The 115,343-nt window shown below is 41.4% G+C and carries 81 protein-coding genes (2 of these 81 cut by a window edge); 56 read left to right on the forward strand and 25 right to left on the reverse strand.

Features of this window, described 5'->3' with window-relative positions:
- Both secA and lgt read left to right on the forward strand, forming a co-directional pair.
- Positions 1–868 carry the 3' portion of a preprotein translocase subunit SecA gene (secA, locus tag Q1A18_RS04540; RefSeq protein WP_299577739.1) on the forward strand. The gene continues 2,450 nt to the left of window position 1, outside the view, so the window shows 868 of its 3,318 coding nt (coding positions 2,451–3,318); the start codon falls outside the window, past its left edge; its stop codon occupies positions 866–868.
- Positions 869–881: 13 nt separating this feature from the next.
- Positions 882–1,691, forward strand: a complete 810-nt coding sequence (lgt, locus tag Q1A18_RS04545) for a prolipoprotein diacylglyceryl transferase (RefSeq protein ID WP_299577740.1) — start codon at positions 882–884, stop codon at positions 1,689–1,691.
- Here the strand turns inward: lgt and Q1A18_RS04550 are convergent.
- Both Q1A18_RS04550 and Q1A18_RS04555 read right to left on the reverse strand, forming a co-directional pair.
- Positions 1,688–2,737 (reverse strand): DUF6340 family protein, encoded by a 1,050-nt coding sequence (locus Q1A18_RS04550; protein WP_299577741.1) that lies wholly within the window; start codon positions 2,735–2,737, stop codon positions 1,688–1,690. The genes lgt and Q1A18_RS04550 overlap by 4 nt on opposite strands.
- Before the next feature lie 16 nt (positions 2,738–2,753).
- Positions 2,754–4,517 (reverse strand): hypothetical protein, encoded by a 1,764-nt coding sequence (locus Q1A18_RS04555; RefSeq protein ID WP_299577742.1) that lies wholly within the window; start codon positions 4,515–4,517, stop codon positions 2,754–2,756.
- A gap of 1,005 nt (positions 4,518–5,522) precedes the next feature.
- Here Q1A18_RS04555 and Q1A18_RS04560 point away from each other — a divergent pair.
- The gene (locus Q1A18_RS04560; RefSeq protein WP_299577743.1) at positions 5,523–8,441 is read left to right on the forward strand and encodes a hypothetical protein; all 2,919 of its coding nucleotides are present in this window, start codon (positions 5,523–5,525) and stop codon (positions 8,439–8,441) included.
- Here Q1A18_RS04560 and Q1A18_RS04565 read toward each other — a convergent pair.
- A complete protein-coding gene (locus Q1A18_RS04565) occupies positions 8,433–9,635 on the reverse strand; it encodes a metallophosphoesterase (protein ID WP_299577744.1) in 1,203 nt (400 codons plus the stop codon). The genes Q1A18_RS04560 and Q1A18_RS04565 overlap by 9 nt on opposite strands.
- Positions 9,636–10,578: 943 nt before the next feature.
- On the opposite strand from Q1A18_RS04565, the gene Q1A18_RS04570 reads away from it, so the two are divergent.
- The 9 genes from Q1A18_RS04570 to Q1A18_RS04610 all read left to right on the forward strand — a co-directional run bounded on the left by Q1A18_RS04570 (position 10,579) and on the right by Q1A18_RS04610 (position 19,407).
- Positions 10,579–11,022 carry a helix-turn-helix transcriptional regulator gene (locus tag Q1A18_RS04570; protein WP_299577745.1) on the forward strand — a complete coding sequence of 148 codons (444 nt, stop codon included), beginning with the start codon at positions 10,579–10,581 and terminating at the stop codon, positions 11,020–11,022.
- Positions 11,023–11,154: 132 nt separating this feature from the next.
- Entirely contained in the window at positions 11,155–11,928 is a 774-nt protein-coding gene (locus Q1A18_RS04575) for a dihydroorotate dehydrogenase electron transfer subunit (RefSeq protein WP_299577746.1), read from the forward strand.
- Positions 11,922–12,833 carry a dihydroorotate dehydrogenase gene (locus Q1A18_RS04580; protein ID WP_299577747.1) on the forward strand — a complete coding sequence of 304 codons (912 nt, stop codon included), beginning with the start codon at positions 11,922–11,924 and terminating at the stop codon, positions 12,831–12,833. The genes Q1A18_RS04575 and Q1A18_RS04580 overlap by 7 nt, the downstream gene beginning before the upstream one ends.
- Before the next feature lie 26 nt (positions 12,834–12,859).
- Positions 12,860–14,161: a serine hydrolase domain-containing protein gene (locus Q1A18_RS04585; protein ID WP_299577748.1), complete on the forward strand. Its 1,302-nt coding sequence runs from the start codon at positions 12,860–12,862 to the stop codon at positions 14,159–14,161.
- Positions 14,162–14,256: 95 nt separating this feature from the next.
- Positions 14,257–14,709: a hypothetical protein gene (locus Q1A18_RS04590; protein WP_299577749.1), complete on the forward strand. Its 453-nt coding sequence runs from the start codon at positions 14,257–14,259 to the stop codon at positions 14,707–14,709.
- A gap of 185 nt (positions 14,710–14,894) precedes the next feature.
- Positions 14,895–16,229 (forward strand): dihydrolipoamide acetyltransferase family protein, encoded by a 1,335-nt coding sequence (locus Q1A18_RS04595; RefSeq protein ID WP_299577750.1) that lies wholly within the window; start codon positions 14,895–14,897, stop codon positions 16,227–16,229.
- A 45-nt stretch (positions 16,230–16,274) separates the two neighbouring features.
- Positions 16,275–18,317 carry an alpha-ketoacid dehydrogenase subunit alpha/beta gene (locus Q1A18_RS04600; RefSeq protein ID WP_299577751.1) on the forward strand — a complete coding sequence of 681 codons (2,043 nt, stop codon included), beginning with the start codon at positions 16,275–16,277 and terminating at the stop codon, positions 18,315–18,317.
- Between the two features lie 11 nt (positions 18,318–18,328).
- Positions 18,329–18,835 (forward strand): flavodoxin, encoded by a 507-nt coding sequence (locus Q1A18_RS04605; RefSeq protein ID WP_299577752.1) that lies wholly within the window; start codon positions 18,329–18,331, stop codon positions 18,833–18,835.
- Positions 18,836–18,927: 92 nt separating this feature from the next.
- Entirely contained in the window at positions 18,928–19,407 is a 480-nt protein-coding gene (locus tag Q1A18_RS04610; RefSeq protein WP_299577753.1) for a methylglyoxal synthase, read from the forward strand.
- A 690-nt stretch (positions 19,408–20,097) separates the two neighbouring features.
- Here the strand turns inward: Q1A18_RS04610 and Q1A18_RS04615 are convergent.
- On the reverse strand, positions 20,098–21,306 hold the full coding sequence (locus Q1A18_RS04615; protein WP_299577754.1) for a tetratricopeptide repeat protein: 1,209 nt from the start codon (positions 21,304–21,306) through the stop codon (positions 20,098–20,100).
- Positions 21,307–21,376: 70 nt separating this feature from the next.
- Positions 21,377–23,914, reverse strand: coding sequence for a DNA gyrase subunit A (gene gyrA, locus Q1A18_RS04620; protein WP_299577755.1), 2,538 nt, complete (start codon positions 23,912–23,914; stop codon positions 21,377–21,379).
- A gap of 288 nt (positions 23,915–24,202) precedes the next feature.
- Between gyrA and Q1A18_RS04625 the strand changes: the two genes are divergently transcribed.
- The gene (locus Q1A18_RS04625) at positions 24,203–26,722 is read left to right on the forward strand and encodes an ATP-dependent Clp protease ATP-binding subunit (protein WP_299577756.1); all 2,520 of its coding nucleotides are present in this window, start codon (positions 24,203–24,205) and stop codon (positions 26,720–26,722) included.
- 35 nt (positions 26,723–26,757) lie between these two features.
- Here the strand turns inward: Q1A18_RS04625 and Q1A18_RS04630 are convergent, their stop codons facing one another.
- The 4 genes from Q1A18_RS04630 to fabG all read right to left on the reverse strand — a co-directional run bounded on the left by Q1A18_RS04630 (position 26,758) and on the right by fabG (position 31,484).
- A complete protein-coding gene (locus Q1A18_RS04630) occupies positions 26,758–27,792 on the reverse strand; it encodes a mechanosensitive ion channel domain-containing protein (RefSeq protein WP_299577757.1) in 1,035 nt (344 codons plus the stop codon).
- Between the two features lie 56 nt (positions 27,793–27,848).
- The gene (locus tag Q1A18_RS04635) at positions 27,849–29,747 is read right to left on the reverse strand and encodes a SpoIIE family protein phosphatase (RefSeq protein ID WP_299577758.1); all 1,899 of its coding nucleotides are present in this window, start codon (positions 29,745–29,747) and stop codon (positions 27,849–27,851) included.
- A gap of 61 nt (positions 29,748–29,808) precedes the next feature.
- Entirely contained in the window at positions 29,809–30,669 is an 861-nt protein-coding gene (locus Q1A18_RS04640; RefSeq protein ID WP_299577759.1) for a PfkB family carbohydrate kinase, read from the reverse strand.
- Positions 30,670–30,737: 68 nt separating this feature from the next.
- Positions 30,738–31,484, reverse strand: coding sequence for a 3-oxoacyl-[acyl-carrier-protein] reductase (gene fabG / locus Q1A18_RS04645; protein WP_299577760.1), 747 nt, complete (start codon positions 31,482–31,484; stop codon positions 30,738–30,740).
- A gap of 331 nt (positions 31,485–31,815) precedes the next feature.
- On the opposite strand from fabG, the gene Q1A18_RS04650 reads away from it, so the two are divergent.
- From Q1A18_RS04650 to Q1A18_RS04790, 29 genes are all read left to right on the forward strand, one after another.
- Complete coding sequence (locus Q1A18_RS04650) at positions 31,816–32,487, forward strand: hypothetical protein (protein WP_299577761.1); 672 nt, start codon at positions 31,816–31,818, stop codon at positions 32,485–32,487.
- Positions 32,488–32,517: 30 nt separating this feature from the next.
- On the forward strand, positions 32,518–33,333 hold the full coding sequence (locus Q1A18_RS04655) for a DUF4422 domain-containing protein (RefSeq protein WP_299577762.1): 816 nt from the start codon (positions 32,518–32,520) through the stop codon (positions 33,331–33,333).
- 88 nt (positions 33,334–33,421) lie between these two features.
- Positions 33,422–34,819 carry a tRNA uridine-5-carboxymethylaminomethyl(34) synthesis GTPase MnmE gene (mnmE, locus tag Q1A18_RS04660; protein ID WP_299577763.1) on the forward strand — a complete coding sequence of 466 codons (1,398 nt, stop codon included), beginning with the start codon at positions 33,422–33,424 and terminating at the stop codon, positions 34,817–34,819.
- A 232-nt stretch (positions 34,820–35,051) separates the two neighbouring features.
- On the forward strand, positions 35,052–35,405 hold the full coding sequence (locus Q1A18_RS04665) for a helix-turn-helix domain-containing protein (RefSeq protein WP_299577764.1): 354 nt from the start codon (positions 35,052–35,054) through the stop codon (positions 35,403–35,405).
- Positions 35,402–36,490 carry a site-specific integrase gene (locus Q1A18_RS04670; protein ID WP_299577765.1) on the forward strand — a complete coding sequence of 363 codons (1,089 nt, stop codon included), beginning with the start codon at positions 35,402–35,404 and terminating at the stop codon, positions 36,488–36,490. The genes Q1A18_RS04665 and Q1A18_RS04670 overlap by 4 nt, the downstream gene beginning before the upstream one ends.
- Before the next feature lie 4 nt (positions 36,491–36,494).
- Positions 36,495–37,586, forward strand: coding sequence for a hypothetical protein (locus Q1A18_RS04675; RefSeq protein ID WP_299577766.1), 1,092 nt, complete (start codon positions 36,495–36,497; stop codon positions 37,584–37,586).
- 226 nt (positions 37,587–37,812) lie between these two features.
- Positions 37,813–38,118 (forward strand): helix-turn-helix domain-containing protein, encoded by a 306-nt coding sequence (locus tag Q1A18_RS04680; protein ID WP_299577767.1) that lies wholly within the window; start codon positions 37,813–37,815, stop codon positions 38,116–38,118.
- Positions 38,115–38,408, forward strand: coding sequence for a helix-turn-helix domain-containing protein (locus Q1A18_RS04685; RefSeq protein WP_299577768.1), 294 nt, complete (start codon positions 38,115–38,117; stop codon positions 38,406–38,408). Before Q1A18_RS04680 ends, Q1A18_RS04685 begins: the two co-directional genes overlap by 4 nt.
- Positions 38,401–39,333 carry a BT4734/BF3469 family protein gene (locus Q1A18_RS04690; RefSeq protein WP_299577769.1) on the forward strand — a complete coding sequence of 311 codons (933 nt, stop codon included), beginning with the start codon at positions 38,401–38,403 and terminating at the stop codon, positions 39,331–39,333. Before Q1A18_RS04685 ends, Q1A18_RS04690 begins: the two co-directional genes overlap by 8 nt.
- A 159-nt stretch (positions 39,334–39,492) precedes the next feature.
- Entirely contained in the window at positions 39,493–41,337 is a 1,845-nt protein-coding gene (locus Q1A18_RS04695) for a DUF3987 domain-containing protein (RefSeq protein ID WP_299577770.1), read from the forward strand.
- A gap of 589 nt (positions 41,338–41,926) precedes the next feature.
- On the forward strand, positions 41,927–42,211 hold the full coding sequence (locus Q1A18_RS04700) for a helix-turn-helix transcriptional regulator (protein ID WP_299577771.1): 285 nt from the start codon (positions 41,927–41,929) through the stop codon (positions 42,209–42,211).
- A 2-nt stretch (positions 42,212–42,213) separates the two neighbouring features.
- A complete protein-coding gene (locus Q1A18_RS04705) occupies positions 42,214–44,037 on the forward strand; it encodes a site-specific DNA-methyltransferase (protein WP_299577772.1) in 1,824 nt (607 codons plus the stop codon).
- Complete coding sequence (locus Q1A18_RS04710) at positions 44,034–46,322, forward strand: DEAD/DEAH box helicase family protein (protein ID WP_299577773.1); 2,289 nt, start codon at positions 44,034–44,036, stop codon at positions 46,320–46,322. The genes Q1A18_RS04705 and Q1A18_RS04710 overlap by 4 nt, the downstream gene beginning before the upstream one ends.
- An 11-nt stretch (positions 46,323–46,333) precedes the next feature.
- Positions 46,334–46,552, forward strand: coding sequence for a DNA modification system-associated small protein (locus tag Q1A18_RS04715; protein WP_299577774.1), 219 nt, complete (start codon positions 46,334–46,336; stop codon positions 46,550–46,552).
- Between the two features lie 2 nt (positions 46,553–46,554).
- Positions 46,555–48,552 carry an AAA family ATPase gene (locus Q1A18_RS04720; protein ID WP_299577775.1) on the forward strand — a complete coding sequence of 666 codons (1,998 nt, stop codon included), beginning with the start codon at positions 46,555–46,557 and terminating at the stop codon, positions 48,550–48,552.
- 4 nt (positions 48,553–48,556) lie between these two features.
- Entirely contained in the window at positions 48,557–50,149 is a 1,593-nt protein-coding gene (locus Q1A18_RS04725) for a DUF87 domain-containing protein (RefSeq protein ID WP_299577776.1), read from the forward strand.
- A gap of 111 nt (positions 50,150–50,260) precedes the next feature.
- Positions 50,261–51,973, forward strand: coding sequence for an RNA-binding domain-containing protein (locus Q1A18_RS04730; RefSeq protein WP_299577777.1), 1,713 nt, complete (start codon positions 50,261–50,263; stop codon positions 51,971–51,973).
- A gap of 172 nt (positions 51,974–52,145) precedes the next feature.
- Positions 52,146–53,048, forward strand: a complete 903-nt coding sequence (locus Q1A18_RS04735) for a DUF5655 domain-containing protein (protein WP_299577778.1) — start codon at positions 52,146–52,148, stop codon at positions 53,046–53,048.
- A gap of 11 nt (positions 53,049–53,059) precedes the next feature.
- Positions 53,060–55,144 carry a Piwi domain-containing protein gene (locus tag Q1A18_RS04740; protein WP_299577779.1) on the forward strand — a complete coding sequence of 695 codons (2,085 nt, stop codon included), beginning with the start codon at positions 53,060–53,062 and terminating at the stop codon, positions 55,142–55,144.
- Between the two features lie 14 nt (positions 55,145–55,158).
- The gene (locus tag Q1A18_RS04745; RefSeq protein ID WP_299577780.1) at positions 55,159–55,572 is read left to right on the forward strand and encodes a Fur family transcriptional regulator; all 414 of its coding nucleotides are present in this window, start codon (positions 55,159–55,161) and stop codon (positions 55,570–55,572) included.
- A gap of 69 nt (positions 55,573–55,641) precedes the next feature.
- Positions 55,642–56,040 carry a hypothetical protein gene (locus tag Q1A18_RS04750; protein ID WP_299577781.1) on the forward strand — a complete coding sequence of 133 codons (399 nt, stop codon included), beginning with the start codon at positions 55,642–55,644 and terminating at the stop codon, positions 56,038–56,040.
- Positions 56,041–56,109: 69 nt separating this feature from the next.
- Positions 56,110–56,568: a hypothetical protein gene (locus Q1A18_RS04755; protein ID WP_299577782.1), complete on the forward strand. Its 459-nt coding sequence runs from the start codon at positions 56,110–56,112 to the stop codon at positions 56,566–56,568.
- A 36-nt stretch (positions 56,569–56,604) separates the two neighbouring features.
- On the forward strand, positions 56,605–60,948 hold the full coding sequence (locus Q1A18_RS04760; protein WP_299577783.1) for a CusA/CzcA family heavy metal efflux RND transporter: 4,344 nt from the start codon (positions 56,605–56,607) through the stop codon (positions 60,946–60,948).
- A gap of 18 nt (positions 60,949–60,966) precedes the next feature.
- Positions 60,967–62,274, forward strand: a complete 1,308-nt coding sequence (locus tag Q1A18_RS04765) for an efflux RND transporter periplasmic adaptor subunit (RefSeq protein WP_299577784.1) — start codon at positions 60,967–60,969, stop codon at positions 62,272–62,274.
- An 11-nt stretch (positions 62,275–62,285) separates the two neighbouring features.
- Positions 62,286–62,615 carry a P-II family nitrogen regulator gene (locus Q1A18_RS04770; protein ID WP_299577785.1) on the forward strand — a complete coding sequence of 110 codons (330 nt, stop codon included), beginning with the start codon at positions 62,286–62,288 and terminating at the stop codon, positions 62,613–62,615.
- Positions 62,616–62,673: 58 nt separating this feature from the next.
- Entirely contained in the window at positions 62,674–63,471 is a 798-nt protein-coding gene (locus Q1A18_RS04775) for a cation diffusion facilitator family transporter (RefSeq protein WP_299577786.1), read from the forward strand.
- A 6-nt stretch (positions 63,472–63,477) separates the two neighbouring features.
- Positions 63,478–63,807, forward strand: coding sequence for a YnfA family protein (locus tag Q1A18_RS04780; RefSeq protein ID WP_107823857.1), 330 nt, complete (start codon positions 63,478–63,480; stop codon positions 63,805–63,807).
- 13 nt (positions 63,808–63,820) lie between these two features.
- A complete protein-coding gene (locus Q1A18_RS04785; RefSeq protein WP_299577787.1) occupies positions 63,821–64,717 on the forward strand; it encodes a cation diffusion facilitator family transporter in 897 nt (298 codons plus the stop codon).
- 9 nt (positions 64,718–64,726) lie between these two features.
- Positions 64,727–64,942, forward strand: a complete 216-nt coding sequence (locus Q1A18_RS04790) for a GDCCVxC domain-containing (seleno)protein (RefSeq protein WP_299577788.1) — start codon at positions 64,727–64,729, stop codon at positions 64,940–64,942.
- 854 nt (positions 64,943–65,796) lie between these two features.
- Here Q1A18_RS04790 and Q1A18_RS04795 read toward each other — a convergent pair.
- Positions 65,797–66,009, reverse strand: coding sequence for a hypothetical protein (locus Q1A18_RS04795; protein ID WP_299577789.1), 213 nt, complete (start codon positions 66,007–66,009; stop codon positions 65,797–65,799).
- 228 nt (positions 66,010–66,237) lie between these two features.
- Between Q1A18_RS04795 and Q1A18_RS04800 the strand changes: the two genes are divergently transcribed.
- A complete protein-coding gene (locus tag Q1A18_RS04800) occupies positions 66,238–66,879 on the forward strand; it encodes a DUF6266 family protein (protein WP_299577790.1) in 642 nt (213 codons plus the stop codon).
- A gap of 1,433 nt (positions 66,880–68,312) precedes the next feature.
- Here Q1A18_RS04800 and Q1A18_RS04805 read toward each other — a convergent pair.
- Positions 68,313–72,410 (reverse strand): two-component regulator propeller domain-containing protein, encoded by a 4,098-nt coding sequence (locus Q1A18_RS04805; RefSeq protein WP_299577791.1) that lies wholly within the window; start codon positions 72,408–72,410, stop codon positions 68,313–68,315.
- Between the two features lie 123 nt (positions 72,411–72,533).
- On the opposite strand from Q1A18_RS04805, the gene Q1A18_RS04810 reads away from it, so the two are divergent.
- The gene (locus tag Q1A18_RS04810; protein ID WP_299577792.1) at positions 72,534–72,758 is read left to right on the forward strand and encodes a hypothetical protein; all 225 of its coding nucleotides are present in this window, start codon (positions 72,534–72,536) and stop codon (positions 72,756–72,758) included.
- Positions 72,759–73,215: 457 nt separating this feature from the next.
- The gene (locus tag Q1A18_RS04815) at positions 73,216–77,040 is read left to right on the forward strand and encodes a polysaccharide lyase family 8 super-sandwich domain-containing protein (RefSeq protein WP_299577793.1); all 3,825 of its coding nucleotides are present in this window, start codon (positions 73,216–73,218) and stop codon (positions 77,038–77,040) included.
- Positions 77,041–77,286: 246 nt separating this feature from the next.
- Here Q1A18_RS04815 and Q1A18_RS19090 read toward each other — a convergent pair whose 3' ends face one another.
- A complete protein-coding gene (locus Q1A18_RS19090) occupies positions 77,287–77,403 on the reverse strand; it encodes a hypothetical protein (protein ID WP_363322876.1) in 117 nt (38 codons plus the stop codon).
- Positions 77,404–78,335: 932 nt separating this feature from the next.
- Between Q1A18_RS19090 and Q1A18_RS04825 the strand changes: the two genes are divergently transcribed.
- From Q1A18_RS04825 to Q1A18_RS04865, 9 genes are all read left to right on the forward strand, one after another.
- Positions 78,336–79,526 carry a 6-bladed beta-propeller gene (locus Q1A18_RS04825; RefSeq protein ID WP_299577795.1) on the forward strand — a complete coding sequence of 397 codons (1,191 nt, stop codon included), beginning with the start codon at positions 78,336–78,338 and terminating at the stop codon, positions 79,524–79,526.
- 125 nt (positions 79,527–79,651) lie between these two features.
- The gene (locus Q1A18_RS04830) at positions 79,652–80,818 is read left to right on the forward strand and encodes a 6-bladed beta-propeller (protein WP_299577796.1); all 1,167 of its coding nucleotides are present in this window, start codon (positions 79,652–79,654) and stop codon (positions 80,816–80,818) included.
- A gap of 76 nt (positions 80,819–80,894) precedes the next feature.
- On the forward strand, positions 80,895–82,073 hold the full coding sequence (locus tag Q1A18_RS04835) for a 6-bladed beta-propeller (protein WP_299577797.1): 1,179 nt from the start codon (positions 80,895–80,897) through the stop codon (positions 82,071–82,073).
- A 97-nt stretch (positions 82,074–82,170) separates the two neighbouring features.
- Positions 82,171–83,280 (forward strand): efflux RND transporter periplasmic adaptor subunit, encoded by a 1,110-nt coding sequence (locus tag Q1A18_RS04840; RefSeq protein WP_299577798.1) that lies wholly within the window; start codon positions 82,171–82,173, stop codon positions 83,278–83,280.
- A 68-nt stretch (positions 83,281–83,348) separates the two neighbouring features.
- Positions 83,349–86,381: an efflux RND transporter permease subunit gene (locus tag Q1A18_RS04845; RefSeq protein ID WP_299577799.1), complete on the forward strand. Its 3,033-nt coding sequence runs from the start codon at positions 83,349–83,351 to the stop codon at positions 86,379–86,381.
- Positions 86,381–89,509 (forward strand): efflux RND transporter permease subunit, encoded by a 3,129-nt coding sequence (locus Q1A18_RS04850; protein WP_299577800.1) that lies wholly within the window; start codon positions 86,381–86,383, stop codon positions 89,507–89,509. Before Q1A18_RS04845 ends, Q1A18_RS04850 begins: the two co-directional genes overlap by 1 nt.
- A 170-nt stretch (positions 89,510–89,679) precedes the next feature.
- The gene (locus Q1A18_RS04855; protein WP_299577801.1) at positions 89,680–92,076 is read left to right on the forward strand and encodes a TonB-dependent receptor; all 2,397 of its coding nucleotides are present in this window, start codon (positions 89,680–89,682) and stop codon (positions 92,074–92,076) included.
- Between the two features lie 281 nt (positions 92,077–92,357).
- A complete protein-coding gene (locus tag Q1A18_RS04860; protein ID WP_299577802.1) occupies positions 92,358–92,975 on the forward strand; it encodes a DEAD/DEAH box helicase in 618 nt (205 codons plus the stop codon).
- Between the two features lie 565 nt (positions 92,976–93,540).
- Positions 93,541–94,461: an NAD(P)-dependent oxidoreductase gene (locus Q1A18_RS04865; protein ID WP_299577803.1), complete on the forward strand. Its 921-nt coding sequence runs from the start codon at positions 93,541–93,543 to the stop codon at positions 94,459–94,461.
- On the opposite strand, the gene Q1A18_RS04870 is transcribed toward Q1A18_RS04865, so the two are convergent.
- The 5 genes from Q1A18_RS04870 to Q1A18_RS04890 form a co-directional block, all read right to left on the reverse strand.
- Positions 94,429–95,229 carry an aspartate dehydrogenase domain-containing protein gene (locus Q1A18_RS04870; protein WP_299577804.1) on the reverse strand — a complete coding sequence of 267 codons (801 nt, stop codon included), beginning with the start codon at positions 95,227–95,229 and terminating at the stop codon, positions 94,429–94,431. The two genes, Q1A18_RS04865 and Q1A18_RS04870, sit on opposite strands and share 33 nt — an antisense overlap.
- Positions 95,230–95,451: 222 nt before the next feature.
- Entirely contained in the window at positions 95,452–96,438 is a 987-nt protein-coding gene (locus Q1A18_RS04875; RefSeq protein ID WP_133465452.1) for a lipoate--protein ligase, read from the reverse strand.
- 259 nt (positions 96,439–96,697) lie between these two features.
- Positions 96,698–97,150: an IS200/IS605 family transposase gene (tnpA, locus tag Q1A18_RS04880; protein ID WP_299577805.1), complete on the reverse strand. Its 453-nt coding sequence runs from the start codon at positions 97,148–97,150 to the stop codon at positions 96,698–96,700.
- Positions 97,151–97,873: 723 nt separating this feature from the next.
- Positions 97,874–98,095 (reverse strand): DUF5808 domain-containing protein, encoded by a 222-nt coding sequence (locus Q1A18_RS04885; protein WP_212733469.1) that lies wholly within the window; start codon positions 98,093–98,095, stop codon positions 97,874–97,876.
- 1,109 nt (positions 98,096–99,204) lie between these two features.
- Positions 99,205–99,900 (reverse strand): Crp/Fnr family transcriptional regulator, encoded by a 696-nt coding sequence (locus Q1A18_RS04890; RefSeq protein ID WP_299577806.1) that lies wholly within the window; start codon positions 99,898–99,900, stop codon positions 99,205–99,207.
- Between the two features lie 233 nt (positions 99,901–100,133).
- On the opposite strand from Q1A18_RS04890, the gene trxA reads away from it, so the two are divergent.
- Both trxA and Q1A18_RS04900 read left to right on the forward strand, forming a co-directional pair.
- Positions 100,134–100,478 (forward strand): thioredoxin, encoded by a 345-nt coding sequence (gene trxA / locus Q1A18_RS04895; protein ID WP_299577807.1) that lies wholly within the window; start codon positions 100,134–100,136, stop codon positions 100,476–100,478.
- A gap of 48 nt (positions 100,479–100,526) precedes the next feature.
- Complete coding sequence (locus Q1A18_RS04900; protein WP_299577808.1) at positions 100,527–102,803, forward strand: FAD-dependent oxidoreductase; 2,277 nt, start codon at positions 100,527–100,529, stop codon at positions 102,801–102,803.
- A gap of 59 nt (positions 102,804–102,862) precedes the next feature.
- Here Q1A18_RS04900 and Q1A18_RS04905 read toward each other — a convergent pair whose 3' ends face one another.
- From Q1A18_RS04905 to Q1A18_RS04940, 8 genes are all read right to left on the reverse strand, one after another.
- Positions 102,863–106,093, reverse strand: coding sequence for an ABC transporter permease (locus tag Q1A18_RS04905; RefSeq protein ID WP_299577809.1), 3,231 nt, complete (start codon positions 106,091–106,093; stop codon positions 102,863–102,865).
- A complete protein-coding gene (locus Q1A18_RS04910) occupies positions 106,090–106,770 on the reverse strand; it encodes an ABC transporter ATP-binding protein (RefSeq protein ID WP_299577810.1) in 681 nt (226 codons plus the stop codon). The genes Q1A18_RS04905 and Q1A18_RS04910 overlap by 4 nt, the downstream gene beginning before the upstream one ends.
- A gap of 51 nt (positions 106,771–106,821) precedes the next feature.
- The gene (locus Q1A18_RS04915; protein ID WP_299577811.1) at positions 106,822–108,126 is read right to left on the reverse strand and encodes a glycosyltransferase family 4 protein; all 1,305 of its coding nucleotides are present in this window, start codon (positions 108,124–108,126) and stop codon (positions 106,822–106,824) included.
- A 110-nt stretch (positions 108,127–108,236) separates the two neighbouring features.
- Positions 108,237–109,340, reverse strand: coding sequence for a PQQ-binding-like beta-propeller repeat protein (locus Q1A18_RS04920; protein WP_299577812.1), 1,104 nt, complete (start codon positions 109,338–109,340; stop codon positions 108,237–108,239).
- Positions 109,341–109,430: 90 nt separating this feature from the next.
- Positions 109,431–110,999, reverse strand: a complete 1,569-nt coding sequence (locus Q1A18_RS04925) for an FAD-dependent oxidoreductase (RefSeq protein WP_299577813.1) — start codon at positions 110,997–110,999, stop codon at positions 109,431–109,433.
- 36 nt (positions 111,000–111,035) lie between these two features.
- Entirely contained in the window at positions 111,036–112,118 is a 1,083-nt protein-coding gene (locus tag Q1A18_RS04930) for an SGNH/GDSL hydrolase family protein (RefSeq protein ID WP_299577814.1), read from the reverse strand.
- 28 nt (positions 112,119–112,146) lie between these two features.
- Positions 112,147–114,501 (reverse strand): NAD(P)H-dependent oxidoreductase subunit E, encoded by a 2,355-nt coding sequence (locus Q1A18_RS04935; RefSeq protein WP_299577815.1) that lies wholly within the window; start codon positions 114,499–114,501, stop codon positions 112,147–112,149.
- A gap of 6 nt (positions 114,502–114,507) precedes the next feature.
- On the reverse strand, positions 114,508–115,343 hold the end of the coding sequence (locus tag Q1A18_RS04940; protein ID WP_299577816.1) for a PQQ-binding-like beta-propeller repeat protein. The gene runs 1,039 nt beyond the window's last position; only the last 836 of its 1,875 coding nucleotides appear in the window; its start codon lies beyond the right edge, outside the window; it ends in the stop codon at positions 114,508–114,510.

A 115,343-nucleotide genomic window follows, 5' to 3' on the forward strand; every position in this document is an offset into this window, starting at 1 on the left:
TAAAAAACGTCACCATGCCTTGTTTGGTGAGCGACTTGAAGTTGACTTGTTGAACATGATGTATGATTCACTGGAAAATCTGGTGAACGAATACTATGGCAGTGATCAGTTTGAAGACTTCAACTTGGAATTGGTTCGTTTAGTTTCTATTGAATCTCCGGTTTCTGAAGAGGATTTTGGGAAATTGAAGCCGGAAGAAATTATTGACAAAATCTACCAGGTCATGATCAACACCTTTACCCGGAAAGTTGAAACCATTTCAAAGCAAGCTTACCCGGTTATTAAGGATGTTTACGAGCGTAAATCTCATATTTACCAAAATATTGTTGTTCCAATTTCTGATGGGAAACGAATTTTCCAAATTATTACCAACCTGGAGAAAGCGTATAATAACCACGGAAAAGAATTGGTGAAGTCATACCAAAAGCAAGTGGTTCTTTCTACCATTGATGAAGCATGGAAAGAGCAATTACGCGAGATGGATGACTTGAAACAATCGGTTCAGAATGCGACCTACGAGCAGAAAGATCCTTTGCTGATTTATAAGTTTGAATCGTTCAACCTCTTTAAGGTGATGGTACAAAAGGTGAATAAAGATGTTGTATCAACTTTAATGAAGGGGCATATCCCAATTTCTGATCCGAATGAAGTACGCGAAGCAGAAGACCGGAAACGGACGGATATGAGTAAATACTCAACTCAAAAGTCTGACATGCCGGAAGGTGGTTCGCGAAGTGCAGGACAGGACACCAGAGAGAAGCCCCGGGTTCAACCGGTAAGGGTGGAGAAAAGAGTAGGACGTAATGAGCCTTGCCCTTGCGGTAGCGGAAAAAAATACAAAAGCTGTCACGGCAAAAACGCCGAATAAAAAATAAAACTACATGGAATTTTTAGCCTTTATTCACTGGAATATAGATCCTGAAATTTTTAGTCTTGGTCCAATATCTGTTCGATGGTACGGCCTGTTATTTGCCTTTGGCTTTTTATTTGGCTATTACCAGGCAGAGCGCATGTTTAAGTTTGAAAAGATTAACCCGGAGTGGTTGGAGAGTCTTTTTATCTATATGATTGTGGCCACGATTGTTGGCGCCAGACTCGGACATGTATTTTTCTATGGTTGGGACTATTATTCTCAGCATCCGGCTGAAATTCTGAAAGTATGGCATGGTGGACTCGCCAGTCATGGCGGTGCCGCCGGCATTTTTATTGCCTTAATGATTTGGAGCAAGAAAGTGTCCAAACGCTCGGTTTTCTGGGTTTTGGATCGGGTAGTGGTTCCTACTGCTTTAGTGGCTGCTCTGATTCGTACGGGTAACCTGATGAATTCTGAAATCTATGGAATTCAAACCAGCTTGCCTTGGGGAATGATCTTTGAGCGCAATGGTGAAACTGTTGCTAAACACCCAACCCAATTGTATGAAGCCTTTGCTTACCTGATAACTTTTGGAGTTATGCTTTATACGTATTGGAAAACCGATTTACGCAATCGTCAGGGATTCATTGTCGGCTTGTTCTTTGTAATGATCTTCCTGGCTCGCTTCTTCATCGAATTTATCAAAGAAGACCAGGAGGCTTTTGAAGCGGGAATGGCTTTGAATATGGGACAACTGCTAAGCATCCCATTTGTTCTGGGCGGTTTATACCTGATGTTCCGGGCTCTGAAAAGAGCTCCGGTTATCTATAAAAACTAATCGGAAAGAATCTTTTTAAATTCATCAACCGTTTTTTTGCGGCTTTTTAGTTGGTATAAATACAACTCCGTTTGTCTGCGGTATTGTGTTTTGTAGGATTGAGTAGCCCATTCAGCGGCTTCATTCAAATTGCCAATCATTTCACTGGCTACAGCCAAATTATATTCCAGCTTGCTTTTATCAGAAGCTTTGCTTGTGCGGTTTAAAATTGACTTCCAGTGATCGTAGGCTTTGCCCCAGTTATTTTCTCGAATAGCTGCTTCCAATAAGGCTGAATCGGCTTCTTTCAGAACAAAATAGCTTCGTGCCTGGGTTTGCCATTGAGGCGCCAGTTTGGCGTCCAGTTCAAGTGCTACCTGAATTCCAGTTTCAATCAAAGCCTGTTTTACAGGAACCAGTTGGTTGGTGAACAGATTCTTTTGTGAATAATCCTGTTCTTCCCAAAATATAGTGTCACCCACCAACAGCTGCATTAGAATCTCTTCGCGCGAAGGATCGTAAATTTTTACCACGGCATCATATTTTGAATCAATGGAGGCCAGGTGAAAATCCGAATAAGGGACTTTCATGTAGTCGGTCATGATTTTGTTTGTGTAACGCTCCAGGACCAGCAATGCATCGGTTTGGTAGGTTTCACATACTTCGGTGACGTAATCCCATTCCAGTGGTGGTAAAACTTTGTAATAAGTCTCGCTACGCGGTATATTTCGCTCTTCAGGAATGACCACATCATATCGTCCGGATTCAAACAGTAAATCAGCTAAAACCTTTAGAGTCGTATCTGAAGCTGAACTGTCCAAAACAGCGGCATCTACATTAAAAGCACGGCGGTAAAAATAGTTTTGCAGACTGTCTGCCGGGTAATTACCAAACTCATCAGTCAGACTCCGGTTCATCAAAGTCAGGCTAACAACATCATTGGGAAGCAGAAACTCCGAAGGTTTTGCCACCTCAATATAAACTGTCTTTAAACTTGTTGCACAAGAAGCCAAAAATAAAATACAAACAGCTAATGCTGAATACTTATAGAGTTTGTTGATATTCATAGTGTTATTCCATGCGTTAGTATATGCCCCAGAATTTTCTCAAAAACCATTCCAAAGCTAATAAAAATAGAAGGACAAAGAAGATCCATCTGACTGATAACAATTCGCGATAAATCTGCTGTTCAAGTTGATTGCTTTTTAAATTCGACTGTTCGTTCAGTTGTTCAATGAATTGATCGACTTGTTCTGCTAAATAAAAATTGCCCCCGGATTTTCGTGCTATTTGAGCTAATGTCTGAAAGTTGGCCTCGGTATCAACCAATTCAATTTGAATACGGCTGACCGTAAAAGTCCCGGACTCTTCATACGTCTTTTCTCCAAGAACGGTGCGAGCGGAGAATTCGTATTCACCAACAGGAAACCGCCCCATATTTAATTGATATTTTTCGCCTGCCTTATCAAAGACCGCTTCGTATTGCTGTCCATTTTTAGCAGTAAGCTGAATGCTAATATCAGGAGAATTATCCAGCTCGAAGCTCTCGTTAAATAATTCAGCCTGAAGAATTACAGGCACATCTTCTGCGTACTCGGTTTCATAAAAAAGATTGAAATTGTCTTCATTGTTTTTGAGAACCAAATAATGAATCGTTTTTTGAATCCAGCTGTCAAAGTTTTGATGCGATCCATTCTTCAGGTAATTGTGAATGCGCCAGCGCCACAAGCCTTCACCTGCAATAAAACCTCTTTTTTTACCATTAACCCTTCCAAATGCCATTAATGGTCGGTTTGTTTCAATTGTCTGGATGGTCTGATTGGCCAAAACTTCCATGCCTGTATGGAGGTTTGCATCACCAAATGGAACCTGCAAAGGCGGAAAGCTCTCCAGTATTTGCATTTCTGAAACATCGAAATGGAACAAGCTAAAGTCTTCCCGAAGTAGCGGAGTAGCTTGTTCAAAGCTGTTGCCCTGCAAAAACTCCAAGCCCGTTTGGAGCTCGTTAAAGCTAGCGATTGCTGTTTCTTGCCCAAGAATAAACAAAACGGGACGTCCACTTGCCAAAAGTTTTTGAAGCAAGGAAACAGATTCTAACGTTTGATCTGGCAACTGGTGAACAACAACTAAATCCGAATGGCTAAAATCAAGCTCCGATTTTGGATTATGAATTAATTCGATTTCATACTTGGCTTCATTTTCCAAACTTTTCAAAAGAGCGCCAACATCCGGATGCGGTCCATGCGTTAAGATTAGAATATGTTGTTTTTCTGAAACGACATTCACGGAAAAATCAAAGCTATTGTTAGCTAAGTTCTGCTCGCCAGTCACTGTTTCTAGCTTTACTGAGTAGTTTACAATTCCTGCTTTGGTAGGTTTCAGACTGATGTTTTCGGTAATGAAATAATGGTCGGATTCTAAGCGAATAGCCCGTGAATAATAGGTTTTGCCAGATTCTTCTACGGTTAAATTAACTAGTTGCCCTGCTGCTTTTGTAAAGCTGAGATCAATTTCAGCAGCAAAAGGGCTATCTAAAAAGACCCTGGAATTATGAGTCACTTTTCGAATGGCAGCATCGGTATGAATGGTCGTGTCGCCAAAACCAATAGCATAAATAGGGTAGTTTACTGTTTCAGAAATGAAAGCAGGATCAGCTCCGGCATTGAAAATTCCATCACCCAGAAGAATCAACGCACCAACATCGGATGAAAGATGGGATTGATCAATTTCATCAAACAGTTTGCTGTAATCTGACCGCTTACCTGTAAAAGTTGGTTCTACTTCCCGAATAACCTCATTGTCAAATAAAATAACTTCGGGTGAATAGGCGTTTAGTTCTTGTTTCAAATAATTTTTCAGCGAAAGCACATCCTGCTGAAACGGAGATAAGGATTCGGAGTTGTCAATACCAATAATCAATGAGGGTTGGTATGACCGGTGTTTCAGGTACTTGACGGCTAATTGTAAAAATAGAACAGACAGCAAAAAAACGGAAATAAAACGCAAAGCACTTAAACTATACACTTGTCGCTCAGAAAGTGGAGAATTCTGGCCCGACTTCCAATACAGCATAAAGCTAAAAGCTCCTGCAAGAAGTAACGAAAACACAAGGATTCCAAAAGTATATGGTGAGTTGGCGTAGATTTCCAAAATTAAAATTTTATAAGTCTCCAAATTTAACACTCTTACGATAAACTTGCGAACGAAAACAAGGGAATCGTAGTCATATTCTTTGTTTGTGTAATCAAGTAAAATATATCACGCATTTATGAGGCAGTACAGAGGTCATTTTTCCCAGGTCCTTGAAGGGATTTCATGAAGTTCTTAAAGCTTGCATTTTCTGAATTTGGATGATCCAAATTTCAACAAACTATAAAATCTTCGAAGCCGGAAAATAGGGTGATGCCAACCAATTAAAATAAGCTTCAATCCATGCGAAGCGCCCATGAAATGGGGACTTCGTGATAATAATGGCAGCTAATAATTTAAGAAAATTTTGTTGTTTTCAGACTAATTGTAAAACTGAATTTCGGGAATAAGCAGAAGAAAATTCCTTGGTGAATCGACATGAAAAAAGCGAAAGGCTGGCCTTTGGGCAGGGAGCGGGATTGGCCTGATGGCAGCAAGAATTTGCTGTATAATTAAATCCTACTGAAAGGATTGAACACCAGAGCAAAAAATATCCAAATACAAGTCGGGTGGAATTCATGGCTTTTTTTATCTTTAGTGCTTTATGGGCAAAGCGGCTTGGTTCGCAGAGTGACTATGCCTCATTTTTCAGAATTTAATTTTGAAGGATGGCTTCGCTTTTCTCAAATAAAATTCTGCTTCAAAAATCAAATATCCCTATACATGAAACGAAACTGTCGGATAAAATGGTGCTTAAAGTTAGTTTTTGTGATTGTCTCAATGGCACCATTGGCGGGCTATTCGCAATATTTTTCAACAGGGCAGGAGCCTGCAAATATTCGTTGGCGACAAATTAACACGGTCCATTTTCAATTAATTTATCCGGAAGATTACGAAGCGAAAGCCCAGCAGGTGGCTTCCATTTTTGAGAAAGTTTATGAGTTTGGCTACCGTACACTGGAGCATCCTCCAAGAAAAATATCTGTTATTCTACATACGCATACTGTTAAATCAAATGGCTTAGTGGCTTGGTCGCCAAAACGGGTAGAACTTTTTACGACACCTCACCAAGCCATTTATGCGCAGGATTGGCTGGAGCAATTAGCCATTCATGAATTTCGCCATGTTGTTCAGATGGATAAAATTCAACAGGAGCTCCCGGATATTCTTCCAATTTTGTTCGGCGAGCAAGCTGCAGCACTGGCTGTAGGGGCATATCTGCCTTTTTGGTTTATTGAAGGTGATGCCGTGGTAACAGAAACAGCTTTATCGCATGCGGGCCGCGGAAGAAAGGCTTCCTTTCTTATGGAGAATAAAGCTCAGAGCATTGAAAACGGGCTCTATTCGTTTGACAAGGCCTACCTGGGATCGTATAAGGATTTTGTGCCTAACCGGTATAAGTTCGGATATTGGATGGTTGGCGGAGTGCGGCAGGCTTATGGTCCACAGGTTTGGTCCAGCATTTTAACAGAAATTGCCCGAAAGCCACTCTCCATTAGTCCTGTGAACCGAGTGTTAAGGCGTGAAACAGGCTTGACTCAAAAGGACTTGTATCAAAAACTCTTTGAAAACTACAAATCAAAATGGACAGATGAGCTCAGTCAATTGGAGCAAACCACGGTTCGTCCTCTAACTCCAGCACCGAAATTTCCGACGCAGTATACACAAGCTTATGCTTTGAATGATTCAACAATAATTGCCTACAAGCAAAGTCGATCGGATCTGGATCGGATTGTCAAAATAGTTTCGGGTAAAGAGCAAGTAGTAACAACTCCGGGACAAATTTTTCAAGAGTCATTTTCAGGAGAGGGAAATATGTTGATTTGGTCAGAGCGGCGGCCTGATGTGCGATGGACGCATGCCGATCGATCTGTGATTGTGGTGTATAATATGGCCAATGGAAGGAAACAGGAATTCCGCTACGAGAACAAATTGTTTAGCCCTCGGATTTCATTGAAGCAGCTTCGTTTTGCAGCTGTTGAAGTAGACAAAAACAATCGGTACTTTCTATCGGTTTTTGATTTAACCACTGGCAAACGAGTTCAGCAATTTGGCTTGGCTGGAAATCCGTTTCTCTTTACGCCGTGCTGGGATCTTCGAGGAGAGAAGCTCTTTTTTGTGATGCTAACTTCTGCTGGAAAATCTCTTGCCTCACTCGATGTTAATACCGGCGAGGTGACGAAATTGGTTGAAGGTGGGTTTCATGAAATCAGGAACCCTTATTTCGAAAATGACACCATCTACTTTACAGGTTCCTTCACGGGCATTGACAATATTTATGCGTATCGTTTTGATTCAGGAAAAACGGAACAGTTAAGCTCAGTACCTTTTGGTGCCGACTATCCAATTCGACTTCAAAATGAAATCCTATTTAGTAACTATACATCTATGGGGTACCAGCTGGCAAATTTGAGCACAAGCCATTTTTTGAATAAGTCACTGACTGATATTCAACCTAAAAAATACGAGCTGGCCGAAGCTCTGGCTCAGCAAGAAGGGAAGGTGCTTGATTTTGAGCAGGAAGAAGAGGTTACTTACCCCAGTAAGAAATACAATAAGTTGGCTCATATTTTCAATTTTCATAGTTGGGCTCCGGTTTATGTCGATGTTGACAATACAGAAGTCAGGCCGGGGGTTTCGCTGTTTTCGCAAAATAAACTGGGCACGGCCGAAACACGTTTAGGCTATGAATACAATTGGGAAGAAGAAGCCGGCAAGTATATCCTGGGTTTTCAGTATTCCGGTTTTTTCCCAGTCTTCGATTTTGAATTGACTTCGGGAAAAAGAAATGCCGACTTTAATGTAATCAGACAAGTTTCTGTCCCAACAACAACCGGCTACACAACGGTCAATGATACGGTTAGGGAGAATATTGAATGGAAGGAGTTGGGCTTTAATGGGCAGGTTTTTATTCCATTACGGTTTAGTCAAGGTAAATACAGCCAATACATCCGTCCTGCTGTTGAGTATACCTATCAGAAAGTGGCGCACACCAGCACCACGCCGGAAGGCTTTTACAAGGGGTATTATCATTCGCTAAGCTATCAGCTGTTTTTGCAAAATACCATAGCCCGTTCCGAGTTGGATTTGCAGCCGCCTTGGGCGCAAATTGTAGACCTGAGCTACCGCGATGGACTGAGCGGAGGCAATGATGTTGGAAGTTTATCGGCCATTGAAAGCTACCTGTTCTTTCCGGGTTTGTTCGATAACCACGGGATTAAGATTTACAATGGCTATCAGCAAAAAGAATCTGGCACATCAGTAACCTTTGGTAACACGGTACGTTTCCCGAGAGGCTATAACAGTTTTCAAAATAATGAAATGTACACTGGAGGAATCGATTATGTGATGCCCTTGTTTTATCCGGACTGGAACCTGGGACGCTTGCTCTACTTGAAGCGACTACGAACTTCTTTCTTTTTTGACTACAGCCAGGCCAATGGAAACATCTACTCCGACGAAGGAGAAATTGTTGCCCGTTATTCATCCCAAATGAAGTCGCTTGGAGTTGAATTGATGGGCGATGGCCATTTTTTACGCTTAATTTCGCCCGTATCGGCTGGTGTTCGTTGTGCCTTTATTCCTGATTCGAAGAACTTTTACCTGCAGATGTTATTTTCTGTTAGCCTCGATTCACTTTGATCGTAAGGTGAGTACGGTAATTTCGGGCGCCATTTCCACACGCCCCAAAAGACCAACGCAGCCAAGGCCCCGGTTGACATATAAAAATTGGTTGCCTTTTTGGTACAGCCCTCCCCAGTATTCCTGAACAAAATACATGGGACTAAACTCAATACCAGCAAGCTGAACGCCGGATTGAGCAGCATGTGTATGTCCGGAAAGCGTTAGGGAAATAGGGATATTGGGAACAACTTTCTGTCCCCAATGGGCCGGGTCGTGTGTGAGCAGTATTTTAAACGATTCAGCGTTTGTTTCTTGCAGCGCTTGATCTAAATCGGCATATTGCGGGAAAGGCGGATGCCCCCAATTTTCAACCCCTACAATTTCGACCAACGACTTGTTCTTCACAACCTCTGCCGATTCATTTAGCAGCAAACGGAAACCGGCAGCTTCTATTTTTTTTATCAAAGCCTGGTGGTCCAGTTTCTTTTCCTGTTGGTTTGGCCAGTTTGTATAATCGCCATAATCGTGATTACCCAAAATGGCAAACTTGCCGTAAGTTGCTTTCATTGAGGCAAACTCATCTTCAAATCCATCCATTTCCTGGGCATAATTATTAACCATATCGCCAGTGAACAGGATGAAGTCAGGATTGTATTGATTTATGGTCTTTGCTGTCTTTTTCAGAAACTCGTCATTTTCAAAACTTCCTAAATGAATGTCAGATAGCTGAACCACCACGGTTTTGTCGAGTGAATTGGGGAGGTCATGAAGATAAACTTCCTGCTCAATAACTCGCAGTGATTTTCGGCCAAATAGAATGCCATAACCAAGTGAAAGCATCAAACCAAAGCACAAAATTAAAGTACTCATGAGCATAACTCGTGCATAGTGCTGGGCTTTGAATAAACGAAACACCAAGGACACGACAAAAGCAACAGCTAAGAGGAACTTCGGAAGTAAATTGAAAAACGAAACAGAAATAACAAAGTAAAAGAATTGGTAATTCGGAGTCTCCCTGATTTTATCCGGATTTAAAAAGCCTGAAGCAAGGATGCCAACTAACAGGGCACTCATCAACCAGTAACCGTAACTGAACGTTTTTTTGACTTTGGGTTGCGGCAGTAGTTGCCTGATCGAAAAATAAGCCAATAATTCGATGATCAACACCAAGGCAAAAAAGATAAATACACCAGAGCTGGGAATTCCGCGCATGAGATAATTCTTTTGTTTCAGTTTAACAATTCAACCTGAAAATTTCGTGAGAGCGAATTTAAACAAGCTATTGAAAAAAAGACAATGGTTGAGACTGATTTTTCAAAATTTATAGACAAAGTCCAAATAATTGGCGAGCAAAGACCTAAAAAATGAAAAATCATAGAAAATAGCTGTTAATGCGCTGGATTGAATGAACCGACAGAAATGCCGACTGATGTGTAATCTGTTTATTTTCAACATGAAATGCTGAAATGTTGGTGTTTTTAAGTTCCTGAGGTTTGAATATTTATTTTCACCTCGGGGATTTATCGTGAAAAACGCCAGCTGCCACTAGCTAAGGCTACAATATAGCTGGATCAAAAAACAGGAAACATAAAACACGAAAATAAGAAGTATGAAGCAAGAATATAATTCAGAAAAAACCGGCCAGCTAAAATTAGTAGGGTAGTTGTACTCGGTTTTCCGGGATGTTAATAGTATACAAAACTGAATTCACATTTCCATTCAATACAAAAGAGGAGGGAAACACATATGTAATCCAAAAGAAGCTACTGGATTAACAAATAGCTCTTCGAGTGAGATTCTCCTAATTCAGTTTTGAAACTTCTCCACATCGTTAACCGATCGGTTAGTCTAGGCGAACAGAATGGACATTAATCAGCAGTACATCAGTGACTTATTGCTATCCACTTGAAGTTATTTATAGTTTTTTTTGGGTATGTCTCCGAAAAGCGCCCTTGTTGGTCATTTTTATCAAATACACTGCATTGATGTTCAGTTACTTATGAGTTTTATCTTAAATATAGCTTTAAGGATATTGGCGTAATCTAAACACGCTCGATTTCTTGCTGTTTACAAAAAAGAACTACTTGAGAGGTTAGAAGTGTTTTGAAATATGAATTTTATAGGTTAGTTTTGTAAAGAACTAGAATTCTCATTTATGAATAGCAGGATACAGCGTTTTATGGATCATAAAAGCATTACCGCTTCGGTACTGGCCGACACCATCGGTGTTCAGCGATCCAATGTTACACACGTACTTCATGGACGTAACAAACCAAGTTTTCAGTTTATCGCTAAACTATTGGAAACTTACCCTGAGATTAATGCCAAATGGCTGATTATGGGAACCGGAAGCATGCTGGAGCAGGAAGAGTCGCTCCTTCAGGAACAGTCCGGGCAGCAGCAGCTATTTAAGGAAGAACCTAAGCAAGAGGAGCCTAGACCACCTGTAGAGGAAAAAAGTGAAGAACCCTTAACTGGTTTTGCTCAACCAATTGCTTTTGAGAACCGTATGCCTGAAACCGATAAAACAAAGGAAATAGAGCGCATTGTTGTGTTCTACACCGACCAAACTTTTAAAGAATACGGTCCTTCAAAATAAATTTTTCTGGCTATCTTTGCCCGCGTATTATGTATCTGTGAAACGAGCCAGGCCAAGGCTGACAGGAATTGGCCGGTTTTATATAATGGCGAGTGACATGTGTTACTTTTAAAAATTAAATATTACAAACACATGAAAAAGACGGTTCAGGAACTACTTCTGGTTGATAATATTCAATTAAACCATGATAATTTCAAGCTAGTACTTCAGGCACCAACCAAATTACCTCAGATTTTTCCGGGGCAATTTGTTAATGTTGAAATTAAAAAGGCCACTGAAATCTTTCTAAGAAGACCCTTTTCGGTATTGGATGTCAATTACGAGAACAATACCTTTTCATTGCTGGTAAAAATATTAGGACGAGGCTCAAAAGTCTTGACAACCTACCAATCCGGCGATAAAATCAGTGTTATATTCCCATTGGGAAGCAGCTTTACGTTGCCGGATAAAAACGACCGGGTACTCCTGGTTGGTGGTGGCAGCGGTGTTGCCCCTATGCTTTTCTTAGCAAAAATATGTGGTTTAAAGCCCGAAAATGTTCATGTTATACTTGGAGCAAGGAGTCAGCAAGATCACATTGATATTAGTGCTTACAAAGCCTTTGGAAACTATTACTTCACGACTGAAGACGGAAGTCTGGGCGAAAAGGGATTTGTTACGCATCATCCTGTTTTTAGCCAGGAATTAAGTTCATTTGATAAAGTTTACACTTGTGGACCGGACTTAATGATGAAAGCAGTTGCCAAAGAAGCGGCTGACAAAAATATCTTTTGTGAAGTGTCGTTGGAGAATATGATGGCCTGCGGGTTTGGCGTTTGCCTATGCTGTGTCGAAAAAACAAAAGAAGGTAATAAATGTGTATGCACCGAAGGACCGGTATTTAATATTAATAAGCTAACATGGTAGATTTAAGTGTTCGTATAAAAGATTTAACGTTTAAAAATCCGGTTTTAACAGCCTCTGGAACATGCGGATTTGGGGAAGAGATCGCTGATTTTATGGACTTGTCGAAGCTTGGCGGCATTGTAATGAAAGGAACCACGCTAAAGCCTCGTGAAGGGAATGATTACCCCAGGATGGCTGAAACCCCTTCTGGAATGCTTAATGCCGTTGGCTTACAGAACAAAGGGGTAGACAATTTTATTCAGAATATTTATCCCAATATAAAAGATATTGACAGTCAGTTCATCGTTAATGTTAATGGATCTACCATTGAAGAATATGTTGAACTGACGGAAAAAATCAATGAGCTGGATAAAATTCCGGCCATTGAATTGAATATTAGCTGTCCGAATGTAAAAGAGGGCGGAATGGCTTTTGGTGTTAGCTGTCCTTCTGCAGAAGCAGTTGTACGCGCAGTTCGTAAGGTTTATAGCAAACCCATGATTGTTAAATTATCACCCAATGTGACCAACATTGCTGAAATTGCAAAAGCAGTTGAAGGCCAGGGAGCTGATGCCGTATCGCTGGTTAATACCTTCTTAGGAATGGCCGTTGATGCAAACACCCGGAAGCCAGTATTATCTACCATCACAGGAGGACTTTCGGGGCCTGCGATTAAGCCAATTGCGCTGCGTATGGTGTGGCAGGTATATCAGGCCGTAAAGGTTCCTGTTGTTGGTATGGGAGGAATTATGAATGCCACTGACGCAATTGAGTTCATGCTTGCCGGTGCTTCAGCCGTTCAGGTGGGAACTGCGATTTTTATTGACCCAACCATTCCGGTTCAAATTGTATCAGGTATTCAGAGCTACATGGAAACGCATGGAATTCAGTCAGCCAGCGAGCTTACTGGCAGTTTACAAATATAAAATATAGAAGTTTACGTTTGTAAAATATGAAATACTTGAAATATACGGTACTTGTCATTCTTTTTGTTCTGTCTTATGGATCAAAGAGAATTAATAGGCAGAAACAAATTCCGGCTTATTATGAGCTCGAGATTAAAGGCCTGAACTACCGTATAAAAAATGATCTTTCAGATTTCGAATACTCCAAATACATCGACAAGCAAGTCAAACGTTTTATTCAGCGCTGGGAACTCAAAGGTGTTTCCATCGCTGTTATAAAAGACGAAAAACTAGTTTATGCCCAAGGGTTTGGCGAGGCCGATAGACAGGGCAATGAGGTGTATCCAGGCAGCCTTTTTCGCGTGGCCAGTGTGTCCAAGCTACTGACAGCCATTGCGATCATGCAATTGGTGGAAGAAAACCGCTTATCCTTATCTGATAAGGTTTTTGGCCCTGGAGCCATTCTTGATAACAGCCACTTTGAGCGTGTCCGCGATCAAAAACTATACAACATTACGGTTCGTAATTTGCTTGCGCACTCTGGCGGGTGGTCACAGCGGTATGGTGATCCGGCATTTCACTCCTTAAGTATTGCCGATATTGTTGGGGATACACCTCCCGCTACGATGGATACGTATTCAAAATATGTGGCCAGCCGACGACTTTCGTTTGCGCCAGGTACTCAAGTTTCATATTCCAACCTGGGCTACATGTTTTTGGGAGAGGTTATCTCCGCCATCAGTGGGAAAAGCTATGAAGACTATGTTCGGGACGAAGTTTTGATTCCAAACGGAATTGTCGATATGCACATCGGACGTAGCCACGTTGAATACCGTTATCCCAATGAAGTCGATTATTTTGAACAACGCGGAAGCCAGCAGATTTTTGCTTATGAAGGAACCGGAATCAAGGTTCCCAAGTCAGACGGAGGAAATCCAATTGAGCTTTTAGGAGCTGCCGGTGGGTGGATTTGTTCTTCGGTTGAATTGGCTCGCTTGTTGGTTTTAATTGACGGACACGAAGCGGTACGCGATATTTTACAAGACAGTTCAATTCTGGAAATGACAGACAATACTTACGCCCAAGGGCCTCTGGGATGGCGGGCAACTACTGATCACGGCACATGGGCGCGCACAGGCAGTATGGCCGGCTCTGTAGCCATGCTCAAACGCCAAAACGATGGCCTTAGCTGGATCTTTCTTTCTAACACCAGCAGCTGGAAAGGCTCGCGCTTTTCCTCCGAAATTAACCGTTTTATGGGCAACCTAACCCGGCGCGTAAAAGAATGGCCACAACAGGATTTGTTTAATTATTACCCGATTGAAACGCTTCCGCTGGCACTTAACTGAGAACCTGTTCTTCAGCATTATTCTGCGTTTACCCATTTCTTCTGATTTATTTTTTCCTATTTTTAACCGAAATCTGATAAGAGGAGGAATGATTTATGAAGTTATGTTTTTGTATCTGCTGTTTTCTAATTGCAGTATCTTCAAAGGGGCAGGAAACTTTTCAGTTTAAACAAATTGCTTGCGATTTTCCGGAAATTAAGGAATGTACGTACGATAAATTATTGGGAGAAAAGCTATCCATTAAGCTTGAACAGTTTAATCGGGTTTACACCAAAGAGGTTAATTGCGGTCCTCCCAACTATATTTCTTCCATTGAAATTCAAAAGCCCGACCTTTATTACTCCATCCAAAAGCTTACCAAGCACTACCGCAAGTGCAAAAAAAAGGATATCCTGTCTCAGGAAAAAATAGAGAAAGAGATGGTTGAAATTATCGACAAGTCGATTCTTATTTTTAATCAGCAAACAGATTCGGTTGAGCAGGAATTGAGGCAGGCTAACAATTCGGAAGATATTATTGGTGTTTTCGAGCGAATCATTATTGAATAACTGCAATTTGCTTCTAAATTATCTCATTGCTTTAGTCAGCTGTTAAAAGAACATTGGTTTTCTCCAATTTTATTTAGCACATCCCATTTGGGAACGCTTTGTTGACTTGAACTTTTCAATATCTAGCTTGTTGAATAAGTTGAATTTTCAAGAATAATCAAATGTTAAATAAATAATTTTGGAGTATGTCAGAGTTCAAGATCCTAATGCCTAAATTAGGCGAAAGTGTTCAGGAAGCTACAATTACCAAATGGTTTGTCAAAGAGGGAGATACAATTGAGGAGGATGATCCTGTGTTTGAAGTGGCAACCGATAAGGTAGATTCTGAAATCCCATCGCCAGTAGATGGCGTTATCTCAAAAATCCTATTCCAGGAAGATGCATTGGTTCCTGTTGGTGAAGTGGTTGCTATTGTTAAAATTGACGGCGATGGTGACGATACAACAGAAGATGCAGCACAAGCAACGGATAAAGAAACAGAAGCACCAGCACCGACTTCTGAGGTAGAAACAGAAGCGAAGGCCGAAGAAAGTCAGCCAGCAGAATCAGCTAAATCTGCAAGTGTTAAAACAACAGCTACACGCTTTTATTCTCCTTTGGTTAAAAGCATAGCCGAAAAGGAAAATATTAGCCTGGAGGAGCTCGAAACCATTCAAGGCTCGGGGCAAAATGGCCGTGTGCAGAAAAATGACCTGTTGAAATACCTGGAAGACAAAAAATCAGGTAAAGCGCAACCCGAAATTGCAACAACTGCCAGCACAAGCGAAGAAGTGAAACCTTCGGCTCCTAAAATCAGCCCATCAATTGGGGCCAATGAGCAGATCATTGAAATGGACCGCGTTCGTAAGCTGATTGCTGACCACATGGTACGGTCGAAGCAAACTTCACCTCACGTAACTTCTGTTGTTGAAGTTGATGTTACCAACCTGGTCCTTTGGAGAAAAAAGGTGAAAGATCAATTTCAGGAAAAATACGGCGAGAAAATTACATTTATGCCTGTGTTTACAGAAGCAGTAGCCAAAGCATTGATGGAGTTTCCAATTGTAAACTCCTCAGTTGATGGCGATAAAATCATCTTGCACAAGTCGGCCAATGTTGCAATTGCAGTAGCCAAACCCGATGGGAATCTGGTTGTTCCGGTGATTAAGGAAGCTGAGCAAAAGAATTTGCTGGGTATTACTAAAAACCTGAATGAACTGGCAGAAGGAGCCCGTAATAATAAGCTCAAACCCGATGCTTATCAGGGCGGAACCTTTACCATCACCAATTTTGGCTCTTTCCGAAATGTTATTGGAACCCCAATTATCAACCAGCCTCAGGTAGCTATTTTGGCTACAGGAACGATTGAAAAGAAACCGGCTGTCATGGAAACTCCAACTGGCGATGTAATTGTTGTCAGACACAAAATGTTCCTTTCGTTGTCCTACGACCATCGAGTTATTGATGGAGCCATGGGTGGAGCTTTTGTCAGACGTATTGGTGATATTCTCGAGGCTTTCGATATCAATCGGGAAATTTGATCGGGATATTTTACTATTTACTAATCATTTAGAGATAATTTAGAAATGACAACCATACCTAAAGTATATTCAATAAAAGATACACCAAAGGAAACGCTCGAGTCATGGTTCAAACTAATGACTTTGGGACGGGCTATTGATGACAAGGCCCCCAATTACCTGAAGCAGGCTATTGGGTGGTCGTATCATGCGCCATATGCCGGACATGATGGTATTCAACTGGCTATTGGACAAATCTTTGAAAAGCAGAAAGATCATTTATTCCCTTACTACCGGGATATGCTAACAGCCTTTTCTGCTGGTTTAACCGCCGAAGAATTAATTCTGAATGGAATTTCAAAGGCAACCGACCCCTCCAGTGGTGGGCGTCATATGTCGAACCATTTTGCCAAGCCCGAATGGAATATTCACAATGTTTCATCGCTTACCGGAAATCATACCTTGCATGCAGTGGGCGTGGCCCGAGCCATCAAATATTATGGCGAAAAAGCGGTGTCCATTAGCTCGCAGGGAGAGTCGTCTTTGTCTGAGGGCTACGTGTATGAAGCCATTAACGGCGCTTCGAAGGAAAAGCTTCCGGTTATTTTTACGGTGCAGGATAACGGCTATGGAATTTCAGTTCCTAAGAAAGACCAAACAGCTGCACGCAAAGTGGCCAATAACTTCAAAGGTTTTAAAAACCTGCGGATTATTCATTGCAACGGAAAAGATGTTTTCGATTCGATGAATGCCATGACTGAGGCTAAACGCCATGTATTGGAGGCTGGGGAGCCGGTTATTGTGCAGGCCAACTGTGTGCGCATGCGTTCGCATTCCAACTCAGACCGGCATGACTTGTACCGCTCAGAGGCAGAACGTCAATACGTGCTGGAATATGATCCATTGGCTAAGTTCAGAAGGATGCTAATTCGCTATAAGCGTTTTACTGAAGAAGAAATTGTGGCGATTGAGGCCGAAGCTAAGGCAACCTTAAAAGCTGCTCACAAAGCGGCCTTGGCTGCTCCGGATCCGGACCCGGATTCAATCTTTGACTTTATATTGCCGGAAGCTTACACTTCTGAGAAATATCCGGAGGGCACCCACCAGGAAGAAGGCGAAAAGAAAAAGCTGATTACCGGCTTAAATGAAACACTAAAAGCTGAGTTTCACCATAACCCCGATACATTTATGTGGGGGCAGGATATGGCCAATAAGGACAAAGGAGGAATCTTTAATGTGTCGAAAGGGCTTCAGCAGGAGTTTGGTCCAAAACGAATTTTCAATGCACCTATTGCCGAGGATTTTATCATGGGAACGGCCAACGGGATGTCTCGATTTAGTGAGAAAATACGTGTTGTTGTCGAGGGAGCCGAATTTGCCGACTACTTTTGGCCTGCCATGGAGCAATACGTTGATTCAAGTCACGACTATTGGCGCTCCAACGGTAAATTTACACCCAATGTAACAATCCGTCTGGCATCAGGGGGCTATATTGGTGGCGGACTTTACCATTCACAAAATATTGAAGGCGCATTAACGTCCATTCCGGGAGTGCGAATTGTATATCCGTCTTTTGCAGATGATGCTGCCGGCCTGTTGCGCACATCAATTCGCTCGCGCGGAATGACTATGTTTATGGAGCCCAAAGCGCTGTATAACGATCCGAAGGCCGCAACGGTCATTCCTGATGACTTTGAAGTTCCGTTTGGAAAAGCACGAACACGTCGGGAAGGAAGCGATCTTTTCATTGTAACCTATGGAAATACAACGCATCACTGCCTGGAAGCAGCCGAAAAATTAGCTGAAGAAGGTATTAATGCAGAAGTTCTTGATTTAAGATCGCTGGTTCCGATGGATAAAGAGGCTATTATTAACGGCGTGAAGAAGATCGGTAAAGTACTTGTTGTTCATGAGGATAAAGTACATTCCGGCTTTGGTGCTGAAATTACGGCAACCATTATGGAAGAAGCTTTTGAATACCTGGATGGGCCGGTACACCGCATTGGATCACCATTTATGCCGGTTGGCTTCCATCCTATACTGGAACGTGCTATTTTGCCTAATGCAACTAAAATTTACGATGCTGCCAAAAGTATCGTTGCTTACTAAAATCAGAAAATATGAGTACTGCAATTATCTATAGTTTTACCTCAAATAAAACCGCGAAGGCCGGCGAGAAGATTGTCGCTGCTATCGGTAAATCATTTGAAACAACCACGGTAGATGCCGATCAATTGACAGAGGAAGAATTTCTTGCTTACAATCAACTGATTCTTGGTGTGCCTACCTGGTTTGACGGAGAGTTGCCCCATTACTGGGATGAGTTTGTTCCAGCGATTGAAGAAATGGACTTGAAAGGCAAGAAGGTTGCTATTTACGGGTTGGCCGATCAAGTTGGCTACCCGGAGAATTTTGCTGATGGCATTGGCATCCTGGGACGCTTAATGCGTGAGCGTGGTGCCGAACTTGTAGGTGAAACAGCCATCGAAAGTTACAAATTTGAATCATCTCATGCTATTGAGAATGATAAGTTTATGGGCTTGGTGCTTGATCAGGAAAATCAAGCCAGACTGTCTAAAAAGCGAATCGAAAATTGGGTAGAAGACCTGAAAAATATTTTCAAGTAGACTCTGACAGCTATTCGAAAGTGATGAAGCATGGGCTGTTTAGTCCATGCTTTTTTGTTTGAACAGGATATTAAAACACTAATTGAAATACAATGAAAACAATTAAGCAGAAAAAAGTTATTGCCTTGGTTGCTCACGACAACCGGAAAAAAGACATGATGGAATGGGTGTCATACAACTGGAAGGAATTGGTATTTCATAACCTCATTTGCACCGGAACAACGGGTAAGTTAATTCAGGAAACACTTTCAATGAAGTGCCATGAAAATGAGCTTATTCCGCCTGAAGTTATTCGGCTTAAGTCTGGCCCGCTTGGGGGAGACCAGCAATTGGGGGCCTATATTGCTGAAGAAAAGGTAGATATGCTGATTTTTTTCTGGGATCCAATGCAGCCACAGCCTCACGACGTTGATGTTAAAGCCTTGCTACGCATATCCACCCTATACAATATTCCCGTAGCAACTAATCGTTCAACAGCGGATTTTATAATCTCATCGAAATTGTTCCATGAGAAGTACAATCCATTAATAAAGGACTATTCTACTTACATTTCGCGCAGTGTAGATATGTAAATTAGTGATAATAATTTGCTAAATGCGCATTGTGTTGAAATGTGAATTACTCAATCCTAGTACCTTTAATTACTTGACCTGTAGTGTATTTGGCAGTTCACATTTGTGGCATTAGTTTTGTGGCGTCAGTTTTGATTTAACTGTAATCATCTAAGGGCAAGATTGCTCTTCAACAAACTGGCCAGTGCCAATAGTTGAAGTATGGCCTGGAAGATTTAATTTTATAAAGGGATGATGATGCAGTTTGATGAATGGAAAGATCAAGTGCGATAGAAAAGCGGATATAACTGCAGAAGTATGCTGTTTATTAGAAAACATAATTAACTGCCTGAGCTTTTAATATTCTAAGTGATCCTTACCATTGATAAGAAATACCGGAATGCCATGGGTAGTCAGATTTGGAACTAATTTCTAGGATAATTAATCGCAACCAAGGTACTTGATACTAGTTTGTGCAATGTGGGCATCGTCCGATGAATTAAGGATCCTTTTATTTGGAGACTATAGTTTTGAGTTGGATTAGCTAATTGGAAGGAAGATATCATTGTTGTAGCAAAATGAAATATAAATGCTTAATCCATAAATTGAGGTTTTCAAATTTAACAAAAATACCTGTCCTATAGTTGATATTATGTTATTTCTGTGTATTCAAAAAAAGGAGAGCGAAAACTCTCCTTTTAATTTAGTCTATTATTGTTGTAATTCTTCCAACTTAGCGTTAACCGTATCAAACTGATCCATCATTTTCAATCGGTAATAAACCGTTTTTAAGGTTTCCAACGCACTCATTTGAGTATCTTTTTCATTGGCAGCAGCTGCATATTTTGCGGCATTTTCCATTGGCTCAAGAGCTTTTTTGAACTCTATGTCAGCTTTTTCTTTTTCCTCTTCAAATTTCTCAGGCTGATTGGTTGGCACATCATTGGCCACTTCAATCTGCTTAACTCCTTTGTTGTAATAAATAGCACCTAAGTTATAATAAGCATCTGCGTAATCTTCTTTTATTTCAATGGCTTTCTTATAAGCTTCTACTGCCTTATCCAACTCATTGATTTTATCATACAAAGATCCGCGTGCGAAGTGAAATGAAGCATTGTTTGGATCGTTTTCAATCGCCAGCTCCAGGTATTTCATCGCCTCATCTACCTTGTTTGAATTCAGGTAGATATTGATTAACTGAACCATAATCGAGCTATTATCCGGGTACTTTTCAAAACCTTCTTGCAATGCTTCAACAGCATTCACAGTGTCTTGTTTTAAGATATAGCTTGAAGAAATTAGCTCATAAGTACGTGCTCCATTGTAATCATGCTTAGCTGCTTCCTCGTAGTATTTGATGGCTTCATCGTATTTCTCTGCATTGTAAGCTGCAAGACCGGCATTGAAAATAATAACCGTATCAACAGCTTGTGGATTTTCAGCATCAACCATTAATGGCAAATCCTGAATTTCAAGAATTTGCTTAAATGACTGTAAAGCAAGCTCATAATTATTGTCATGGAAAGCTTGAACGGCCTGATCTGTAAAATCAGAAATCAACAAGGTCAGCTTAATTTTGATGCTGTTGTCGTTTCTGTCTTTTTCATCCAGGTCCAGTGCCTTTTTGTACGATTTTAAGGCTTCTGCCAGAGGATTGTCTGACAACTTCTTAATATTGGCATCTTTACTCTGGTAAACGGCTTGAAAAATCTCACCTCTAACTTCCCAAGTTTTGGGCCAGTCTAAGGTTTTTTCAGATTTCTCATTACTCGGATCAATCGTCATTTCGATTGTTTCAACCGCCTTATCGAGCTTTCCGCCATCCTTATAGCTTTGAGCGCTGGACACCTTCCCTTTCTGGGCAAATCCAGCTGTTACTGAAAGTATAAGTACAAATAGAAAAATTGTTTTCTTCATCATTCTTATTTTTAGATTTTTTTTACAAATTTAATTTTTTTACTATCATTTCAAATCAAGATAGTAAAATGCCTTATAATTCATTTTCAGTGTTTTCTTCTGTATCTGGAGCATCCAGAATTTCTGGATTTTCAATTATTTCGCCGTCTTCTTCTTCAATTTCGCCATTACTCTCAAAGGTAACGCGGGCAACTGACGCAATTCGGTCTTCATCTTTCAGGTTAATTAAACGAACTCCTTGAGCTGCACGGCCCATAACGCGCAATGAAGAAATAGGTAGGCGAATTGTCAAACCGTTTTGAGTGATAATCATCAAATCATTTGCGTCAATGACACTCTTAATGGCAATTAATCCACCTGTTTTTTCGGTTATGTTAATTGTTTTAACTCCTTTTCCTCCTCGGTTTGTGATTCGATAACCGTCAATACTTGAGCGTTTACCGTATCCTTTTTCAGAAACAACCAGAACGTCTTCGGACTCATTCTCTACACAGATCATGCCAACGACTTCATCTTGCTCATTTCCAAGGGTAATACCGCGTACTCCGGATGCCGTTCTTCCAATCGAGCGAACGATGTCCTCGTGGAAACGGATAGCTTTACCTGATTTTACAGCAATCATAATATCTTGTTTGCCGTTTGTCAATCGCGCTTCCAGCAGTTGGTCTCCTTCGCGAATCGTGATGGCATTTACACCATTCTGACGGGGACGAGAATAAGCTTCAAGCGAAGTTTTCTTGATAATACCTTTTTTGGTACAAAGAATAATAAAGTTATTGTTGATGTACTCTTCATCATCCAGACGCTTCACTTTATTGAAAGCCAACACTTTGTCGTCTGGCTCAATGTTTAGCAAGTTCTGAATTGCACGTCCTTTGGATGTTTTTGTTCCTTCCGGAATTTGATAAACTTTCAACCAGAAGCATTTACCTTTCTCGGTGAAAAGTAACAAGGTATTGTGCATGGTGGCAATAAACATGTGTTCCAGGAAGTCTTCATCTCTGGTAGCACCTCCTTTTGAACCTTTACCTCCCCTGCCCTGTGTTTTGAATTCAGTCAGCGGCGTACGTTTAATATAGCCCATGTGTGAAATGGTAATAACCATTTCCTCGTCTGCATAAAAATCTTCCGGGTTAAATTCTTCGGCATTCGGAACAATTTCTGTCTTCCGCTCATCACCGTATTTGGCCTTCACTTCGGACAGTTCGTCTTTGATGATTTGCATACGCAGTGATTCGTTGCCCAGAATTTCGCGGCAGCGCTCAATGAAAGCCATAACTTCTTGATATTCTGAACGCAACTTATCTTGCTCCAGACCAGTTAGCTGACGAAGACGCATTTCAACAATGGCGCGTGCCTGAATTTCAGAAAGTTCAAACTTCTCCATCAAGCGTTCTCTGGCTTCATCCGGAGTTTTTGAGCTTCGAATCATGGCAATAACTTCATCAATATTATCGCTCGCAATAATCAAACCTTCCAGAATGTGTGCACGCTTTTCGGCCTGTTCCAGTTCAAACTGAGTCCGTCGTACAACAACATCGTGCCGGTGCTCCACAAAGTGATGAATCAAATCTTTCAGATTCAACATTCTGGGACGACCTTTTACCAAAGCAATGTTGTTTACACTAAAGCTGGTTTGAAGCTGAGTGTATTTGTAAAGTTTATTTAGTACAACATTCGATATTTCGTCTTTCTTCACATCAACAACGATGCGCATTCCATCGCGGTCTGACTCATCATTGATATTCGAAATTCCTTCGATCTTCTTATCATTAACCAACTCGGCAGTCTTCATAATCAATTCTGCCTTGTTGACCAGGTAAGGAATTTCAGTAATAATAATTTTTTCGCGTCCGTTAGGTTGTACTTCAACGTGAGCTTTTCCACGTAAAACAATACGTCCACGGCCTGTTTCGTAGGCATCTTCCACGCCTTTATAACCATAAATAACACCTCCGGTTGGGAAATCGGGGGCCTTTATAACAGATGTAAGTTCTGAAATTTCAATCTCCCGGTTGTCAATGTATGCCACGATGGCATCAATTGTGTCAGATAAGTTATGAGGAGGCATGTTGGTAGCCATTCCGACAGCAATCCCTGAAGCACCATTCACCAAAAGGTTAGGAATTCGGGTTGGTAGTACGGTTGGTTCATTCAACGACTCATCGAAGTTTGGTTGAAAATCAACCGTGTTTTTATCCAAATCCTGTAGAATTTCTTCTGCAATTTTTGCCAAACGTGCTTCGGTATAACGCATTGCAGCCGGACTGTCCCCGTCAATGGATCCGTAGTTTCCTTGTCCATCAACCAAAGGATACCTCAAAGACCACTCTTGTGCCATCCGCACCATTGTGAAATAAACAGAAGAGTCACCATGTGGGTGATACTTACCAAGTACCTCCCCTACGATTCTTGCAGACTTTTTGTAGGAACGGTTCGAGAATATACCTAACTCGCTCATTCCAAACAGCACACGCCTGTGAACAGGTTTCAATCCATCACGTACATCGGGCAATGCCCGTGACACAATGACTGACATCGAATAGTCGATGTAAGCAGATTTCATCTGCTCTTCAATATTTATTTTTATAATTTTTTCGCCTTCAGCCATTTAATCCTCCTTTTAAAGAAATTTTATGTTGAAAAATTTTGACTTACAAAAATATAAAAATACTAATAAAATCAGCCATTATAAGTGGTATTAATTAGACTTCTTCAAACAAGATTTTAACAAGTCAATGTTTAAAAATCCTATTGATTCAAGTTCCGTGTCTTTAAATATTGCTTACTTTTACTTTGAATTTCTGTTTCCAGTTCAAAAAGCCGAAATCCAACATTTCGGAATAGTATTTGTTAAAACAGAAATAACTTACAAATTTATATTAAGGACATTTCAATTATGGATTCTCAATTCTCACCAAGAATAAAAGATGTTCTGACCTATAGCCGTGAAGAGGCCATCAGGTTAGGAAATGAGCAGATTGGACTTGAGCATATTTTTCTGGGAATTTTGAGAGAGGGAGAAGGGATAGCAATTGATATACTCACCAATTTGGGAGTAAATTTATCTGAAATCAAAGAAGCCATTGAATCTGCGCTTCGTACCGATAATATTATTGATCCACAAGCTTCCGTTCAACTCTTAAAATCAGCAGAAAAAGCGCTCAAGCTTGTTTATCTTGAAGCACGTGCATTCAACAGCTCAACAATTAATACGGGCCATTTATTATTGGCGCTGTTAAAAGACAAAGACAGTCAGATTTCAACCTTGCTGAGCGAATTTCATGTTAACTATTACATTCTAAAGTCAAGGCTTGAGGATTACAAACAGCCGGAAGCTAAATCAGACTTTGGAGATGAAGAAGATATGGATGATCCGTTCTCAAAGCAGCAACCCCCGTCAGGTTCATCTTCAAAAAAATCAAGTAGCTCAAAATCAGAAACTCCGGTACTGGACAACTTTGGGATTGACATAACCAAAGCTGCGGAGGATAATAACCTGGATCCCATTGTAGGACGGAGCAAAGAAATTGAACGACTGGCACAAATTTTATCGCGTCGCAAAAAGAATAATCCGATTTTGATTGGAGAACCGGGAGTTGGTAAGTCTGCAATTGCTGAAGGCTTAGCTATCCGGATTATTCAAAAGAAAGTATCTCGTGTACTGTTCGACAAGCGCGTTGTGAGTCTGGATATTGCGTCAATTGTGGCCGGGACCAAGTATCGCGGACAGTTTGAAGAGCGCATGAAAGCCATTCTGAATGAGCTTTCGAAAGTGAATAATGTTATCCTGTTCATCGACGAAATTCACACCATTGTAGGTGCCGGAGGAGCAACCGGATCGCTTGATGCGGCCAATATGCTGAAACCAGCGTTGGCTCGGGGCGACATTCAATGTATAGGTGCCACAACCCTTGACGAATACCGCCAGCACATTGAGAAAGATGGTGCACTGGAGCGTCGTTTCCAGAAAGTTATGGTTGAACCAACTTCGGTTGATGAAACCATTGAAATTCTGAATAACATTAAGGAACGCTATGAAGATCACCACAATGTCATTTATTCAGATGATGCCATTAAAGCTTGTGTCAAATTAACGGCGCGGTACATTACCGATCGTTACTTACCGGACAAGGCCATTGATGCGCTGGATGAAGCTGGTTCCAGGGTTCATATTGCCAACATCAATGTTCCGGAACGCATTGTCAAGCTGGAAGAAAAGATTGAAAGCACGCGCGAAGAGAAAATAAAAGCCGTAAAAAGTCAAAACTTTGAAGTGGCTGCCAACCACCGGGATAAGGAAAAAAACCTGCTTCAGTTACTGGATCAGGAAAAAGAAGCCTGGGAAAAGGAACTTATCAGCCATCGCGAAGTCGTTGAAGAGGAAAAAGTGGCCGAAGTGGTTGCCATGATGTCAGGCGTTCCGGTTCAACGAATAGCCCAGGCAGAGGGTATTCGACTGATGAATATGGGGGCTATGCTAAAAGGAAGTGTGGTTGGTCAGGATGACGCCATTGCCAAGATTGTGAAGGCAATCCAACGTAACCGAGCTGGACTGAAAGACCCCAACAAACCAATTGGTTCCTTTATTTTCCTGGGACCTACGGGTGTTGGTAAAACCCAGTTAGCCAAAGTATTGACCAAATACTTGTTCGACAGTATTGATTCGCTAATTCGCATTGACATGAGCGAGTACATGGAGAAATTTGCTGTTTCGCGACTGGTGGGTGCACCTCCGGGGTATATTGGCTATGAAGAAGGCGGACAATTGACTGAAAAAGTACGGCGCAAGCCCTACTCCGTTGTTTTGCTGGATGAGGTTGAGAAAGCGCATCCCGATGTTTTTCACCTTCTGCTTCAAGTGCTTGACGAAGGTCGTTTGACTGACAGTCTGGGACGCAATATTGATTTCAAAAATACCATCATTATAATGACCTCCAACATTGGCTCACGTCAATTGAAGGACTTCGGGCGAGGCGTTGGATTCTCAACACCAAAAACGGCAGAAGAAGAAAGTGATCATGCCAAGTACATCGTTCAAAAGGCATTGAAACGTGCCTTTGCTCCGGAATTCTTAAACCGGATTGACGATGTTATCATGTTTAATACGCTTTCAAAAGAAGATATCTCTAAAATTATTGATATCGAGTTGAAAGAACTTTACGAACGCGTGGAAGCATTGAATTATAAGCTGAAAATCTCGAAGACAGCCAAGGATTTCATTGCTGAAAAAGGCTATGATGCACAATATGGTGCACGTCCGCTTAAACGGGCAATTCAGAAATACCTGGAGGACGAAATGGCCGAAGTAATCATCAAAGCGTCTATTTCAGAAGGCGATACGATTTCAATTGGCTACGATAAGAAGAATGATAAAATAAAGGTTCGCATACTTGCAACCGATGACAAAAAAGAATAATTGCTCAATGAAAGCCGGTGAATGCACCGGCTTTTTTATTGTTCTTCGAAGAGGTTGATGCGGCTTTTTGGCAGATGTTGCGGATATTCATTTTGCACAAAGCGAATAAGTTCTTCACGCACATGTACTCTTAAATCCCATGCTGTTGGAGAATCTTCGGCACTTACCAAAGCACGCAACTCCAAGGTTCGTTCATTGGAATTGGTCACCTGAAGTACGTTCACTTTTCCATCCCACAAATCTGTTTGATTTAAAACTTCGGTTAGCTTTTCACGCATTTTCTCAACCGGAAAAGCATAATCAACATGCAGATAGACTGTTCCCAAAATTTCAGCAGAAGTTCGAGTCCAATTCTGAAATGGTTTTTCAATAAAATAGGTAATCGGAAGAATCAAGCGGCGTTTGTCCCATATACGCACCACCACATAAGTGAGTGTAATTTCTTCGATCCAGCCCCACTCCCCCTCTACAATCACGACATCTTCCAGCCGAATGGGTTGCGTAATAGCGATTTGGAAGCCAGCCAGAATCATTGCAATGCTGCGCTGAGCGGCAAAACCAATAATAATCCCTGCAATTCCGGCACTGGCTAACAAGCTAAGCCCTATTTTACGTATCTGAGGAATGGTCATCAGGATAATTCCGATGGCAATAATCACGACAATGGTAATCAACATACGCTCAAGCACCGACAGCTGTGTATGAATTTTTCGGGCTTTTAGGTTATCTCTTGTCGAAATATCATATTTTGCCAACACGTAGACCTTAATTCCCCGGATGGCACTAATTATTAGCCAGGCTAAAATCAAGGTATATACAATTCCCAGGATGATATTGATACTGCTGTTTACTTCATCCAACAATGCGGTGGCAGGCACTAACATGGAACCTGCAATTAGCATCACCAAAAAAATGAAGGGCAGGCTTACGAAACGCATAACTTTTAGTCCTACTGTATGATTAGAGTTTTTTCGGATCAATTTCTTTAAGTACCCGATAATGAGAAAAGCAATAAAAACACCTAAAACAAGACCAGCAGCAACAATAGCAATTTGTAAAAATAAGGTCATAACTTTAATTTAGTATTTCTTTGGATAACACCAAAAAGTGGAAGTCGTTCATTCGACTACTCGAACATACCTTTAAACTGAATGGCCATTAAACTAATATCATCAGCTTGTTTGGTTTCTCCTTTAAAGTTTTTCAGTTCGCTCATTACACCTTTTACAAGCGATTCAGGTGTCATGTTCTGGCTTTCTGTCATCAGACTGGATAACCGGTTCAGACCATACATTTCACCATACCTGTTTTTACATTCGGTGACCCCATCTGTATATAAAAACAGAATATCTCCTTTGGACAGCAACAGCGATTCAGACTCGTAGGTTTTGTTGGCGTAAAGGCCTATGGGCAAGCCGTGCGTTTGCTCCAGCTGGGTTACCCCTTTGTTTCGACGCAGCAAAAACGGATAATTGTGTGCAGCATTGCAATAATCTAGTATGCCTGTTTTAACATTCAGAACGCCAAGAAAAAGGGTTAGGAAGTGCTGATTGGAATTTTCTTTACTTAGGGCTTTGTTTACGACGTCCACAATCTTTTGAGCCGATACATCGGTTGACTTGCTTTTGATCATCGTATTGGCAACTGCCATAAACAAAGCAGCAGGAATGCCTTTGCCGGAAACATCACCCATCGTAAAGAGCAGGTGTTCATCATCAATGAAGAAGAAGTCATACAAGTCTCCTCCAATACTTTCTGCGGGTTGGAGAATGGCAAAGAGATCAATTTCATGTCGTTTTTCCAGAAAACTGTAGTCTTGCGGAATGATTGTTCGCTGGATTTCTTTCGCTGATTTCAAGTCTTTCTCATACTTACGCTTGTCTTTCCGAATCTGGTTTTGCTCTGCCAAGTAGGTATTGTACTGAAATTGCAACTCCTTCAAACTATCACTCAGCAGCTCAATTTCATTCTTATCTCCCCTTCTTCTTCCCCGGTCTCCAAAACTAAAACGCTGAATAGAACGAACAATTTGTACCAATGGAGAAAACATCCGGGTAAAAATAACGACAATAAGTGCCAGTATTGCCAGGAAGCCGATAAGCGATACAACGACAATCTTACGAAAAACGGACCGCAGGTCATCAAACAATTCCTTTGCCGGAATCACAATAACAACACGCCAGTCAGTATAGGGAATCGATGAAAAATAAAACCAGCTTCTTTCATAGTTGAACAATTCCGGATAAGCAAATCCGGATCCGGACTTGCCGGCTCTCAGCAGCTGCATGTAATAATCCCTGTCAGTTCTCAAAGTCTCGGAGGATACGTCAAAAACCTGTTTTTTCATCACCCAGTCTGGATTTGGGTGAGTCAGGTAATACCCTTGCCTCGATGCAATAAGGGCAAATCCGTTGGTTCCTATTTTGATGTCAGAAATGACTTTATTTAGAAATTCGAGATTGATGTCACCGGCAATAATTCCAACTGATTCCCCCTGTGGATTGACTATTGGTAAAAAAAAAGAAATCATTAGTTTACTCGAATCCAGTGGACAGTAAAAAGGATCGGACCAAATACCCAAATTTTCTTGAAGGACTGAGTCTGCCAGATTTTCAAAATTGTATATCGCGCAAAAATCCAGATCTTGCCGGTCAACAAGCTCTCCGTCATGCGCATGGTAAGAAGAATAAATTAAGGTGTCTTGATTTTCAAACAGCTGAACGTGCAAACCATTGAGCACCTGATTATTTTGTACAACCTGATGAAGAAAAAACTGTAAATCGCCATGTGAACGGTAATAAAGAGCCTGACTGGCAACATTGCGGGTTATCTCCTGGCTGGCGACCACATTTTTTGAAATCTCATTGATAATCAAGCTGGATTGATGAATGGCCAATTCTTCAATTTTATCCATAATTATCTCCCGACTATGCTTATAGTTTAGAAACACAATCAAGGAAATAACAATGAGTACGGCTGATGACACATAGAATCCCAGCTGAAAGGCAATACTTCTTTTATTCATGAATGATATACGATCTTAAAGAGCAAACAAGTTATGAAAAATCGAAGTGAAAGGAAAGCCCTTAGATTAGTTTATTCAGCCAGCTTCGAGGTCCTTTAAACAAACAGGTTTTGGACGCAAATTCTGCTGATTTTTGCAGCGCTTGCAAATAATTATTTTTCGTTAAAAGATAATAACAGAATGCCCCATGAAAAAAGTCACCGGCTCCAAGTGTGTCGATAACATCTACTTGCGGGACGTCTAGCTCACAGTTCATTTCCCTGCTGCTAACTAAAATTGGCTGATTCCCCCGCGTAATTGCTTTATGCGAAATGGCAAACTGATCTAAATAGTCAAAGATCTCCTTGGGTTGCTCACACGTTGGAGGATAAAAATCATTGGAGCAAATGGCATAATCCACATGTGGCAGCAATTCGGGAAGGTAGGATTTCCAGCTGCCACCATCAAAAACAACAGGAATTTGTCTGTTTTTTGCTTCGTGCGCCAGTTTTACAGCAACCTCTGGGTAAAAACCATCCAGCATTACAACCTCAGGCTGAAGTTGATCCAGCAGCTTTTTCTCATCAATAGGTTGTGTTATCCGATCCGGATAATGCGTAAAAATTGTTCGCTCGCCATTTGATGCACTAATGACAGAGGCAAGTACCGGCTGGGAATCCACCCGCTCTAAAAGGTCAATGTATTGAATGTTACATTGCTCAAAATCATTTTTGAAAACTGATTGAAAAGCATTTTTCCCTACAGCTGTTACCAAGTGGGTGTTTCCATTGAGCTTTGCAAAGGCCACTGCAGCATTGGTTGCAGGCCCTCCAACCCAACAGTCGGGTGCCTGGGTTTTTATTTTCACATTCCCTGCCGGAAACTCATCAACAAAATACTGAATATCCAAGGTTGCTAAACCCAGAAAGAGTGCCTTTTTCATAAATACAATTCAAAAGAAAAGCCGTCACATTTTCAGGTGACGGCTCTGTATTTTATATTTCAACAAGATCACGTGTTCATGGCTCCACAAACATTAATCACTTGTCCACTTACATAGCTTGATAAGTCGGAAGCAAGGAACAAAGCAGTCTTGGCAACCTCATCAGGAGTACCACCGCGTTTCATCGGAATATTGGCTTCCCAGGCTTTGCGGGCATCTTCCGGAATCTGAGCTGTCATCTCGGTAATGATAAACCCCGGAGCGATAGCATTGCTGCGAATACCCCGTGATCCCAACTCTTTGGCGATTGACTTGGTAAAACCGATAATACCGGCTTTGGATGCTGAATAGTTAGATTGACCAGCATTTCCGCTCACACCAACTACTGAGCTCAAGTTAACAATTGATCCTGAGCGTTGCTTCAACATGATTTTTTGAGCTGCCTTTGTGAAGTTAAATACAGACTTCAGGTTTACATTAATCACGGCATCCCACTGCTCTTCTGTCATACGCATCAGCAGCGTATCTTTAGTAATTCCGGCATTGTTAACCAACGCATCAATTTGACCAAATTCTTTGACTACTTCAGCAACTACCCGGTCAGTATCTGCAAAATCAGCAGCATTGGAAGCATACCCCTTAGCCTTTACGCCCATAGCGATCAGCTCTTCTTGAGTAGCCTTCATATTTTCATCGTCAAAAAGATCCGTAAATGCAATGTTACAGCCTTCTTCGGCAAACTTTACTGCAATGGCTTTACCAATACCTCTGGAAGCACCGGTAATCAGAGCCGTTTTACCTTCTAATAATTTCATAATTTTTTCTTTTATGGAAATTTATTTTCAAGCAAAAGTATATAAAAAACAGTCAAAGTAAATCAAAACCCGTCCTGAAACACATAAGCAAACGCGCTTTTTAGTCGCTAACCCCCGACTTTTAAACCATATAATTCAAAAATGAAAATATTAGGTTTTCATTTAAAAGTATAAAAAACAAAGATTTTAGCTATTTTTGGCATTTATTTAAATTGTTATGATAATAACTTACAATATCCCATTTTCCAGACACAGAAAATTGGCCAGAATATACTGCAAACTAGCAAGATCATTGAAGCGCCCCTTCATAAGGAGGCGTTTCCTCAAAAGCTTGAAAAGCAATGAGATTGACTATCGAGATATTCCGGTAATCATTAATAATTACAACCGTATAATTTGTTTGCGCAAGCTAATTTCATGGCTGGAGAAAGCAGAGATGAGAAACATTTATATTATCGATAATAACTCTTGCTATCCAGAATTATTAAACTTCTACCAAGAAACACCACATACTGTCATTCGAATGAATGCCAACATCGGATATAAATCGATTTGGGACACCTCCATTTACTTATGGTTTAAGGGACTTCCCTACATTTACACCGATCCTGATATTTTGCCAATAGAAAATTGCCCTTTGGATGTTGTCGGCTATTTTCAACAATTGTTAAATGAGTATCCAAGCTACACCAAAGTAGGATTTGGACTGAAAATAGATGACATTCCCGATTTTTATCCGCAAAAAGAAATGGTTATTAAATGGGAGAGAAAGTTTTGGGAAAAGCAGATCTCTTCTGATTTGTACGAGGCAGACATTGATACAACATTTGCACTGTATCGTCCAGGCACTAAAAATCAGCAATGGGGTAAAACCTTACGAACCGGGGGGAAATACATGGCTAGGCATTTACCTTGGTATGAAAATCCGACAACACTTTCAGACGAAGAGATACATTATCGAAGCAAGACAATTGGAAGTTCATGGTACCAGAAGCCCGTCTAATTAATCAACTTTAATCATTGATAATAGCAGATGAAAAAGACACCTACAATCGAACTTTATACCTTTTTCTACAAGAAGGCTCCGGTTATTATTAACCATTCGCCCTATATTCCAATCATGGCTGGCAATGCACAATCCAAAGCGGCTATTGACATGCAAGGAGACGATACGGGTGATCATATTTCTTCGAAAAATAAGTATTATAGCGAGCTGACCGGAACATATTGGGTATGGAAAAACACCTGCCAGGATATTGTAGGTGTGGTACACTATCGCCGTTTTCTAACACAACAAGCAGAGCCACTATCCTACCGGTTCAAGCGAATGCTTTATTATCTTGTTGGAATTCATTACAAACGGTATGGCTTAATCTATACCAAAAATGTGCAGAAGTTCAAAGGTGCTGTTCTTAGCGAAAATGAAATTATTGAGCTGCTCAATGAGTATGACATCATCTTGCCAACGAAACGAAAACTCAAATATACCGTTCGAGAACATTACCAGCGGTACCACAATGCCAAAGACCTCGAACTACTTCAAGCGATCATTCAAGAGAAATGTCCGGAGTATGGCGGAGCATTGGAGCGGGTGTTGGCTAGCAAACGCATGTATGCCAATAACATGCTGGTGATGAAACGAACTGATTTTGATCGCTGTATGTCTTGGCTGTTTGAGCTCCTGTTCGAATTTGAAAATCGGGTAAAATTAGCTGAATATCAGGGCTACCAGGAACGCATTCTAGGGTTTATTGCCGAGCGCCTGCTTAATGTGTGGATTGAAAAACAACAATTGCGCATCAAAGAATTGCCTGTTATCTATTTCAAGCACTTTAAGTTTAGCAAGTAAATTGAAACGGTTCTTGTGGTGGCTGCTTTAGCAGCTTGCTATGCCCCACACATTTTGTACTTTTGTACTTCACAATAATGACGATATAATGATTGATCAAGCTACTATATGCGCTATTGCCACCTCTCCCGGAGTTGGAGCAATAGCTACCATTCGTTTGTCAGGCGACGAAGCACTGACCATTGCAGACAAGGTATTTCAATCTCCGGCCAAAGCAAAACGCTTATCGGAGCAGGTAGCCAACACGCTGCATGTAGGAACCATTCGCGATGCTGACGAGATTATTGATGAGGTGGTGGTTGCTTTGTTTCGTGGCCCCCACTCTTTCACCGGCGAAGATGTGGTAGAAATTACCTGTCACGGCGCGGTTTACATCCAGCAACGCATTTTGGAGTTGTTGCTGAAAAGTGGTGCTCGCATGGCCCTGCCTGGCGAGTTTACCCAACGGGCTTTTCTGAATGGCAAAATGGACCTGTCGCAAGCGGAGGCTGTGGCCGACTTGATTGCATCAACCAACAAGGCTAACCATAAAATGGCCTTGAAACAAATGCGTGGAGGCTTCTCCAATGAGATTAAGAAGTTGCGCGATCAACTACTGCACTTTATTGCCATGGTTGAACTGGAGCTTGACTTTAGTGAAGAAGATGTCGAATTCGCAGACCGCAAGCAACTCGTAGAGCTCACCGAAAAGATTGAGCAACTCTTGCATCAACTGGCCAGCTCATTCAAGCTGGGGAACGCCCTTAAAAACGGAATTCCGGTAGCCATTGTTGGGGAGACCAATGTGGGGAAATCGACTTTACTGAACGCCATTTTGAATGAAGAAAAAGCCATCGTGTCGGATATTCACGGGACTACGCGTGATGTGATTGAAGATGTGGTAAACATTGAAGGAACAGCTTTCCGCTTTTTTGATACGGCGGGCATTCGGGAAACAGTTGACCAGATTGAAAACTTAGGGATTGAACGGAGCTATAGCAAGTTGGAGCAAGCCGACATTATTTTGTTGGTCACCGACTTGAGTAACCCAATCGATTTAATTAGCCAACGGGTGAGCCTTATAAGAGAACGTATTCAGGATCAAAAATTGATCATTGTTGGCAACAAGGCCGACCTTGGTGGGAATGAAAAAATCAAGGAAATGCTGGGAGCTATTCAGTTGAATGATAATGAAGATCTGGTATTTATTTCGGCTAAGAAACAGCAAAACCTGGATGCACTTATTGAGCTGCTGAAAGAAAATGCCCAGGTAGCCCAACCAGAAGGAACCGACGTCATTGTGTCAAATATTCGCCACTACGAGGCCCTAACCAATGCACATCAAGCCGTACTTCGGGTGATTGAGGGCTTGCACAACGGAATAAGCGGCGATTTCCTGGCTCAGGATATTCGTGAATGCCTCCACTTTCTTGGCGAAATAACCGGCGAAATCAGCAACGACGAAGTTCTTGGACATATCTTTAAGAATTTCTGTATCGGGAAGTAGCTATCTTTCTTTTATTTATTCTTTATATTCTTTTTCAACTACTTACGTGTTTTTATTTTCTTATTTCTGTTGTTATTTTCCTTTATTTTAGTTATTTTTGTTGCTAATATGTTGCTTTAACAACAAATTTTGTTGCAAGCAACAAAATATCAATCCGAGTGGCGAAATGATGTTACATACAGATACATCACGATACACAAGGATACATTGAGATACTTAAAGGTACAATTCGATGAGCAGCAAAATAGAAATTATAAAGGTATGCCAACACTGCGGTAAGGAGTTTATCGCTAAGACCACCGTAACCAAATTTTGCGGTCATGCTTGTGCCGCTAAGAGCTACAAAGAGCGGAAGAAAACCGAAAAGTTGAACCAGGTTAAATCCCCTACCGAGCAGAGAACAGATTACAATTTTTCCCAACTCAACGAAAAGGAATATTTAAGTATTGCAGACACATGCCAACTTTTGGGTGCCAGCCGCATGACTATTTACCGCCAGATTAAAAACGGCAATATTAGTGCCGTTAAACTGGGTAGGCGAACCATCATTAAGAAATCCGAAATTGAAAAACTGTTTGCATCATGAGCGTAAAACTTAGAAAACGAAATCAGGGAGGAAAAACCAGCCTGTACCTTGATTATTACAGTGCCGGTAAAAGAAAAACTGAAACCCTGAAACTGTATTTACTCCCGAAACCCAAAACCAAGCTGGAACGAGAACAAAACAAAAAAACACTAGAACTTGCTGAAAACATCCGGGCGCAACGCCAGTTGGAAATGCAAAACGGAGAGTATGGTTTCCGCGATAAGGAGAAGCGAAAGGGCAGTCTGTTAGTTTATATGCGAATGCTTGCCGATAAGCGCAAGGACAGCACCGGAAACTGGGGCAATTGGGATAGTATGATAAAACACCTGGAAAGCTTTTCAACTACAGAAACACCATTCGCTAAGATTGACCGCAAATACGTTCAGGACTTCAAAGAATATCTGGATAAAAAAGCCAGGACAAAAAGCAACGAAGGATTATCCCAAAACTCAAAATATTCCTATTTCAATAAATTCAGAGCAGGATTAAAGCAAGCGGTTAAAGATGGCATCATTCCGCACAATCCGGCTGAAAGTGTTGAAGGATTTAAACAGGGCGAACCTGAACGGGAATTTCTCACACTGGAAGAACTGCAGGCAGCCGCCAAAGCGGAATGCGATATTCCACAACTTAAAACAGCTTTCTTGTTTTCAAGTCTTACAGGTTTAAGATGGTCAGACATAAACAAACTGGTTTGGTCTGAAGTACAACACTCAAACGAAATGGGTTATTATATCCGGTTCAGACAAAAGAAAACCAAAGGCGTAGAAACTCAGCCCATATCCGACCAGGCATTTGAATTGTTGGGAGAACGCCAAGACAAAGACGAACGGGTTTTCAAAGGATTGAAATATTCTGCATGGCACAACATGAAACTGCAACAATGGATGATGCGTGCCGGTATTTCCAAAACAATCACGTTCCATTGCGCCCGACATACTTATGCTACCCTGCAATTAACAATGGGAACCGACATTTACACCGTTTCCAAGCTATTAGGACACCGGGAATTAAAAACGACTCAGATTTATGCAAAAGTCATAGACGAAAAGAAAAAGGAAGCCGCTAACCGTATTAAAATCTAACCTCATGAATAACTACTTTTCAATAGCCAATAATATCCTGACCGGGAGCTTACGCCCCTGGTCTGCAGAAAATCAGGATGAGGAAAAATTCCGTCACATTCTAAACCATAATCTCAGGCAAAACAATGACAACCCAACAGAGTATTGCCGTTCAGCGTTAAACGCTTTCACTTCTTTGAATTTTGCAACTGAAAATGAGAATCTGGAAGAATTAAAGGAATTGGCACAAGTTGAGGTTACCACTCCCATAAACATAGAAATACCGCAATTTTTTAATAAACAAACCGAGTTCTACGCATACCTTATTAATAATACCTTTCAATGTCTTCTTGCCGGAACCATCGAAACCGTTGAGCAGTCCGATGAAATTGATGCTACTTACAAACTATATCAGTTAATGAGTAAGCTGGAAACATTAATTGGCATCGTTAGCAACGAGAAGCATATTGAAAAAGCAACAAATCTGGTACTCGACACGCTCAGATTATACTTGTTTGCGATGCACTCAACACTTATCGAAAAATTCAATTCACACATCAACTTTGAGGTGCTCACCAAAAATGAGTTGTTGTTCCAACTTTGTCCTGAACTCGAATCTGATAAAGAGGATAAGACTAAGTTGGCTTATTATCTGAATCAATACATTTCCCATCAGGAACAAGAAACAGAGGAAAGTTTAAAAGAAATCAAATCAAAACCTCATCCCGAACCGGAAAGAATTTCCTTTGAGTCATTCAGATATAAAGGATATGATAATAATTACGACAATCTTACCAATCTTTACAATTCACTAAAGAAAAATAACTTCATTGCTGACGATACCGATTCCAGGGTATTTAAAAAGGTATTCTCAGGAAAAGCCATTTCCAAACCAGTGGTTTGGACTGGCAACCCTTCAGAATTTTCCTATTTCATTAAATTGATTTACACCATTAACCAGTACGTTGACGACCTAAAACAACGCAACTGGGAAGTTGCCTGCAGGTGCTTTGTTCAGGCCGATGGGACTTCTTTCGACAGGTCGAAACTTCGCACCTTAAAGAAACCTCAACGTTCATACAAACAACTTGAATTAGCCGTGGACAACCTCAAATAATCCACTCCACACTATAAGCTTTATTTCTTTTTTCAACTTTTTACAGCTGTTGTTTTCCAAACAATGGCTTTTTCTGTTTATACTCCCTTCACTCTACACTCTACACTCCACACCACACCCTGCAATTCACAGAAATACAGCGCAATAACCGCTATATCTTTGAATCGAATTTATTAATTAAATGCTCTGCGCAGGGCTCATTTTCAAACATTTAAAAAGAAGAAAAATGAGTACGGAGTATATCATTCAAAAACTGGATAGCATTGAGAAGATGCTAACGGAGCAAAACATGCTCAAAAAAGAGGTTCTAACATTTAATGAAGCGGCCATTTATTTAGAGGTTTCCCATTCTCACCTCTACAAAATGACCAGTACCGGAGTTGTCCCATCATACAAACCCAACGGCAAGAAATTGTATTTCAACCGTAAGGAATTGGATAGTTGGCTTCTATCCAACAGGCAAAGTTCACAGGAGGAAATTGAACAGCAAGCTGCCAATTACCTCATCAAAAAAGGGAGGGTTGAGCTATGATGGAAGTGATGCAACTATTATTGGAGCTTTCATCTGCCATTAAAGAGATAAAAGCCCACCTTCTGGTGCTCAAACAAACCAGAACCGAGAAGTTCAAACAGGAATGGATTGACGGGCAGGATGTCATGCTGGCCCTGAAAATCAGCAAACGAACTCTACAAACATTGCGGGATACGGGGATTCTCCCCTATTCCCGGATTAATGGAAAGTTCTATTATAAGGTTGCCGACCTCGAAAAACTCCTGGAAAGCAACTATTCCCGAACCTTAAAAAATGAAAGCCATGATTAAGGAGAAGGATATTTTAGACCTGACGCATTATGGGCTGAATATTTACGCCCACATCCTGCAGGAATATTACCCGGATGAAGTAGTGGTTCAGCTTTCCGGCAAGGAATGCAATCCAGCGAAAAACCCTTTTAACGGCGATAAGCAAACGCTAAAGCTTATCAACCAAAACTGGGTGTTTAATTACAGCGATTTGGAGCTACCCGATTTCTCGGGTACTCCTTTCGACTTCGCCGAATTGCATTACAAACTATCAGGCAGCGAATTATTGGAAAAGATAAACAATGATTTAAACCTTCGCATTGGCGAACAGCACCATTTTTACAGCAACCGCAATTTGCCAAATCCGGTAAAAACCGAAGACGTTAAACCGGTGGTTCACGTCCCGAAATTCAGCTACTTCGATGCTCCGGTAAGTAATATTCACCCCAAGGAAACCCTAAGTTTGGTTGAAGCCTACAATCGGATTAAATCGGAAAAATACAGCTTAATTACGGAGCAGTTACGAGCCATCCAGATGAAAGATGAGGCACGGAAATTTAAGGCGTCCAAATTTGACTATGCCACATTCTCCGGCACCTTTTCAAAACGGAATGATAAAGCGTTACTGAACCATTCCGGTTTGCTGACCATCGACTTTGACCATATACCCAACCTCCAGCAGTTGAAAAATCAGTTGCTGAATGATGAATATTTTGAAACGGAACTCCTCTTTGTCTCTCCTTCCGGCGACGGCTTGAAATGGGTAATTCCCATCGACATCACCGAAGCCACACACCAAATCTTCTTCCAGGCAATTGCCAATTATATCAGGGAAGTTTACCAACTGGAAGTGGACAAATCGGGCAAGGATGTTTCCCGTGCCTGTTTCCTGCCTCACGACCCGGAGGCACACATCAATCCAAAATATTTAAACACAAAAATTTAAAAAGATGAAACGAAATAAATTTCTCGCACTGTTAAAAAGAATGCTTCAAAAAGCAGCATCAGTTCTCCATCCTTTGTGGTGGGTAGTCATTCCATTTCTGCTGTACTACGTGATTCAGCTATTCAAGTATTCTATGTTCACCCCAATAATACTGTAACCATGAAAAAGAAATTCGAAGTAAATCACTGGTTGCAGCAAACCGAACCAAAAGAAAACCCGTCAGCGTCTAAAAGACCTGACGGCGTTTCCAAGTCAGAGGATTTAGAGGTAAATAATAACGACGTTGAAACACCTGCACTGAGCGACGTCGAAGTGATAATTCAACGACTTGAATCTGCTAATACCGACATTACCGCCAATTATGCCGATTGGCGGGATATTGGCTTTGCCTTTGCCGATGAGTTTGGCGAAGCTGGCCGCGATTACTTTCACCGTGTCAGCCGATATTATCCGGGCTATTCGCAGCATATTTGCGACAAGCAGTACGATAATTGCCTGAAATCCTCCGGCCACGGTGTAACCATTAAAAGCTTTTTCCACCTGGCACAACAAGCCGGAATTAGTTTAATAACCACTGGCCCCAATTCCTCCCCTAATTTTAGGGGAGGTGGCCCCGAGAACTCGGGGACGGAGGGGTATAACCCGTCAGCGTCTCCCAGACCTGACGGCGTTTCACAGGAGTACACAGAACCCGAAACCATCTTCAACACCCCCCGCATCCCAGCAGAACTCTATTCCCAGCTTCCCGAAATCCTTCGCGAAAGCTGCGAAATGTTTGCCGATGCCATTGAAAAAGATGTATTCTTAATTGGTGCAATTTCTGTGATTAGCGGATGTTTACCCAATATCGAGGGCATATATTTTGATGAACCGGTTTCCGCACATCTTTATTCCTTTATTACAGCCCCTGCCGGGTCAGGTAAAGGAAAACTAAAATGGGCCAAATACTTTGGCCTGAAAATCCATAAATCGATGGTACAGCAATCCATCCGGGCAAAAGAGGAATATGAACAGGAATTGGAAAATTATAATAACCTCAACAAAAATCAACGTCAGGGTGTGGAACGCCCCAGGGAACCAAAACGGAAAATGTTTTACATTCCGGCCAACAGCAGTGCTTCTGCATTTATCCAGGCGTTGTCCGATAACGATTTCAAAGGTATCATCTTCGAGACTGAAGCCGACACCTTAGCCGCAACTTTAAAACAGGATTGGGGAAACTTTAGCGATGTATTGCGTAAAGCCTTTCACCACGAAAGCACCAATATGTTTCGGCGAAAAGACAACGAACATATCGAAGTGGAAGACCCGCATCTTGCAATCGTACTTTCAGGAACGCCAAAGCAAGTACACAACATGATGCCCGATGTCGAAAACGGCTTATTCAGCCGCTTTCTATACTACGCATTCGAGGATTACAGCGACTTTAAAAATCCTTTTATTTCCCACCAAAAGGTGAATTATACCGATTTCTTTGAAGAAAAGGGAAATCAGATTTACGATTTACACCAAATCCTCATCAATCAGCCAACGCCCATTCAATTTTGCTTTACAGCTGAACAAGGCCAAGTTTTTACAGAACAATTCAATGCGCTTTACAAACGCAACCGTATGTTATTGGGTAACGATTTTAACGCCAACAGCCGACGTTTGGGTTTAATTACTTTTCGTATTGCAATGGTGCTTCGCACCCTTCGCATACTCGAAGACGGCGACTATTCCAATCCGTTAATTTGCAATGAAACCGATTTTCAGACGGCCATTCAAATTGCTTTTACACTGGAAAAACATGCTATCGCAGTTTTCCAGAATCTGCCAAACAATGACTTGAAAGGCGTTAAGCTGAAATTCTATAACGCCTTACCGGATAACTTCAACCGGCAAGGCTATTTGTCAGTGGCAAAAGACCTGGACATTAAAGAAAAGACCGCCGAAAAATACATCGGTCAATTCAAAGACAATGGCTTACTTGAACATGAGCACAACAACTACACAAAAACGTAGTAAAGCGCGGACAGTTTCTTCGCTTCTCCCGACCGGCCTATTTTTATCAAGGCCGGAATCAAACTGAAAGCTTAGTATAATCCCGAGAATCGGGATGAACTTGGCTTTCAGAAAGATGGAGATTGAAGATAAAAATCAGCCTTGAAAAGCACGTTTAAGTGAAGGCAAAACCAAGCTCGCTTGAGTTTTGCTGAACGTAGTGCTTTCTGCAACTTTCTGTTTACTCTTTGGTTCAAGCCAAAGAGTAAAATCCGTCTGATAAGACATTCATGAGCACAACAACTACACAAAACCTGTCACCTTGAGCGGAGTCGAAAGGGGGAAATAGGAAACAGCGGAAACATAGGAAACCTGTCAGCATTCTTTCGACCTGACAGGTTTTATTTGCTATCTGCAAACTGTGACTGAAAACTGAAAACTACGACTGCAAACTATTCCCTCCCCCACGGGGAGGGTCAGGGAGGGGCTTTTCCTCCATTTCCTACACTTCCCCTCTCCGATGTTGATAAATATCCTGTTTTTTCTTGTTTATGTTTAGCTTTTCTTTATTAAATTAGCCATTCTTTGACAAGTCACTAATACCATCAATATGTTTTTGGGAAAACGAATAAAAGAATTACGGGAAGAAAAAGGACTACTTCAACGCCAACTGGCTGCCGAACTGGAAATTGATTCTCCCATGTACAGCAAAATAGAGCGCGGCGAACGCCGGGCAAAACGCGAGCAGGTGATTAAGCTGGCTGATTTGCTGGAAACCGACAAAGATGAACTACTCACCTTATGGCTGGTCGGACAGATTAACGAGATTGTGAAAGATGAAAGCACTGCTTTAAAAGCCATCGAGATTGTAAAGGAACATTTGAACAAACAATAGTAATGATGAACAAGAAAGAAATCCTCGACAAAATAAAAGACCTTGAAGGGCTAAACAACGACGAAAAAGCCTTTTTAATTAACCTGGTGAACACCAAGAAAAAATACGGCCTGGTGTGGGAAGACAAGCCCGAAGATGTGGAAGAAGAGTTACGCACCAAACTTCCGGTATTAAAAGAGGTAAAAGAACGCGCCATAGTAAACGACACCGAAACCGAACATTACCCCAACCACATTCTTATTGAGGGCGATAACCTACACGCGCTTACTGCGCTTACTTTTACGCATGAAAATGCAATAGACGTTATTTATATTGACCCACCCTACAATAGAGGAGAAAATGATTTTATTTATAATGATGATTATATTGACAAGGATGACACATTTAGACATAGTAAATGGCTATCATTTATGTCAAAGAGACTGAAAATTGCTAAAAGGTTACTAAGCGATAAAGGAGTTGTTTTTATATCAATAGACGACAATGAGTTTGCCCAATTAAAAATGTTATGCGATGAGATTTTTTTTGAAAAGAACTTCATTGAATGCTTTCAGTGGGAAAAAACCCAAAGCCCTTCGAATCTCTCAAAAAAATCGAAAAAAAGGCTTGAATATGTTTTGTGTTATGAAAAATCAAAAACCGATTTAAGATATACTGGACTAGTTCAAGAAAATCCTAATGATAACCCTCTGTTAAAAAGTAATAATAATTTCAAAACATTAGAATTTCCTAAAGAGGCTGTCGAATGTAAAATAAAAGGAAATCATATTCTTGAACCAGGAGAATATGGGACTGCAAAAAATAAAGTCATTTTAAAAAATAGACTTGAAATTAAAAACGGTAAGTTCTTAAATAACTTAATTTTAGAAGGTAAATTTGTTTGGACTCAAACAAACTTAGAGGACGAAATCAAGAAAAAAACTAGAATAATCTTTAAAAGTAAAACATTAGCTCCTCGATATGATAAATTAAATTATGCTCCTGAAGTTCCACCAAATATTATTGATGAAAGGTGGGGTGTTGCAACAAACGATGTTGCAAAATCAGAACTTGAAGGATTTGGTATTTATGATTTTGATTATCCAAAGCCAGTCTCACTAATAAAATATCTCATTTCTTTCTATCCAAAACAAAATTTCACTTTACTTGACTTTTTTGCTGGCACTGGAACAACACTTGAAAGCACAATTGACCTTAATTTAATCAATGGAAACAGACAATGTATTTTGGTCTGTAACAATGAAAAAAAGAATGATACTATAAATTACATTCCAGAAACGATTACTTATCAACGTGCAAAAAAAGTCATAAATGGATATACAAAGACCAATGGAGAATACGTGGAGCCAAGAAACAAAAATAATTTGCGTTATTATAGGTGTGATTTTACAGAAAGAGAGCCGTCACTTCCAAATAAACGCCAACTAACACTTTTAGCTACTGAATTACTTTGCATTAAAGAGGACTGCTACAAAGAAATTACTTCTGAGCTGGCCTCCAAAAATTGGCACAAATTGTTTACCGGAGCCAATAGCCACTATGTGTACATCATTTACGATGATGCATTTATTGAAGAGGCCGTAGAACTTTTAAAAGCTTTCATTACCCAAAACCCGCAAGCACAAATTAAGGTATATGTATTCTCCAATGGGCAATATGCTTACGCCGAAGAGTTTGAAGAGGTAGCCGAAAACATCAGGCTGGCCGCTCTGCCCGATGCCATTTATAAAGCCTATCAATATATTTTACCCAAACAAAACAAAGAATTTATTCCAGAACTGGAAGAAGAAACCCCTGTTGAATTTGATAACGGAATTGAAGCATGATACAACTAAGAACATACCAGGAAGAAGCCGTAAACGGTCTGCTTAAAGACACATATGCCCTACTTAACCGCCCCGGAGCGCAACACAAAATGGTTTTCAAAGCCCCCACCGGAGCCGGAAAAACAGTAACCATGGCAGCTTTTTTAGATAAACTTGCTGCCGAATTACCCGACCGCACCGATGTTCCTAAAAACAAAGTAGCCTATATATGGTTTGCACCTAACCAATTGCATTTGCAGTCGTATCTGTCACTAAAAAGTTACTTTGAAGAATTACGGTCAATAAAGCCCATTCAGTTCGAGGACGTTACCGATGGTAAATTACATCCCAACGAGGTGCTGTTTGTGAACTGGCAATCCGTTAATAAGGCAAACAATATTTACGTAAAGGAAAACGAGCAAGGCAAAGACCTCATAAAATTTGTGTATGGGGCCATGCTTGATGATACGGCAATTGTCTGCATTTTAGATGAGGCCCATTACCATGCCAACGGCAAAAAAGCAAAGGAACTGCTCACAAAAATTCATGCTAAAATTGAAATTGATGTATCGGCCACTCCCCTTTTCCATTCCGATTACGGCCACACCATAAAACGGCATGAGGTTGTTGATGCCGAAATGATTAAAAAGAATGTGGTGCTTAACCCTGCGTTAGACCATTCCAATCAACACGGCAAATCACTAAATCAGGTATTATTGGAGGAAGCCTTAAAGAAAAGGAAGGAATTACATGAGGCTTATCAAAAAATTGGTTCCAACATTAACCCACTGCTTTTGGTACAATTGCCCAATGAAAGCGCCACCGAAAGCGCTTTAGACAAAGAATTGATTGAAGAAGTTGAAACGTTTTTAGATGTAAAAGGTATCTCTACTCAAAACACAAAATTAGCCGTATGGCTAAGCAATACCAAAACCAACCTCGAAGGTTTGGAGGAGAAAGATTCATTAACCGAAGTGTTACTATTCAAGCAAGCCATTGCCTTGGGCTGGGATTGCCCCAGAGCTGCGGTTTTATTAATATTCAGAGAAATTAATCAGCAGCATTTCGGAATACAAACAGTAGGCCGTATTTTACGAATGCCCGAACAAAAACACTATCCGAACACGATTTTAAATTACGGCTATGTATATACCAATTTAAGCAAAGACCTTATTACTATCGTTCAGGAAGACATGGACTACATTGTACAATACGTAGCCAAACGAATTGATAATTACCAGTCAGTTGCACTCTCCTCTTACTTCATCAATACCCGGTTAAACCGTAACCGCTTGGGTTCAAAATTCAGACGTTGTTTATACGAAGCAGCAGAACAGTTTTTCGGCATTACGCTCGATGCAACCCAAACAAATAACGTAGGATTGTATCACTATAATGCTCAAAAAATGGCTGAAAAGTTCATTGAGATGAACATTGAACAGATTGAAATACCAATACCAAAAGATTTACAATTAAATACAGAGATTGGAGTTAACTATGTGCAGCAAAAAGAGCGCTTTGCCAAAACAACCAACGAGTTAAATATCCTTTTTCGTCAGTTTTGCCGTGCCAACATTGGAGATTATGCAAAGGTAGATTCCACTCCGGTTCTGGAAATGGCGCTAAAAATGCTCTTTGAAGAATATTTTATCCTGGATGAGTTTAAGGCCATCAAAATAATTTTATTCGAAATTAACAAGTCAAAATTCATTGAGCTAATCGACATTGCCTTGGAAAAACATCAGGTTTTATTGCACAAAAAAGCGACTGAAGTATCAAAACAAGTGGAGGAAAGTACCTGGGATGTGCCGGAGGAACGTATTTTTAATGATAATTACCATGAACGTCCGGTTGAAAAACACGCCTTAGTTCCATTTTATGAGCAAAACAGGGCAAGCAATCCGGAGAAAGAGTTTACCGCATTTTTAGAAGCCAATAAAGCCCATTTGGAATGGTGGTACAAAAACGGCGATAAAAACAAGGAAGACTTTGCCGTTACCTATGAGGACCACAATGGAATTACCCGCGGTTTTTATGTGGATTTTGTAATAAAAATGAAGTCGGGTGCCATTGCGCTTTTTGATACAAAGACACTGGATTCAGACCCGAATTTTGTAGCAAAACACAATGCACTGCATCAATACATTAAAAACAAATCAGCCAACGATAAAAAATTAGTTGGTGGGGTTATCGTTCCAAAAGGAACACCGGATAACCGAACCTGGAAGTATGCCGACAACCTGATAGACAGAGCCAATGACACAACGGGTTGGGTATCCTTCGAACCTTCGTTAGTAACTGCTTAATTCTTTAAACTATGGGTAGAAAAGGACTGGATACACTGTTTGTACACTATGGCATTCGTAAAGAGGACATGGATGTTATTGAGGCTATTTGTGCCGAATTTGATGTGGAACCGGAATGGTTGAAAGAACAGATTCTAAAACCATACCACGAGGCAAAAATTCGCAACGAAGAATTGGACGAAAAAACCTTGAGTAAAGTTATCGAGAAAGCACTCCTAAAAATCAAATAGCCATGTTAATCAAACGAATAAAAGCCAAAAATTTCAAAACCTATCTCGATTTGGATTTGGATATTTCAACGGAACCAGACCGGCCAATTGTACTTATTGGCGGTGCAAACGGTGGTGGAAAAACAACGTTCTTTGATGCCATCTATGGCGCACTTTATGGCTTGAAAATTTCTACTTCAAAACATTTTAAAGAGCTTTTAAATGCCGGTGCATTAGGCGTTGAAGAAGAGAAAATTCAATTGGAGCTTCACTTTTCAGGCAAAGTGCTTAATCAGGAACAGAGCTACGTGCTGACAAGAACGTACATGTTGAATCCGGAAAGTAAACCGGTTGAGAGTGTTCGCTTAAACATGAATGGCACTATTTTTCAATATGGTTCTGCAACACCCATTGCTCAACGAGCAGAACAGGAAGCCCAGGTAAATAAAATAATCAAAGCCAATTTACCTGAAGAACTAAGTCGTTATTTCCTTTTTGATGCTATGGAGGCTGGTTCCCTGCTTAAAGAAGACCGGCTCAACAGGGTGATAAAAGAGAATATTGAAAATGTAATGGGATTCAATAAATACCTTTCACTTGCCAACGTATCGGAAAAGCTCACCCAGGATTATACGGCTCAACGGTTAGACCTGGAAAAGGAAAAGAAAGAGTATTTAGAGTTAATTACTAAAAAAAGTAAATTGACTGAAGACCTTAATTTAAAGAAAGACGAATTGCAGATGGCTTTAGCATACTCGGTTTCCAACAAAGAAATGTACGACAAGCTAAAAGCCGGATTTAATCAGGAATCAACAATCAATAATAAGATTGCTCAGTTGGAGACTGATTTGGATAACCTGCATAAAAGAGAAAAGTTGTATAAAGATGAAGCGAATGAGTTTGCTTCAAACATCGAAAATCATATCTGCTTACCCAAATTAGCAAGTGCCTTTAAGAATGAAATATCACTTGTATTCAAAGAAAGAAACGATACCGGAAGTTATTCAGCAGAGCAGGTAAGTAATCATTTATTGGAAGATGTTATTTCAAAAGCGATTAATTATTTAACTGAATCGGGTTACCAGTTATCAGGGGTTTCGGTTACCGAAGTTTCTGAAATCGTCTTAAAACGATTGAAAGAAAATGATACCTCTTTAAAATATGATTTTTTCGAACCTTCAGAATTAAGAGCTTTAGAAAAATTAGCTTCCGAAAATTACAACAATCCATTTCCCGGCTTACAGCAAAAAAAGATTGAAATGGACATTAGCATTGCAAATGCTACTAAAATTGAGCAACAAATAAGAGATTTAAAAGAGCAGGTTTCCGGCAACGATTTCTCTATTCTAAAGGCTTATGAGGATAATGAATCGAAGATAAAACGACTGGAAAGCGAGGAGAAGGATTTAAAGAAAGAGATTGAAAAAATCCAGAAGAAAATCCATACTTATGATATTCCAACCAACGAAGAACCCGACCCGAAATTTGAATTATTGAAGAGGCTTCAACCATTTTTCGAGAAAGTTGCAAATACGCTGTTAAAAAGCAAGAAAGAGCAGATTCAATCGAAAATGAAAGAAGATTTAAATGCCAATTTAGCGGCCTACAAAGATGTAATTAGTCGGGTGGAATTATCTGAAGACTTAAAAGACTTAAACTTTAGCATCTACCATAAATCGGGAAATGAAATCTATTTAAGCCAACTTAACACGGCTTCAACGCAGGTGGTGGTTCAGGTTTTATTAAAAGCCCTGCACGAGTATGGCGATTACGACCCTCCGGTAATGATTGATACCGTAATGGGGGTGTTGGATGAAACAAGCCGGAGTACCCTGCTGGAAAACTATTTTCCTGAATTATCGCATCAAACCATTTTATTGAGTTCCGATAGTGAAATACGACCTTCAACTGATTTAGTGAAGATTGAGCCATTTATTTCTAAAACCTTCACATTAAACAGAGATAAAGAACTTCAAAAAACGCATATCGCAGAAGGATATTTTAACCAACACATTAATTAACACCATGGGAACAATTACATTACAAAATATACGGCAATCCGAGGGGCTCATGGAGGCTTTGGTTCCACTCAAATCAAAACTGGAGGAAAAGCTAAACTTAAAAGAATACAAAGCTGAAAACAAACCAATTTCAATAAGTAACAATCTATTGCAGCGATTAACGCTATCGGCCGGATTAAGTTTAAGCAACAAAAGAGCGATTGGTGAAGTTGAAAAGGTAGTTATATCAAAAACCGGATTGCGCATTCATGAAACCACTTTTTCGAGATTTGACCTTCAGGATACATGGTCTGCGCTATTAAAGTTTCGGTACAATCATTTAGATATTGACTGGTCGAGCGCAAGTTTTAAAAGTCGAATTATCAATTATGAAATGCTTCAGGGGTTGTCATTTTTAATGACCAACGACAATTTAGATAATTGGCTGAATGTGAGTGCTTCATCATTAGCAAAATCGCACAGTACGATACCGTTCCTTAACTTAACCATTGGCTCCTATGAAGATGATATTCCGGCCAATTTGAACTTAAATGGTCGAAATATTCCAAACACACAGATATTAATTGCGGGTGCTACTGGTTCCGGTAAATCAAATTTATTGGCAGTTCTAATGAGCGAAATTAGAGGGTTGACGGTTGAATCAGCATATCCGGTGAACTTCTTATTCTTTGATTACAAAGGTGAATTTTCAGACCCATCCAATCGCCATTGGTTTTCCTTTTTTGAAATTGACGAAAATTCAATTTTAGACCCAATTAAATCGCCACTTCCCTTTTCTCCCTTTAAAGATTTTAGCGGAAGAACTCAAAACGAAATTAACCTTTACGCTTCGGAAATGGCTAATGCCTTATGTGCCATTGACAATGCCCGTATTAGTGCGAATATGAGCAACCGCCTTTCGGAAGCTGTTATCAACGCTTATCGAAGAACAGAAAATCGTCCGATAACTTTTGAATTGATATTGGAATCGTATCAAAATCTTCAAACGGACAAAGACCGGCAAAAAGATGACAGTGTAAAATCGGTATTGAAACAACTAATAAGGAACAACTTGTTTGCAGAAGTTGACACAATTAATCTAATATCTGATTCATACATTGTTAAAATGGACAGTTTCCCGAAAGATGGGCCATTGGCAAAGGCCATTGTATTCTTTATCATTTCAAAGCTCAATACAATTTATGAAACTTTGCCCAAACAGGCTGTGAGTGATGAATGCGTTGAAATCAGGCACTTTACCATTATTGACGAAGCGCATTACATGTTAGATTTTGACAATAAGCCATTGCGTGATTTAATTGCTGTTGGAAGAAACAAAGGGCTAAGCATCATTTTGGCAACTCAAAACATGGATAGCTATAAATCAAAATACTTTGATTTTTACGCCAATGCGCAGTATCCCCTAATTATGAAGCAACAGTCAATCACGGATTCAGTAATTAAGGATTTGTTTGGTGTTTCAGGTTACGAATTTAATGAGATTAAGGAGGCTATATCGAGTCTTTCCCTGGGTGAATTAATCATTAAAGACCCAACCGCTATCGCATTAGGCATGGGTAAGAAGTTCAAGAAAATAAAAACCTCTCACTTAATATAAAATGACAATAATAAAATCCACTGAAAAAGAAATCTTAAATCGTTATGGCGATATAAATTCTATTGCCGACGACAGTGTGGAGGAAATGCGAATGATAAGGGAGGTTTTAAAATGAGACCCGAAGATTTACATAACATTCTGGAAGAACTGATTGCATACCCGGCAGAAACCGAATGGATTGAATTTAAGTTGGGTGCCGGAAGCATCACCAATGACCAAATTGGTGAGTACATCTCAGCCATGAGTAACGGTGCCACCATCAAAAACAAAACCTTCGGTTATTTGGTATGGGGAGTACACGACAAAACTCATGAAATCAAAGGGACCAACTTTCAGTTCTCCACAGCCAAGCAAGGCAATCAGGATTTGGAACTTTGGGTTAGAAACCTGCTCCATCCCAAAATCAATTTTGCCATATTCGAGTTCGATTATCAGGGTAAAAACATGGTGTTGTTGCGCATCCCGGCAGCTAAAGGAGAACCTGCGCACTTCAAAAAAATACCATACATCCGCATTGGTAGTAATAAAACCGATTTGCGAAACCACCCAAACTTTGTACGCTTAATTTATAATTCGCTTGAGGACTGGAGTGCCGGTATCATAGAAACGGCAACACTAAACGATTTGGATGAGGAAGCCGTCCATGTGGCAAGGGAAAAATTCAAAGAAAGAAGTACCCGTGCATCATATTATAACGAGATTGATTCATGGGAACCCGAAAAGTTTCTCGACAAAGCAAAAATTACCATCAACGGGAAAATTACAAATACAGCAATCCTTTTGTTAGGAAAAGAAGAATCATCACATTATTTATTACCTGCGTTGAGTGAGATTACGTGGAAACTGGAAACCGAAGAAAAAGCCTATGAACATTTTGGCACACCACTTTTGCTCAATACAACAAAGGTTTTGCAAAACATCAGAAATGTTAAATACAAGTTTTTTCCCGATAACGAATTACTGGCGACCACGGTTAATAAATACGATACCCGTACAATTTTAGAAGCCTTGCACAATTGCATTGCGCATCAGGACTATTCCATGCACAGCCGGATAATTGTAACTGAGAAAATCGACAAGCTCATATTTTCAAATGCAGGTAGTTTTTTTGAAGGGAATCCTGATGATTATTCAATAGGTGATAAAACTCCTGAACGATACCGGAATCCATGGTTGGCGCAGGCAATGGTCAACCTCGGTATGATTGACCGACTGGGGTACGGCATTCATACCATGTTTCTTTCGCAGAAAAACAGGTACTTTCCGTTACCTGATTACGAATTATCGGAACCACAAAAAGTAGTGTTACAAATTTACGGTCATGCTATCGACGAGAATTATTCCAAACTATTAATCGAAAATAAAGATTTGCCACTTTCAAGTGTGGTCTTATTAGACCGTATTCAGAAAAAGTTACCTGTTACCGATGAGGCAATTAAGATGCTGAAGCAACGAAAACTGATTGAAGGACGAAAACCCAATTATTTTATTGCTGCCCAGGTTGCAACGACAACTGACGATAAAGTTACATACATCAGAAATAGAGCCTTTGATAAAGAATATTACAAAGCAATGATTCTTGGATTTATAAAGCAATACAAAGAAGCTGCTCGCTCTGATATTGATAATCTTTTGATTGACAAACTATCTGATGTTTTAACGGCTGAACAAAAACGGAATAAAATCCGAAACCTGCTTTATGAAATGTCCAAAAAAGACGGTACTATTTTTAATGCCAGTTCTTCGACTGCAAATCCGGTTTGGATGTTGTCTAAAAATGCTGATTTTAAGATAAGAAAAGATAGAGATTTAGATAAGGAATAAGATAACAAAAAGACAAAAGAATTAACTGTCAGTATTTTACACAAAGAGCATCAAATGACTTCAAGATAGAAATTAGACATTCTTAGACAAGCAAAGAGATGAAAATAAAACCATTGAAAAAGCATTTTATGGCAAGCATAAAATAAACATCGGTAAAAAATAACTCAACACAATGAAACTTTACACAAAAACCAAAAACAACATCACGCTACTAAAGGAAGTCCCGTTCAAGCTTGAAAAAGACATCCAAAACTTGTTTGAATCCCAACTGTCAGAATTGGTGGGTTTAAAGTTGGTTAAATCCGAATTTACCATCAAAAACAAACGCATTGATACGCTGGCCTTCGACCCGCAAAACAAAGCGTTCATTATTATTGAATACAAACGCTCAAAGAGCAATAGCGTAGTCGACCAGGGCTTTACTTATCTGAATTTAATGTTGGAGAACAAAGCCGATTTCATTGTCGAATACAATGAGTCTTGCAAAGATAGCATCCAGCGTAAAGATGTGGACTGGTCGCAAACCCGCGTGATATTTGTTTCTACCAGCTTTACCGAAAACCAGAAACTGGCGACCAATTTTAAAGACATTGCCATCGAGCTATACGAAGTAAAACAATACGAAGGTGAGATAATCGCAATTAATCCCATTAAAAAGTCTTCGTCTGCAACCAGCATTCAACCGCTAACAGAAAAAGATGAAGCAATCAAGAATGTAACCCGGGAAATCAAAGTTTATTCAGAAGAAGACCACCTGGCCAACAAATCCGAAGAAATAACGGAATTGTATGAAGCATACAAAGATGCCATTTTAAATCTTGCAGATAATATTGAGATACAAGCCCGTAAAGATTATATAGCCTTCAAAAAGAACAGCAACATAGCAGACATCACTATCCAGCGAAAAGGACTAAAAATGTGGATTAACTTGAAAAAAGACAATCTCGACGACCCCAAGAAAATCACCCGCGATGTATCCGAAACCGGACACTGGGGCAACGGCGATTACGAGTTATTAATTACAGATACGGACAATTTAGAATACATAATGAGTTTAGTGAAACAAGCAATTTAAAATCCAACGCTATGACAGATTCAAAACACATCATTAACGTTCTCACCTTCTCGCATCCCGAGAAAGAAAAAACTTTTGGCTTTAAATTGAAAAAAGCAAACGGTCATAGCCCTTTACGAAAGGCAGAGTTCCCCAGGGAATTGTGGGCAAAGCATCAAAAAGATTTATCAAATACACAATACCTCTATTGCGATTTTTCCACAACAGACAATTGCGATTATGTAATTCCGGTTGACCTTACTTACAGCATCTATTTTGCAAAACACTATTATCACTTCCAGATTGCGCAGTATTTTAAGAAAGTTGCCCATGTAGTGCACCCAAATTTTATTAATGCTGCAACCATTTGGTTTGAAAGCTCAAGTGAATCAACATCAGAATACACGCTCTATTACAAATTTACACTTGCTGTTCGCCTGGCAATGATTAGCGACAAGCCGGAGTTAATTGTTTCATTTGATGGTACTTCCAAAGTTTTAAAGAAAAACCTTCTGCAACTATCTTCCGAAGACATCGACACTGGGTTAGCAACCTGGATGGTATCAAATGGGGAGCTTGTACGAAACGATGAAAACTTACCCGAAGACTTTAACAATCATCTTGATGAATATTACCCTGTATTGAATTTTGAATTGGCTGACGCCCTCGGATTTCCTCCGTTGGTGAAAACCAATAAAGACAAATATGCCAGCTATTTTAAAAACATAGATGGATTTTTGAATAAATACCTGAATACCGAAGAATTTAAAAAAGTAATCCCCCACTCCGGCACATGGCACGAACTGGAATCTGTTTCATTAACTTCTGAAGGTACGAGTTTGTTGAAATTCGGTCGCGGAACACATACCGACCCTTATGAAGGCTTAAAGGCTTTTAAACCTTGTAAACCTGTGCCTCCCGGACGCTATCGATTCTTCTTTATCTGTCATGAAAAGGATACGAAAATTGCCAATTTATTTCATCAATATTCAAAGAGAAAACAAGGGTACATTGACTTTAGTAAATTCTTATCGCTGCCCCTGGTTTATGATGATAAATTACACATTACATTCTCTGATTATAATAACCCTCTCGACGAAATAAAAGATAAATTGTCAAAGGCCGAATTACAACCAAATACAAATTATTTGGCGGTGTATATTAATCCATCTTATAATTATAAAGCTGGCCACGACAAAGAAAATTTTTACTATAAAATAAAGCAGCTCCTTTTATACTATAAGATAAGCACACAGGTCATTTTGCGTGAAAATATAACCAAGGACAATTTTCAGCATAGTGTAAGAAACATTGCTGTAGCCACATTGGCAAAATTAGGCGGGATACCCTGGCGTTTAGACCGCGAAATAAACAACGAATTGATTGTCGGAGTTGGTGCATTTAGAACCAGAAGGTATAACACGCGCTATCTCGGAAGCACTTTCTGCTTTGCCAACGATGGACATTTTAAAGGTTTTAACGTGCTTCCGGCAGATAATCACAAGCTACTGGCAGGCGCAATACGGGAAGCAATAGAAAAATATAAAGAGCAGCACGAAAAAACCGAAAGACTTATAATCCACTTTTACAAGCGGATGAGTAATAAGGAGATTGTACCAATAATCCGGCAGTTAAAATCCATCGGCAATAACATTCCGGTTATAATTGTCACTGTAAATAAAACAAAATCAAGCGACCTGGTATTGTTTGACAAAGATTACGACCGCAAAATGCCATACAGCGGAACATACATCCCTATTGGAATGGACAGCTACATTCTTTGCAACAATACCCGTTATAAGCCAACTTTAAACGGCGAACACACGGAAGAAGAAAGAGAAGCTGAAAGGTTACAGTTGGAAAAACAATTAAAATCGTTTCCATTGCCTGTTAAGTTGCACTTACAGTCAACCGATGAAAGCATAATCAACGACCAGGAAGAAGTAAAGAAATTAATCGACCAGGTATATCAGTTCAGCCGCATGTACTGGAAGTCCGTTTCGCAGCAAAGTCTTCCGGTAACAACCAAATACCCTGAAATGGTGGCCGAAATCTTCCCCCACTTCGTAGGCGGCAAAATACCCGAGTTCGGAAGAAATAATTTGTGGTTTTTGTAAAATTGCATTATAACATGAATGAACAAATTAATAATCAATTAAAACACCGGAATATCAAACCAACCGCCATGCGCCAGTTGGTTTTGCAGGTTTTGACTGAACAAAAATCTGCCATAAGTTTACCGGAACTGGAAAACAAATTTGAAAAAGCAGACAAGACCACATTATACCGTACACTAAAAACATTTGAGGAAAACAAACTTATCCACAGCATCGATGACGGAACAGGTTCCGTAAAATATGCTTTGTGCCGGGAAGCCTGTGAATGCCACCCCGAAGACCTTCATGTTCATTTTTTATGTGCCGTTTGTGGACAGACTTATTGCCTCAATGACATACCCGTTCCAACTATTAATTTACCGGCAAAATTTCAGCTCGAAAGCGTGAATATGGTTGTAAAAGGAGTTTGTTCCAATTGCGACAAATAAACTCTGCAACCCGGTTGCATCAACTTTTTCATACCTTTGGCGTTGTATAAATTGAATAATTCTTAAAAATTGGTGAATTTAAAAGGACAACATACAGGAAGCTTTTTTACCTTTTTGGCCGGGCTGATTATTTTGGCTCATTCTGTTGTGCCGCACCATCACCATTTTGAGATTACGCACGTATCAAAAGAGGAATCAGCCTGTGAAACTCCTGCTCAGGAGCAAAATCCGGAAAAAACAGATTCTCATTGCCATGCATTGAATGTACTGGTGTCGGAAAAGACAAGCACTACATCATTAAATCAATTATCCGACCATTTCAATTTCTTCCCGGCTGGAAGTATTGTTCAAATTGAGATTCCTCCTGTAATAGACATTACCACGACGATTGTTGACAATCATGCCATCTTTATAAAACAATTATTCTTTACCGCTCACACATTCCGCGGACCTCCTGCAATTACTTAACTTTTGTTTGAATTAACAGACCGGTAAAACAACCGGCCTATATGTTTACTTAATCTTTTTGCTATGACAATGAAAAAGAAGAAGTTAAGCAAGCAACAATTACGGAAAAAACAAAAAATCGAAAACAAAAGGTTTAATCGAATACTTATTGTCAGTTTTGTTCTATTGATAGTCGCAACAGTTTCTGTTCTGACTTTCTACACCTATGGCTGCGATACCAGGTTTCTGTATCACAAATGGGCTTGGTATGGTAAGGAAATTCCGGGTGAATGGGCTTGTATGAATGGCAATAATTTAACGATGCATAAATCTTCAAAAGTCGCTTATAATAAAAAGGCATACTATTTCTGTAGCCAGGAATGTTTCAATCACCTAACAAAACACTTTGCAGAAGTTGCGATGGTTCCCGATGCTTTTTCAGGCGATTCAATCAACAAAGCCGATGCCTTAATCGGGTTAAAAGAAAAAGGAAAACCTGAATTGGCTTACTTTAAAAATCAGCAAACATTTAAAAAGTATTATGAGTAGGATAAATAGAGTTTTAACAAATAAAATCAATAGGAAATGATAAACAGAATCATATCTTTTTCAATAAAGAACAAAGCTCTCATTGGTTTAATGACCATAGGGCTTATTATCGGGGGCATTTGGTCAATGACCAAAGTACCATTAGATGCCGTTCCCGACATTACCAACAACCAGGTGCAGGTAATTACCACTGCCCCCAATTTGGGAACCGAAGACATAGAACAGTTCGTAACCTACCAGGTGGAACTTTCGGTGGCCAACCTGCCGGGGGTTACCGAAATCCGTTCAGTTTCTCGGTTCGGATTGTCAGTAGTAACAATAGTATTTGAGGATAATATGGGTACATACCTTCCCCGGCAATTGGTAAGTGAGGCATTGGCCGAAATTAAGGAGAACATTCCTGAAGGATTTGCCGAACCGTTTATGGCCCCCATCAGTACCGGATTGGGTGAGATTTACCAATACACACTGGAAGTACAGCCCGGTTACGATACCATTTACGATGACATGGAGCTGCGCACCATGCAAGAATGGATTGTAAAACGCCAGATGGCAATGGTTCCGGGAGTAGTTGAAGTAAACTCCTTTGGCGGACGTGGCAAACAATACGAAATTTCCATAAACCCCGATAAGCTTCGCAGCATGAACCTCACCATTTCCGACATTTTCGAGGCTTTGGAAGATAATAATCAGAATACCGGAGGAGCTTACATTGAGAAAAATTTTCAGGCCAACTTTATCCGTGGCGAAGGTTTAATGCGTTCGCTCGATGACATCCGTAATACCCCGGTTGCCAATGTAAACGGCCAACCTGTTTTTATACGTGATGTGGCTGATGTTAAATACGGGAGCTTTTTGCGGTATGGAGCTTTTACAAAAGATGGTAAAGGCGAAGCTGTGGGGGGTATTGTAATGATGCTGAAGGGCGAAAACTCCAACGATGTGATTAAGGATGTGAAAGAACGAATGGCGTTAATCCAAAAATCGTTGCCCGATGGCGTAGAGATAAAACCATTTCTCGACCGCAGCAAACTGATTAAAAGCACCACCTCCACCGTAGCCGAAAACCTTTCACTGGGGGCACTCATTGTAATCTTTGTCCTGGTCATCTTTTTGGGCAATTTACGAGGCGGTTTACTGGTAGCTTCTACCATCCCGCTTGCCTTGCTATTTGCATTTATCATGATGAAAGTGTTTGGCGTTTGGGCAAACCTGATGAGTCTCGGGGCTATCGACTTTGGGATTCTGGTCGATGGGGCGGTGATTATCGTGGAAAGCATGATATTTTATCTGCACCGGAATGAATTTATCGGGAAGAAACTGGGGCTGCCCCGGCGAAACGAAATAGCCTATAATTCAGCCAGTAAAATGATGAACTCCGCATTTTTCGGGCAGCTCATTATCCTTATTGTTTTTATTCCTGTACTGGCATTGCAGGGCGTTGAAGGCAAAATGTTTATACCCATGGCCATGACCTTTGGTTTTGCCGTGTTGGGTGTGATGGTGCTGTGTCTTACCTACATCCCCATGATGGCAGCACTTTTCCTGAAACCTCCGAAAACAGATAAAAAAACCTGGGGAGAGAAATTTATTATAAAGCTTGAAAACCTGTACGAACCGGTAATTGCCTGGGCTTTACGCAAAGGTAAGCTTGTACTGGGGATTGCCTTGGTGCTTTTAATTTCCGGAGGATTCCTTTTCTCACGTATGGGAGCCGAATTTATCCCTCAGTTGGACGAAGGTGATTTTGCTTTTCAGGCTTTCCTGAAACCCGGAACATCGCTGTCAGAGGTGGAAAAGGCATCTACTCGTATCGAACAGATTGTGTTGGAGAATTTCCCCGATGAGATAGCATCAATACAAAGCCGTATTGGGGTGGCAGATTTGCCTACCGACCCCATGCCGATTGATATTGCTGATATATTTGTTATTCTTACACCCGAGGATGAATGGACAAAGGTTGAATCAAAACAGGAGCTGATTGATAAGGTAAAAGAAAAGGTTAGTGTTTTGCCCGGTATAAACTACGAGTTTACCCAACCAATCGAGATGCGGTTCAACGAGCTTTTAACCGGTATTCGTGAAGATGTGGCTATTAAATTATACGGCGACGACCTGGATATGCTGGCCGACAAAGCCGAAGAAATTTCCGGTTTAATTGCAGGGATTGAAGGGATTGAAGGCATAAAAGCCGAAGCAACCCGTGGGCTGCCTCAAATAACGGTAAAATACAACCGCACCAAACTGGGGCAATACGGCTTAAAAATAAAAGACCTGAATACGGTTGTAGAGACTGCTTTTAGCGGTGGCGTTGCCGGGGTTATCTATGAAGGAGAGCGCATGTTCGACCTTGTAGTTCGACTTGATGAAGCACACCGCCAAAGTATCGACGACCTTCGGAATTTATTTGTAAACACCCCAAACGGAAACCAGGTTCCATTGAAAGAAGTAGCTGATGTCAGCTACCAGCCCGGCCCGATGCAAATAAGCCGCGACAATACCAACAGGCGTACTTATGTAGGTATTAATGTGGAAGGCAGGGACATTAAATCGCTGGTAGAAGAAATTCAGCAAACACTCGATGAAAATCTCGAACTGCCTTCGGGTTATTACATTCGCTACGGAGGCGCTTTTGAAAATCTCGAACGGGCGTCAAAGCGTCTTACGTTGGTTGTGCCGCTTGCTTTGGCATTGATATTTATGCTGGTATTCTTCGCCATCAAATCGTTTAAACAAACCCTCATGATTTACGTGGCCATTCCATTGGCGGCCGTGGGAGGTATTTTTTCGCTTTACCTGCGGGATATGCCATTCAGTATTTCGGCTGGGGTTGGCTTTATCGTACTCTTTGGTGTAGCCGTATTGAACGGGCTGGTTTTGATAAGCGGTTTTAACGAGTTGAAAGAAGAAGGCAAACTCAGCCTTGGTGATATTATCAAAAAAGGTTCTATACGCCGGGTACGCCCTATTTTCCTGACTGCATCAACCGATATACTGGGTTTCCTGCCTATGGCTATTTCCACCTCGGCAGGGGCAGAAGTGCAACGCCCGCTTGCCACCGTGGTTATTGGCGGTATGTTAACATCAACACTTCTAACACTGGTTGTGTTGCCCATACTGTACAAAATGGTTGAATCAGGAAGAACCAAACTGAAAGTACCAAAACTCAATACCACGGTATTAGCCGTTCTGCTCATCATTGGCGGTCTTGGTGTTTCAGGAAGCTTAAAAGCACAGGAAAATTCAGTTACCCTTGAGCAGGCAATTGAACGGGCAAAAGAAAACTACCCTTCGTTAAAAGCAGCTTCGCTCGATGTGGAGAAACAAAAAGCCCTGAAAGCTACAGCTTACGATTTGGGCAATACGTCCATCTACACAGGCAAAGAGGAAACAGGCAACGGTGCGGTGGGTATTCAAAACCAAATTGGGATAACACAATCGGAAATTGACTTGTTTGGCATACCTGCCAAAACAAAACTGAATAAATCACGTACCGGCCTTGCTGTTTCAAAACTTGAACTTACAGAGAATGAACTGGTCAGAAACGTGAGCCTTGCATGGTACAGGTCACTGGTTGCAAAAAAGCAAACAGAATTGTACAATCAGCTCGACAGTATTTATACCAATTTTCTGAAAGCTGCCGAATTGCGGTTTAAAACGCAGCAAACATCAAAAGTAGAATACCTTTCTGCCTCGGCTAAATACAAAGAGTTAATGGTGAATATGAAACAGGCTGAGAGCGAATACCTGGCATCGCTGCAAATTCTGAACCAGTACCTGATGTACCCCGGCGGTGTAGAAATTACCGATGTCGGACAAGAGTGGGATAAAACGATTCATGCTGCCTTTTCAGGTGATTCGTTAAACAATGTTCCTTTATTGAATTATTACAGGCAGCAGCTTGATGTTTCAGAAGCAGAGTGGAAAGCCGAAAAAGCAAATTTTTTACCTAAACTCGATTTGGGGTACTCGCGGCAATCGGTCGATGGTACTTCGGGTTTTTATGGTTGGGAAGCAGGTGTTTCCGTTCCTTTACTGTTCTTTTCCCAGTCGGGAAAAACAAAAGCCGCCCATATAAATTACCAGATTACCGGACAGGAATACAAGCAAAGGGAATTGGAGCTGAATGCCTCTTACAAGGAACTTTTAAGCCGTTACAGGGTAATGAGCGAAGTGCTGGAATATTATAAAAGCGAAGCCCTGCCACTTGCTGCCGAGCAAATTGAAGCAGCCAACCTGGGTTATCGCCTGGGAAGCCTCAGTTATATTGAATTTATCCAGAATACAGAATCAGCCATAAAAACCAGGCAGGAATATTTATCCCGGCTGTCGGATTTCTTCGAAATTAAAGAACAGTTGGAATACATAACAGGTCAATAATTATAAAAACAGATAAAAATGAAAACGAAAATATTTTTAGCACTTCTTGCAGTAGTAACGCTCATGTCGTGCAACAGCAACAAAAAAGAAAATAGTGAAGCCGGGGAACATGCGGAGCATGAAGGCCCCGAAGGTGTGGTAATGCTGAACGAACTTCAGCGTGAAGCCTTAAATCTGCAATTGGGTAATTTTCAAATGCGGAACCTGACAACGCTTGTAAAAACGAACGGACAACTGGAAGTACCACCCGCTGCCAGTGCTGATGTTACGGCCATTATTGGTGGAAATGTGAAAGAAATAAAAGTTTTTCACGGAGATAAAGTGAATAAAGGCCAGGTGTTGGCCATACTGGAGCATCCGGATTATATTGTCCTTCAGGAAGAATTTGCCGAAACAGCAAACAAACTCGAATTTCTTGAACAGGAATATGCCCGTCAGAAAGAACTTTTCGAGAACAATGTTGGTGCGGGAAAGGACTTCCAACGGGTAAAATCGGAATACAACACTGCCAAAGCACGTTACGAAGGTTTAAAATCAAGGCTTCAACTGCTCAACCTTTCGCCCGATAAAGTAAAAGAAGGAAGTATTTCAAACACCATTTCCATACTTTCACCCATCAACGGCTTTATTAATGATGTGAATATTAAAGTGGGAACGTATGTCGATGCCAAAGACCAGCTTTTTAGCATTACCGACAACCGGGAAATACACGCCGACTTTATGGTGTATGAAAATGATGTACACCTTATAGAAAACGGGCAAAAAGTTGATTTTACCGTTTCCAACCGTCCGGGCGAGGAATTGAGTGCAACCATTTTTGCCATCGGCAAAGAATTTGAACCCAACACCAGGGCAGTACACATCCATGCACGCCTCGATAAAAATCCGGGCAACCTGATTCCGGGCATGTATGTTTCGGGGCATATCCACACCGATGAAAATACCACCCGCACCCTTCCTAACGATGCCGTGGTTGCCGAAGGAACTAAATCCTATATCTTTATTTTAGATGAATCGGTTGAAGCAGAAGAACACGAGGGGCATGAAGATGAAGCAGTAGCAGAAAACGAAGAAGGGCACGAAGGACACGACCATGAGGCTGAGGAAAACCATGAGGAACATGAGGGCGAAGTAGGACACGAAGACGAAAATGGGGGTCATGTAATGGCTTTCCGCATGGTAGAAGTAATAACCGGAAAGCAAGACGGTGGCTACACCGAAATAAAGTTGCTCAATCCCTTACCTGATGATACCCAGATTGTAATGAACGCAGCATACTATCTGCTGGCCGATATGAAAAAAGAAGAAACAGAACACGAACATTAAAAATCAGGATTATGAAAGAAATAAAAGCATTTATACGCCCCAATAAAGTGAATGATATTGTTCACCATTTAAAAGATGCAGGTTTTGAGAACATGACCATTTCATCGGCAGAGGGAACGGGAAAATTGCAGGATGAAGCCGCATTTGTTTCCCAAAAATTTTCAATTACCGACAGCGAGGTGGCCAAACTTGAACTTGTTGTCAATAAAAACGATGTGGACAAAGTAGTACATATTATTTCGGAGCAGGGCAAAACCTTAAATCCCGGCGATGGTATTATTTATGTTTCGGATGTAAACCAAATTTACCGGGTGAAAGATGGTTTAAAAAATGAAAATTAATTAGATAAATAGCCGTGGCGGCTTCCGGGTTGCCACGGTTTTTTATAATTTTAGTGCAATGCAAAAATCACATTACCATATTTCAAAAATGGACTGCCCCTCGGAGGAGAACCTAATCCGCATGAAACTGAATGGTGTTGACGGCATCCATCAATTGGAATTTGATATTGAAAACCGTAAGCTTTCCGTCTTGCATTCGGGTAAAAATGAAGAAATCACAAAACAACTGGAAAGCCTGAAGCTGGGTGCAAATCTTGTTGATACCGAGACCATCACTGATGCTGACTTTCAACCGGAAAGCACGGACAGTCAGACCAAATTACTATGGACAGTATTGCTCATTAATTTTAGTTTTTTTGTTATTGAAATCACAACCGGTTTTATTTCACATTCTATGGGATTGGTTGCCGATTCGCTTGACATGCTTGCCGATGCTGCTGTTTATGGCTTGAGTTTGTGGGCTGTGGGAACAGCGGTTACCCGTAAAAAGAAAGTAGCCTCCTTGAGCGGATATTTTCAACTGGCATTGGCAGGTATTGGTATGATAGAAGTAATCCGAAGGTTTATCGGGGCAGAAGAAACGCCTGATTTCAGGATGATGATTGGAATTTCGATATTGGCACTTATAGCTAATTCTGTTTGCCTGTACCTGCTTCAAAAATCAAAAAGCAAAGAAGCACACATGAAAGCCAGCATGATTTTCACCTCAAACGATGTGATTATTAATACAGGTGTTATCGTTGCCGGAGTTTTGGTATTGCTGACGCAATCGAAATACCCCGACTTGATTATTGGAGCAATTGTCTTTTTGATTGTGGTAAGGGGGGCTTTCAGAATTTTAAAACTAGGAAAATAGATTTTTATGAAAGTAGTATATTCCGTATTCCTTTTTGTTGTAGCCGGACTTTGCGAAATTGGCGGTGGTTACCTGGTTTGGCTCTGGCTAAGAGAGCAAAAACCCTGGTGGTTTGGGGCAATCGGCGGTATTATCTTGTTTTTATATGGTGTGATTGCCACACTCCAATCCGCCAATTTCGGGCGGGTTTATGCTGCTTACGGTGGTATATTTATTATTATGGCCATATTGTGGGGTTGGAAAGTTGATGGCTTTGTCCCCGACAGGTACGATATAATTGGAGGAATCGTGGCGCTTATCGGGATGGGAATCATTATGTATGCACCAAGAAATTAAATGAGTATTTATTATGGCACATTCACACGGACATTCACATGCGACAAACAAAAGTTACGGAAAAGCTTTTGCACTGGGTATTGGTTTAAATGTAATCTTTATTGCCGTTGAAATCATTTACGGTTTAATTGCCAACTCATCTGCCCTGCTCGCTGATGCAGGACACAATGCCAGCGATGTGCTCGGCCTTGTTTTTGCGTGGACAGCCATGTGGCTTGCATCCATCAAACCACGGGGGAAATACACCTACGGGCTTCGAAAAACTACCATCCTTGTTTCTATTTTAAATGCCCTTCTGCTGTTTGGTGCAGTGGCAGTTATAGGCTGGGATGCCATTGGTAAATTTAAAAACCCTGAACCTGTGGCAGGAAGCCAAGTCATGATTGTTGCAGCCATTGGTGTAGTTATCAACACCCTAACTGCCTTACTTTTTATGAAAGGACAGAAAGACGACCTGAACATAAAAGGCGCATTTCTGCACATGGCAGCCGATGCCGGGGTATCACTGGGTGTAGTTGTGGCAGGTTTGTTAATCAACCTCACCGGAAAACAATGGATTGACCCACTTACAAGTTTTCTTATCATTGCGGTTATCGTTTGGGGAACATGGCGTTTGTTTACCGATTCAGTCGATTTAGCCTTAGATGCCGTACCCAAACATATTAACCTCGAAAAAGTCAGGGAATTTTTGTTGGCACAAAAAGGAGTGGAAAACATTCACGACCTGCACATTTGGGCAATGAGTACTACAAAGGTGGCGTTGACAGCACACCTGATAATACCTGAAGGCATTAATGACAATTTTATAGGCGATTTGCAACATGAACTCGAACACGAGTTTGGTATCAACCATACCACGCTTCAAATCGAAAATAAAAGCATAGAAGAAGATTGTGAAATAGATTGCTAAATCTGTCTTATGGAAATAAAATATAAATCAACAATCACTTGTCCCGACTGCGGATATCAAAAAGAAGAAACAATGCCTGAGGATTTCTGTCAGTTCTTTTATGAATGTGTAAATTGCAAAACCATACTAAAACCAAGGCAGGGAGATTGTTGCGTGTTTTGTTCGTATGGTTCGTTACTTTGTCCATCTGTGCAAAGGGTCAAAAATGACGATGATGTCTTTTAAAGATAATCCCCCCCACAATTCCACACAGGAAAAGCGGTGTTCGTCCGCCTCCTTCGGCAAGCCCGGTGCCAGCCCGTTCAGTACTTTTTTTTAAGCGTTAATTTTTTAAGGTATAAAAAAGAACTAAACGCCCTGCTGGTTCGCTACGCTCAGGCTGTCACAGTCCTTGCAGCTCAGTCGTTGTCCTCACGGCAGCCTACTCTGTCCTGCAAGCCGCTTCACTCATTTCACCGCTACTACGCTCAGCGCTTCGTACCTCAACTACTTCGCTCCGTTGCGGTTCCATTCGTTTCAGCCGCTCGCAGTCCACCGGCTGCCCGTGTTAGGCTCGCCTGCGGGTCGCTGCGGGCTGCGGCTGAATTGTTTGATTTGCCTCCGCTTCGCTCTGGCATTTTTTAGCGGTAGCCTTGTGTACTCGTTCCACGCCGTGTTTCCTTCCCTAATGCCACCCCAAAACACGACGTTCCACTTCGCACATATGCCGCAAAGGGTTATCGGTTTCTCAAACCATCTCTTTGCACCACCCTTGCTCCACTCGCAGGCGGCTCGCGATGCTTGGTCAGTGTCCGCAACCCGTTTCCCCGCCAACTGGCGGGTCCACTCATTGCAGCCACTGCCCAGCCGTCTGGCTCAAGGCTGTTTCTCCTGTGTGAAATTTTCCCGGACGCGCATTCCGATTCTGACAATAAATTGCAGTTAACAGTGAAAAATCCACCCAGCAATCCATGTGCTTGCAGCCTATTCATTCCACTCATTAAGTCACTCCTCGTACCTCGTCATTCCCGTATTCGTTGCATTCATAAGCTTCAGCACCGCACGCAAAAGTGGCTCATTCACTCATTCCGTCCCGGTTATCACCGGTACTCCATTCCTTCAATCACCACCTTTGCCTTTCCCGCGCTCCCCATCTTGACAGAAAGAAAAACAAACACCGCATAAACCAACCGCATTAATTGAACGCTTCGGCAAATGTAAGCTCCGGGTCTGAAATCTGCCAAAAGACTACGGCATAAACCCACAAGCCACCGCACAAGGCCATTTATTCCGTTTCCTTTTGTCTGTTTCATCCCCTACTCATTTTGGGTGCCTAAGCATTCAATTAAGCCTCCCTGTGTCCATTTCTGAACCGCTGAATTAATGGCATAGCAAAGTGATGCAAGAAGATGTATTGAAACCTTCATAATCCCAATTGACCAATAATTGCAATACATTTAAAAGAACGAGGACAAAGCGGGACCAAGTCCGTATCAAGTCCGAGTATTTTAAACATGTTGAACAATTAAAAATGTTAAAAGATGGGAAAGATTAGTCAAGGTATTTTAGGAGGGGTTTCCGGCAAGGTCGGAAATGTAGTTGGTGGAAGCTGGAAAGGCATCGATTATTTGAGGGTGATGCCTGCAAGTGTTGCCAACCCTCAAACTCCGGCACAAATGGACCAGCGGTCAAAGTTTATCACTGTGATTAACTTTTTGCAGCCTATCAAGGATTTTATCCGGGTTGGGTTCAAAAATTACGCCGTGAAAATGACCCAGTTCAACAGTGCCATGTCGTATAACGTGAAAAATGCCATCGCCGGTACGTATCCCGATTATACGATTGATTACCCCAATGCGCTGGTTAGCCGCGGAGGACTGGCTCCGGCCTTAAACGGTACTGCAAGCTCAACTTTAGCCGGTTCGGTTTCGTTTGAGTGGGATGATAATTCCGGCGATGGTAACGCACAGGCAACTGACAAAGCGTTGCTCGTTGTGCACAATCCAGCAAAAAATGAAGCTGTAACCATCCTGGATGGAGCAAACCGGGTTACAGGTGTTCAGGAAGTAACCGTCCCGAATAACTATTCAGGTGACACCGTTCATGCCTATATCGGTTTTATCAGTGCAGATGGAACTTCTGTTGCAAACAGTAAGTATGTTGGTTCGGTTACTGTTGCGTAAACAGATTTATTTCGGATTTCTTAAAAACCGCTTCATTCGAGGCGGTTTTTTGATGCGTCTAAACGAGATGGAACAATGTCCCAAACTCAATTAATATTGCCTCAGAATCAAAATTTCGTACATTTACAGCCAGGAGAAATTACAGGCGAGATTTCGTCTTTTCACTTTCTGTCCTATATTTTCCTAAAGAGAAAAAATATCTGTTGCTAATTTGTTGCTAAAACAGATTAATCAACTGATATTCAAATACTGAAAAGATATTGTATCGGAAAATAATCCTTAAACACTAACAACCAGCGCATTGAAGCTGCATTCAATATAGTAAATTAGATCATAATTCCAATATTATTGAAGCATAAATGTAATATTCGTGAATATTTTTTTTCACACTTTTCTTTGGAAAGTAATTTCAGATATCTTCAACAAACAGGTCACATAAATACCAAATAATCAAGGCATTGAATTTAAAAAGGGTTAGCTGAAAACAGATCTTGGCCATAATTGTCTGATTATTTTGTTAACTCATTTATATTTTTCTTCAAATATTACCTGTAGAAATTTGAGTGGGGCTCTTTCTTATTGAGTTCTTCCATCATTTTTGTCAGTCGTTATCGTCGATAATTTCATCACGTGACTCTGTAAAAGGGGCGAACCATTCAATTTTTTGCTTAGCCTAGGGAATTGAATTCTCCGGTGTCTTCTATGGCTGTTACATAATCTCTCAGAATTTGTGCTTGTTTCCAGTGGCTAGCCATGTTTATAAGCACTTTAATTATTCTTATTTCAGCATCTTTTTTACGTTGACGTTCTTGTTACCTTTTTCGTCTTTCTTCTCCGATTCAACGGCGTTATTTCAATTCATTCGATTTCTATCTTTGCATATGTCTCAAAATAGGCTAAAATTTCAGCTAAAAAAGATTCTAATGGCTTATTTCCGTTAACCATTCCTTTTGATGATAAGGGCGATTGTCATGCACAAAAGCAAGTATCCCACTTTGATGGTATGTTCGGTTTTTCCAGCCATGCTTATCAGTTTCATAAGATATCTTGCCTTTTTATAAACTTGATTGGCAGCTTTTCTCAAAAAATGACCACATATGTTCCATGATTTTTACAAAAAAATCATGATGTATTGCAATAATAATTTTATTAATATATCATATTAGCAAAGCTAATATTTGACTCTGATCACATGATATTTATTTCTCCACGTTCAGTAGTAATTAGGAGGCCTATCGAGTTCACCTTTAATTTCATTAAATGAACAATACACTTTAAGCATGATAAAAGATATGCTAATCTAAAGTGAGGCATTGGATTTTTTCAGCACTGTGTCTTTTCCTTCTTTCATCTTGTTTTTGACTGCTTAAAATTAATAATTTGTCTAAATTTAATCTGGCCGATTTTCATGGAAGGCTGCAAAAAGGATAAGGTTACAGTTTGCAAGAGAACAAATTTCTGATTTCGGATGGTGTTTTATTAAAATGTTTTTTAAATTCTCTGCTAAAATACTTCTCATCCTTATAACCAACTGAATAAGCTATCTCAAAAATCTTTAGTTCCTTGAGCTTTAAAAGTTCGTAAGACTTGTGCAGCCGAATGGATTTTATAAAATTATTAACCGACATGCCTGTCAAAGCATTCAGCTTTTTATAGAGAATTGGAGCGCTAATATGAAGAGATTTTGCTAAGTCAATAACGCTAAAATCTTGATTTCCCAACTCTTTCTCAATAATCGATGTTATTTCTTTTAAAAACTGTTTGTCTTTCTCATTTAACAAAGCATTTGTTTGTTCTTGATGTACAGTACTTATATTGATAGTAGTTTTATATTTTTCCCTTAGTAACTCTCTGTTTCTCAATAAACTTTTTATCTGAGAATCTAAAACACTCATACTAAATGGCTTAGTTAGATATGTATCAACTCCAGATTGAAAGCCTTCTATTTGTTGATCATTGGAATCTAAAGCTGTTAGAAAGATAATGGGAATGTGATTCGTTTGGATATTTTCTTTTAGTTTACAGACCAAGTCATAACCATTCATTTTAGGCATCATAATATCAGTAATAATAATGTCAGGTATATTTTTAATAGCTGATTTTAACCCTTTTCCCCCGTTTTTGGCTTTTGTAATGTTATAGCTGGTTTTTAATGAATTACAAATAAAATGCCGTAAGTATTTATTGTCTTCTACCAGTAAAATATTAATAGGTTTGCTGTCTGATGAGGTTTTATAAGAAGGCGTGATATCTTCAGTTATTTTATTGGATAATTTTGGGGAAATAAGTCCTGAATTTTCAATAATACAATGTGTCTTTAAATGGTCTTTACCTTTCAACAAAAATACAGAAAAACAGGTTCTGTTCTCTTGATGTCTTTTCCTAATGGCTTTATGACTTTCAACTTTTAAAATTCCTCCGTGCAATTCAACAATACTTTTTGACAATGCCAATCCTATTCCATAACCTATGTCATGCTGTTTTGAGTATTCTCCTTGATAATATCGCTGAAACAAATTTTTCATTTGATCGGGTTCAATTGCCTTTCCATTATTTATTATTTTAATTTCAATATTGTCTTTATGATTTAATACCATAATTTGGACTATTCCTCCCTTATTTGAAAATTTGACAGCGTTTGAAAGAAGGTTGGTAAATACTTTCTTCATTTGTTTCGGATCAATCCATACATTCAATTCCTCTTTAGATAAAAAAACAGGGGTAATGTCTTTTTTTAAAAATTCGTTTTGAAAAGCATCACATAACAGATGTAAATAGGGAATAAGATTTACCCTAGAAACCTGTAATTTAAGATTTTGGGTTTCTGCCTTTCTAAAATCCATTAGTTCTTTTACCAAACTTAGTAAGTTCTGTACATTGCTTTTTAGAATATCGATATTTGCTTTTTGCTCGAGGGAAACATGAGATATTTTTTCTGTCGAACCTAAAATCAGAGTTAGATATGTTCTTATTTCGTGACTAATATTTGTAAAAAATTGAAGTTTCATTTTATTTACTTCTTGAATTCTTTCTCTTTCAAGGCGTTGATGCTTTAGTTCATTACGTTCTCTAATTCTAATTAAACTATATCTTCTAATAACCAGAAATATGCTAGTTAATAACAAGGTATAAATTAGATAAGCCCAGCCGGTTCTCCAGGGAGCAGGATGTATTCTTATTTTTAATGATGCGCCTATTTCGTTCCATATCCCATCATTATTGGAGGCCTTCACCTTAAATCTATATGTTCCAGCATCCAAATTTGTATAAGTGGCCGATTTTTTATTCCCAATATAATTCCAGTCAGAATCAAAACCTTCCAGTTTATATGCATATTGATTTTTGTCAGATTGTGAATAGCTTAGTGCTACAAAATTAATGTTAAATACATTTTGAAAATGTTTTAAGGTAATTTCGGAAATTGAATCCGTGATATTTAAATATGGCTTGTTATTTACCTTAAATGAAGTTATGCAAACAAGAGGAGTAAAGGTGTTCTCAGTGATGGTGTTTGGATTAAATATGTTTAAACCATTGGAGCCTCCGAAAATTAGGTTTCCGATACGGTCTTTAAGATAAGCCCCATAGTTAAATTCATTGCCCTGTAGCCCATCCGACTCGTTAAAGTTTTTTATTTGTCTCGATTGAAGGTTAAGTCTGCTAAGTCCATAATTTGTACTAATCCAAATATTGTTATTGTCATCAGGTAGTATCCCGTAAATAACATCACTTGGAAGCCCTTGTAGGTGATCATATTTTTTAGTGTTACCAGTAATCAGATTATGGCAAAATAATCCATCACCATCAGTGCCGATCCATAGATTATTATTATGGTCTTGGTATATAATTGAAACCGCAGCACCCATTCTGTGAAAATCATGCTCTTTGCCCACAAATGGAATGGGGGTTAGTTTTTTAGTTTCTAAATTTAACTTTGCCACCCCCCGATTGCTTCCTAACAAAATATGGTCTTTATCTGGTATTTCTACTATTGTATTAACATATTTCCCTATAAATGTTGTGTCGGCGACACGTATAATAGACTGACTTTTGCGGTCAAAAACATTAAGTCCTCCTCCGGAAGTGCCAATCCAGATATTTTTATTATAATCTTCTAATAATGATAGAATCCTATTGTCACTAAGACTGGTTGTATCACCGGGAATATTACTATACTTTTTAAAAATAAATGGTCGCTTTTTAGGATTTAAAACATTAAGACCTCCATTATGTGTCCCAATCCAAAAAATTCCGTCATGATCCCTGATCATGGCTTTCACATTGTTTACACTAAGACTATTTGGATCATCACTATTATGGGTATAGTATTTAAAAGCTCCCTTGTTTTTATCATAAACGTTAATACCTCCTCCTTCTGTACCTATCCACAGTTTGTCGTCCGGTGTCTCAATAATGGAGCTAACTACTTTGTAATTTAGTTTGGTATTGTTTGTGCCTGACGTGAAATGTCTGAATAGATTACAATTCCTGTCATAATAATTAATTCCTCCTGCATAAGTTCCTATCCACATATCCCCTTTGATATCCTGACATATTTCAAAAATGGAATTCTGACTTAAACTGTTTAGATTATTTTCGTCATGGGTATAGTGGAATATCTTATTCTTTGTTTTATTAATAATGTACAACCCATCATAGGTGCCAACCCACAGCATTCCATTATAATCTTCACAGATACTGCGTACTTCGCTAGTAATGGCTAATCCGGACTGAGGAGCTGTTTTAAAAAACTGAAAGGCATCCTCTTTTTTGTTAAAAAAAGCCAACCCATTTCTGTACCCCATCCACAGAGTACCTTTAAAATCTTCATATAAAACTGGATTATAGTTTTTATTAATCTTCATTGTGTCTTCCTCCGGATAAGCATAGTGCTTAAACACTCCTGTTTCCGGATCAAATAATTCGACATTCATGGATGTTTTAATCCAAACCCTACCATCATTTGTCTTCAATATCGCACCTAATGCACTGGAGGACACCCCATTGACATCTCCCCTCCTATGGATGTATTGTTCAATATCTTCGTTTTCGGTGTTCAAATTGATCAAACCCTGATTTGTGGCAAGCCATAAATGTGTCTTATTGTCTTCAATGATACCCAGTATTCTATTGTTACTTGCATAGAATAACGAGTCCAGGCTTTTAATTCGTTCGAAGGATTCCGTTTCAGGGATATATCTATCCAACCCATTTTTGGTGCTAATCCATAAATTACCTAAGTCATCTTCAAATAGGGTCACTATGTAATTATGGCTTAAACTAGTACTATCCTGTGCACTATAACGGTAGGTCTTGAATGAATCGCCATCATACTTATTTAACCCATCTCGGGTTCCAAACCACATAAATCCCTTCTTATCCTGTAAAATACATAGTACCGAACTTTGCGACAGCCCCTCATTTACTGAGATGTGTTTAAATTTTAGACTTTTATGATTGATTTCTTGCTCTTGACCAAAAACAAGTGCCATGGTGAAAAAGAAATATACTATTAATAAGCCTTTGTACATGTCATTTTTTAGATGAATTGTATTCTTTAAAATTTTAATCTAAATATAATGGTTTCTCATTTGGTTATTTTGATCAAACACATTTTCATTGAGATTAAAAAAACTTCGTCTTAGACGGAGGTAATGGACAATCGGCTAAGTCTTTTTATTCTGCCCACCATTAAAATAAACAACAACATGGGTGAATTTAGACAATTATCACCTTTGTACTATACATGTGATTACCAGGTAGCTTTTGTTCTGAAGCATCGTTTTCGGATACTGACAGGAACAATGAAAGCACAAGTAGAAGAGCTTCTTAGAATCAGTCAATGGAAAGAAGTAGAAGTTTTAGAACAGGCCATTTGATTATGTTCACATGGCCTGTTCCATCCCTCCCTAGATTTCAGTATCTGACTTTATGGGATTGTTGAATGACAAGTTAGCCATGCGAATTCTGCAATCTTATCGAGTTTAAAACAAAAGCTTTACAGGGGCAATAGACTTTTAGATAAGAGACTATTTTGTTAGCACCATTGGTCTGGATGAAGAAATGATTAGAAGGTTTGTTGGCCATCAGGAAAAGGATTCGGCATTAAAATTTTTCCTTTTTAGGTTGAAATTGAAAATTAATGGCACGTTCTCTTTGAGGATAGTTATTTACTTAGGTAGTTTAAAATATCCCCCCTCTTTTTTTAAGAAATCCAACCTAATGAATTAATTGGGTTTTTCATATTTGTCAGACTTTCTCGAAGCTAAAAATTAGTTTTTGGTTTCAAGAAAAATGAATGTTGCAAATCTAAAAACTAATTAAGCAAAAACAATTATGAAAATTAAACTTCTACTCTATTTAACATTGCCATTATCAATTTTGTTTTTTAACTTAGCAAGAGGACAATCCGATTTTGATATTATCTCTGGAAGAATCGTTAATAAGATTTATGACGACATACAAACACCAACGTCATTAGACAACAACATAACAGGGTATTTGAATACGATCCAGACAGACGGAAGCTGGAACGACATAAACTATTCGGATACTTCTTCTTCAATATGGAGGCCATATGATCATCTGGCAAGAGTTTTAAATTTATCGAAAGGTTACACCTTGTCAACGAGCTCTTACTACCGGAATGCTTCGTTATATATTGCAATTATTAATGCCTTAGAGTATTGGAATACGAATGACTTCCAAAGTTCTAATTGGTGGTGGAATCAAATAGCTAATCCAAAAATAATAGGAGAAATATTATTATTGCTCAAAATTGGACAAACAGCAATCCCCGCCGATTTGGAAACCAATTTAATTAGCCAGATGAATCGCGGTAACCCCGAAGCGCTTACTGGTGCAAACAAACTTGATGTTGCAATTCATTTTCTTTACAGAGCATGTATAGTACGGGATGAAACACTGCTGCAATATGCTCTAAGCCAGGCTTTTGAACCGATTCAACTTACTACTGAAGAAGGAATACAATACGACTATTCGTATCAACAGCATGGTTCTCAACTAATGATAGCTTCTTATGGTTCAGTGTTTTTAGATGGAGAGTTTAAAATAGCTTCCTATGTTAGAGAAACTGCTTATAGTTTACCGGACCATCAGCTGGAGATCCTTTCAACATATTACAAAGACACATATTTGAAGGCTATTAGAGGGGCTTACATGGACTTTAGTGCAGATGGAAGAGGGATAAGCGGAAAAAATGCACTTTTGAAGAATAAAGAGCATGCTAGGCTAGAAACAGCAAAACTAATAGCTCCAGCCTATAATTCAGAATGGGATGCAGCCATAGCTCGGACGACCGGATCTGTATCGTCGAAATATATGATAATGCCAAACCATAAACATTTCTATAGCTCTGACTATACTAGACATCAGCGTTCTGGATATAACCTTAATATTCGGACTGTATCATCCAGAACTAAACGTACCGAATCAGGGAATGATCAAAATCTAAAAGGAAAATTTTTACCTGATGGCGCTACAACAATTCAGAGAAGAGGTGGCGAATACTATAATATTATGCCTATATGGGAATGGGATAAGATACCAGGGACCACTTCTGGAGATTTTACTCAAATACCTGCAATAACTGTTTTGTGGGGAGAACCCGGGAGTACAGAATTTGTTGGCGGAGTGAATGATAGCCTTTATGGGGCAACCACATACGATATGAGCTATTACAATACTAAAGCTAAAAAATCTTGGTTCTTCTTTGATAAGGAAGTTGTGTGTTTAGGAGCGGGTGTTAACAGCACTTTGTCAGAGAATATTACTACTACTATAAATCAATGTTGGTTAATCGGCGCAGTAACAGTGTCATCTACATCCGGTGGAACAAATGTTCTACCCGCGAGTTCTCTAATGCAATATACAGCCCCCCGTTGGGTACAACACGATAGTATTGGCTATTTTTTTCCTCAAGGTGGAGATTTAAAGGTGAGTAATTTGACACAAAGTGGTAATTGGTATGACATCAATAGAAGTCAACCCAATGAGGTTGTCAGCGGAGATGTATTTAAAATGTGGCTAGATCATGGAGCACAACCCTCAAGCGATACGTACTTTTATATAGTTGTGCCTGGACAAAGTAATACTGCCGAAATGGAAGCATACGATCTTAATGCCATCACAATAGTTGAAAACACTTCATCAACACAGGCAGTGTTAAATTCAACTTTAGACATGATGCAAATTGTGTTTCATGATGCGGGAACGGTTGTAAGTGGACCAATATCTGTAACAGTGAACAAACCCTGTGTGATGCTGCTGAAAAATGTAAGTAGTACCCGAGTGGATGTTTCGATAGCAGACCCTGCACAACAGCAAAGCAACATAACAGCCTATTTTGAATTACCGGCTATAGAAGGAGTAAAACAACTTGACTTTACAATGCCGGTAGTACCCCATGCAGGGGCCACTGTTAATAAAATTGTAGATGCAGAAACCCCAGACAAGGTTACATTACAACAAGGGTTGCCGATTGTGGCGGTGACAGCCAGTAGTGATGACGGGAATATGCCTGGAAATACTATTGACGATAATTTGAACACTCGCTGGTCGGCTCTAGGGGACAATGAATGGATTCGGTATGATCTAGGGTCTGTTAATAAGCTAATGAAGGCCAGCATTGCATGGTATAAAGGGAACGAGCGAACATCTTCGTTTGACATTGAAGTATCTTTAGATGGTATAAATTGGATAAACGTATACAGCGGAGTATCCAGAGGAACAACGCTTGAACAGGAAGATTATGATATTACGGATACGTACGCCAGGTATTTTAGAATAGTTGGACATGGTAACTCCAATAGTATGTGGAATAGTATTACTGAGACAGATATTTTTGGTTCCCCAAAGACCATTGTTTATACAACGATTGCCGATTCGTATACCCGAGATGGTTCATATGCCAATACAAACTATGGTACGGCACCACACTTGGTGGCCAAAAATGATGCAACAGGTTATAAAAGAGAGACATTTGTTAAGTTTAATGTCGCCTTACTTCCGCAAAGTATTGGCAAAGCAAAGCTAAAAATGTATAGTAACGGTGCAGCCAATACGAAATGGGAGCTTTACAAGGTGGGGAATAATTGGACTGAAACAGGTTTAACAACAAATAATGCCCCTGCATCAGAAGTACTTGTAGCGACTGTTTCCGGAACACCAAATGCTAGTTTTGCTGAATGGAATATAAAGCCGGTATTAGATACGCTATCGGGCACCGAAGTTTCTTTTAAAATTGTTTCTACGGCTATTGAAGAGTTCACCACGTTTGCCTCGAAAGAAGCTTCAAATTCTATGTTAATACCAAGCATTGTTGTAGAAGAAGCTTTTGATGTTACGGTTGATGTAGTTGCTGATTCTTATACCAGAGATGGTTCATATGCCGATACAAACTATGGTACGGCAACACATTTGGTGGCCAAAAATGATGGAACAGGTTATAAAAGAGAGACATTTGTTAAGTTTGATTTAAGTGGCATTAATGATAATATAACTCAGGGAAACCTACAGATGTATAGTAATGAAACAACAAGTTCCAGTTGGGAATTATATAAGGTAAGAAACGATTGGACCGAAACTGGAATAACAGCAAACAATGCCCCATATACAGAGGTTTTGATTGCGACTAGTCCCGGAACGAGTAGAGCGGAAAACGTAATATGGGATGTCTCTAGTGTATTGGATTCTCTGGCAGGGAATATTGTATCGTTCAAAGTGATTTCAACGGTAACAGGTGAATGGACTACATTTGCTTCTAGAGAGGCCGTAGATACTAATACGCATCCTAAGTTATTAGTGCAATTCACAGGAGGTGAGCCTAAGATTCCAGAGGAAAAGGTTAAAAATGCGAAGATTATAAATGCAAATTATCAGGAAGAGAAGGAATTGGTTGAGCTTGACAATTCCATTATTGTTTATCCTAATCCTGTGCTTAATAGTGATTGTACGTTACGCTCTGATAAGCCGATAGTATCAATTAGCTTATATCATATTACGAGAGGAAAAATCTTCGATTTGAAGGGGGGGGATAGAAAAGTAATAAAAATACCATTATACAACCTTCAAACAGGTATGTATATTATTCATGTAAGAGGAGAAGATTATCAAAAACAATTGAAAGTTATAAAGCAATAAACTTGGCAGGCATAATAGAAATTCTTTAAATTCAGCACTATTTCATAACCTGTGTAACAGATTATGCCGAAGATCAAAAAGAGGAACCTGCTCTTAAACTCAGAGCAGGTTCCTACAAAAAAAGTGGACATTGAGTTAAGCTATGCTGCCAATTTTTGTTTATTAATTGATTCCGCAAATTCCACTGGCGACAAATAATTCAAAGCAGAATGGAGGCTCTGAGTATTGTACCAGGTTTCTATACATTCAAAAACAGAAACTCTCGCTTGCTTTTGATTCTTCATAAGAAAGCAGGTATTCCCAAAAAAAACACTGCTTGAGTTTAAAGTCTTGATGTTTAATTCGGAAATGAACCTTGGAGATTTGGCTAAATGGATGTTTAAGCCGTTTTCCTGTTTAGGGAAAATATTGCATTGTTTTTCCCGTACGATTATTTTCATCGAAATCGATTTACCGGATAATTGTTGTTTCATCCCATAACTTAGAAGTTCTAACTTTGTATCTTTTAAAGAGCTCTAAAGTATCAGTTTCGCCAATTTGTGATCTTAAAACTGAAATAAATTATTCTGCTTGTAACCTCGCTGTTCTTAATAGGTCTTTATTGATGAAACTAACTTATTTGTAGGATGATTTCAGCTTTATCATTGAAATCGGATGACAATAAACGGCTTTTAGACAGTATATAATTATTATCCTGAAAGTATTGTTTGGGCGTATTATCGTATCGCTAATCCGTAATCCAGTTAAACACGAAAACAGTGAAGCTGAATTTCTGTATCGGAAAGTAAAGCTCCACCCAAGATAGAAAGCATTACTGCAGAAATACTAAAATTGGTTGCCCAATTAATTTTAGCGTTTCTGCATTCAATATTTTTAAAATACAAAATCCCCCAAAAGGTAACTATCGGAAAATAAAGCCCCAGTGAAGCACTCGTAGTTCCCTTCCCCATTTTGTCTACAAGTATCAGGCAGTTTGTAGAATAACCTGCTTGACTTAACCTTATCCTATAAAAAATAACGGACAATGCCCTTGCCTAATTGAATTAGCGTGTATTCGACAGATCGGTATACTAGCGCTAGTTGGCAATAAAATAACTATCCCTTTAGTTGGTCATTAATCCCCCAACGAAACAATCAACAAACAGTCTAGCAGAAACAAAAAAACAGCACCTGCTATCAAACATATTGTTCCCGAAGACAATATTTCCCATATTGTGCATAATCAAAGTTACTTCTTATTCCATTAAGATAACTTATAACCCTAACTATCAAGACTAACCCAATATTGAAATATAATGTCAAACTACAAAAAAGCAATCGCCCAGTTTCCTGTGTTATTTACCGTATGCTTGATGCTTTTGAATTCAAGCTGTAATAACTCCAAGACCAATCAACTAAAAACCATTATTCCTGATTTTAGCAGTGAACCGTCCGTTGAGTTGACTGATGTCGCTTCGCAGATAAGCTATCTGCCCCTTAACGATTCTATTTTACTGGAGGACATATACAAACTGAAATCGTCGGAATCGCTCCTATTCATGCAATCCGAGGAAGGGTCAGTAAATGTTTTTAACCTTGAAGGGAAGTTTGTAAATCGTGTGGGTAAGCTGGGAGAAGGACCTGGCGAAGTTTCGAACCTTGTAGACTATGCCATCGATAAGTCCGCAAAAAGAATCTACATTCTAAATCGATTCAAGTTGTTAATGTATGATTTTTCAGGCAACTTCATAAAAGCAATCAACTTACCCATAGAAGAACATTTCCAGAACATGAGTTTCCTTAACAACCAGATTTATTTGTTTGATTCCTTTGATTTTGGCAAGTTAAAATACAATTGGTTTATTGTCGATTCCTCAGGGCAGGAAAAAGGCCATAAACTAAACACTGTTGAGCCTTTCCAATCCTCCATGTCTTTAACAAACAAAACCTATTTTGAAGATCAGAGTGAAACTTACTACTGGAACTATTTAAATGATACGGTCTTCAGCATGGGCTTATCAAACCACCAGCCTCAGTTCATTTTTGCTCAAACGAACGAGCGTGTAAAACCCACCGACCTTATAGACCCTCCGTCGTTTATGCAAATGAATGCTTTTCTGCTAACATCCATTCTTAAAAATGGAAGGTTTTTGGTGCTGGATTATATTTCAACAAAAAGACAAAAAAAGGTAATGGGAATTTATGATTGTACTAAAGAAAGCTATCATGTGGCCAGTAATACAGATTCCAGATCCAATAATTATGGTTTGCCCAATAATTGGGATGGAGGCTTGCCCTTTAGTCCGAAAGCAAAAGTTTCATTAGAAGCTGGCGAGTTTCTTGTTTCCTGGATTCATGCTTACCAACTTAAAGCACGCGTAGCTTCCAATGCTTTTAAAAACGCTACCCCTCTTTATCCCGAGAAGAAAAAGGAATTGGAGAAACTGGCCAACAGCCTGGATGAAAACGACAATCCGGTTTTAATGCTGGTGAAGTTGAAAGAGTGATCGGACAACAATAAAAGCCAGGATAGCAGTGATGAATTCCTTTTCTAAGCACTGTTAACCTGGTTAAATGTTCGCCAAACAACAGTCCATAAGGTTGAGCGTTTATCGCCAATCTTTATACTTAAATGCACGAAACAATGCGAAGAACAATAACTTTTATCCTAATTTCCTTGTTGGCAATATCATGTCATCATGAAAAGCAAGACCAGCAAGAGCCAGAACTGCACCACATAAATCTTCTTGGAGATTCCATCAGTAACTCTCCCATAAAACTTAGCAGCATAGCAACTAAGCTGCGCTATGTAACACTTGAAAGCAATTCAGAAACGAGAATAGCTCCTGGTAACCGAATTTCAGTACTGGACTCTTTTATTATCAATACCGGGTTTCAAAAAATATCTTTATTCTGTGCAAAAACAGGACAATTTATTCGTGAGATTGGGGAACATGGCAGAGGACCCAACGGTTATCTAGCCACAAGCTATTGTGTTTACAAAGATCCCCAAAGGGGAATCATAATTAATGCGAGAGGATCGAAGTATTCTCTATTGGAATATAATGTATCCGGACAGCTGATCGGGAAGCTTGAAACGTTTCCATGGACCCGATATGTAACCCGGCTCAATCAAAAAAACTATGCTGCTTTCTTTGAAAACGACCGGGGCACTGACTCCCGCATGCGCATTTACAACCAGCAGGATGGAAAAATTGTATCCGAATTTCCAAATTACAAACAAACCATAGAAGCTAATGTCGTTCGTAAATTAGGACCTGAAGGATGGTTCTATTACAAGGGGGATAGTCTTTTATTTAAGGAATACCTAAATGATACCATCTTTCGGGTGACTGAGCAAAAACTGATCCCAAAATTTGTATTTAACTCGGGAGAGTTTAGCCCTCCATATGAGGAACGGGAAACTTTTAACCCGGTAGATTATCATAGGATTGACTTAATCATGGAATCAAAAAGATACTTGTTTTTCAGATTTATATTTAAGAAAAAAACACACTTTAGTCTCTATGATAAAATTACACGCACAAGTAGGATATCTTCCCTCGACAAACAGCAAACATCAGGATATAAGAATGATCTTGACAATTTTGTTATGTTTTGCCCGCAAGCCTTAAGCAATAACAATGAGCTTGTTGGTTTTATTGAACCATACCAACTGCTCGAATGGTTTAAGAAAAACCCCGAACAAATTCCCATGCTTCCACCACACTTGCAAAAGCTTAAAAATATTGAGAAGTATGATAATCCGGTGGTGGTTATTGCAACACTTAAAGAATAAAGCTGAAAAGAACTCTTTACTTTGAAGTAATGTATCTCTTCGCTTATCTCTTTATTGACGTAAAAAAATATAAAGAATGAGAATAACCTACCTAATATGGACTATCGTAGTTATTTCTTTTGTAAGCTGTACAACACAGAATAACACGGAAACTTCCTTGACGCGTTTCAATATTGAAGATACAAACAAAACATCTAAAGTGCGACTGTCTGATTTAAACGTAAAGAGTATTCAATACGTACCTTTAGAAACTGACACTAATTTTTTAATGTCGGATATCAATAAACTGGTTACAACTGACAGTACGCTAGTTATATTTGATTTTAATACTAATTTCTTTCACTTTGACCTTAATGGCAATTTTATTAATAAAATTGGCACTATTGGAAAAGGGCCACAAGAATATCAGTTTGCATTCGACTTTACTATTGACCATAAAAAGAAACAACTATTGATTCCAATTATGAATGAATCCAGGTTAATGATTTACTCATTAAATGGAAAATTTATTAAGTCAATTCCTTGTCCTAAGTATACAAGAAATCTATTTCATACCGATGAAGGAATAATATGTCGGTGTGATTATTACGGGGGTAAGTATAAAGGAGAAAACTCAATATTCTTGATTGATGATAAAGGAAATATTATAAAAAGATTTTCGGATAAATATAAGTATATAAATACAAGCTTTACAAGTGGCTTTAGAGAGGAATTTTTAATATACAACCACCACGAAAATGTATATACAAAGGAGATATACTCGGATACAGTGTTTGTTTTCAAAAACTTGAAATTTGAGCCAGCATTTATTTTAGATCATGGGGGAAAAACGATTTCTGTAGAAGCACGAGAGAAAATCGACAATTTTGATTCGTTTGCAGCAATTGCTGATCAACATTCCAAGGAGATAAACATGCTGCTTTGGGGCGATTATGTATTTTCAGAGTTCTCCTTTCAAGGAAGTTACTATAACTTCTTCGGTTCATTTCACAACAAAGATTTCAATATTATTACAAAAGATCTAATTATTAACGACATTGATGGAGGCCCAGGTATTCTATTAAAAACAACAATAGCTAAAAATACAGCTATCAGTTGGGTTAATGCCTTTGATCTTAAAGCCCACGTAGCTTCCGATGCCTTTAAAAACTCTACCCCTCTCTTCCCCGAAAAGAAAAAAGAACTGGAAAGACTGGCCAACAGCCTGGATCAAAACGACAATCCGGTTTTGATGCTGGTGAAATTGCAAGAGTAATCGTACAGCGATAAGTAGAACAAGCCTTTTACTGCTGCAATTAGACATCTACATAATTTTTGCTAAATTACATCACACTAAACAAGCACCTAACTCCATGAAAAAAAACAACTTTACAAGCCATAAAAAGACCTACGCCAATAGTTGGAGCTCACTATTCCTATTCCTGGCAGTGCTTGGAGTATACGCCTGCACAAGCAAAGCAACACAAAGCGAAGAGACAGATACCAGTACAAGCTTACTTGAAGAGAAGAGCTATGTAAAAACGACCACCGTTGATCGGGAAGATTTCACCATTGAAATCATCAGCAATGGCAAGCTGGCTGCCATCCAAAAAGCTGAGCTCTATTTCGAAAACCCGGGACTAATTGAAGCGATTAATGTTCAAAATGGACAAAGCGTTCCTGGAGGATTCCAGCTTGCAAATCTGGAGAACGACAGTTATCAGTTTGTCTTGAAAAAAGCGAAGTTAAACAAAGAAAGAGCCGCAATTGATAAGCTTGATGTCTTGATTGGCATGGGCTACAACCAAAAAGATAAAACAATTGATTCAAACCACGAATCAATCGCCGATATCCGATCAGGCTACAATCAGGCTCTGATTCAATACGAAGAGGCCAGCATGCAACTGGAACGCACCAACCTGACCGCTCCGTTCTCCGGCAAAATTGAAGGGATTACCCAGCGACAACACGAGAAAGCCAACCTTTCAAAACCATTTTGTACGCTAATTAACGATAAACGATTTTTCATCAACTTTCCGGTACTCGAGCCTGAAATCGGACAGATAAGCCTGAACCAAAAGGTAAGCGTCTCCCCTATTGCCGGTGCACAAACATCAACCGGCAAAATAACCGAAATCAATCCACGTATCGATGAAAATGGCTTAATCTGGATCAAGGCAGAAGTCAAAAATCCGGGGGATTACCTGGAGGGCATGAATGTTAAGGTGAGTATTAAGAAAACCATTCCCAATCAATTGGTGGTTCCCAAGCAAGCCGTTGTCTTGCGGCAAAACCGCGAAGTCCTTTTCCGCTATACCAACGGAATAGCCTTCTGGACCTATGTAAATGTTTTGGATGAAAATGAAAACCAGTATTCGGTAGAAGCTGCAGAAGCTGCGACACTAAATCCGGGTGACACCATCATCATATCCAACAACCTAAACCTGGCCCACGAATCAAAAGTGGAGATGGAAGAGGAATAGTTTGAGAGGGTTTGAAAAGTTCTCAAACAATAAGCAACAACAGAAACTAAAATAACTCCCCTAACTGCATGGTAAAATTTCTTATTCATCGACCCGTTGCTGTGAGCATGGCATTTTTAGCACTGCTGTTAATTGGTATTGCCACCACCACCAGCCTGCCTGTTTCGCTAATGCCTGACATCGATATTCCAGTTGTTTCCATCCGGGTAACTTCTTCTGAGATGCCTGCCCGCCAACTGGAAAACACTGTTGTGAAAACAATGCGCAATATCCTCAAGGAGGTTAACCATGTTGAAGAGATGAGAAGCGAAACCCGGGATGGTTCAGCCTGGATTGAACTTCGTTTCCGGCACGGGACACCTATCGACCTGGCCTCTGTCGAGGTCAACGAAAAGGTGGATAAGGCCATGAACTTCTTCCCCAACAACATGGCCCGACCGGAAGTGATCCGCGCCAGTGCTTCGGATATCCCGATTTTCTACCTGATGGTGAACCGCAAACAGGAAACAACCACCGGTAATCAGGATGAATTCCTGCAGCTCAGCAATTTTGCCGGGCAGGTCATCCGCAAACGGCTGGAGCAACTTCCCGAAGTAGCTCTGGTTGACATGAGCGGGCTTCAATTTCCTGAAATAAAGATCCGCCCCTATCCGGCTCACCTCCAAAGTGGGGCATTCTCTGTTACAGCCTTGGAGCAGGCACTTGCCGAGAACAATATCGATTTGGGCAACCTGCTCATCCGCGATGGTCAGTACCAATACAACATCCGGTTTAACACCCGTTTGCGCGATGTGTCTGATATTGGCAAGGTTCCGGTAAACCTCAATGGCAAAGTCATGCGACTGGATGAGCTGGCCGATATTTCATTGCAATCACAAAAGCTACAAGGAAATGTAAAATACAACGGGCAACACGCGATAAGCATGGCTGTAATTAAACAGTCTGATGCCAAAATGGCCCGGCTCAAAGAAGAACTGGACCAAATGATCCAACACTTTCGGACGGACTACCCGGAGCTGGAATTCTCGGTTACCCGGGATCAATCCAAGCTGCTGGCCTACTCCATCAATAACCTCGGACAAAGCTTGCTATTTGGAGGTCTTTTAGCCTTTTTAGCGATGTTCCTGTTTCTTCGCGAAAGACGAGCCCCCTGGTTGGTTGGAGTCAGCATCCCAATTTCGCTGGTCATTACCTTATTGTTTTTTTACCTGGCCGGCCTGTCCATCAACATTATCTCGCTTTCCGGGCTTGTACTCGGAGTCGGCATGATGATTGACAACTCCATTATCGTCATTGACAACATTACCCAGCACCGGCAACGGCATGCCCAATTGGATCAGGCTTGCTATGGAGGAACCAACGAAATTATCCGACCATTGATCAGCTCGGTGCTAACCACCTGTGCGGTATTCATCCCGCTCATTTTTATGAAAGGGATGTCGGGTGCACTGTTTTTTGACCAGGCTGTTTCTGTTTCCATAGGACTGGTGGTCTCCCTGGTGGTTTCTATCACCCTTCTCCCAACCCTTTACCGTCTTTTCTACCAAAAGCATGCAATAAAAGGAACTAAAAAGAAGCTTCCGGCTTATTTCCACTGGTATGAAAAAGGCCTGAAATTCGTTCTTCGACATCAAATCCTCAGTATTTTGCTTGTTCTGGGGATGATTATCTCCGGAATCCTTTTCTACGATTTAATGACAGTCTCCCGCTTTCCCAAGGTGAGTCAGGAGGAAGCCACTTTAAAGATTGACTGGAACGAACCGGTAACCATCGAAGAAAACAACACACGGGTAAAGACCTTATTCGCTTCGCTAAGTGAGCAGCCCGAATACCTCACCGAGGAAGCCGGGAAACAACAATACCTGCTTAACTCCGGAGAAGAATCGGGAACTTCGGAAAATCACCTTTACCTAAAAGCCTCATCGCCGGAGAAGCTGGATAAACTTCGTGCCGAGCTAAGCACGCAGTTGAGCAGAAACTACCCACAAAGTGACTATCATTTTGCTGAAGCTGATAACCTGTTTAACCTGGCTTTCGGAAAAACTGAAGCTCCCCTGATCGCCCGGTTTGCCCACTTCAACCCCGGCAACGAGGACTACCTGGATCGTCTGGCTAAAATTCAGCAGAATATGGAACAAGCTTTCCCCGGGAAAGTGCAATCAAAACTGATCACCCGCAACCTTATTCTACTGGAGACTGATCCGGAAAAGCTGATGTTTTACCAAGTGAATACCGATGCCCTTTATCGCGAAATAAAAAGCGCCTTCAACGTAAATACAGTATTTTCAATCAACAACAACAACACCTTTGTTCCGGTAAGCATTGGCAATAGCTATGCATCAGTTTACGATATTATTCAAAACCTCATGATTAAAAACCAGAATGGAGAGCAAATTCCCTTATCGGGATTGGTGAAAGTCAGCTCCGGAAGTGGCTTAAAAGGCATTGTTGCCGGTAAGGAAAGTGAGTACTTCCCGGTTTTGCTGCAGGTCGAAGATCGTGAGCTGGAAACGGCCACCGCTAAAATCGAACAGCTGGTCGCCAATGACGACCATTTTGATGTCAGCTTTAGCGGAGAAATATTGGCAGACAAAGGCATGCTCAGAGAGCTTCTGGTGATTATCTCCGTCAGTTTGCTGCTGCTCTATTTCATTCTTGCAGCCCAATTCGAGTCCTTTGTCTTACCCCTGATTGTCCTTCTGGAAGTGCCCATCGACCTGTTTGGAGCCTTCCTCCTACTCCTTGTTTTTGGGCAAGGCATTAACATCATGTCTGCCATTGGGATTATTGTCATGACCGGGATTATCATTAACGACTCGATCCTGAAGATTGACACCATCAATAAGCTGCGCAACTCAGGAAACTCGCTGATACGTTCGATCATGGAAGCCGGACGAAGGCGGTTAAAACCAATTATCATGACCAGCCTGACGACCATCTTAGCCATGCTGCCTTTTCTTTTCCAGAAAGGAATGGGCGCAGAACTGCAAAAACCACTAGCGCTTGCCGTAATTGGAGGAATGGGAATTGGCACCCTGATCAGCCTGTTTTTTATTCCCTTGATGTATTATTTGCTGAACAACAAAAGAAGTGATAATTAATGAGCACTTTAAATCAAAAGCCGGCCTTTTCTGCCTTCTCCATCATAGTGGTGTTTTTGGCCCTGATGATTATTGGAATTGCATTTATTCCACTGCTGAATATCAGCTATCAGCCCAGTCGCAATTTACCACGGCTGACCATTCATTTTTCATGGCCCAATGCCTCCCCAAAAACAATTGAAGAAGAAAGTTCCAAAATTGAAGGAGTGTTGGGCAAAATCAGCCAGGTGAAAAATATTGAGTCGGTATCGTCTGTGGGGAATGGAAGAATTACACTGGAACTGGATAAAACCGCTGATTTAAACCAAAAGCGCTATGAAGTAGCCACACTTATTCGGCAGGTTCGCAACGACATGCCCGATGAAATGAGCTACCCGGAGATTACCTCCAGCTCAGTTAATAACAGCGATGCGGTGTCGTTCATGGTCTTAACGCTTAATGCCAGCTCATCAACCCACTACATCAAAGAAATAGCCAACCAGGCAGTTATTCCGGAACTATTGAAAGTGAATGGAATTGACGATATCTCGCTTCACGGGGCTACCCCTTACCAATGGGAAATTAGCTTTGATCCGGAGTTACTCAAAAACTACTCGCTTTCCCCCCAGGCCATCAGTCGTACCATTAACCGATTGGGCGACCGCTTCTTTTTGGGCAATCAAAAGAATGCTACCGGGGCTTTTATCCCTGTTTTAGCTTCCTCTGAGTACATTTTCCCCAGCGAATGGGGCAAACTACCAATTGCCAACAACAGTGGGCGTATTATCAAGCTTTCAGACGTTGCCAGCATAAAGCTCAAAGAAAAGCCACCAACCTCATATTATCGTATCAATGGAAGAAACACGGTCAACCTGGTTCTTTATGCTGCTTCGGGCGAGAATCAATTAAAGTTATCACAGGAAGTTCACCAGCGGCTAAAGCCTGTCCGGGAAAAGCTGCCAGCAGGTTATTCGGCCCTGGTTGTGGCCGACAGCACCGAATACATTCACGAAGAGCTGACCAAAATTGGCTTACGCACGCTTTTCTCACTAATTATCTTGCTGCTGTTCGTATTAGCCGTTAGCCGATCCTTTCGGATATTGGCTATTTTGTCCATTTCTCTGGGGGCCAACCTGCTTATTGCCTGCGTCTTTTATTACCTTTTAAAGGTTGAAATTCATATCTACTCGCTAGCTGCCATTACGGTCTCTTTCGGAATCATTATCGACAACAGTATCCTGATGGTCACCCACCTGCAAAAGCAAAAAGGACTGCGCGTTTTTATTTCCCTGCTGGCAGCCACCCTAACGACCCTGGGAGCATTATCGGTTGTATTTTTCCTGAAAGAAAATCAGCGGATTCTTCTCATTGACTTTACCTATGTCATGCTCATCAACCTCTCCGTTTCCCTGGTGGTTTCGCTATTCCTGGTTCCTGCCCTGATGGACAAACTCTATCATCAAAAACCAGATGCCAAAGTCCCCGTAAACATGCAACGAAGAGTAGTCAGAATCACCCGTTTCTATAGCCGGCTTATTGGTTTTGAGAAGCGCTACAGGTGGGCATTTTTTATTCTGATCATTCTTGCATTTGGTCTGCCAATCGGTTCTCTTCCTGACAAAATAGAACAAGAGACCAAACCAGCTGAGCTTTATAATAAGACCCTTGGTTCTGACAACTTTCAGTCCAACATTAAACCGGTACTTGAAAAGGTACTGGGTGGTTCCTTACGCCTGTTTACCGAGCATGTTTTTGAAAGTAGTTTCTATTCTGATCCGGGAAAAACAACTCTGTATGTGCGCGGCCAAATGCCGGACGGATGCACCATTCACCAGTTAAATGAAGCGATCCGGAAAATGGAACAATACATCAGCCAGTTTGATGAAGTCGCACAGTTTGAAACCCGAATCTCAGACTATAAAAACTCGTCCATTACCATTCACTTTACCAAAGAAGCAGAAAAGTCCTCCTTTCCTTTTATACTCAAGAGTGAGGTTGAAGCCAAAGCCATTTCGTTGGGCGGAATGGACTGGAGCGTTGATGGTGTTGGAAGAGGCTTTTCCAATGCCCTGAACATGGATCAAAAAAACAGCCACATTCTTTTAACCGGTTACAATTACGACCAGCTGTACAAATATGCCGGGCAATTGGAAGAAAAGCTTCTGCAAAACCCGCGTGTTGACAATACCGAAATCACCAGTTCAAATTCATGGAGAACCACATCTCGCTACGAATACCAGTTAACGGTTAATCAGGACTTGCTGGCCACACACAAACTGAACTATCACGACTATACCCGTTCGTTGTTTTCCCAGCTTTATACCCGCAACCTGGCTTCTTGTTACAACCAGACAGAGTTGCAGCCCGTGGTTTTAATGTCAGACCAAAACCAGGAATACAACAAATGGGATTTTTACAACATGCCGGTAGGCACGTCTCAAGGACAAAAGAAACTGTCGCAAGCCGGAGAGATCAAAAAACGACTGGTTGGGAAAAGCATTATCAAAAAGAACCAGGTATACCAAATCTACCTGAACTATAACTTCATAGGTCCCTCACCTCTTGGGAAGATGGTACAGGAACGTGAAATTGAAGCGATCAATGAAGTGCTGCCCTTAGGCTACAAAGCACAAAAACCGAAAAGCTTTTGGTATTGGGATCAGCGCAATAAAAAGCAGTATCATTTACTGTTACTTGTCGTGATAATCATCTACTTTATTACCGCCATCCTATTTGAATCCTTGTTGAAGCCCTTGGCTGTGATCAGCCTGATTCCAATTTCCTTTATTGGGGTTTTCCTGACCTTCTACTTATTTGATTTTAATTTTGACCAGGGTGGCTTTGCCTCTTTCATTCTGCTTAGCGGGTTGGTTGTTAATGCAGCAATCTATATCATCAACGATTTTAACAACCTGATATCAAGAAAGAACCAGCTTCCGACAGTTCGCAGCTACTTAAAAGCTTTCAATCAAAAAATAGTAGCCATAACACTTACCATCCTGTCAACAGTTCTGGGCTTAATCCCTTTTGTGTGGGGCGGACAACAGGAGGTCTTCTGGTTTGCATTTGCTGCCGGCGCCATGGGAGGACTGCTCTTTTCAATCATTGCCATTATATTCTTTCTCCCCTTGTTTCTAAAAATCAAATAAATAGCCAATAAAAGAAAAAAAGGAGCACTTTAATCTTTATTACTCCAAAATAACTCGACCATTTCGCAAACCTCGAACCGGATTAGCCGTAGAAAAAGACATTCAAGTCTCGAATGCGATTAATCCCCGGAATGATGTATCTGATTTGCTGTCGGTTAAAAGAAATTTTCATGCTCCTGTGTTGTACCCTGGTTTCAACTACTGGGTGGAGCCAAATTCAGGGATCGGTGCGTGATACCACAAACCTGCCGGTTCCTTATGCCAATGTTTTATTACTGAATCAGAAAGACTCCTCCATTGTATCAGCCGTTATGGCTACGGATGAAGGAACCTATAACATCACCAGTTTTCAGCCGGGAAAATACATTATAGGCACCAGCCTGATTGGATATAAGCCGGCTTACTCGCCCCCGTTTAGCATCGCCACCAGCAACGATCACCGCCACAACGATCCCATTTTCCTGGAAATGGACAACCAACAGATTAAGGAAGTAGATGTAGTAGCCAAGAAACCGGTATATGAACTTCAGATAGACCGAATGGTGGTAAATGTCGAAAACAGCATCACCGCCAGTGGAAACACGGCACTAGAAGTGCTGGAAAAATCGCCGGGCGTGGTGGTCGATCGTCAAAACAATGGAATCTCCCTGGTGGGAAAAAGCGGGGTGATGGTCATAATTAACGGCAAACGGACGCCCCTGCCTGTTGATGCGGCGATACAGATGCTGGATGGTATGAGTGCCGACAATGTAAAACGGATAGAATTGATCACGACTCCTCCCGCCAAATATGATGCGGAGGGAGATGCCGGAATCATCAATATCGTACTTAAAAAGCACGAAGATTTTGGCACCAACGGGTCCTTCAATTTAGGGGCCGGAGTAGCCACCCGCGAAAAGATGAATGCAGGTCTCAATATCAACCATCACACCAATAAGGTCAATTATTACGGAACTTACAATGTGAACTTTAACAACATCAGGCAACGTTTTGAATCCTACCGTCGATTGGTGCAATCCGGGGTGCAACTTGAGTCGGATGCCATTAGTCAGCGTAAACCCATGCTCCTGTTTCAAAACATCCGGATGGGCTTCGACTATACCATCAGCAGTAAAACCACCCTGAGTATGCTCACCAACGGCTATGTCCGCGATTGGGAGATGGATGCCTTTAACGATGTGCGTTATTGGGAGGATCAGCAGTTTTCCAAAAGTTCAATGCTGGAGTTGACTGAGACCAACAAATGGCTTCATGGGATGGGAAATATCAATCTTCGACATCATTTTCAAGAGGAAGAAGTACTTGACTTTAACTTCGATTACCTCAATTATTACAATGATAATCCATCGGACTATATCGTTGAAAACCGCGATAATGCTGATCAAATCACCTCAAGTGAAAACATAAAAGTAACCAAAACCACCCCTATTGATATCGTGGTAGGATCGCTGGATTATTCCAACCAGTTCAATGCTGATTTTAAGCTTGAAACGGGCGTAAAAGTAACTTATACCTGGTTTAAAAACGATGTAGGAGTTCGCTATTTGCGATCCGGCAACTGGGAGTTTGATCCGGAATTGACCAACAACTATTCACTGAATGAAGATATCCTGGCGGCCTACGCTTCGTTGCAGTATAAAATTGGAGATCGCACAAGTATTGTAGGCGGACTTCGTTACGAATACCTGAATTCCGTGTTGGATTCCGATACTGAAAAGGGAATTGTAGATTTGCACTACGGCAAACTATTCCCCACTTTTTACCTTTCTCAGAAACTGAACGAAAATAACACTTTCCAGTTCTCTTACAGTCGGCGAATTGACCGCCCCACTTTTAATGAACTCGCTCCGTTCATTATTTTGATGACACCGGAAACCTTCATTTCCGGCAATGAGAATCTGCTCCCGGCTTTCAGCAACATCCTAAAAGCCGACTACCAGTATAAATCTGCCATGCTTTCTTTTTCCTACACCGATACCAAGGATGCCATCTCCCGCTTTCAGCCAACTTATAGTGAAGATGAAACCAAGCAGTATTTTGTCTCCCGGAATTTTGATCAATCACAAACAATTTCCGTTTTGCTGGCTTTTCCGATAACTGTTACTGAATGGTGGAAGATGCAAAACAATGTTACTTGGGTGTGGAATCAGCTAAAAACCGACTACGAAGACATATACCTGGATATCCGTCGCGAAAATTACCGGATCAACTCCAGCCATAGTTTTACCTTTAGCCAAAGGGTTTCGGGGGAAGTTTCTGGTTTTTACCGGTCAAAGTCCAATTCAGGCCTTTATAAGCGAAAGCCTTCCGGACGGCTGGATTTAGGGCTGCAATGGAAACTGAAAAATGAAAACAGCCGTTTTAACCTGAACGTTACGGACCTGCTCAAAACCAATAAACTCAAAAGCGTTGCTGATCAGCCGGAACTGAATATTTATACCCGTTGGTATATTGACTTCGAGTCGCGTGCCATAAGGCTGACTTTCACCCACAATTTTGGAAATGAGGCGATAAAAGTGAGAAAACGCAATACCGCCTCGGAAGCAGAGCAAAGAAGGATCGATTAGCCAGCGATGAGCTTGTCTTCTGATGGTTAGACGTAGTTTAAGTTACTCAATGAAAAATATTCAGACACTTTCCCAAACGCTGTAGTTGACTTTAAATATATTATTCACATCGACAAAAGACTTCATAAAAGATATTCGCTACAGCGTATAAGTATGAGGTTTGTGCTATTCCTCTTGCTGGAATTTACTAGCTTTGCGCTCGAATATCATCCGGATAACGGGTTGCAAACACAGTATGCTGAGCAAACAGGAGCTGTTAACCGCAACATAAGAAAGAGAACATGAAATTAAAAAAACTATACCCAGAATTAGTAGCAGGCCTTATTGATCAAGGCTTGGATAAAGAACCCAAGCAAATCCAAACGAGTTGTATGCCCAAAATCAAGTCGGGAGCAGATCTGCTTGTATTTGCGCCTGAAGGAGCTGGAAAGACAACAATGATTGCGATTGGCGTCATTCAACAGCTAAAGGAAGCTATTGGAGAAGCTCCACGAGCAATTATCATGGTTGAAACCAAAGAAAAAGCCTTTGAGCTGGAGGAGCAAATTCAGGTTCTGGGAAAGCATACCAACCTGCGTACTTTTACCGTCTTTGAGCAGGGCAACCTGCTGTACCAAAAAGACACGATTTATGAAGGGCTTGATATTTTAATTGGAACTCCCCGTCGGATTAACGAACTGCTGAGTAATACCGGAATTCCCTGCTCCAACCTGAAACTATTGGTGGTTGACGATGCCGAAACCATTTTCCCAAACCGCGTCCATCCTGTTGTATATCGCATTACTGATGGTTCTGCAAAAATTCAGTGTTTATTATTTGCAAACAAGGGACACGATAAATTTGACGACCTGTTAGAGCGAATTGAGAAAAACTGGGAAGTGATTACCATCGAAGCTTAGTATAAGCAACACAAATACACTCCAGACAATATCAAATAACATGTTATAGCAAAGCGCAATAAACTCCCTCACTTGAATTGATTATAGAAGTAAGTCTATTTTGATTTAGCCCTCGTCTTTAAAGCATGCTGCTGCTCTATAAAGCAAAACTGATTGAAGGCTAGCCTTCAGCCGGTTTTAAATTCGGAGTTATTTAATCAAATAACCCTGTGCGGAGGTGTTGTATTGGTTAAAATTTGATACCGGCAGTCAGGTAAAATCCTTGTAGCTTAACCTTTTCATCCATATCCTTCAAAAACTCATTGAGGCCCCACTCATAAGAAGCATCCAGGTAGAAAATGGAGAATTGTTTGATTAAGCACTTTGCTTTGGCTATTTTTAGCCACTGTTGCTATTTGCAACAAATTCTGATACTGCCACCATAGCCAGTTTAAGCAAGTCATCCCTGTTTTTGTACTACGCATTCTCTTTTGATGAGGTGTTTGAGTGCATATGGAATAAGCTTAAAATGTCTAATGAATCAGTATCAGAAACTAAGTATGAAGAACAAAATAGAACTAGTATCATGTTTAAGAAACTTGTGGCAATTGAACCAGTTAGTTTAATTCCATCGGCAGAGAAAGCGTTAAATCAGTATGCAAAAGAAGTGGTCATGCACCAGGATATCCCTTCGGGTGACGATGAAATTATCCGAAGAATAGCTGATGCTGACGCAGTGTTGCTGAGCTATACGTCATCCATTAATCGGACAGTACTGGAGCAATGCTCCGAAGTAAAATACATTGGTATGTGCTGCTCGCTTTATTCACCGGAGAGTGCCAATGTCGATATTAAATACGCCAACGAAAAAGGGATCACCGTTACCGGCATTCGCGATTATGGCGACGAAGGCGTGGTAGAATATGTGGTGAGTGAGCTTGTGCGCTGCCTACATGGTTTTGGCACCAATCCCGATGGAAGCCAGGCAAAACCTTGGGATGGCATGGCTCGGGAAATTACCGGCCTTAAAGTTGGAATTGTGGGTTTAGGAAAATCGGGAGGTATGATTGCCGATGCACTTCATTTCTTTGGTGCAGACATCACCTACTTTGCCCGAAGCAAAAAAGAAGAAGCTGAAAAGAAAGGATATCAATTCCTCCCTTTGAATGAATTACTCTCGCAAAGCGAAGTGGTATTTTGCTGTTTAAACAAAAATACCATTCTGCTTCACGAAAATGAGTTTACCCAACTGGGAAACCGGAAGATTCTATTCAACACCGGACTTTCCCCTGCCTGGGATGAAGCTCCTTTTGCCCGCTGGATTGATGCCGACAATCGTTGCTATTGCGATACCCTTGGAGCTTTGGGAGATGAAAAGTTCCTTATTCATCCGAATGTGCATTGCATGCAGGTGTCAACTGGCCGCACCCGCCAAGCCTTTGTGCGCCTGAGCGAAAAAGTATTGGCCAACTTATCAGAATACGATCGGCGAACTGATATTGCGTAGCGTATTAACCACCGACCAGCCTGCAATTTGGGCTGTTTGACTATATACATCGATCACCGCATGAACCTGTTCATTCCGGACTTCAATGCGGTGATCGTCGCCAACAAAGTCTGGGGTTGATGTTACCGACACTAGAATGTCTTCGGGCCCCACCGAAGCCAGCGAAGCAGCTACCGCAACATTCACCTTGGTTGGGAAAAGTGCAATGGCCTCCTGGGCATTTCCTTCAAACACTTTTCGCTTTTCAGTTTGCAAAGCTTCGTCATACACCGAAGTTCCCTGCAGTGAGTTTGGCCCCTTTTCCGTGTCAAATGATACCGTTGTTTTGCCCATCAGCGAAGCGGTACGCAACACATCAAAGCCACCGGTTGCTCCTGATACGATATGCACACGTTGGCTGTTTTCCCGTGCCGTTTGCTCCACATCCTGATAAAACACACGATCGGCTAAAGCACCAATGGACAAAACCACCAACGATGTTCCGTTCTTTAAAGCTGGTAAAGCCAACTCTCTCAAGGCTGCTGGCGATGCTGATTCTACCAGGTAATCGGGCTTCAGTGCCAACAGTTCATCCAGCGAAGAACAAACTTGACAAGTATAATCAGAATCAGCTTTCACTATTTTATTGGCAATGGCTTCGGCCTTCTCTTTCGTGCGAGACAGCACTCCTACAAGCTGGTAATCGGGCAAAATCCCATTGATTAGAGCATCTGCAACAATCTCGGCCAGCTTTCCACAGCCTACAATAACAAGTCTTTTTGTATTCATAGTAATTGGTAATTTATTATGTCATTTTTTGCAGTAGTAATCATCGAAACGATGAAAAGCAAAGGTATCAAAAGTTTATTGAATAAGGCGAATAGCAAGCCTTACACCTTCTTCTATGATGTTTCTTCTAGTTAAAAAACGATAAAATAGTGTTGTTTAGCTGACAGCAAAAAGCGCTGCTTAAATCAGCACCATTTCTCCCTAAGTATTGCCTGGAAAGTTTTACTGAAACAAGTCAATGAGTTCATCCAGGCTAACTTTCCCAAAATAGTCCGTTAAGTTAACCGATGACAGCACGCGCCGGATATGTTCTGTTTCGTGTAGTTGTCCGGCCAGCAGTTCTTCCAGCTCCTCAATGGGCTGTGAAGCAAAAAAATCTCCGAAGATCCGAGCTTGTTGAATCACCCCCTTCTTGACATCGAGGTGCAACTCAATAAATCCGGCAGGAACCTTAATTGCTTTCTTGAAATTATAAGCAGGCGAACCTCCAAAGTTCCAATCCCAGGTGCTGTATTTTTCTTGAGCCAGCTGCTCTATTTCTGCTACCTCCTGAGGATTAAGTTCATGAATGTGGCTAGGTTCCGCATTTTCGCGAATGATTTGATCGATCAGCAATTGTTTGAACTTATCGATCGTTATTCCTCCCGGGAAATAGTCAATCAAATTAGTTACACGAGCACGGGCCGACTTCACGGCTTTGTCCTTAAACTTGAGCGGGTTAATTCTCAGGGCTTCGCTCAAAACCTGCATTTCCGAGTTCAAAAGGATGGTACCATGCTGAATCATCTTGCCATTACGGGCCAACTTAGCATTTCCGCTAAACTTCTTACCATCCACCAGTAAGTCGTTGCGGCCTTCCAACTTAGCAGGTACATCCAATCCATTCAGCATGTCAACCACGGGCTGTGTGAACTTCGAGAAATCCGAAAAATCCTCGTCACCCAGTGGCGTATGGAACGAAAAATTCAGGTTTCCCAAATCATGGTAAACCGCTCCTCCACCCGTAAGCCGCCGAACTACCTTAATCTGGTTTTCGGTGACATAGTCGAGATTGATCTCCGCCAAGGTATTCTGAAACCTTCCTACAATAATGGATGGCGCATTGATATAAAGCAAAAACAGCTCCTCCTTAGGGTACTTGTTCAGCAGGTATTCTTCGGTAGCAATATTGAAATAAGCGTTGTTCGATGGCGAGTCAATAATCAGCATAGTTCTTATTTTTTGCCAAAAATAGCAGTTTTTAAACGATAAACACTCAATAACAACGAAGGAAGGACTTGGTTTAATTTCTACTCACGAGGCGATGCCCATATGTTCATGCTATCAGCCCGTTGGGCTTTTAAGATTACATTCATTCAATTGCTCCTCCTTCATCTCGCACCAAAGGTGCATTCGCAAACAGGACAGGGCAACGCCCTGTTGCCGGATCATCAGCCAATCCTACAGCCCTGAAAGGGCCTGAGCCTAACTAATCCCACACATAACGCTCATCATATTCAACCTGGTACTTTTTTAAGAATGCCTGAAACTCTTCTTGAAATGTCTTTGTGCGGTGATGCTCTTCTTGGAAATTGATGTAGTTTGTAACAACATCAACTTCTGTGGGATTAACAGAAAAAGCACCGTAACCATTCTGCCAATAAAAGTTTTCGTATCGCTGTCCTTGTGTTTTCATCCATTTCGAGGAGTTCTTTTTCAGAGCTTCAATTAACTCGGCTTGAGAAATTTTTCGAGATAAAGTACATAGAATATGGACATGATCATTCGTTCCTCCTACACGAACAGGGTTACATGCCAATCCTTTACAAATACCGCCAAGGTATTCAAAGAGTTTAGTTTGAATGTCTTTATCAATTAACTTCGCGCGTTGTTTGGTGCTGAAGGTGATGTGTAGATATACTTTGGATAATGATTGTGGCATAGTTTACTCGTTTTGGTGAGACAATCGCTGTTGCCCTTTCAGGGCGTTATTTCATTGTGTAACCTGTGTTCATAGGGCGGTGCCCTATGCTCATGCTATAAGCCCGTTGGGCTTTTAAGACAACTTGTTTTCACAAGGTTATTTCGTTCTTTTTCCCGCGCCAAAGGTGCATTCGCAAACAGGACAGGGCAACGCTCTCTTGTCTGGGATGTCTTTATCAATTAGCTTCTCGCGTTGTTTGGTGCTAAAGGTGATGTGTAGATACACTTTGGATAATGATTGTGGCATAGTTTACTCGTTTTGGTGAGACAATCGCTTTTGCCCTTTCAGGGCGTTATTTCATAGTGTAACCTGTATTCATAGGGCGGATGCCCTAGGCTGATGCTATAAGCCCGTTGGGCTTTTAAGATAATTTGTTTTCACAAGGTTATTTCATTCTTTTTTCCGCGCCAAAGATGCATCCGCATCAGGACAGGGCATCGCCCTGTTGTCAGAGTATTCTCCAAACCAGTAGCCTTGAAAGGGCGTGAGCCTAATGGGAACTCCATATTCATTGGTCAATCTCCTAGGTCAACGCGATCAACCCGTTGGACTTTTTAAAATTATACAATATTTAGATAAATCCCTTTTCCTCCCGCACCGAAGGTGCATTCGCAAACAGGACAGGGCAACGCCCTGTTGCCGGAGCATCAGCCAGACCTATAGCCCTGAAGGGGCGTAAGCCTAACCAGTATAAGTTCCGAGCAAAATGATAATGACAATTAAGGCGATTAGTGCCGGCCAGGCGTACGGGTTGCCAAAGTTGAAGGTCCACCCCATCCAACGGCTGTATTTGGGAACAATCAGTCGTGGATCTTTGCGGTTAACGTAAAAAGGACCTTTCCAGTTGTTGAGATCCCGACTCATCGCATCCAGTAGTTCTTTTTCCAATTTCCTTCTTTTCATCTGTTCATTGATTTAATGATTAGCTTCTGCCCTTTTCAGGTCTAATAGTTTTTTTTCTAACCACCAATCCTTAAACGCCAAATTTCTAACTATTATAGCTATGCAAATTACTCAATTACTCCTAAAATTTCGCGATTAACCCACACCAAAGATGCAATAGTAGGTAATGTTTATCCCAATAAATATATGCATACAATCCGCAAAGGATCAAACTAAAAAGCCAATATGAATCTACCCAAATCCTCACAATAAAAGTTCGATTCAATCATTTTTAGGTGTTCTTGTTTAAGTTTTGCGATGCTAAAAGACTGAAAAACATCCCAAATTTGCAGCTAAAATTACTCTCTCAGACTGTCAATACTGATAACCCTCCCCCGCAAATTGTTGATAACCACACTGAAAACCAACAGGAAAACACCATAAAAGCCGCATCTGTCAGGCTATCTGAGACTTACCAACAATTGTTAATATCATCGGTTAATACATAGTTAATTTAAAACACTCAGAACTATTGACTTATATTTGATTTTCGCTGTACATTTGATAGTATCAGGTGAGCGATAAAAGACTGCTCCGAAGATGTGGAGGCGACAAAAGCTCTTAGTTGAGTCAGCGTCAAATCATCCAAACCTTCGGGTTTGCGCATCCAGAGAGCCGAAGTTTAAGCAACCAAAGATCCGTTCTTTACATGCTTGATTAAAACGAAAAACGATTGCTTCGGCATTCCCAAGTCGTTTTAGGTTTGAAGGCTGTTTTCGAAAAGGAATTCGTTCCCCGAAGAAAGCAGGCAATGGTGGGACTTCGGTTCCAAAACCACTGCCAAATGAGCAAATTGATGATCGTAAGACCAGCATTTCTCAGGAGCCATCAAAAACTTCGTCCGGTAAGACAAGCTTCGGCTTGGTCGAGCGGACAGCCGGAAGGCCTGCTGTAACAAGTATTGCCGGAACGCCAAGGGCTGAAACCCGAATCCTGGATTCATGGATCAGCCAGTCAAAATAACAGTAGCCTGACATGAACGACGATTTCGATCGTCAAGTAGTGAATGGGAGCTATTCATACCGAGTGGTTCCCATTGTTGTTTTTAGGCCTTTCAGAAAATCAGTCGCTTATCCCCGTAAACTAAGCTCTTCAAGGGTGTCACTTTTCAATAAAATGATGTCTTTGTCCCGTAAATCAATCAATCCATCCTTTTCGTAGCTTTTTAGTAGTTTAACAGCGCTTTCTGTTGAAATGCCGGCAAAGTCGGCCAAATCCTTTCGCGAAAGCAATTGAAAGATTTCAGGATTCTGAGCCTTAAAACCATTCAGGTACAACAGGGCTTCGGCTAAGCGACCATTCATTTGTTTGTAAAGCACATTCCGGATGGTTGCATACATACCGGAAGCTTGTTCGCAAAACCGCTGGATAAAGCTGGAAGCAAAAAGACCATTTTGACTGACAACTTTGGCAATAGCCTGTTTTTCGACCAGGAAAGCCATACAATCGGTCAGAGCAACCGTGGAGTAATCAAAGGTATTTTTCACAAAAGCAGAAGAAAGGCCGACAAATTCACCTTTTTGAATGATTTTCAGGTTGTATACCTTGTTGTTTTCGCCTTCCAGGTACTGACGAGCCAGACCATCGGCAATGAACAACACGTAAGAGGCAAAAGCCCCCTGCTTGGTCAGGTTATCGCCTTTTCGAAAGTGAACCTGTGTTTTGCTGGCTCTTACCAACTCTATTTCATTGGGCTCAAGCACTTGAAAACAGGGCGCATTGATATCGCAAATAAAATTCTCATCGGTCTCCAAAATCGTTTTCATGAATCAGTCGTTGTTTTGAATTCGTGAAGTTAGGAATAAATCAAGAAAAAAGTTGAGCCATTTCAATTCGAAAGTTGGAAAGCCAACAAAGGAAATCCTTCCGAAATCGCAGGATTCAAAATACTTTTGCCATCATCATTTTAAAACAAATTGAAATGCTCAAAATAATTCTTCTTATTCTCGTACTCGTTTTCGTTGCCTTTTTCATCCTGACAAAAATTGCACAAAGCAAAATGAAAAACACTCCCCTTGTTGAAGATCATCCAAAGATACTGACACTGACGGACAAGAACTTTCAGCAGAAAACGAAAAACAAATTGGTTCTGGTTGATTTTTGGGCCAGCTGGTGCGGCCCCTGCCGCATGATGGCTCCTATTCTAAATGAAGTATCCGATGAACTAAACGGCAATTCACTTGTCGGGAAAGTAGACATTGAACAGTACCAAAGCCTCGCTCAAAAGTTTAAAGTGCGAAGCATCCCTACCCTCATTCTTTTCAGAGACGGGAAGGAAATCAACCGGTTTGTCGGTATAAAAAACAAGGATTTTATCATCAAACAAATGGCAAAAGTTAGCTAGTCAGCAGCTTTCAACATTGGATTAAGAATACAAATTACGCAATAGATTATGGAAAAAATTGTCATTATAGGAGGAGTTGCGGCCGGTGCAACAGCAGCAGCTAAAGCACGACGAATCTCTCCAACAGCAAAAATTATTATGCTTGAAGCAGGACCAGATATTTCGTTTGCGAACTGCGGCTTGCCTTACTACATCGGAGGAGACATCAAAAGCCGCTCGAAACTAATTCTACAGAGTCCGGAAAGCTTCAAGGAACAGTACGATGTGGATGTTTATACCAACACCCGGGTAGTCGCCATTGACCGGCTGGGACATCAGGTAAAAACCACCAACAGCCTTACCGGAGAGGAACAGCATTTTGAATACACCAAGCTGATTCTGGCCCAGGGGGGAAAACCCATTAACCCGACACTTCCGGGCGCGGACCGGGATCATGTTTTTACCTTATGGACACTCGATGACATGGATAAAATTTCGGACCATCTGGAAAAGAAAAATCCGAAGAGTGCCGTTGTTGTTGGCGGAGGGTTCATTGGGCTAGAGATGGTGGAAGCACTTGTCAAGCGAGGCTTACATGTAAATGTTGTCGAAATGATGCCGCATGTAATGGGGCTCATGGAAGCAGAAACTGCCGGATTTATTGAAAACGAACTCTTAGCATACGGAGTCGGCATTCACACTGGTGCCTGCGTAACGGAGATTCATACCAATTCGGTAAAGCTGAACAATGAGCAAACACTTGAAGCCGACATGGTTTTGTTGTCTATTGGCGTGCGCCCTACCCTGCAACTGGCAAAAGATGCGGGTCTGCAACTGGGCGAAGCCGGAGGCTTATTGGTCAATGCGCAATTGCAAACTTCTGATCCTGACATTTATGCTGCCGGCGACATGGTTGAAATTGAGCACCGTGTAAGCGGACAGAAAGTACGAATACCTTTAGCTGGCCCAGCCAACCGGCAAGGACGCATTGCTGCAGAAAATGCCCTTGGAGGACAGCACAATTACAAAGGAGCGATTGGCACTTCTGTGGTGCGGGTTTTTGAAGCAGTAGCCGGAATTACCGGTTTATCCCTCAAGCAGGCACGTGCTGCCGGCATTGATGCTGATGCTGTGGTTGTTCATAAAGAACATCATACGTCCTATTATCCGGGAGCAGAAACTGTTACTAGCTTGCTGGTATATGACCGAAACACCGGGCTTGTTCTGGGAGGACAGACTGCTGGCTATAAAGGAGCAGACAAACGTCTGGATGTTATTGCCACTGCCACAGCTGCCGGGCTAACAATCAGCGACCTGGCTGATATCGACTTTGCTTACTCTCCTCCAATTGGAACGGCTAACGATGCCATCAACATGGCTGCCTACACCGCTGAAAACCGGCAATCAGGCTTCAGTCCATCTGTTACGGCTTCGGAATTGGATGAATTTCTGGCCAACAGCAATCCGGTCATCATTGATGTACGTGATATCTTCGCTTTTGAAAAAAGCCATATTGAAGGAGCCATGCACATTCCATTGGAGCTGTTACCCCAACAGCTTGACACTATTCCTGCCAACCGGCCCATTTTGGTTTATGATGAAACCGGGAAGAAAGGCCATCAGGCGCTACGAACATTGGTAGGTGCCGGCTTTCATTCGGTGACAAACTTATCCGGAGGGCATATTTCCTTGCAGCGGCAAGCCCGAACCATCGGCTTTAGTTCCATTGCCATCAATTTACTTCCTGTAGAGAACAAATCACTGGAAGAGGAAACTACGGAAAAATCGGAACAGCAACCAGCGCAGGTTAAAGATGACCACTCACCGCTTGTGGTTGATGTCCGCACTCCCGAAGAATTTCAGGCCGGAGCCTATCCTGATGCCATCAATATTCCGATGGATGAGTTGATGTATCGCTTTGAAGAACTGGGCAGCAATGCTTCGCGCGAAATTGTGGTTTATTGTGCCACAGGAGCCCGTTCGGCCTATGCACAGCGCATGCTCATGCAAATTGGGTACACCAATGTCAGCAACGGCGGCGGATTGACCGCGATGATGGCCAGGCAGCATTCAAAATCAGAATCCCATAGTACATCCAACGAACCGCTGGTAGTTGATGTCCGTACTCCGGAAGAGTTTCATGGAGGGGCTTATCCTGATGCCATCAACATTCCGCTGGATGAATTGGCTTCACGCGTGCATGAACTGGGCAGTAAATCGCGGGAAATTACACTCTACTGCGCCTCGGGAGCACGCTCAGGCTACGGACAGCGCATGTTGCAGCAAATGGGTTTCACACAAGTCAGCAATGGCGGAGGAATCATGCATATGATGATGCGCCGGTAAAATTTTCAGCAAAAAATGAAGGGAGCCTTTCAGTTTGAATGGCTCCCTTCATTTATGCATTAATCATTCCGAAGTGTTTCATACAGACGGCCTCGCATGGCCAATCGGTTACCAATAAACACCCAAAGCCAGGCACTTGCCAAAACGATCACAAACAGCATTAGGCTCCAATAAATTAAACCGTAGTAAAGCGATGAAAGCAAACTGGGCAAGGCTGAAAGCAAGGCCGGAATTAAACCCAAAGTCAGTGACAATAAAACAATAAGCAGATTGCCACGCAAAAGCATCCTTCGAATGGTTCGTTTGCGAAAACCGGTAGCTTCCAGCAAAGCCAACTGCGGGCGACTTTCATAAATACTCCGGAAAATGATGATGCCCAAGCCAATCGTTCCGATTAACAAGCCCAGGGCACCCAACATCAAAAAGATATTCAGGTAGGTGTTTTCAATTTGATAAAAGAGCAGCAAACGCTCTTTGGCAGGTGTAATTTCCAAACCATAATTTCGAAAAGCCGTGCGTAAACGATCCTCTTCGTCACTTGAGGCATCGATTAAAAATACCTGCGAGCCACTCACCGATGGAAAGTGTGTATAAAACAAACGATCAGCGATTAGGATATTCCCTTGGAAAACAGAGTTTGCCAACCCGCCAACCAATTTCAATACAATGGGCTCTCCGGCTTCATTCTGGTAAACCAGTGTATCGCCAACCGATTTGCCCAGCCCCCATTTGATGACCGTTTGGTCTGCAACTGCCGGAATTTGTCCGTTGGGTAATGGTTCTTCCAGGCTTAGCCAGGGATGTGCCGCATTCAGCTCTTCCGATAGTGCCACAAAAGTAAACGCCTGTCGCTGATCAAACCGGGCAACATCGAAACCCAAAACACGCGGACGTTGCACGCGATTCAGGTTTAAACAACTGGCATCATCACCCGCTAGGGCCTGCATTTGCACAAACTTGGCCGAAGAATCTTCCAGCCCTAATTCGAAACGGCCTTCCGGCGAATTCAGATCAAAAAGAACCGGAAAGCTTGTCTGAGCAAAATAGGAATATCCGCCGGTTCCCGAAGAGGGCTGATCGGCGTTTCGCGTTAAATCCTTCCGATTCAGACCTGTAGAAAGAACCAAAAATACACCCACCGATAAAAAACCAATGATGAGCATACTCCTGCGCCGATCATCCAGCATCAGCTTGAAGGAATAGTATTTAACTGAAAGTTGCCTGGCTGGCTTTTTCGCTTTCCAGATGAAGAAGTAATTTACCAATAAGATTAAGCCCGGCATTAGCCCAAAGCCACTGGTGAAGAAGATCTCTGCATTTAACTCCTCACCAACTCCTTGCCACAGCATCAATAAAAACGAACCAAGCACCAAGCCTGTTCCCAGCCATAAGGATGTTTTTCCTGTCTTTGCTTTTTTCGTTTGTCTTTGTTGCATGGCAACAATTGGTTGATTGGCATATTTTTTCAGCATAAACCAAACCGTCACCAGACAAATAAGCGCAACAATCAAAACAGCCTGAATAATGGCCATTGGGGTGATGTGAATATCAAGAATTGATGTGCGTACAATATCGCGCCAAATGCTATTGATTGCGTCCATAATCAGGCTGTTGTAGCCCAATCCGAAGGGCAAACCCAGAAAGATACCCAGCAAAACCAGTAACACTGATTCGGCAAAAAACAACCGCCGGATTGTAGCGGATGAAAAACCCAAGGCATGCAGGGTGCCAATTTCTGCCCGTCGAAATTTCAGATACAGTTGAAACATAAGGTAGGCCAGCAAGAGTGCCGCAAAAAGCACAAAAAAACTCAGACCGATAAAAAGTCCACCAAAGTCAGTTCCTTGGTTGGCAGCCTTCAAGCCCGAAGATCTGGCATCTTTCACCTGAAAACCGACATCCTGTGGTTGTATCTCAGTCAAAACACGCCGGGTAAAATCTTCAGCATGCAAACCATTTAACCGAACAGCTGTTGACCTCCCAAATCGATTTCCCCAAAGCTTCTGAGCTGTTTTTAAGTTGACAAAGGCTTTGGGTGTTCCTTTATATTTGTTCCAGTAATCCTCATCCTTTGGCCGTATTTCCGACAAATCAACCGGCACTCCGGTTTCCCAATCGCTGCAGTGCCCGGCATCCGACAAACCTGGGATATCCGGCATTAGCATAAGATCAGCCCACGCCCCTTCCATGTCCACAATTTTCGACACACGAAACCAGGCAGACTTTTCTTCCAACTGACGCAAAGGGCCCACTTCAAAGTAGCTCATCATGATCGAATCTCCGGACTTGGCCTGCAAATCAGCCGCCAACCAACGGTTGAACATGATTTCCTGATCGCCTAGTTCCAATTGCTCAAGAGGTAGTCCAGCCACAAAAGAGTAAGGCGTACTTTGGTTACGATTGGTCAGCTGGTTGACAAAATAAGCAAACACCGGATAGGTTTCCGGTTGCTGAAGTAAGCGTTCTGCAACGGAAGGCTCTATAAACACCCGGTCCGAAATCAATTCCGTATAATTGAGCGCTTCATTCTCCCGGATCGAAAGGTTCAAATCCTTTAGGGTCCAGTTTGTGGCAATGCGTTCGTACAAGCCTGCTTCATTCAATCCGGAACCACTAACTAGCAGCACATTCGCTTTATCGTCCAAATCCATTTCGTGATTGAGAAAATCGCGGGAAAGAAAAATATTTTTAGGGGCCGATTGAATATTCTGTAGGTTGAAATTGCCCGTTTGTACCTGACTCGCGATCGCTTTTACTTTTACCCGAAACGAAATTGTATTTTCTTCGGCTGAAACAAAAGGCGTATTGGCCGGAAAAGTACTTAGCTTATTAACACGCAGCAGCAGCTCCTCTCCCACTTTTACCCCTAATACCTTTGCCAGCGTTTCGTTTATAACCGCTTCATTTGTAGCCAAAGCATACAAGCTATCGGTTCCGGCAAAGGCATTAAAATCTGCCGATATGCCCCAAACCTGCAGCTGATTTGCCCGTGCTTGTCCGCCGTTCAGCACGCCCATACCGTTGGTAAACAGCAGCGAAGTGGTTTCTATTTCTTCGGAAGAAACAGCCTTTGCCAACTCCGCCTGAAAAAGGCGCTCACCACCAGTTACTACCCAATTGGTTTGCCCCAAGCGCTGCAAGGTAATTAGCTGCAGGCTGTAGGACACGGAATCGCCAATGATGAAAGCACCCAACAAAATAGCCGTACTGAGTGCCACCCCGAATACAATGGTCAAGTTTAATTTCCAAAAGTGAAGCAACGATTTAAGGGCGTAACGAAATCCATTCATGATTGAACCAGTTGTAGTTTCCCGTTTTCAAGTTGGTAAATCTTATCCATTTTTGAAGCCAAACTCATGGAGTGTGTCACAACAATCAAGCTGGTTTTTTCTTCTTTATTGAGCTGCAGAAGCAAATCAGCCAGCTGATCTGACGAATGCTGATCCAATGCGCCGGTAGGTTCATCGGCCAGCACAATTTTAGGTTGATTAATCAACGCGCGGGCAACAGCCGTCCGTTGGCACTCTCCGCCAGATAGCTCTCCGGGCTTTTGATTTTGCAATTCACGAATTCCCAGTTTTTGCGTCAATGTTTCGGCGCGTTGGCGACTCGGATCATCCACTTTCTTTTGCCGGGCAATGACGGGAAGCAAAATATTTTCAACCAAATTGAGCTGAGGCAGCAAGTGATGCAGCTGAAAAACAAAGCCAATGGATTGGTTCCGAAACTCAGCCAGCTGCTTTTCATTTTTGCTGAATACAGACTCACCATCCAGAAGCACCTCTCCTGCATCAGGGTGGTCGAGTGCCCCCACCATATTGAGCAAAGTGGTTTTTCCGGAACCGGAAGGCCCGACAATGGCAACACTCTCACCATCGTTTACCGTCAGATTTAGTTCATCTAAAATGACTCGTTTCTTCCCTGATCCGGAATAAAAACTTTTGCTTAGCGACTTGATTTCAAGCATAGATTTGTGATTTTTGGTTTTTGAGTGGCTTCATTGAGGGTAAAAAACAACTCAATAGCGATATTCTTCTTTGGCAGTTACCTCCTGATAGATATCCACCAACTTTGCAGCTTGCTTGTGGATATCAAAATGCGCTTTGACCCCTTCCTGCCCTTTGGTGCTTAATTCACTCAGTTTTTCCTTATCCAGAATGATGCTTTTCCAGGCCTTGGCGAGTTTCTTGGCACTGTTGGGATGATAAATCAAGCCACCTTCCGACAAGCCAACCACTTCGGGGAAAGCCCCTAGTTCAGGCTGAACAAGCGGAATTCCGGATGCCAGAGCTTCCAGCTGGTATAAACCAAATGCTTCGCCATTCAATACCGGAACAGTTAATAGGGCAACGGTATCGAAGAAATTTTGTCGCGAAGGATTTTCAAATTCTTCAACCCATAAAACATCATCTTCAAGCTTGGCTGCTGCAATTTTCTTTTTTTGTTGTTTGATAAAGCTGGTATCGTCATTGGTTTTCCCTCCGGTAATCTTCAGCTTCACCGCCTGGTAAGCTTCATCTTCCTTGAGGTGAATAAAGGCATCAACCAAAATGCCCAGGCCATTTTCTTCGCACATGCGCGAGATATAACCAATTACCGGTTCCTTGTCTTCAACCGGTTTGATGGGATAATCGGCTGAATCCACCCCAATATGATTGATAAACAACTGGTCCGGATGGATATGCATTTGTTTTTTCATTTCCCGGGCATAAAAATCGCTGACCGATACAAAGGCATCCACTTCACGTCCCCGTTCTTCCATCAATTGCCAAACCTCTTCGCGGTGCTGATCACTCATCACATCCACCCACACATCTTCGTCCTGCAGCGAGCACACCACCGGAATATTCATTTCCTGCTTAATGCGTCTCGCCAATCCCAGCAGCAGTGCATTGGACAGATGAACCACATCCGGCTTGGCTTCATCCCGCAACCATTCCACCAAACGCTCCAGTTCCCCTCGCTGCAGGCCTTCTTCACCCAGCAACATTGAAACCGTCATTTCCTCCAGCCCTTTTGCCCGGGTTGATCCCGCATTCTGGGCTGCCAGGTGCAAGATGGATTTTGAGTTCAGCATTTTATCCACAAAAGTGGGAAGATGCCGAAAAACCGGAAAGCGTTGTTTCAGGTAAATGTCTACTGCCCCATAAAAGACAGGAACTTCATTTAAATCATGTGCATCTTCAAATAAAGGCAGGTAGAGCGGTACCTTTATCACTTCCTGTCCTAAGTCCTGCAGGGCTTTCATGTATTTACTGTCGCGAAGGCAGTTACCGCAGTAAAAACTGCCCCCTGATCCTGGAATGATGTGTGCGATTTTCATGATTTTTTGCTTTTATTTTGAAGTCATTTCAAACACGTTCCAGATTCTGTTTTCTTATGGCATTCCTCATGAATACAATTCAGAGTAACACGCATGCTATCGGCCAAATATCATTTTTCTCCCAAAATATAAATCCGCCCGTCATTGGCTCCGATGATGATTTTTCCTTGATAAAATGCCGGCGAACTTACCATCTGACTTCCTATTTCGTAACTCCAAAGCTCTTCTCCCGTTTCCAGGGCATGCATGAACAGCATGCCGTCCATCGTAGCAGTAACAACCTTGCTACCGACAATTACAGAAGAGGAGTTAATTCGATTGGATAAACGCTTTGTCCAGACTAATTTACCATCTTTTCGTTGAAAACAATAGAGTTGGCGGTCTTCATTTCCCAAAACAATGTAGTTGGCCGAAACGGCCGGAGAAGCAATAAATGGCAAATTCTTTTCCGGATCATCGTAAGTCCAGCTTACAATTCCGTACTCGAGATCAACGGCAAAAAAGCGTCCATCATAATCGCCTACATAGGCTTCATGCCCCACAATGGCTGGTGATGAAGCAACATAAGTTGATAATTCAATCTTCTTTTCCACCTGTCCGGTCTCCAGATTGACCAAATGCAAAAAGCCATCACAGCCACCAAAAACAACCTTGTTTTTATACAAGGCCGGGGCCCCGTTGATGAAATTATCTGACTCATATTTCCACAGATTATGACCGTCTTTCAGATCAACTCCATGCAGAAAGTAATCATAGCTTCCAACGGCCACCACGGTTTGCTCTGCTCCTTTGTGCCAGTTGGCCGAACCAATAATCTGGTTGTCGGTTTTGTATTTCCACACCAACCCGCCATCAGTTTGATTCAAACAAAAAAGCCATCCATCCAGCGATCCAAAGAGGACTTTGCCATCCAGTAAAATGGCCGGCGCCTCAATGGCATTCTCCGCATCAAATTTCCACAATAAATCTCCGTTTAGCTTGAATGCATAAAAAAATCCATCGGTAGATCCGCAATACACCGCACCATCTTTTACCACTGGCGATGCCTTGATATCATCGTCGGTTTGAAAGGAGGCTATGAGCTGCAATGAGCTTGACAGCTCAGAGTCCACTGAAGCAGTTAGCTGCTGGTTGCCCCGAAAGATGGGCCATTCGCTTTGTGCAAACAGGCTACTGGTTAAAAGAAGTAAGAAAATTACGAGTTTACCCTTCATGTCTTTTCTGTTTCAATTGCTGATTTGCTTTCATCCTATTTCCGGCCTTTCATTTCTTATCCCAAAACAATTTTGGAAGCTTTAGCCGTTTTATAATTGTTCCTCGGTGTCAGTTTTTGCTAATGCTCCAGTTGGGCATTTCTCGGCCACCAAAGCAGCCGTTTTTTCCAAGGCTTTTTCTACCGATTCTGAAAATGGTACACCAATTCGAACATCGAATCCACGACCAATAAAGGAAAAACCAAAAGTTTCCTGGTACTGTTGCGTAAGGCGCACACAAATACCGCACTTGATGCACTTGCCCGGTTCATAAACAATGTTTTGCGGCGCGAATTCCTTGCGAATCACAAAACGTTCATCGTACTGGAAACGTCTTTGCTCAGCACCATAACGATCTGAAAGCTCGCGCAGTTTGCAGCTTTCGGGGTTTCGGCAGTCGCAGTGCAGGCAGCGCCGGGCTTCAGCAACAGCTTCTTCCCTCGTGAAACCTGTCGCTTTTCCTCTGCTGGCTTGCCAACGTTTTTCATCCACCGATTCTTTCAAGTATTCAGCAAACTCCGGTTCGCTCAGCTTCCCGAATTTAGAGTTAAACCGGCTGGGGTAACCCTTCAGCTCCATGGTTTCAAACCATTCATTCAACACCCAGGCCAGCTCCTTGCCTTGTCCTACCGAACGCACAGCCAGCTTGGAAGGTCTCAAAGCATTGCCTATAGCAAATACTTTGTCGATGGATGTTTGGTAAGTCGTTTTATCCACCTGGACCCCGTTTTTTGACAACAGCAAGCCCTTGTCCTTCCATAGGTCTGCTTGCGCGCCAACAGCAAGTACTATGGCGTCATACGCTTGCTGAAGCTGCTCAAATTCTGCAGTACCAATTGTTGAATTGTAGTTAATTTGAATCCTCGAATTCAGGATGGAGGCCAATTCAGCCTCCATTACCTTGGTAGGCAGAACTTCCTCCTTAATCTGAAGTAAATCACCTCCGGCCTTCTCATTCTTTTCAAAAAGAACGACCTGATGCCCTGCTTTATTCAGATAAAAAGCGGCAGCCAAACCGGCAGGGCCCGCACCAATAATCGCTACTTTCCTGTCTGTTTTTGTTTCTTGCAGAACCGGCACAACTCCTTTGTTCAATTCTTGGTCTGCAGCAAAGCCTTTCAGCAGACAGATGGAAACCGGCTGATCCAGCTGCTTGCGGCGGCAACCCGCCTCGCAAGGTGCCGGACAGATGCGTCCAAGGATGGCGGGCAAAGCAATGTCACGCTTCACCACTTCAATGGCCTTCGCATCATTACCTGCCGCTATCAGCCGGTTCATCAACGGAATATTCATATGCGCCGGACAAACCAATTGACAAGGCGCTTCGCAGTCGCCAACATGCTCACTCAGCAGCAGTTCCAGCGAAGCTTTCCGCGACTCTTGACATTCGGCATCGTCTGTAATGATTTCCATGCCCTCCATGGCTGGCATGGAGCACGAAGCCATTAACCGGCCATTGCGTGCATCCTTGACCAAACAAACCATACAAGATGTAAAATGCCCGGTTCCTTCCAGATGGCACATCGTTGGGATGTCAATCTGCAGCGAACGAGCCGCATCCAAAAGCGTGGTGCCTTCCGGAACGTCCAGGACTTGATTATTGATTTTAAGTTTAACCATTCGGTTTATATTGAATTCTGTCAATCAGCAAATAAGCTATTTGATCAATTTTCGTATCACCGGATAAAGGTTCTCAGCCATGTGTTTAAAACCCAGATCGGTCAGGTGTACCCCGTCAACAGTGGCTTCCTGATCATCCCCAATCAAGTCATCGGCTTTTTGATAATAAATCTTCCGATCACCTTTGGCTTTTTGTTCCTTGTAAATTCGGGTTAAGGTTTCATTTTTATCCTGAAGCAGGGTAAAAACAGACTGATCAAAATGCCTGTGAGGGAAAAGAATTGTTTCGACAAGCAAGATTGGTGTTTCCGGATTATTTTCCCGTACAATCTCGATGAAGCGGGCATATTTCTCGTTCATCTGAGCGACTGAAACATTGGGCAAACAATCAATCACAAAGCATGATGCATCAATGGTAGCCATCGCCTCAGCCACTTCCAAATCAAGCTGACCATTTCCACTGAATCCCAAATTAATGATTTCCTTATCCATCATGCGTGATAAAATGTTGGGGTAAGACATACCCGCACGCGAAGCACATCCGCCTTGAGTGATGCTGGTTCCATAGAAAACAACCGGTTTTCCTTTTTTAGGCGAATCAACTTGTGCCTGCTCAATAAGGGCTGCGGGCTCAACACCAATTTCAAGCTTTCTCAACCCGTCGTAAAGTGGCAAATAAAGCATGTATTCATTCATTTCGCCAGCCATATTCTGAATAATCATGGCAGTTGTTTCCTTACCGGTTGGACGTGCTGAGTTGACAAACTGCCACTGACCATCTTTCAAACAATACAAATCCATCCCTTTGATGCCGGTCATGGTAAAGTGGTTCATGAATACGTCTCCTGTAACTTCCCAGCGAGCAGCGATTGCCGATGAATTGGTTTTAAAGCGAATGGCCAGCCCACTGCAGTTTTGAGACAAAGACCAAACCGGTGGCCGGGTTACTCCTTCCAGGCTTGCGGGTAGTCTGGAGTAAAGGGTTGGCGTATCTTCAAAACCTTTTCCTATTAATTGAAACGCATCTGCGTTCAAATATTTCATGTCCTCCAGGTTTGTTGTCGTTCCCATACATGTTCCCGATAAAATCAACATCACAAATACCATCAAATTTTTCATTCTATATACTCTATTTAATTAAATTAGTTTATTTCACATCCACGGCATCAACCGGACAAACCTGCCGACACGCATCGCATTTGATACATAAATTCATATCAACCGAATGCTTCTTGTGAGGCTCAAACTTAATCGCTTCCACCGGGCATTTCTGAGCACATTTGGTGCAACCAATACACTCATCGTTGATTGAATAACTGATCATCTCCGTGCATTTTCCTGCCGGACAACGACCTTCGATGTGTGCTTCATATTCTTCGTAAAAATAGTGCAGGGTGGTAATAATCGGGTTTGGAGCCGACTTTCCAAGGTTGCACAAGCTACCCTTTTTGGTCCAGTCAGCCAAATATTTTAGTTCTTCCAGGTCTTTCTTATTCCCTTTTCCTGACGTGATTTTAGTCAGGATATCCAGCATGCGCTTGGTTCCTACACGGCAAAAGGTACATTTTCCGCACGATTCTTCCTGAGTAAATGACAGGAAGTAGTGGGCAATATCAACCATACAGTCGTCTTCATCCAGAACCACCAACCCGCCTGAGCCCATCATGGCTCCCACTTCGATCAGCGATTGGTAGTCAATCGGTGTATCGTACAAGGAAGCCGGAATACAACCACCTGAAGGACCTCCCACCTGAACGGCTTTGAATTTTTTCCCGTTCTGCACGCCTCCGCCAATTTCCTCCACAATTTGCCGGATAGTAATCCCCATTGGCACCTCAATCAGTCCGCCACGATTCACCTTTCCGGTCAGCGAGAATACCTTTGTTCCTTTGGAATTCTCGGTTCCAATGGCATTAAAATGCTCCTTCCCTTTTCGGATGATGTAGGATACCTGAGCAAAAGTTTCTGTATTGTTTATGAGCGTTGGCTGTCCCCACAGGCCTTTTTGTGCCGGAAATGGTGGCCGAATGGTTGGGAAACCGCGATTTCCTTCGATGGAAGCCATCAAAGCAGTTTCTTCGCCACAAACAAAAGCACCGGCTCCTTCATAAATCTGAATATCGAAATTGAAGCCTGCACCAAGAATATTTTCGCCAACCAAATTTTGCTCCCGGCAATTAATGAGCGCTTGCCGAATGCGGGTAACTGCTAATGGATATTCCGCACGGATGTAGAAATAACCGTCGGTAGCCTGCACGGCATAAGCCGCAATCAACATTCCTTCAATCACCCGATAGGGGTACGATTCCAGCAGCATCCGATCCATGAAAGCTCCGGGATCACCTTCATCGCCATTGCAAATCAAGTATTTCTTTTCCCCTTGCTCTTTGGCTACCAATTCCCATTTCAAGCCGGTTAAAAAACCCGCACCGCCGCGTCCGCGCAAGCCACTGTCTTTGACCGTTTGAATGATCTCCTGCCGGTTCATTTGCAGTACTTTCTGCAAGGCTTCGAAACCACCATAGCTGCGATATTCATCCATATCCAACGGATTGATCACCCCGCGGTGTTCCGTGGCAATGGGCAACTGACGGTCCAAAAAGCTGGAAACCATTTCATCACGCACGTCAATGGCATAGCGGTCAACGCCTTCCCATACTTCATCCGTTTGTAATTTTTCCAGCAGGTTGTAGGCCTTATTCCGAACCCGTCCCAGCAGGCTCTTCGACTTAAAATGCGTGTTGACAATGTCGGCTATTTCATTGGGCTTAACCTTCGCATAAAGCTTGCTTTGCTTGTTTTCATCAATAACTTCCACCAAGGGAACCTGATGACACATTCCCACACAACCAACATTTTTAAGTTGCAGGTTGATGCCGGTGCCCTCAATGGTTCGTTCAATTTCTTTTTTAACATCTTCGCTGCCGCTGGCCACACAGCAAGAACCCAGGCCAATTCGAATCTCACCCTGAAACTCGCTCCCATCGGCATGCCGGAATTTGCTTTTGTTGCCCACTTTGCCAACCTGGCTTTCAAAATCCTGAATAACCGAGCCCACCTTGTCAGTAGTTACATGCCCGTAAGTGACATCGTCAACCTGAACGACAGGGGCCAGCGTACAACAGCCCAGACAGGCCACTTTTTCCAGCGTATATTTTCCTTCAGCATCCGTTTCTTCCGAGCCTGTTAATTTGAAGTGACGCTTAAAAGCATCGTACACCTGCATGGCTCCTTTCACATGACAAGCCGTTCCCACGCACACTTTAACCAAGTGCTGTCCGGCAGGTTGCATCCGAAATTGCGAATAAAAGCTGGCCACACCTGTTATATTTTCCGGGGTAATTTCTGTCGTTTCGCATACATGTTTCAAGGCTTCTTCCGGCAAATAATTAAATTCATTCTGAATAGCCTGCAAGATGGGGATCAACGCCTTTTTCGTATTCCCCTTTTGCTGTACGATTTCGTCAACCCAGTGAATGATATGTTGAGTTTCTTCTGTCATTTCAATCTATTTTCCGATGCAATACAACTGGTCGAAACCACGCAAATACATTTTACCATTCGCAAATACCGGTGAGCAAACCGATTTTTCACCCAGCGACGATTCCGCAACCAACTGGAACTCCTTGCCCAGTTTGATCACATGCAGGTTACCTCCCATATCCATCACATACACCTTTCCATCGGCATATACCGGCGAAGCATAAATACCGTCACCATATTCCTGCTCCCAATATTTCGTGCCGTCTTTGGCATCGTAACAAGCTACCACGCCATAACTGGTTGCAATAATCAGAAAACCATCCACCGCCAAGGGGCTAGCTACTTCAGGCAAATACTCGCTGTCTTCCCAAATAAGTTCCGCCGTTTCTCCCAACTTAATGGCTGCTAATGTTGCATACTCATTTGCGGCATAAACCACGCCATCGGCATAGCCCACCGAGGGACCAACTTCGCCCATCATGACATCCATTTTCCAGAGCTCTTCGCCTGTTTCCGGGTCATAACCCGCTACCAAAGGCTCGCCGGTTAAAACCACCTGCATCTTCCCATTGACTTCTGCCAATACCGGCGAAGCCCACGAAATGCGTGCATCACGTTCTGTTTCCCATTGAGAAGATCCATCAGCTGTTGCTAAAGCCATCACTTTGGCTCCGCGGTTGGTATCGTATTGAATAATTAGTTTGTCTTTGTAGATGATCAGCGAGGATGAATGCCCGTAATGATTATCTGGTACGCCCAGGTTTTTGGCCCACAAACGCTTTCCAGAGAAGTCAAGAGCCAGCAAATCGCCTGTACCAAAAAGGGCAAAAACCGCTGCTCCATTGGTTGCCATAGTTGGAG

This window comes from uncultured Sunxiuqinia sp. (genome assembly GCF_947495665.1).
GTDB classification, from domain to species: Bacteria; Bacteroidota; Bacteroidia; order Bacteroidales; family Prolixibacteraceae; genus Sunxiuqinia; species Sunxiuqinia rutila.

What these genes read in the sequence shown, in the direction of transcription:
- lgt (WP_299577740.1), top strand. Translation starts at nt 882, where the DNA reads ATGGAATTTTTAGCCTTTATTCACTGGAATATAGATCCTGAAATTTTT.
- Q1A18_RS04550 (WP_299577741.1), bottom strand. Translation starts at nt 2,737, where the DNA reads ATGAATATCAACAAACTCTATAAGTATTCAGCATTAGCTGTTTGTATT.
- Q1A18_RS04560 (WP_299577743.1), top strand. Translation starts at nt 5,523, where the DNA reads ATGAAACGAAACTGTCGGATAAAATGGTGCTTAAAGTTAGTTTTTGTG.
- Q1A18_RS04565 (WP_299577744.1), bottom strand. Translation starts at nt 9,635, where the DNA reads ATGCGCGGAATTCCCAGCTCTGGTGTATTTATCTTTTTTGCCTTGGTG.
- Q1A18_RS04570 (WP_299577745.1), top strand. Translation starts at nt 10,579, where the DNA reads ATGAATAGCAGGATACAGCGTTTTATGGATCATAAAAGCATTACCGCT.
- Q1A18_RS04575 (WP_299577746.1), top strand. Translation starts at nt 11,155, where the DNA reads ATGAAAAAGACGGTTCAGGAACTACTTCTGGTTGATAATATTCAATTA.
- Q1A18_RS04580 (WP_299577747.1), top strand. Translation starts at nt 11,922, where the DNA reads ATGGTAGATTTAAGTGTTCGTATAAAAGATTTAACGTTTAAAAATCCG.
- Q1A18_RS04585 (WP_299577748.1), top strand. Translation starts at nt 12,860, where the DNA reads ATGAAATACTTGAAATATACGGTACTTGTCATTCTTTTTGTTCTGTCT.
- Q1A18_RS04590 (WP_299577749.1), top strand. Translation starts at nt 14,257, where the DNA reads ATGAAGTTATGTTTTTGTATCTGCTGTTTTCTAATTGCAGTATCTTCA.
- Q1A18_RS04595 (WP_299577750.1), top strand. Translation starts at nt 14,895, where the DNA reads ATGTCAGAGTTCAAGATCCTAATGCCTAAATTAGGCGAAAGTGTTCAG.
- Q1A18_RS04600 (WP_299577751.1), top strand. Translation starts at nt 16,275, where the DNA reads ATGACAACCATACCTAAAGTATATTCAATAAAAGATACACCAAAGGAA.
- Q1A18_RS04605 (WP_299577752.1), top strand. Translation starts at nt 18,329, where the DNA reads ATGAGTACTGCAATTATCTATAGTTTTACCTCAAATAAAACCGCGAAG.
- Q1A18_RS04610 (WP_299577753.1), top strand. Translation starts at nt 18,928, where the DNA reads ATGAAAACAATTAAGCAGAAAAAAGTTATTGCCTTGGTTGCTCACGAC.
- Q1A18_RS04615 (WP_299577754.1), bottom strand. Translation starts at nt 21,306, where the DNA reads ATGATGAAGAAAACAATTTTTCTATTTGTACTTATACTTTCAGTAACA.
- gyrA (WP_299577755.1), bottom strand. Translation starts at nt 23,914, where the DNA reads ATGGCTGAAGGCGAAAAAATTATAAAAATAAATATTGAAGAGCAGATG.
- Q1A18_RS04625 (WP_299577756.1), top strand. Translation starts at nt 24,203, where the DNA reads ATGGATTCTCAATTCTCACCAAGAATAAAAGATGTTCTGACCTATAGC.
- Q1A18_RS04630 (WP_299577757.1), bottom strand. Translation starts at nt 27,792, where the DNA reads ATGACCTTATTTTTACAAATTGCTATTGTTGCTGCTGGTCTTGTTTTA.
- Q1A18_RS04635 (WP_299577758.1), bottom strand. Translation starts at nt 29,747, where the DNA reads ATGAATAAAAGAAGTATTGCCTTTCAGCTGGGATTCTATGTGTCATCA.
- Q1A18_RS04640 (WP_299577759.1), bottom strand. Translation starts at nt 30,669, where the DNA reads ATGAAAAAGGCACTCTTTCTGGGTTTAGCAACCTTGGATATTCAGTAT.
- fabG (WP_299577760.1), bottom strand. Translation starts at nt 31,484, where the DNA reads ATGAAATTATTAGAAGGTAAAACGGCTCTGATTACCGGTGCTTCCAGA.
- Q1A18_RS04655 (WP_299577762.1), top strand. Translation starts at nt 32,518, where the DNA reads ATGAAAAAGACACCTACAATCGAACTTTATACCTTTTTCTACAAGAAG.
- mnmE (WP_299577763.1), top strand. Translation starts at nt 33,422, where the DNA reads ATGATTGATCAAGCTACTATATGCGCTATTGCCACCTCTCCCGGAGTT.
- Q1A18_RS04665 (WP_299577764.1), top strand. Translation starts at nt 35,052, where the DNA reads ATGAGCAGCAAAATAGAAATTATAAAGGTATGCCAACACTGCGGTAAG.
- Q1A18_RS04670 (WP_299577765.1), top strand. Translation starts at nt 35,402, where the DNA reads ATGAGCGTAAAACTTAGAAAACGAAATCAGGGAGGAAAAACCAGCCTG.
- Q1A18_RS04675 (WP_299577766.1), top strand. Translation starts at nt 36,495, where the DNA reads ATGAATAACTACTTTTCAATAGCCAATAATATCCTGACCGGGAGCTTA.
- Q1A18_RS04680 (WP_299577767.1), top strand. Translation starts at nt 37,813, where the DNA reads ATGAGTACGGAGTATATCATTCAAAAACTGGATAGCATTGAGAAGATG.
- Q1A18_RS04685 (WP_299577768.1), top strand. Translation starts at nt 38,115, where the DNA reads ATGATGGAAGTGATGCAACTATTATTGGAGCTTTCATCTGCCATTAAA.
- Q1A18_RS04690 (WP_299577769.1), top strand. Translation starts at nt 38,401, where the DNA reads ATGATTAAGGAGAAGGATATTTTAGACCTGACGCATTATGGGCTGAAT.
- Q1A18_RS04695 (WP_299577770.1), top strand. Translation starts at nt 39,493, where the DNA reads ATGAAAAAGAAATTCGAAGTAAATCACTGGTTGCAGCAAACCGAACCA.
- Q1A18_RS04700 (WP_299577771.1), top strand. Translation starts at nt 41,927, where the DNA reads ATGTTTTTGGGAAAACGAATAAAAGAATTACGGGAAGAAAAAGGACTA.
- Q1A18_RS04705 (WP_299577772.1), top strand. Translation starts at nt 42,214, where the DNA reads ATGATGAACAAGAAAGAAATCCTCGACAAAATAAAAGACCTTGAAGGG.
- Q1A18_RS04710 (WP_299577773.1), top strand. Translation starts at nt 44,034, where the DNA reads ATGATACAACTAAGAACATACCAGGAAGAAGCCGTAAACGGTCTGCTT.
- Q1A18_RS04715 (WP_299577774.1), top strand. Translation starts at nt 46,334, where the DNA reads ATGGGTAGAAAAGGACTGGATACACTGTTTGTACACTATGGCATTCGT.
- Q1A18_RS04720 (WP_299577775.1), top strand. Translation starts at nt 46,555, where the DNA reads ATGTTAATCAAACGAATAAAAGCCAAAAATTTCAAAACCTATCTCGAT.
- Q1A18_RS04725 (WP_299577776.1), top strand. Translation starts at nt 48,557, where the DNA reads ATGGGAACAATTACATTACAAAATATACGGCAATCCGAGGGGCTCATG.
- Q1A18_RS04730 (WP_299577777.1), top strand. Translation starts at nt 50,261, where the DNA reads ATGAGACCCGAAGATTTACATAACATTCTGGAAGAACTGATTGCATAC.
- Q1A18_RS04735 (WP_299577778.1), top strand. Translation starts at nt 52,146, where the DNA reads ATGAAACTTTACACAAAAACCAAAAACAACATCACGCTACTAAAGGAA.
- Q1A18_RS04740 (WP_299577779.1), top strand. Translation starts at nt 53,060, where the DNA reads ATGACAGATTCAAAACACATCATTAACGTTCTCACCTTCTCGCATCCC.
- Q1A18_RS04745 (WP_299577780.1), top strand. Translation starts at nt 55,159, where the DNA reads ATGAATGAACAAATTAATAATCAATTAAAACACCGGAATATCAAACCA.
- Q1A18_RS04755 (WP_299577782.1), top strand. Translation starts at nt 56,110, where the DNA reads ATGAAAAAGAAGAAGTTAAGCAAGCAACAATTACGGAAAAAACAAAAA.
- Q1A18_RS04760 (WP_299577783.1), top strand. Translation starts at nt 56,605, where the DNA reads ATGATAAACAGAATCATATCTTTTTCAATAAAGAACAAAGCTCTCATT.
- Q1A18_RS04765 (WP_299577784.1), top strand. Translation starts at nt 60,967, where the DNA reads ATGAAAACGAAAATATTTTTAGCACTTCTTGCAGTAGTAACGCTCATG.
- Q1A18_RS04770 (WP_299577785.1), top strand. Translation starts at nt 62,286, where the DNA reads ATGAAAGAAATAAAAGCATTTATACGCCCCAATAAAGTGAATGATATT.
- Q1A18_RS04775 (WP_299577786.1), top strand. Translation starts at nt 62,674, where the DNA reads ATGCAAAAATCACATTACCATATTTCAAAAATGGACTGCCCCTCGGAG.
- Q1A18_RS04780 (WP_107823857.1), top strand. Translation starts at nt 63,478, where the DNA reads ATGAAAGTAGTATATTCCGTATTCCTTTTTGTTGTAGCCGGACTTTGC.
- Q1A18_RS04785 (WP_299577787.1), top strand. Translation starts at nt 63,821, where the DNA reads ATGGCACATTCACACGGACATTCACATGCGACAAACAAAAGTTACGGA.
- Q1A18_RS04790 (WP_299577788.1), top strand. Translation starts at nt 64,727, where the DNA reads ATGGAAATAAAATATAAATCAACAATCACTTGTCCCGACTGCGGATAT.
- Q1A18_RS04795 (WP_299577789.1), bottom strand. Translation starts at nt 66,009, where the DNA reads ATGAAACAGACAAAAGGAAACGGAATAAATGGCCTTGTGCGGTGGCTT.
- Q1A18_RS04800 (WP_299577790.1), top strand. Translation starts at nt 66,238, where the DNA reads ATGGGAAAGATTAGTCAAGGTATTTTAGGAGGGGTTTCCGGCAAGGTC.
- Q1A18_RS04805 (WP_299577791.1), bottom strand. Translation starts at nt 72,410, where the DNA reads ATGTACAAAGGCTTATTAATAGTATATTTCTTTTTCACCATGGCACTT.
- Q1A18_RS04810 (WP_299577792.1), top strand. Translation starts at nt 72,534, where the DNA reads ATGGACAATCGGCTAAGTCTTTTTATTCTGCCCACCATTAAAATAAAC.
- Q1A18_RS04815 (WP_299577793.1), top strand. Translation starts at nt 73,216, where the DNA reads ATGAAAATTAAACTTCTACTCTATTTAACATTGCCATTATCAATTTTG.
- Q1A18_RS04825 (WP_299577795.1), top strand. Translation starts at nt 78,336, where the DNA reads ATGTCAAACTACAAAAAAGCAATCGCCCAGTTTCCTGTGTTATTTACC.
- Q1A18_RS04830 (WP_299577796.1), top strand. Translation starts at nt 79,652, where the DNA reads ATGCACGAAACAATGCGAAGAACAATAACTTTTATCCTAATTTCCTTG.
- Q1A18_RS04835 (WP_299577797.1), top strand. Translation starts at nt 80,895, where the DNA reads ATGAGAATAACCTACCTAATATGGACTATCGTAGTTATTTCTTTTGTA.
- Q1A18_RS04840 (WP_299577798.1), top strand. Translation starts at nt 82,171, where the DNA reads ATGAAAAAAAACAACTTTACAAGCCATAAAAAGACCTACGCCAATAGT.
- Q1A18_RS04845 (WP_299577799.1), top strand. Translation starts at nt 83,349, where the DNA reads ATGGTAAAATTTCTTATTCATCGACCCGTTGCTGTGAGCATGGCATTT.
- Q1A18_RS04850 (WP_299577800.1), top strand. Translation starts at nt 86,381, where the DNA reads ATGAGCACTTTAAATCAAAAGCCGGCCTTTTCTGCCTTCTCCATCATA.
- Q1A18_RS04855 (WP_299577801.1), top strand. Translation starts at nt 89,680, where the DNA reads ATGCTCCTGTGTTGTACCCTGGTTTCAACTACTGGGTGGAGCCAAATT.
- Q1A18_RS04860 (WP_299577802.1), top strand. Translation starts at nt 92,358, where the DNA reads ATGAAATTAAAAAAACTATACCCAGAATTAGTAGCAGGCCTTATTGAT.
- Q1A18_RS04865 (WP_299577803.1), top strand. Translation starts at nt 93,541, where the DNA reads ATGTTTAAGAAACTTGTGGCAATTGAACCAGTTAGTTTAATTCCATCG.
- Q1A18_RS04870 (WP_299577804.1), bottom strand. Translation starts at nt 95,229, where the DNA reads ATGAATACAAAAAGACTTGTTATTGTAGGCTGTGGAAAGCTGGCCGAG.
- Q1A18_RS04875 (WP_133465452.1), bottom strand. Translation starts at nt 96,438, where the DNA reads ATGCTGATTATTGACTCGCCATCGAACAACGCTTATTTCAATATTGCT.
- tnpA (WP_299577805.1), bottom strand. Translation starts at nt 97,150, where the DNA reads ATGCCACAATCATTATCCAAAGTATATCTACACATCACCTTCAGCACC.
- Q1A18_RS04885 (WP_212733469.1), bottom strand. Translation starts at nt 98,095, where the DNA reads ATGAAAAGAAGGAAATTGGAAAAAGAACTACTGGATGCGATGAGTCGG.
- Q1A18_RS04890 (WP_299577806.1), bottom strand. Translation starts at nt 99,900, where the DNA reads ATGAAAACGATTTTGGAGACCGATGAGAATTTTATTTGCGATATCAAT.
- trxA (WP_299577807.1), top strand. Translation starts at nt 100,134, where the DNA reads ATGAAAAACACTCCCCTTGTTGAAGATCATCCAAAGATACTGACACTG.
- Q1A18_RS04900 (WP_299577808.1), top strand. Translation starts at nt 100,527, where the DNA reads ATGGAAAAAATTGTCATTATAGGAGGAGTTGCGGCCGGTGCAACAGCA.
- Q1A18_RS04905 (WP_299577809.1), bottom strand. Translation starts at nt 106,093, where the DNA reads ATGAATGGATTTCGTTACGCCCTTAAATCGTTGCTTCACTTTTGGAAA.
- Q1A18_RS04910 (WP_299577810.1), bottom strand. Translation starts at nt 106,770, where the DNA reads ATGCTTGAAATCAAGTCGCTAAGCAAAAGTTTTTATTCCGGATCAGGG.
- Q1A18_RS04915 (WP_299577811.1), bottom strand. Translation starts at nt 108,126, where the DNA reads ATGAAAATCGCACACATCATTCCAGGATCAGGGGGCAGTTTTTACTGC.
- Q1A18_RS04920 (WP_299577812.1), bottom strand. Translation starts at nt 109,340, where the DNA reads ATGAAGGGTAAACTCGTAATTTTCTTACTTCTTTTAACCAGTAGCCTG.
- Q1A18_RS04925 (WP_299577813.1), bottom strand. Translation starts at nt 110,999, where the DNA reads ATGGTTAAACTTAAAATCAATAATCAAGTCCTGGACGTTCCGGAAGGC.
- Q1A18_RS04930 (WP_299577814.1), bottom strand. Translation starts at nt 112,118, where the DNA reads ATGAAAAATTTGATGGTATTTGTGATGTTGATTTTATCGGGAACATGT.
- Q1A18_RS04935 (WP_299577815.1), bottom strand. Translation starts at nt 114,501, where the DNA reads ATGACAGAAGAAACTCAACATATCATTCACTGGGTTGACGAAATCGTA.